Source organism: Streptomyces sp. Root1310, assembly GCF_001426425.1.
In the GTDB taxonomy this organism is placed as follows: domain Bacteria; phylum Actinomycetota; class Actinomycetes; order Streptomycetales; family Streptomycetaceae; genus Streptomyces.
The window spans coordinates 1,026,290-1,119,529 of the sequence record NZ_LMEQ01000012.1 but is presented as its reverse complement, the minus strand read 5'-3'; the positions used below and the strand labels follow the sequence as shown (position 1 = coordinate 1,119,529).

Annotated in this window: 81 protein-coding genes and 3 pseudogenes; 33 read left to right on the top strand and 51 right to left on the bottom strand. The window is 70.8% G+C overall.

The annotated features are described in order from the left end of the window. The 4 genes and pseudogenes from ASD48_RS45350 to glgB form a co-directional block, all read left to right on the top strand. Positions 1–737 (top strand): annotated as a pseudogene (locus ASD48_RS45350) (alpha-amylase family glycosyl hydrolase); the annotation flags it as partial. A gap of 1 nt (position 738) precedes the next feature. Further along, positions 739–1,047: alpha-glucosidase C-terminal domain-containing protein (locus tag ASD48_RS45010; protein WP_206780416.1), on the top strand; the 309-nt coding region annotated here is incomplete at its 5' end. A gap of 109 nt (positions 1,048–1,156) precedes the next feature. Further along, on the top strand, positions 1,157–2,536 hold the full coding sequence (locus ASD48_RS23080; RefSeq protein ID WP_199875905.1) for a phosphotransferase: 1,380 nt from the start codon (positions 1,157–1,159) through the stop codon (positions 2,534–2,536). 13 nt (positions 2,537–2,549) lie between these two features. Continuing rightward, positions 2,550–5,111, top strand: coding sequence for a 1,4-alpha-glucan branching enzyme (gene glgB / locus ASD48_RS23075; RefSeq protein ID WP_242432679.1), 2,562 nt, complete (start codon positions 2,550–2,552; stop codon positions 5,109–5,111). A 135-nt stretch (positions 5,112–5,246) separates the two neighbouring features. On the opposite strand, the gene ASD48_RS23070 is transcribed toward glgB, so the two are convergent. The 4 genes from ASD48_RS23070 to ASD48_RS23055 all read right to left on the bottom strand — a co-directional run bounded on the left by ASD48_RS23070 (position 5,247) and on the right by ASD48_RS23055 (position 9,008). Further along, positions 5,247–7,565 (bottom strand): UvrD-helicase domain-containing protein, encoded by a 2,319-nt coding sequence (locus ASD48_RS23070; RefSeq protein WP_079073913.1) that lies wholly within the window; start codon positions 7,563–7,565, stop codon positions 5,247–5,249. A gap of 146 nt (positions 7,566–7,711) precedes the next feature. Next, positions 7,712–8,044: a thioredoxin domain-containing protein gene (locus ASD48_RS23065; RefSeq protein ID WP_282438255.1), complete on the bottom strand. Its 333-nt coding sequence runs from the start codon at positions 8,042–8,044 to the stop codon at positions 7,712–7,714. Further along, on the bottom strand, positions 8,041–8,469 hold the full coding sequence (locus ASD48_RS23060; protein WP_057603503.1) for a MerR family transcriptional regulator: 429 nt from the start codon (positions 8,467–8,469) through the stop codon (positions 8,041–8,043). The genes ASD48_RS23065 and ASD48_RS23060 overlap by 4 nt, the downstream gene beginning before the upstream one ends. A 29-nt stretch (positions 8,470–8,498) precedes the next feature. After that, complete coding sequence (locus ASD48_RS23055; RefSeq protein ID WP_199875903.1) at positions 8,499–9,008, bottom strand: Lrp/AsnC family transcriptional regulator; 510 nt, start codon at positions 9,006–9,008, stop codon at positions 8,499–8,501. Between the two features lie 51 nt (positions 9,009–9,059). Between ASD48_RS23055 and ASD48_RS23050 the strand changes: the two genes are divergently transcribed. Continuing rightward, entirely contained in the window at positions 9,060–10,055 is a 996-nt protein-coding gene (locus ASD48_RS23050; RefSeq protein ID WP_242432678.1) for an NAD-dependent epimerase/dehydratase family protein, read from the top strand. A gap of 1 nt (position 10,056) precedes the next feature. Then, positions 10,057–10,974, top strand: coding sequence for an aldo/keto reductase (locus ASD48_RS23045; protein WP_057603501.1), 918 nt, complete (start codon positions 10,057–10,059; stop codon positions 10,972–10,974). 158 nt (positions 10,975–11,132) lie between these two features. Here the strand turns inward: ASD48_RS23045 and ASD48_RS23040 are convergent, their stop codons facing one another. Next, positions 11,133–12,566 carry a cation:dicarboxylase symporter family transporter gene (locus tag ASD48_RS23040; protein WP_057603593.1) on the bottom strand — a complete coding sequence of 478 codons (1,434 nt, stop codon included), beginning with the start codon at positions 12,564–12,566 and terminating at the stop codon, positions 11,133–11,135. A 122-nt stretch (positions 12,567–12,688) separates the two neighbouring features. On the opposite strand from ASD48_RS23040, the gene ASD48_RS23035 reads away from it, so the two are divergent. Next, the gene (locus tag ASD48_RS23035) at positions 12,689–14,398 is read left to right on the top strand and encodes a sensor histidine kinase (RefSeq protein ID WP_057603500.1); all 1,710 of its coding nucleotides are present in this window, start codon (positions 12,689–12,691) and stop codon (positions 14,396–14,398) included. Further along, entirely contained in the window at positions 14,395–15,090 is a 696-nt protein-coding gene (locus ASD48_RS23030) for a response regulator (protein ID WP_057603499.1), read from the top strand. The genes ASD48_RS23035 and ASD48_RS23030 overlap by 4 nt, the downstream gene beginning before the upstream one ends. Before the next feature lie 149 nt (positions 15,091–15,239). Here ASD48_RS23030 and ASD48_RS23025 read toward each other — a convergent pair whose 3' ends face one another. Then, positions 15,240–15,785: a hypothetical protein gene (locus tag ASD48_RS23025; protein WP_057603498.1), complete on the bottom strand. Its 546-nt coding sequence runs from the start codon at positions 15,783–15,785 to the stop codon at positions 15,240–15,242. A gap of 45 nt (positions 15,786–15,830) precedes the next feature. On the opposite strand from ASD48_RS23025, the gene ASD48_RS23020 reads away from it, so the two are divergent. Then, a complete protein-coding gene (locus ASD48_RS23020) occupies positions 15,831–16,724 on the top strand; it encodes a 5'-methylthioadenosine/S-adenosylhomocysteine nucleosidase (protein ID WP_057603497.1) in 894 nt (297 codons plus the stop codon). 112 nt (positions 16,725–16,836) lie between these two features. Next, positions 16,837–17,559: a transcriptional regulator gene (locus ASD48_RS23015; RefSeq protein ID WP_079073912.1), complete on the top strand. Its 723-nt coding sequence runs from the start codon at positions 16,837–16,839 to the stop codon at positions 17,557–17,559. 35 nt (positions 17,560–17,594) lie between these two features. Here ASD48_RS23015 and ASD48_RS23010 read toward each other — a convergent pair whose 3' ends face one another. Then, positions 17,595–18,620: an ATP-dependent 6-phosphofructokinase gene (locus ASD48_RS23010; protein WP_054239866.1), complete on the bottom strand. Its 1,026-nt coding sequence runs from the start codon at positions 18,618–18,620 to the stop codon at positions 17,595–17,597. A gap of 190 nt (positions 18,621–18,810) precedes the next feature. Between ASD48_RS23010 and pta the strand changes: the two genes are divergently transcribed. From pta to pyk, 3 genes are all read left to right on the top strand, one after another. Then, positions 18,811–20,901, top strand: a complete 2,091-nt coding sequence (gene pta / locus ASD48_RS23005) for a phosphate acetyltransferase (protein ID WP_057603495.1) — start codon at positions 18,811–18,813, stop codon at positions 20,899–20,901. Next, positions 20,898–22,109, top strand: coding sequence for an acetate kinase (locus tag ASD48_RS23000; protein ID WP_057603494.1), 1,212 nt, complete (start codon positions 20,898–20,900; stop codon positions 22,107–22,109). The genes pta and ASD48_RS23000 overlap by 4 nt, the downstream gene beginning before the upstream one ends. Before the next feature lie 89 nt (positions 22,110–22,198). Beyond that, positions 22,199–23,629 (top strand): pyruvate kinase, encoded by a 1,431-nt coding sequence (gene pyk, locus ASD48_RS22995; protein WP_057603493.1) that lies wholly within the window; start codon positions 22,199–22,201, stop codon positions 23,627–23,629. A gap of 124 nt (positions 23,630–23,753) precedes the next feature. On the opposite strand, the gene ASD48_RS22990 is transcribed toward pyk, so the two are convergent. The 4 genes from ASD48_RS22990 to ASD48_RS22975 form a co-directional block, all read right to left on the bottom strand. Beyond that, the gene (locus tag ASD48_RS22990; RefSeq protein ID WP_057603492.1) at positions 23,754–25,136 is read right to left on the bottom strand and encodes a hypothetical protein; all 1,383 of its coding nucleotides are present in this window, start codon (positions 25,134–25,136) and stop codon (positions 23,754–23,756) included. Beyond that, entirely contained in the window at positions 25,126–25,764 is a 639-nt protein-coding gene (locus ASD48_RS22985; RefSeq protein WP_057603491.1) for a DUF6114 domain-containing protein, read from the bottom strand. Before ASD48_RS22985 ends, ASD48_RS22990 begins: the two co-directional genes overlap by 11 nt. Before the next feature lie 118 nt (positions 25,765–25,882). Then, positions 25,883–26,515, bottom strand: coding sequence for a DUF6230 family protein (locus tag ASD48_RS22980; RefSeq protein ID WP_057603490.1), 633 nt, complete (start codon positions 26,513–26,515; stop codon positions 25,883–25,885). A gap of 645 nt (positions 26,516–27,160) precedes the next feature. Next, the gene (locus ASD48_RS22975) at positions 27,161–28,135 is read right to left on the bottom strand and encodes a tetratricopeptide repeat protein (protein ID WP_057603489.1); all 975 of its coding nucleotides are present in this window, start codon (positions 28,133–28,135) and stop codon (positions 27,161–27,163) included. A 239-nt stretch (positions 28,136–28,374) separates the two neighbouring features. Here ASD48_RS22975 and ASD48_RS22970 point away from each other — a divergent pair, with 239 nt between their 5' ends. After that, the gene (locus tag ASD48_RS22970) at positions 28,375–29,025 is read left to right on the top strand and encodes a TetR/AcrR family transcriptional regulator (protein ID WP_057603488.1); all 651 of its coding nucleotides are present in this window, start codon (positions 28,375–28,377) and stop codon (positions 29,023–29,025) included. A 42-nt stretch (positions 29,026–29,067) separates the two neighbouring features. Here ASD48_RS22970 and ASD48_RS22965 read toward each other — a convergent pair whose 3' ends face one another. The 4 genes and pseudogenes from ASD48_RS22965 to ASD48_RS22950 all read right to left on the bottom strand — a co-directional run bounded on the left by ASD48_RS22965 (position 29,068) and on the right by ASD48_RS22950 (position 33,096). Beyond that, positions 29,068–30,768, bottom strand: coding sequence for a methylmalonyl-CoA mutase family protein (locus ASD48_RS22965; protein ID WP_057603487.1), 1,701 nt, complete (start codon positions 30,766–30,768; stop codon positions 29,068–29,070). Between the two features lie 129 nt (positions 30,769–30,897). Then, entirely contained in the window at positions 30,898–31,236 is a 339-nt protein-coding gene (locus ASD48_RS22960) for a DUF3817 domain-containing protein (RefSeq protein ID WP_057603486.1), read from the bottom strand. 103 nt (positions 31,237–31,339) lie between these two features. Beyond that, a complete protein-coding gene (locus tag ASD48_RS22955; RefSeq protein WP_057603485.1) occupies positions 31,340–31,849 on the bottom strand; it encodes a MarR family transcriptional regulator in 510 nt (169 codons plus the stop codon). An 11-nt stretch (positions 31,850–31,860) separates the two neighbouring features. Further along, positions 31,861–33,096 (bottom strand): annotated as a pseudogene (locus ASD48_RS22950) (MFS transporter). 160 nt (positions 33,097–33,256) lie between these two features. On the opposite strand from ASD48_RS22950, the gene ASD48_RS22945 reads away from it, so the two are divergent. Further along, on the top strand, positions 33,257–34,243 hold the full coding sequence (locus ASD48_RS22945) for a DUF5937 family protein (RefSeq protein WP_057603484.1): 987 nt from the start codon (positions 33,257–33,259) through the stop codon (positions 34,241–34,243). Here ASD48_RS22945 and ASD48_RS42210 read toward each other — a convergent pair. The 3 genes from ASD48_RS42210 to ASD48_RS22930 all read right to left on the bottom strand — a co-directional run bounded on the left by ASD48_RS42210 (position 34,237) and on the right by ASD48_RS22930 (position 36,049). After that, positions 34,237–35,259, bottom strand: a complete 1,023-nt coding sequence (locus tag ASD48_RS42210; RefSeq protein ID WP_079073911.1) for a matrixin family metalloprotease — start codon at positions 35,257–35,259, stop codon at positions 34,237–34,239. The genes ASD48_RS22945 and ASD48_RS42210 overlap by 7 nt on opposite strands. Positions 35,260–35,405: 146 nt before the next feature. Next, on the bottom strand, positions 35,406–35,708 hold the full coding sequence (locus ASD48_RS22935) for an MTH1187 family thiamine-binding protein (protein WP_057603483.1): 303 nt from the start codon (positions 35,706–35,708) through the stop codon (positions 35,406–35,408). Then, the gene (locus ASD48_RS22930) at positions 35,705–36,049 is read right to left on the bottom strand and encodes a DUF3817 domain-containing protein (RefSeq protein ID WP_057603482.1); all 345 of its coding nucleotides are present in this window, start codon (positions 36,047–36,049) and stop codon (positions 35,705–35,707) included. The genes ASD48_RS22935 and ASD48_RS22930 overlap by 4 nt, the downstream gene beginning before the upstream one ends. Before the next feature lie 172 nt (positions 36,050–36,221). Between ASD48_RS22930 and ASD48_RS22925 the strand changes: the two genes are divergently transcribed. From ASD48_RS22925 to ASD48_RS22910, 4 genes are all read left to right on the top strand, one after another. Continuing rightward, positions 36,222–36,854 (top strand): AIM24 family protein, encoded by a 633-nt coding sequence (locus ASD48_RS22925; RefSeq protein ID WP_057603591.1) that lies wholly within the window; start codon positions 36,222–36,224, stop codon positions 36,852–36,854. Position 36,855: 1 nt separating this feature from the next. Continuing rightward, on the top strand, positions 36,856–37,506 hold the full coding sequence (locus tag ASD48_RS22920) for an AIM24 family protein (protein WP_054239883.1): 651 nt from the start codon (positions 36,856–36,858) through the stop codon (positions 37,504–37,506). 2 nt (positions 37,507–37,508) lie between these two features. Continuing rightward, positions 37,509–38,315, top strand: a complete 807-nt coding sequence (locus ASD48_RS22915) for an AIM24 family protein (protein WP_107104370.1) — start codon at positions 37,509–37,511, stop codon at positions 38,313–38,315. Positions 38,316–38,407: 92 nt separating this feature from the next. Continuing rightward, on the top strand, positions 38,408–38,884 hold the full coding sequence (locus ASD48_RS22910) for a MarR family transcriptional regulator (protein WP_057603480.1): 477 nt from the start codon (positions 38,408–38,410) through the stop codon (positions 38,882–38,884). Positions 38,885–38,973: 89 nt separating this feature from the next. On the opposite strand, the gene ASD48_RS22905 is transcribed toward ASD48_RS22910, so the two are convergent. Together ASD48_RS22905 and ASD48_RS22900 are read right to left on the bottom strand one after the other, a co-directional pair. Beyond that, the gene (locus ASD48_RS22905; RefSeq protein ID WP_057603479.1) at positions 38,974–40,512 is read right to left on the bottom strand and encodes a HAMP domain-containing sensor histidine kinase; all 1,539 of its coding nucleotides are present in this window, start codon (positions 40,510–40,512) and stop codon (positions 38,974–38,976) included. Then, entirely contained in the window at positions 40,509–41,198 is a 690-nt protein-coding gene (locus tag ASD48_RS22900) for a response regulator transcription factor (protein WP_057603478.1), read from the bottom strand. Before ASD48_RS22900 ends, ASD48_RS22905 begins: the two co-directional genes overlap by 4 nt. Positions 41,199–41,328: 130 nt before the next feature. Between ASD48_RS22900 and ASD48_RS22895 the strand changes: the two genes are divergently transcribed. Beyond that, complete coding sequence (locus tag ASD48_RS22895; protein ID WP_057603477.1) at positions 41,329–42,003, top strand: PepSY domain-containing protein; 675 nt, start codon at positions 41,329–41,331, stop codon at positions 42,001–42,003. A 35-nt stretch (positions 42,004–42,038) separates the two neighbouring features. Here ASD48_RS22895 and ASD48_RS22890 read toward each other — a convergent pair whose 3' ends face one another. From ASD48_RS22890 to ASD48_RS22880, 3 genes are all read right to left on the bottom strand, one after another. After that, a complete protein-coding gene (locus tag ASD48_RS22890; protein ID WP_057603476.1) occupies positions 42,039–43,265 on the bottom strand; it encodes an MFS transporter in 1,227 nt (408 codons plus the stop codon). A 484-nt stretch (positions 43,266–43,749) separates the two neighbouring features. Beyond that, on the bottom strand, positions 43,750–44,706 hold the full coding sequence (gene meaB / locus ASD48_RS22885) for a methylmalonyl Co-A mutase-associated GTPase MeaB (protein WP_057603475.1): 957 nt from the start codon (positions 44,704–44,706) through the stop codon (positions 43,750–43,752). A gap of 66 nt (positions 44,707–44,772) precedes the next feature. Further along, complete coding sequence (locus tag ASD48_RS22880; RefSeq protein WP_057603474.1) at positions 44,773–45,984, bottom strand: acetyl-CoA C-acetyltransferase; 1,212 nt, start codon at positions 45,982–45,984, stop codon at positions 44,773–44,775. 152 nt (positions 45,985–46,136) lie between these two features. Between ASD48_RS22880 and mce the strand changes: the two genes are divergently transcribed. The 7 genes from mce (at position 46,137) to ASD48_RS22845 (ending at position 55,924) form a co-directional block, all read left to right on the top strand. Further along, positions 46,137–46,577 (top strand): methylmalonyl-CoA epimerase, encoded by a 441-nt coding sequence (gene mce / locus ASD48_RS22875; protein ID WP_057603473.1) that lies wholly within the window; start codon positions 46,137–46,139, stop codon positions 46,575–46,577. A 232-nt stretch (positions 46,578–46,809) separates the two neighbouring features. Further along, positions 46,810–50,691: a polarized growth protein Scy gene (scy, locus tag ASD48_RS22870; RefSeq protein ID WP_057603472.1), complete on the top strand. Its 3,882-nt coding sequence runs from the start codon at positions 46,810–46,812 to the stop codon at positions 50,689–50,691. A gap of 183 nt (positions 50,692–50,874) precedes the next feature. Continuing rightward, positions 50,875–51,813 carry a cellulose-binding protein gene (locus tag ASD48_RS22865; protein ID WP_020131158.1) on the top strand — a complete coding sequence of 313 codons (939 nt, stop codon included), beginning with the start codon at positions 50,875–50,877 and terminating at the stop codon, positions 51,811–51,813. 85 nt (positions 51,814–51,898) lie between these two features. After that, on the top strand, positions 51,899–52,885 hold the full coding sequence (locus ASD48_RS22860) for an ABC transporter ATP-binding protein (RefSeq protein ID WP_057603471.1): 987 nt from the start codon (positions 51,899–51,901) through the stop codon (positions 52,883–52,885). Positions 52,886–52,887: 2 nt separating this feature from the next. Further along, positions 52,888–53,658, top strand: coding sequence for an ABC transporter permease (locus ASD48_RS22855; protein WP_057603470.1), 771 nt, complete (start codon positions 52,888–52,890; stop codon positions 53,656–53,658). Positions 53,659–53,768: 110 nt separating this feature from the next. Beyond that, the gene (locus ASD48_RS22850) at positions 53,769–55,046 is read left to right on the top strand and encodes an ABC transporter ATP-binding protein (RefSeq protein ID WP_057603469.1); all 1,278 of its coding nucleotides are present in this window, start codon (positions 53,769–53,771) and stop codon (positions 55,044–55,046) included. Next, positions 55,043–55,924 carry an ABC transporter permease subunit gene (locus ASD48_RS22845; RefSeq protein ID WP_057603468.1) on the top strand — a complete coding sequence of 294 codons (882 nt, stop codon included), beginning with the start codon at positions 55,043–55,045 and terminating at the stop codon, positions 55,922–55,924. The genes ASD48_RS22850 and ASD48_RS22845 overlap by 4 nt, the downstream gene beginning before the upstream one ends. Before the next feature lie 69 nt (positions 55,925–55,993). On the opposite strand, the gene ASD48_RS22840 is transcribed toward ASD48_RS22845, so the two are convergent. Beyond that, a complete protein-coding gene (locus ASD48_RS22840) occupies positions 55,994–56,326 on the bottom strand; it encodes a hypothetical protein (RefSeq protein ID WP_020131163.1) in 333 nt (110 codons plus the stop codon). Positions 56,327–56,548: 222 nt separating this feature from the next. Here ASD48_RS22840 and ASD48_RS22835 point away from each other — a divergent pair, with 222 nt between their 5' ends. Continuing rightward, positions 56,549–57,577 carry an LLM class flavin-dependent oxidoreductase gene (locus ASD48_RS22835; protein ID WP_057603467.1) on the top strand — a complete coding sequence of 343 codons (1,029 nt, stop codon included), beginning with the start codon at positions 56,549–56,551 and terminating at the stop codon, positions 57,575–57,577. 83 nt (positions 57,578–57,660) lie between these two features. Here the strand turns inward: ASD48_RS22835 and ASD48_RS22830 are convergent, their stop codons facing one another. Beyond that, positions 57,661–58,053 (bottom strand): SCO5389 family protein, encoded by a 393-nt coding sequence (locus ASD48_RS22830; protein WP_020131165.1) that lies wholly within the window; start codon positions 58,051–58,053, stop codon positions 57,661–57,663. Between the two features lie 322 nt (positions 58,054–58,375). Between ASD48_RS22830 and nucS the strand changes: the two genes are divergently transcribed. Next, entirely contained in the window at positions 58,376–59,047 is a 672-nt protein-coding gene (nucS, locus tag ASD48_RS22825; RefSeq protein ID WP_020131166.1) for an endonuclease NucS, read from the top strand. Positions 59,048–59,117: 70 nt separating this feature from the next. Here nucS and ASD48_RS22820 read toward each other — a convergent pair whose 3' ends face one another. Then, positions 59,118–61,619: an ATP-binding protein gene (locus ASD48_RS22820; RefSeq protein ID WP_057603466.1), complete on the bottom strand. Its 2,502-nt coding sequence runs from the start codon at positions 61,617–61,619 to the stop codon at positions 59,118–59,120. A 237-nt stretch (positions 61,620–61,856) separates the two neighbouring features. Beyond that, complete coding sequence (locus ASD48_RS22815) at positions 61,857–62,180, bottom strand: STAS domain-containing protein (RefSeq protein WP_057603465.1); 324 nt, start codon at positions 62,178–62,180, stop codon at positions 61,857–61,859. Positions 62,181–62,605: 425 nt separating this feature from the next. Here ASD48_RS22815 and ASD48_RS22810 point away from each other — a divergent pair, with 425 nt between their 5' ends. Further along, entirely contained in the window at positions 62,606–63,178 is a 573-nt protein-coding gene (locus tag ASD48_RS22810; protein WP_057603464.1) for a cob(I)yrinic acid a,c-diamide adenosyltransferase, read from the top strand. Here the strand turns inward: ASD48_RS22810 and ASD48_RS22805 are convergent. After that, positions 63,175–63,781, bottom strand: a pseudogene (locus ASD48_RS22805) (hypothetical protein). The gene ASD48_RS22810 and the pseudogene ASD48_RS22805 sit on opposite strands and share 4 nt — an antisense overlap. A gap of 153 nt (positions 63,782–63,934) precedes the next feature. Between ASD48_RS22805 and ASD48_RS22800 the strand changes: the two are divergent. From ASD48_RS22800 to ASD48_RS22790, 3 genes are all read left to right on the top strand, one after another. Continuing rightward, positions 63,935–65,119: a histidine kinase gene (locus ASD48_RS22800; RefSeq protein WP_057603590.1), complete on the top strand. Its 1,185-nt coding sequence runs from the start codon at positions 63,935–63,937 to the stop codon at positions 65,117–65,119. Beyond that, a complete protein-coding gene (locus ASD48_RS22795) occupies positions 65,116–65,796 on the top strand; it encodes a response regulator transcription factor (protein ID WP_057603463.1) in 681 nt (226 codons plus the stop codon). The genes ASD48_RS22800 and ASD48_RS22795 overlap by 4 nt, the downstream gene beginning before the upstream one ends. A 113-nt stretch (positions 65,797–65,909) precedes the next feature. Further along, positions 65,910–67,733, top strand: a complete 1,824-nt coding sequence (locus tag ASD48_RS22790; protein WP_057603462.1) for a glycoside hydrolase family 18 chitinase — start codon at positions 65,910–65,912, stop codon at positions 67,731–67,733. A 439-nt stretch (positions 67,734–68,172) separates the two neighbouring features. Here the strand turns inward: ASD48_RS22790 and ASD48_RS22785 are convergent, their stop codons facing one another. From ASD48_RS22785 to ASD48_RS22675, 23 genes are all read right to left on the bottom strand, one after another. Further along, positions 68,173–68,619: a DUF2550 domain-containing protein gene (locus ASD48_RS22785; RefSeq protein WP_020131174.1), complete on the bottom strand. Its 447-nt coding sequence runs from the start codon at positions 68,617–68,619 to the stop codon at positions 68,173–68,175. 141 nt (positions 68,620–68,760) lie between these two features. Next, positions 68,761–69,135 carry a F0F1 ATP synthase subunit epsilon gene (locus tag ASD48_RS22780; protein ID WP_057584029.1) on the bottom strand — a complete coding sequence of 125 codons (375 nt, stop codon included), beginning with the start codon at positions 69,133–69,135 and terminating at the stop codon, positions 68,761–68,763. 192 nt (positions 69,136–69,327) lie between these two features. After that, positions 69,328–70,764, bottom strand: a complete 1,437-nt coding sequence (gene atpD / locus ASD48_RS22775; protein WP_057603461.1) for a F0F1 ATP synthase subunit beta — start codon at positions 70,762–70,764, stop codon at positions 69,328–69,330. Next, a complete protein-coding gene (locus tag ASD48_RS22770; protein ID WP_057603460.1) occupies positions 70,764–71,681 on the bottom strand; it encodes a F0F1 ATP synthase subunit gamma in 918 nt (305 codons plus the stop codon). Before ASD48_RS22770 ends, atpD begins: the two co-directional genes overlap by 1 nt. Before the next feature lie 21 nt (positions 71,682–71,702). Next, positions 71,703–73,292, bottom strand: coding sequence for a F0F1 ATP synthase subunit alpha (atpA, locus tag ASD48_RS22765; RefSeq protein WP_057603459.1), 1,590 nt, complete (start codon positions 73,290–73,292; stop codon positions 71,703–71,705). 134 nt (positions 73,293–73,426) lie between these two features. After that, a complete protein-coding gene (locus tag ASD48_RS22760) occupies positions 73,427–74,248 on the bottom strand; it encodes a F0F1 ATP synthase subunit delta (RefSeq protein WP_057603458.1) in 822 nt (273 codons plus the stop codon). After that, positions 74,245–74,793, bottom strand: coding sequence for a F0F1 ATP synthase subunit B (locus ASD48_RS22755; protein WP_107095541.1), 549 nt, complete (start codon positions 74,791–74,793; stop codon positions 74,245–74,247). Before ASD48_RS22755 ends, ASD48_RS22760 begins: the two co-directional genes overlap by 4 nt. A 45-nt stretch (positions 74,794–74,838) precedes the next feature. After that, on the bottom strand, positions 74,839–75,084 hold the full coding sequence (locus ASD48_RS22750; RefSeq protein WP_020131181.1) for an ATP synthase subunit C: 246 nt from the start codon (positions 75,082–75,084) through the stop codon (positions 74,839–74,841). Positions 75,085–75,158: 74 nt separating this feature from the next. Continuing rightward, complete coding sequence (gene atpB, locus ASD48_RS22745) at positions 75,159–75,968, bottom strand: F0F1 ATP synthase subunit A (protein WP_020131182.1); 810 nt, start codon at positions 75,966–75,968, stop codon at positions 75,159–75,161. Positions 75,969–76,190: 222 nt separating this feature from the next. Beyond that, positions 76,191–76,604 carry a hypothetical protein gene (locus ASD48_RS22740; protein WP_057603457.1) on the bottom strand — a complete coding sequence of 138 codons (414 nt, stop codon included), beginning with the start codon at positions 76,602–76,604 and terminating at the stop codon, positions 76,191–76,193. A gap of 303 nt (positions 76,605–76,907) precedes the next feature. Continuing rightward, positions 76,908–78,272: an MraY family glycosyltransferase gene (locus tag ASD48_RS22735; protein WP_057603456.1), complete on the bottom strand. Its 1,365-nt coding sequence runs from the start codon at positions 78,270–78,272 to the stop codon at positions 76,908–76,910. A 174-nt stretch (positions 78,273–78,446) separates the two neighbouring features. Beyond that, a complete protein-coding gene (gene glyA, locus ASD48_RS22730; RefSeq protein WP_057603455.1) occupies positions 78,447–79,709 on the bottom strand; it encodes a serine hydroxymethyltransferase in 1,263 nt (420 codons plus the stop codon). Positions 79,710–79,850: 141 nt separating this feature from the next. Beyond that, positions 79,851–80,528, bottom strand: a complete 678-nt coding sequence (locus ASD48_RS22725; protein WP_020131186.1) for a low molecular weight phosphatase family protein — start codon at positions 80,526–80,528, stop codon at positions 79,851–79,853. Continuing rightward, positions 80,525–81,172, bottom strand: coding sequence for an L-threonylcarbamoyladenylate synthase (locus ASD48_RS22720; protein ID WP_054239907.1), 648 nt, complete (start codon positions 81,170–81,172; stop codon positions 80,525–80,527). Before ASD48_RS22720 ends, ASD48_RS22725 begins: the two co-directional genes overlap by 4 nt. A gap of 53 nt (positions 81,173–81,225) precedes the next feature. After that, positions 81,226–82,071 (bottom strand): peptide chain release factor N(5)-glutamine methyltransferase, encoded by an 846-nt coding sequence (gene prmC, locus ASD48_RS22715; protein WP_020131188.1) that lies wholly within the window; start codon positions 82,069–82,071, stop codon positions 81,226–81,228. A gap of 45 nt (positions 82,072–82,116) precedes the next feature. Beyond that, on the bottom strand, positions 82,117–83,193 hold the full coding sequence (gene prfA / locus ASD48_RS22710; protein WP_020131189.1) for a peptide chain release factor 1: 1,077 nt from the start codon (positions 83,191–83,193) through the stop codon (positions 82,117–82,119). A gap of 109 nt (positions 83,194–83,302) precedes the next feature. Further along, the gene (gene rpmE / locus ASD48_RS22705) at positions 83,303–83,527 is read right to left on the bottom strand and encodes a 50S ribosomal protein L31 (protein WP_057603454.1); all 225 of its coding nucleotides are present in this window, start codon (positions 83,525–83,527) and stop codon (positions 83,303–83,305) included. Positions 83,528–83,676: 149 nt separating this feature from the next. Continuing rightward, on the bottom strand, positions 83,677–84,816 hold the full coding sequence (locus tag ASD48_RS22700; RefSeq protein WP_057603453.1) for an LCP family protein: 1,140 nt from the start codon (positions 84,814–84,816) through the stop codon (positions 83,677–83,679). A gap of 169 nt (positions 84,817–84,985) precedes the next feature. Then, positions 84,986–86,776, bottom strand: coding sequence for a trypsin-like serine protease (locus ASD48_RS22695; protein ID WP_079073910.1), 1,791 nt, complete (start codon positions 86,774–86,776; stop codon positions 84,986–84,988). Positions 86,777–86,914: 138 nt separating this feature from the next. After that, a complete protein-coding gene (gene rho, locus ASD48_RS22690) occupies positions 86,915–88,963 on the bottom strand; it encodes a transcription termination factor Rho (protein WP_057603452.1) in 2,049 nt (682 codons plus the stop codon). A 405-nt stretch (positions 88,964–89,368) separates the two neighbouring features. Then, positions 89,369–90,313 carry a homoserine kinase gene (gene thrB / locus ASD48_RS22685; RefSeq protein WP_057603451.1) on the bottom strand — a complete coding sequence of 315 codons (945 nt, stop codon included), beginning with the start codon at positions 90,311–90,313 and terminating at the stop codon, positions 89,369–89,371. Positions 90,314–90,618: 305 nt separating this feature from the next. Next, on the bottom strand, positions 90,619–91,677 hold the full coding sequence (gene thrC, locus ASD48_RS22680) for a threonine synthase (RefSeq protein ID WP_057603450.1): 1,059 nt from the start codon (positions 91,675–91,677) through the stop codon (positions 90,619–90,621). Between the two features lie 6 nt (positions 91,678–91,683). Then, positions 91,684–92,982: a homoserine dehydrogenase gene (locus ASD48_RS22675; RefSeq protein WP_028807061.1), complete on the bottom strand. Its 1,299-nt coding sequence runs from the start codon at positions 92,980–92,982 to the stop codon at positions 91,684–91,686. Positions 92,983–93,240: the final 258 nt, after the last annotated feature.

Sequence of the window (93,240 nt, the reverse complement as noted above, 5' to 3'; positions counted from 1 at the left end):
CTCGCCGAGGCCAACCAGTGGCCGGAGGACGTCGTCGACTACTTCGGCGACTACGCCTCCGGCGGCGACGAATGCCACATGGCGTTCCACTTCCCCGTCATGCCCCGCATCTTCATGGCGGTCCGCAGGGAATCGCGCTACCCGGTCTCCGAAATCCTCGCSAAGACCCCCGCGATCCCCTCCCGCTGCCAGTGGGGCATCTTCCTGCGCAACCACGACGAGCTCACCCTCGAAATGGTCACCGACGAGGAACGCGACTACATGTACGCGGAATACGCCAAAGACCCGCGCATGCGCGCCAACATCGGCATCCGCCGCCGCCTCGCACCCCTCCTCGACAACGACCGCAACCAGATCGAGCTCTTCACCGCCCTGCTGCTCTCCCTGCCCGGCTCGCCGATCCTCTACTACGGCGACGAGATCGGCATGGGCGACAACATCTGGCTCGGCGACCGCGACGCCGTCCGCACCCCCATGCAGTGGACACCCGATCGCAACGCAGGTTTTTCCTCCTGTGACCCCGGGCGGCTCGTCCTGCCGACCATCATGGATCCGGTCTACGGGTACCAGGTCACCAACGTCGAGGCGTCGATGTCGTCGCCCTCCTCGCTGCTGCACTGGACCCGGCGCATGATCGAGATCCGCAAGCAGAACCCCGCCTTCGGCCTCGGGACCTACACCGAACTCCAGTCCTCCAACCCGGCCGTCCTCGCCTTCCTGCGCGAGGCCCCCCTGACNATCCGCAAGCAGAACCCCGCCTTCGGCCTCGGGACCTACACCGAACTCCAGTCCTCCAACCCGGCCGTCCTCGCCTTCCTGCGCGAGGCCCCCCTGACCAAGGAGGGAGAGGACGACCTGGTGCTGTGCGTGCACAACTTCTCGCGGTTCGCGCAGCCCACGGAACTGGACCTGAGCCGGTTCAAGGGGCGCTACCCGGTGGAGCTGTTCGGCGGGGTGCGCTTCCCGGCGGTCGGTGACCTGCCGTACCTGCTCACCATGGCGGGCCACGGCTTCTACTGGTTCAGGCTGCGCAGGGACGCGGCCTAGGCCGTGTCCGCGGCGTCGAACCCCGGGCGGGGCGGTTTCCGCCGCCCCGCCCGGGGCACGCATCAGTAACGCCCCGACCCCGACACCCGGGGAAAGGAATGTGACACCTATGGCGGCGACTGTCACACTTTCCGGCCGGACCGACCCCGGCCTCCTCGCTTCGCTGGACCCCCTGCTGCGGGAGTGGCTGCCCCGGCAGCGCTGGTTCGCCGGCAAGGGACGTCCGGTCACCGGGTTCTCTCTGGTGGCGGCCACCGAGCTGCTGCCGGCCCACACCAGACTGGGGCTGTACCACCTGCTGGTACGCGCCCATCAGCCGGCGGTGCCCGGCGACTGCTACCAGCTCCTGATCGGCGCACGCGAGGCCCTGCCGCCCCGGCTGGCGCCCGCGCTCATCGGTCATGTGACCCAGGGTCCGCTGGCCGGGCGGACCGTGTTCGACGCCCTCTACGACACCCGGCCCGCCGAGGTGCTGCTGGAGGCACTGCGCACCGGGGCCCGGATCGGCGGGCTGCGCTGCGAGCGGGATCCCGGGCAGGAGATCCGGTCCGGGCTGGTCCCGCGCCGGCTGACCGGCGAGCAGTCGAACTCGTCCGTCATCTATGGAGATACGTTCATTCTGAAGCTGTTGCGCCGGGTCGTGCCGGGCGTCAACCCCGACCTGGAGCTGCCGCTGGCGCTGGCCCGCGAAGGATGCCCCCGGGTGCCCGCGCCGACCGCGTGGATGTACGGGGACCCGGGTGAGGGCGAGGGCGAGGCGTACGTCCTGGCCGTGCTCCAGCCGTATGTGCAGGGCGCGGCGGACGGCTGGGAGCTGGCGCTGCGGGAACTGGCCAAGGGCGAGGACTTCGCCGCCGAGGCGAGAGCACTGGGGCGGGCCACCGCCGAGGTGCACGGGGCGCTGGCCCGGGCGCTGCCCACCGCGACCCTGGGGCAGGCGCAGATACGGCCGATGGTGGACGGCATGACCGGGCGGCTGGACGCCGCCGCGCAGGCGGTGCCCGCGCTGCGCCCGTACGCGCCGGCGCTGCGCACCGCCTTCACCGCGCTGGCCGACCTCGCGGCCGAGGGCCACACCTGGACCGCCCAGCGCGTCCACGGCGATCTGCATCTCGGGCAGTGCCTGCGCTCGCCCTCCGGGCAGTGGTCGCTGATCGACTTCGAGGGGGAGCCCGCCAGGCCGCTGGCCGAGCGGCGGATGCCCCAGCCGACCGTGCGGGACGTGGCGGGCATGCTGCGCTCCTTCGACTACGCCGCCCACTCGGCGGATCCGCCCGCCCCGGCCTGGGCACACGCCTGCCGGGCGGCCTACTGTTCCGGGTACGCCGAGGTGGCGGGCGTCGATCCGCGCACCGACCCCGTGCTGTTGCGGGCCCACGAGACGGACAAGGCGGTCTACGAGGTGGTCTACGAGGCACGGCACCGCCCCGACTGGCTCCCCGTACCCCTTTCCGCGATACACCGCCTCGCCGCACCCGACCTGCCTTGAGGAGGCTCCGTACGTGACTCCCCCGAAGAAGAAGGCCACCGCGAAGAAAGCGGCGACCGAGAAGGCGGCGGCCGACAAGGCGGCGAGGAAGAAGACGACGGGCAGGAAAGCGGCGTCCGAGAAGACGGCTGTCGAGAAGACGCCGGGCAAGAAGGCGGCGGGCAAGAAGGCCGAGGAGACGTCGGCGGCGGAGGCGGCGGAGGTGGCGGCGACGGCCGCAGCGGCAGCGCCGGAAACGGCGGCACGGGGAACGGCGGCACAAGGAACGGCAGCGCCTGCGGCAGCCGAGGAGGCCGTCGCGACCGAATCGGTGAAGCTCACCGTGGACACCGGCCCCGAGGCCGACACCGGTCCCGCCGCCGACACCGTGCCCGCACCGGACGCCGTCATCGATCCCGCTGTCGGCTTCGCCGACCGTGAACGCCTGCTGCACGGCACCCATCACGATCCGCACGCCGTCCTGGGCGCGCATCCGGTGCCCGGCGGGATCGTCTTCCGGGCGCTGCGCCCGTACGCACGGTCCGTCACGGTGCTGGCGGGCGACCTGCGCGCCGAACTCCACGACGACGGCGACGGCTTCTTCTCCGGTCTGCTGCCGCTGACGGAGGCCCCGGTCCACCGGCTCCTGGTGGCGTACGAGAGCACCACCGTGGAGACGGAGGACGCCTACCGGTTCCTGCCGACGCTGGGCGACCTGGACCTGCACCTGATCGGCGAGGGCCGGCACGAGCAGTTGTGGACGGTGCTCGGCGCGCGCCCGACGACCCACCAGGGCGTGAGCGGCACCGCCTTCTCCGTGTGGGCGCCCAACGCGCGCGGGGTACGGCTGGCCGGCACCTTCAACTTCTGGGACGGCACGGGGTACCCGATGCGGTCGCTGGGCTCGTCCGGGGTCTGGGAGCTGTTCGTGCCCGGGATCGGCGAGGGCGAGCTGTACAAGTTCGACATCACCCGCCCCGACGGATCGCACACCCTCCGGGCCGACCCGATGGCGCGGCGCACCGAGGTGCCGCCGGCGACCTCGTCGGTCGTGCACGCCTCGCACCACGAGTGGGGCGACGCGGAGTGGCTGGCCCGGCGGGCCGAGATACCCGTGCACGAGGCCCCGTTCTCCGTCTACGAGCTCCATCTGGCCTCCTGGCGGCCGGGACTCACCTACCGGCAACTGGCCGATCAACTGCCCGCGTACGTGCGGGACCTCGGCTTCACGCATGTCGAGCTGATGCCGGTCGCCGAGCATCCGTTCGGCGGTTCGTGGGGCTACCAGGTCACCGGTTTCTACGCGCCCACCGCCCGGCTCGGCACACCCGACGACTTCAAGTTCCTGGTGGACGCGCTGCACCGGGCCGGTATCGGCGTCCTGATGGACTGGGTGCCGGCGCACTTCCCGCGCGACGAGTGGGCCCTCGCGGAGTTCGACGGGCGTCCGCTGTACGAGCACGAGGACCCGCTGCGCGCCGCGCATCCCGACTGGGGGACGCTGGAGTTCGACTTCGGGCGGCGCGAGGTGCGCAACTTCCTGGTGGCCAACGCCGTCTACTGGTGCGAGGAGTTCCACATCGACGGGCTGCGCGTGGACGCCGTCGCCTCGATGCTGTATCTCGACTACTCGCGCGAGCCGGGCCAGTGGACCCCGAACGAGCACGGGGGCCGGGAGAACCTGGACGCGGTGGCGTTCCTCCAGGAGATGAACGCGACGGTCTACCGCCGCAGTCCCGGGGTCGTCACGATCGCGGAGGAGTCCACCGCCTGGGACGGTGTCACGCGGGCCACCCACCACGCGGGCCCGAGCGGCTTCGGCGGGCTCGGCTTCGGGCTGAAGTGGAACATGGGCTGGATGCACGACTCGCTGGAGTACATGAGCCACGAGCCGGTGCACCGCAGGTACCACCACCACGAGATGACCTTCTCGATGGTGTACGCCTACAGCGAGAACTACGTGCTGCCCATCTCGCACGACGAGGTGGTGCACGGGAAGCGCTCGCTGGTGTCGAAGATGCCCGGTGACTGGTGGCAGCAGCGCGCCGCGCTGCGGGCGTACCTGGCGTTCATGTGGGCTCACCCGGGCAAGCAACTCCTCTTCATGGGGCAGGAGTTCGCCCAGGGGGCGGAGTGGTCCGAGGCCCACGGCCCCGACTGGTGGCTGCTGGATCCGGCCTACGGCGCCGAGGCCGACCACCGGGGCGTCAGGGACCTGGTCCGCGATCTGAACACCGTCTACCGCGCGGCGCCGGCCCTCTGGCAGCAGGACACCGACCCCGCCGGTTTCCAGTGGGTGGTCGGGGACGCGGCCGAGGACAACGTGTTCGCCTTCCTGCGGTACGACGCCGAGGGCTCCCCGCTGCTGTCCGTCTCCAACCTCTCCCCGGTCGTCCGCCACGACTACCGGCTCGGCGCGCCGGACGACGTCCCGGCCTGGCACGAGGTCCTCAACACCGACGCGGCCGGCTACGGCGGCAGCGGTGTCGCCCATCCCGACCCGGTCAAACCGGAGCCGCAGGGTCATCACGGCCGGCCGGCGAGCGTCCGGCTGACGCTGCCGCCGCTGGCGACGGTGTGGCTGCGGCCTGCCTGAGCCCTGCCCCGGGACAACGACCCGGGTGCGCGTCGGCCGGCCGGTGCCCGGCAGGGTGCCGGCCGGTGCGTCGGCGTGCGGGTGGCGGGGATCCCCGCCGCACACGCTCACCGCACCGGCCGTGCGCCGCGGTGATCAGGGCGCGACGGTCATGCCCTGCCGGTCCCGCGTCGCGCCGGAGGTCCCCCCGAGGGCCGCGGCCAGCGCCTTCGGGAGGGTCCTGGTGTGCAGCACCCCCAGCCGCTGCGTCGCCCGGGTCAGCGCCACGTACAGGTCGCTGGTGCCGTACCGCGAAGGCTCCACCACCAGCACGGAGTCGAACTCCAGGCCCTTCGACTGGCGCGGGTCGAGCAGGACGACGCTCCGGGTCAGGTCCGGCTCGGCGCCCGCCGTCACCCCGTCCAGCCGGGCCGCCAGCTTCCGGTGCAGGTCGCGGGGGGCGATGACGGCGAGCCGGCCCTCGGCGGGGGTGAGCTCGCCGACCGCCTCGGCGACCGCGCCGGGGAGGTCGTCGGTGGCGCGCGCCCACGGCCGTACGCCGGTCGACCGCACCGAACTCGGCGGCTCGAAGCCGGGGTGTTCCGCGCGGACCACCGCCGCGGCCACGTCCATGATCTCGGCCGGGGTCCGGTAGTTGACGCCGAGCCGGGTGTGCTCCCAGCGGTCCTCGACGTACGGCCGGAGGATCTCGGACCAGGAGCCGACGCCGGCCGCCTCGGCGGTCTGCGCCGGGTCGCCGACCAGGGTCATCGAGCGGGTGGGGCTGCGCCGCATCAGCAGCCGCCAGGCCATCGGCGACAGCTCCTGCGCCTCGTCGACGATGATGTGCCCGAACGCCCAGGTGCGGTCCGCGGCCGCGCGTTCGGCGGCGCTGCGGTGGTCGTCCTCCTCGTGGCGTTCGGCGAAGCGTTCGGCGTCGATGATGTCGTGCGCGGACAGGACCTCGGAGTCCTCCTCGTGCTTGTCCTCGAACTCGTAGGTGCGGGAGGCGTACGAGACGTCCAGGACGCCCTGCGCGTAGGCGACCTGGGTCTCCCGCTCGCGGTCCGCGCGGGCCCGCGCCACCCGGTCGTCCTCGCCGAGCAGTTCGGCCGCCTCGTCCAGCAGCGGTACGTCCGCCACGGTCCAGGCCCGGGTCACCGGGCGGCGGATGGCGGCCGCGTCGTCGTCCGAGACGTAGCCCACGGGGTCGGCGAGGAAGTCGGCGACCAGCCGCTGCGGGGTCAGGCGCGGCCACAGCTGGTCGATGGCGGCCCAGACCTCGGGGTTGTCGGCGAGTTCGTCGCGGATCTGGGTGATGTCGCTCGGGTCGAGCAGGTTGGAGCCGTCGTAGGGGTCCGTGCCGATGCGTTCGGAGACCATGTCGGTGAGCGTGTTGAGGATGTGGCCCTCGAAGATCTCGCGGGCCGCGTTGTGCGGCAGCCGGGCGGCCCGGGTGCGCTCGCGGGCCATGTTCACCAGGCCGTCGTCCAGCATGAGGATCTCGCGGTCGTGCCCGATCGCGATCACCGGATCGGGCAGCGCCTGCCAGTCGCGTACGACGTCGGCGAGTACGTCCGCCATGTCGGCGCGGCCCTTCACGGCCGCCGCCGCCCGGGTGTCGGTCGCCGTCGCCTTCACGCCGGGAAAGAGTTCGCCGACCGTCGCCAGCAGCACACCGGTCTCGCCCAGCGAGGGCAGCACCTCGCCGATGTAGCCGAGGAAGGCGGGGTTGGGGCCGACGATCAGGACGGCCCGCTTGGCGAGCAGTTCCCGGTGTTCGTAGAGGAGATAGGCGGCGCGGTGCAGCGCGACGGCCGTCTTGCCGGTGCCGGGCCCGCCCTCCACCACCAGGACGCCTCGGTGGGGCGCCCGGATGATCTCGTCCTGCTCGGCCTGGATGGTCTGCACGATGTCGCTCATCCGGCCGGTGCGCGCGGAGTCGATCGCGGCGAGCAGCACGGCGTCGCCGGTCGGGTCCTCGTGACCGGTGCGGGTGGCGTCGCCGATGTCGAGGATCTCGTCGTGCAGGGCGGTGACGCGGCGGCCCTCGGTGGTGAGGTGCCGGCGCCTGCGCAGTCCCATCGGGGTGTGACCGGTGGCCAGATAGAAGGGGCGGGCGACATCGGCGCGCCAGTCGATGAGGACCGGGGTGCGCTCGGCGTCCTCGGCACGCAGGCCGATGCGTCCGATGTGGTGGTTGGTGCCGGAGGTGAGGTCGATGCGGCCGAAACAGAGGGAGCCGTCCACCGCGTTCAGCGCGGCGAGCAGCCCGGAACGTTCGGCGACGAGGATGTCCCGCTCGAGCCGGGCCTGCATGGGCGTGTTGCCCTGGGCCAGCGCGTCGGTGACGGCGCCCTCGGTGTCGCCGCGCAGTGCGTCCACGCGCGCGTACAGGTTGTCGATGAATTCCTGCTCGCAGCGCAATTCACTGTCCGGAAAGTCGGCGTTTGACAATTCCACTCCCGCCCGCATATACTGTGCTCACTGAGCTTCTTTGCGACTTCATTCAGGTGAAGTCGCGAATCATCGAATATACGCAGAGAAATCCCCCGAGCGCAATTGCTCGGGGGATTTCTTCGTGGTGTGCCGTGTCTCCGGCCGGTCAGCTCACCGCGTGCTCACAGGACCTCGTCGAGCTCCGCCAGCAGCCGGCGCTTGGGCCGGGCGCCCACCATCGACTTCACGGGCTCACCGGCCCGGAACACCATGAAGGTCGGCATCGACAGCACCTTGTAGGCGTTGGTGGTCTCCGGGTTGGTGTCCACGTCCAATTGCACCACCTTCAGCCGCTCGCCCTCCTCGGCGGCGAGCGCGGTGAGCACCGGCCCCATCTGCCGGCACGGCGGACACCAGTCGGCGGTGAACTCCACCAGCACCGGCAGGTCCGCGCCCAGCACCTCCGCCCCGAAATCCGCGTCCGTCACCTCGGCCACCCCGTCCGCCTTGATCACCGTTGCCGCCCTCCCAGTTCGCACTCGGGCTCCGGACCCCCCGGAACCCGCGCCTCCGCGGCCAGCTCGTCGCGCGCCAGCTCGGCCCGCACCAGCTGCCCGGCGACCGTCTCCCGCACCGCCCGCAGCTCTCCGATGAGCGCGTCCAGCTCGTCCAGCTTGCGCCGGTAGACCGCGAGCGACGCCGGGCAGGAGTCGCCCTCCGGGTGCCCGGCCCGCAGACACTCCACGAAGGGACGGGTCTCCTCCAGGTCGAACCCGAAGTCCTGGAGCGTCCTGATCTGCCGCAACAGCCGCAGATCGCCCTCGTCGTACGTCCGGTACCCGTTGTCGCCGCGCCGCGCGGGCAGCAGCCCGCGCGACTCGTAGTACCGCAGCGTCCGGGTGGTGGTCCCGGCCCGTGCGGCCAGCTCGCCGATGCGCATGCCTACGAACGTAAGGCTTGACGCCCACGTCAAGGCAAGAGCGGTTTCCGCTCGACCGGCGAGGTGAGCACGATCGACGTCGTCGTACGCCCGAGGGCCGAGACCGCCTCGAGAACGCCCTCCAGGTGGACGGTGTCCCGGACGGCGACCTTGAGGATCCAGCAGTCCTCCCCCACCACGTGGTGGACCTCGGTGATCTCGGGGCGTTCGATCAGCTCCAGGGTCCTCGGGTGCTTCAGCGTGTAGCCGCCGTGCGGGTCGACCCGGATGAACGCCTGGATGCCGTAGCCGAGCCGGGCGGGGCTGACGTGCGCGCCGTAGCCGCCGATGACCCCCGCGGCCTCCAGTCGCCGCACCCGTTCGGTCACCGCCGCCGGGCTCAGCCGCACCCGGCGGCCCAGCTCGCTGAGCTTGATCCGGCCGTCGGTCTGGAGCAGTTCCAGGATCTGCCGGTCCAGCGCGTCGAAGGCCACCGACGTTTCGTCGGCGGCGGCCCGCGAATGCCGAGGTTCTTTCGGTGCGACGGCCGGAACTCCCATGGTTACCCCTTCAGGACAGGCGTGTACGCCGGGAGAATCATGGTCATGGAAATGACGCAGGAGGTAAAGGCCCGGGAGGTGGCGGCCCAGGAGGTGACAGCCCGGGAGGTGGAGGGCCGGGAGGTGGAGGGCCGGCGCGGAAATGCCCGTGAGGTATTGGTCATCGGCGGAAACCGTTATTTCGGAAAGCGGCTGATCGCCCGCCTGCTGGCCGCCGGGGACCGGGTGACGGTACTGAATCGCGGTTCGTCCGCGCCGCCTCCGGGCGCGACCCACCTGATCGCCGACCGCGACGACGAGAACGCGCTGGACTCGGCGCTCGGCTCACGCGCCTTCGACGTCGTCGTCGACCAGGTCTGCTACACCCCGCGGCAGGCGGCGATCGCCCGCCGGGTGTTCGCCGGCCGCACCCGGCGTTACGTGCTGACGTCGACGGTCGAGGTCTACGAGTACGAGGACTCCGTCGCCTTCGTGCGGGAGCAGGACGTCGATCCGCTGGACGTCCGGGTCGACCTCGAACTCCCCTGGGACGAACCGGGATTCCGCGACTCCCACTACGGCGAGGGCAAGCGGCAGGCGGAGGCGGTGTTCGCGGCGGAGCCGGCGTTCCCCCATGTGGCCGTCCGCGTCGCCCATGTGCTGGGCGGGGGCGACGACTTCACGGGACGGCTGGAGCACTACGCCTCCCGCATCCGCGCGGGGGAGCCGATCACCGTGCCGACGGCGAACCGTCCGGCGACGTACATCCATGTCGAGGAGATCGCCGACTTCCTGTTCTGGACGGTGGGCCAGGACTTCACCGGCCCGGTCAACGCGGCCTCGCACGGGACGCTGACCACGCACGAGCTGTGCGAGGCGGTGGCCGCGCGGGTCCCCGACGGCCGGGCGGTGTTCCAGGAGGTCGAGGTCGGCGAGGTGTCCCCGCTCTCCTTCCGCCGCTTCTACGGCATGGACAACACCCGTGCCACCCGGCTCGGGTTCACCTTCGGCAACGTACGGCAGTGGCTGCCGCGCGCGGCCGACGAGACCCTGGGGGCGGTGAACTGACGTGCGGCACCGCACACTCGGCGGCATCCGCGTGAGCGCGATCGGGCTCGGCGCGATGCCGCTGTCCATCGAGGGCCGCCCCGACCGGGCCCGTGCCCTGGCGACGGTCCACGCGGCGCTGGACGCGGGCGTGACCCTGCTGGACACGGCCGACTCCTACCACCTGCCGGGCGCGGAGCCCGGCCACAACGAACGGCTCGTGGCCCACGCGCTCGCCACCCACGGCGGTGACACCTCCCGGGTGCTCGTGGCGACGAAGGGCGGCCGGGGCAGGCCGGGCGGCGGCGCGGCGGACTGGACGGTGAACGGCGATCCCCGCCATCTGAAGGCGGCCGCGGAGGCCTCCCTGCGGCGGCTCGGCGTCGAGGCGATCGGGCTGTACCAGCTCCACAAGCCCGACCCGGCGATCCCCTTCGAGGAATCCGTGGGGGCGCTGCGGGACCTGCTCGACGAGGGGAAGATCAGGCTGGCAGGCCTCTCCAACACGGACACGGACCAGATTCGCCGGGCCCACGCGATCCTCGGCGACCGGCTCGTGTCGGTCCAGAACCGCTACTCCCCCGCCGTCGGCGACAGCGAGCCCGAACTGCGGCTGGCGGCCGGACTGGGACTGGCGTTCCTCCCGTGGAGCCCGCTGGGCGGTATCTCCCGCAGCTCCCTGGACGGACCCGCCGAGGAGCCTTCCGACAGCCTCGGCGCCTTCCACGAACTGGCCCCGGAGCTGGGCGTCAGCCCCCAACAGCTCTGCCTCGCCTGGCTCCTGTCCCGCTCCCCCGCGGTGATCCCCATCCCGGGCGCGAGCCGCCCCCGGTCGATACGCGACTCGGCGGCGGCGACCGACCTCCGCCTGACCGGGAGCCAACTGGCCCGCCTGAACGAGTCGGTGCGGCACCACCGCCGACGGCAACGCCCCGCGTAGCGGGGCGTTGCCGGGGGGAAGGTCAGAGGGGAAGCGCGGAAAGCGGAGACCGGGCGGCCGGGCCACGGGGGAGTGCTCGGCCGCCCGGAGAGGGTGGGGTGGTGGCCCGGGTGTCCGGCTCCGGTTCAGGCGGAGCCGGACACCCGGAGTCGGGAGGCCTAGGCCTTGGCGAGTTCCTTCTCGCCGCCCTCGCGCTGCTCCGGCACATCCGCCGGGACGGTCTCCACGCCGTCCCCGTCGTCGTCGAGCAGGGTCTTCTCGTCGAAGGGCAGTCCGCCGGCGAGCACCACGCGGACGCGCTCCTTGTCGATCTCCTTCGTCCAGGTGCCGATCAGGACGGTGGCGACGGCGTTGCCCGCGAAGTTGGTGAGGGCGCGGGCCTCGCTCATGAAGCGGTCGATGCCGACGATGAGGCCGATGCCGTCCACCAGGGCGGGCTTGTGGGACTGGAGACCGCCGGCCAGGGTCGCCATGCCGGCGCCGGTGACACCGGCCGCGCCCTTGGAGGCGACGAACAGGAAGAGCAGCAGCGGGATCTGCTCGCCGAGCGACATCGGCGTACCCATGGCGTCGGCGATGAACAGGGATGCCATGGTCATGTAGATCATGGTGCCGTCGAGGTTGAAGGAGTAGCCGGTCGGGACGGTGATGCCGACGACGGGCTTGCTGACACCCAGGTGCTCCATCTTCGCGATGAGCCGCGGCAGCGCGGACTCGGAGGAGGAGGTGGACAGGATCAGCAGGAACTCCCGGGCCAGGTACTTGAACAGGGAGAGGATGTTCAGACCCGAGACGGCCTTCAGCAGCGCGCCGAGCACGATGAAGACGAAGAGGAAACAGGTGGCGTAGAAGCCGAGCATCAGCACGGCGAGGCTCTTGAGCGCGTCCACGCCCGACGAGCCGACGACCGCGGCCATGGCGCCGAAGGCACCGATCGGAGCGGCCCACATCACCATCGCGAGGACGCGGAAGACGAGGCGCTGGATGTGCTCGACACCGCGCAGCACCGGCTGGCCGGCCCTGCCCATGGCCTGCAGCGCGAAGCCGCAGAGCAGGGCGATGAGGAGGGTCTGGAGGACCTCGCCCTCGGTGAAGGCGGAGACGATCGTGGTGGGGATGATGCCGAGCAGGAACTCGGTGGTGTCCTTGGCCTCAGGCGAGACCTGCGCCTGCCCGGTCTCCTTCACGGCGTCCGTGATGGCGAGGCCCGTGCCCGGCTCCAGGATGTTGCCGACGACGAGGCCGATTCCGAGGGCGACCAGCGACATGACCATGAAGTAGCCGAGGGCGATGCCGCCGACGGCGCCGACCTTGGCGGCCTTCCGTACGGACCCGATGCCCAGCACGATCGTGCAGAAGATGATCGGCGAGATCATCATCTTGATCAGGTTGACGAACCCGGTCCCGATGGGCTTCAGCTCGACGGCGAAGTCGGGGGCCGCGAGACCCACGGCGATGCCGAGGGCGACCGCGACGATCACCGCGATGTACAGGTAGTGGGTGCGGTCCCGCTTGACCGCGGGTGCGGCAGGTGCCGTATCGGGGGTGCTGCTGGCGGCCACGGCTGCCCTCCTTGACGTCTTCGTCGGCATCACCGGCGTGCGGCTCACGTCCGGGGTTTATGGGGGATTGCCGTGACTATCTCCCGCCCTGTGAGGGCGGTCACCCTTCCGTTCATTTAGTTCACACTTAACGCCGGGGGCACACTGACGACATGCGCATCCCCGCTCTGCCGAGACCTCGCAGCCTGGCCGGCCAGCTCTTCGCCATGCAGGCGGTGCTGATAGCGGTGCTCGTCGCGGGATACGCGCTGTTCACCTACGTCAGCGACCGCAACCAGGCCGAGGAGGCGGCGGGCCGCCAGGCCACGGCCGTGGCCCGATCGGTCGCCGACTCACCCTCCGTGCAGGCGGCGATACGGACCGCGAAGCCCACCGCCGAGCTCCAGCCGTACGCCCTGCGGGTCATGAGGGACACGGAGGTCGACTTCGTCACGATCATGAACCCGGAGGGCATCCGCTGGACCCACCCGGACAAGACCCAGATCGGCCAGCGCTTCCGCGGCAACACGGCGAAGGCCCTGAAGGGCGACACCTTCACCGAGACCTACACCGGCACCCTCGGCGCGTCCGTCCGCGCGGTCACCCCGATCGAGGACGACGGCACGATCATCGGCCTGGTCAGCGCGGGGATCAAGGTCGAGTCGATCAGCAAGCGGGTGCAGGACCAGGTGACGGCCCTGTTCGCGGTGGCCGGCGGCGCCCTCGCCCTCGGCGCGATCGGCACGTACGTCATCAACGCGTCCCTGCGCCGCCACACCCATGGCATGAACGCGACCGAGCTGAGCCATATGCACGACTACCACCAGGCCGCACTGCACGCGGTGCGGGAGGGGTTGCTGATGCTGGACGGACAGTACAAGGTGGCGCTGATCAACGACGGGGGCCGGGAGCTGCTGGGCGTCTCGGGAGAGGTGGTGGGCATGTCGGTCGCGGAACTGGGTCTGCCGGCCCCGCTGACGGGCGCGCTGCTCTCCTCGGAGCCCCGGGTGGACGAGGTGCACCTGACGGCGGACCGGGTGCTCGTCGTCAACACGTCCCCGGTCTCGGGCGGCGAGCGCAGGGGCAGCGTGGTCACCCTGCGCGATGTGACCGAACTCCAGTCCGTGATGGGTGAGTTGGACTCCGAACGCGGCTTCACTCAGGCGCTGCGCTCACAGGCCCACGAGGCGGCGAACCGCCTGCACACCGTGGTCTCGCTGATCGAGCTGGGCCGGGCGGAGGAGGCGGTGGACTTCGCCACGGCGGAACTGGAACTGGCCCAGGCGCTGACGGACCAGGTGGTCGCGGCGGTCAGTGAGCCGGTCCTGGCGGCCCTGCTGCTGGGCAAGACGGCCCAGGCGAACGAGCGGGGCGTGGAGCTGGTGGTGTCGCAGGAGAGCACCCTGGACGACGGCCTGCTGCCGGAGTCGCTCCCCGCCAGGGACCTGGTGACGATCCTGGGCAACCTCATCGACAACGCGGTGGACGCGGCGCAGGGCAGCACCCGGGCGCAGGTGACGGTGACCGCCGCCACGGAGGGCGCCGAGCTGCTGCTGCGGGTGGCGGACACGGGAGCGGGAGTGGATCCCGCGCACGCCACCCTGGTCTTCGAACGCGGCTTCTCGACGAAGCCGGCCGGGCCGGGCGGGCGCGGCCTCGGGCTGGCGCTGGTCCGGCAGGCGGTGCAGCGGCACGCGGGAACGCTGTCGGTGGCGGAGGCCGCGGGTGGCGGAGCCGAGTTCCTGGTGCGCCTGCCGTTGCCGACCGCGGCGGCGGCCTCCGGTGTCGCCGCCTCCGGTGCTGCGGCATCCGGTGCCACCAGGTCCGGTGTCGAGGGGCCCGGTGCCGACGGGTCCGTGCCGGGGTCTGGAGGCAGGCGATGACGAGCGAAGAGCCGATCAGAGTGCTGATCGTGGAGGACGATCCGGTCGCCGCGGACGCCCATGTCATGTACGTGGGCCGGGTTCCGGGGTTCGTCGCCGTGGGCAAGGCGCACACCGGGGCGGAGGCCCGGCGCCTGCTCGACCGCACCCCGGTCGACCTGCTGCTGCTGGACCTGCACCTGCCCGACGCGCACGGGCTCCAGCTGGCCCGCTCGCTGCGCGCGGCGGGGTATCACGCGGACGTGATAGCGGTGACGTCGGCGCGGGACCTGACGGTGGTGCGCGAGGGCGTGTCGCTCGGCGTCGTGCAGTACGTGCTGAAGCCCTTCACCTTCGCCACGCTTCGGGACCGGCTGGTGCGGTACGCCGAGTTCCGGGGGGCCGCGGGCGAGGCGAGCGGCCAGGACGAGGTCGACCGGGCGCTGGCGACCCTGCGCGCGCCGGGACCCGCCGCGCTGCCCAAGGGGCTGAGCGCGCCCACGCTGGAGCGGGTGACGGAGACCGTACGGGAGGCGGAGCAGGGGCTGACCGCCGCGGGGGTCGCCGAGTCGGTGGGCATCTCACGCATCACGGCCCGGCGCTATCTGGAGCATCTGGTGGAGGCGGGGAGAGCCGAGCGGAAACCGCTGTACGGGCAGGTGGGAAGGCCGGAACTGGTCTACCGCTGGGTGCGGACAACCCGCGGAAAGTGACATCCGCGCCCCCTGACCCCTGGCCACCGGCCACGGCTGGCTACCACGACGCCCGGCGGCCATCGTCGCCCACCGCAACCCACCGCCGCCGCCTTCGCTCACCACCACGATCACGCTCACGGCTCACGGCCACCACCCTCACGCACCCCTCACGCACCGCCGCCCCCGAACGGCATCGCGTAGCGCACGACGAACACGCCCAGCCCCGCCACCGCTCCCGCCTCGGCCACGGACAGCACCAGCAGCCCCGCCGACACCTGTCCCCCGCCCCAGTACACGACCAGCGCGGCCGTCGGCACGACGCAGAACGCCAGCAGGTCGACCGCGCACTGCGCGATCTTCCGGGAGATCCGCCCGGGACCGGTCCGGTGGTAGGTCTCCCACCGGAACGCCGCCTCGGTCCCGGCCAGTTCGGCGAGCCTCGGCGCCAACTCCTGGCGCACGTACCTCCCGACGGCCGAGATCTTCTCGTCGTTGACCAGGTAGGTCCACCCCAGCACCACGCACACCGGCGGCAACGCCAGCAGCATCGACGTCCGTTCGGCCTGGGCCGCCGCGGCGATCACCGCAGCCACCACCGCCAGGGTCACGTACAGCAGGTTGTCCCGGAACCCGATCCGCGCCTTCTGCTCGTCCTTGACGGTCTGGTACTCGGCGAGCAGCAACTGCCCGGCGCTGACGTCCTGTTCGGCCATGGTGACCGCCCCCTCCCCCGATGATCCTGGCAGTACCTTAAAGGGGTGCCCGAGACCGAACCCATCGCCGTGGTCCTCACCGCGCTTCCCGTCGAGTACGACGCCGTGCGCGCCCTCCTGGAATCAGCGTCCCTCGACGAAGTCGTCCTCGACGACGGAACCCGTCTCGAACGGGGCCGGCTCGCCGGTACGGGCTGGACGGTGGCGCTCGCCGAGCTGGGCGAGGGTGCCCTGACCACGGCCGCGCTCACCACCCGTATCGTCTCCGCGCTGGCCCCCGAGTGCCTGCTCTTCGTGGGCGTCGCGGGCGGCCTCAAGGACGACCTGCGGCTCGGTGACGTCGTCGTCGGCACCAAGGTCTACGCCGTACACGGCGGCAAGCAGACCCCGCAGGGTTTCCTGGCCCGCCCGGAGGTCTGGCACGGCTCGCACCGCCTGGTCCAGGCGGCCCGCTCGGCGCTGCGGGACCTGGACGGGGTGCGGGCCCACCGCAAGCCGATCGCCTGCGGGGACGTCGTGCTGGCCGACGAACGGTCCGCGCTGCGGGATCACATCCGACGGACGTACAACGACGCGTACGCCATCGAGATGGAGGGCTCCGGGGCGTCCCACGCGGCGCATCTCGGCGGCCGGCTGGACGCCCTGGTCATCCGGGGCATCAGCGACCTCGCCGACGCCGGGAAGAGCACGGCCGACGCGGAGGGGTCGCAGGAGCTGGCGGCGGGGCAGGCGGCCAAGGTCGCGGTGGCGGTCCTGCGCAAGCACGACCCCCGTCCACGGAACGCCCCCGGCCTCCAGGAGGAGTCCCGACCCGGCGGCGCAGCTACAGGTGCGGATACGGGCACCCGCACCGGCACCGGCACCGGCGGCGACACCATCACCTTCCAGGGCGGTACCTACTACGGGCCGGTCGTCGGAAAGATCACCCGGCACAGCTAACCCCGGCACAACCGGCCCCGTTGCAACTGACCGACCGGTCACCACCGTAGGTTCCTACAACCGGTGACTATGTCCAAACACCCTGTAGTCACCACACCCTGGGCCCCCTACCTTGTCCCCCGTGCCCAGACCTCCAGCCCACACCCGTCAGCCAGGTCCCCCCTTCAACGCTCCCGCCGCCCGCAGGCTCCGCGCCGCCCTCGGCATGACCCCTGACCACGTCGCCCACGGACTGCGCGCCTCCTACGCCCTGCCGCACGCCACCCCCGATCTCGTCATCGCCTGGGAACGCGGGGCACTCACCCCCACGCATCCCGAACTCACGGCTCTCGCGGGCGTGTTGTGGTGTTCCCCGGGTGAACTGATCGGCAGGCCGCGCACCCTGCGCGAACACCGCGTCGCCCGGGGCTTCGCCCCCGAGGACGTCGCCCGGGCCGTGGGACACGGGTTCCTGGAGTACACGCGGATGGAGGAGAGCGGGCAGTGGCGCGGCACGGACCGGCAGTCCGCGGCCCTCGCCGAGCTGCTCGACCTCTCGCTGCCCGACCTGGTCACCGTCACCGGCCTCGAGGCCAAGCTCGCGGACCTGCTGCGCACCGCCGCCCGCACCCGCTGGCAGGCGTACGTCAAACCCGTGGGCAGGATCGTGCCCCTGGACCGGCGGCTCCTGGAGGAGACCCTCCAGGAGCTGCACCAGGACTACCAGAGGCAGATGGCCGCCACGCTGAGCTGGGGCGGCGGCAGCGCGGCCGGGGAGGCGAGCGACGCCGGACGGGACTTCCTCGACCGGATCGTCGACACCTTCTGGACGAGCCTGGAGAACCGGACCGCCTAGGCCGTGTCCGCGAAGCGGCGCCCCGGGGGTCCGCCCTAGAAGACCGACTCCGCCTCGACGATCCGGTCCTTGGGCACCGTCTTCAGCTCGGTCACGGCCTCCGCCAGCGGCACCATCACGACGTCCGTCCCGCGCAGCGCGGTCATCCGCCCGAACTGGCCCCGGTGCGCCGCCTCCACCGCGTGCCAGCCGAAGCGGGTCGCCAGGACACGGTCGTACGCCGTCGGGACTCCGCCACGCTGGACGTGGCCGAGGATCACCGGTCGGGCCTCCTTGCCGAGCCGCTTCTCCAGCTCGTAGGCCAGCGCGGTGCCGATGCCCTGGAAGCGCTCGTGACCGAACTGGTCGATCGCGCCCTTGCTGTAGTCCATGGTGCCGTCGGCCGGGTGGGCGCCTTCCGCGACGCAGATCACGGCGAACTTCTTGCCGCGCGCGAACCGCTCCTCGACCATCTTCACCAGGTCGGCGGGGTCGAAGGGCCGCTCCGGGAGGCAGATCCCGTGCGCGCCCGCGGCCATGCCGGACTCCAGCGCGATCCAGCCCGCGTGCCGGCCCATGACCTCGACCACCATCACCCGCTGGTGGGACTCCGCCGTGGTCTTGAGGCGGTCCATCGCCTCCGTCGCGACGCCCACCGCCGTGTCGAAGCCGAACGTGCGGTCCGTCGACGAGATGTCGTTGTCGATCGTCTTCGGCACGCCCACCACCGGCAGGCCGGCGTCCGACAGCATCCGCGCCGCCGTCAGCGTGCCCTCGCCGCCGATCGGGATCAGCGCGTCGATGCCGAAGTCGTGGATCATGTCGGAGGCGCTCTCGCAGGCCTCGCGCAGCCGGTCGCGCTCCAGGCGGGACGAGCCGAGAATGGTGCCGCCGCGGGCCAGGATGCCGCTGACCGCGTTGAGGTCGAGGCCGCGGTAACGGCCGTCCAGCAGGCCCGCGTAGCCGTCCTCGAAGCCGATCACCTCGTCGCCGTAGTTGTCGACGGCGCGGTGCACGACCGACCGGATCACTGCGTTCAGGCCGGGGCAGTCGCCACCTGCGGTGAGAACTCCGATGCGCATCGTGCTGTGTCTCCTGCTCGCTGTTGGTACCGGTGAGCCAGATTCGATTGTTTCACGCCGCCGAGCGGGCTGTCGCTTGACGGGCGCCTTAACTACGGCCAGAGGTATTGTCAAGAGGGATCTGCTCACCTAGGTGGGCGATTTTTGTGCCCCGTTCACTCAGGCCCCTGCACAGAGACGGAGAGCTCGCGTGACCCGCAGCGTGTACGTGACCGGAATCGATCGCGGCGACGGCCGTCAGGTCGTCGAGCTGGGAGTCATGGAGCTCCTGACCCGGCAGGTCGACCGGGTCGGCGTGTTCCGTCCCCTCGTCCACGACGGGCCCGACCGGCTCTTCGAGCTGCTGCGTGCGCGCTACCGGCTGGCGCAGGATCCGGCCACCGTCTACGGCATGGACTACCACGAGGCGTCCGCCCTCCAGGCGGAACAGGGGACGGACGAACTGGTCTCCACCCTCGTCGAGCGGTTCCACCGCGTCGCCCGCGACTACGACGTCGTCCTCGTCCTGGGGACGGACTACGCCGACACCCAGTTCCCGGACGAACTCGCCCTCAACGCGCGCCTCGCGAACGAGTTCGGCGCGTCCGTGATCCCGGTCGTCGGCGGCCGCAAGCAGACCGTGGAGTCCGTGTTCGCCGAGACCCGCAACGCCTGCCGGGCGTACGAGGCGCTCGGCTGCGACGTCCTCGCCATGGTGACCAACCGGGTGGCCCCGGAAGACCGGGAGGAGATCGCCGCCCGGCTCGCGACCCGGCTGCCCGTGCCCTGTTACGTGCTGCCCGACGAGCCCGCGCTCTCCGCGCCGACCGTCGCGCAGATCAGCCAAGCGCTGGGCGCGAGGGTGCTGCTCGGCGACGACTCCGGGCTGGCCCGTGACGCGCTCGACTTCGTCTTCGGCGGGGCCATGCTGCCGAACTTCCTCAACGCGCTGACCCCGGGCTGCCTGGTCGTCACCCCGGGAGACCGCGCCGACCTGGTCATCGGCTCGCTGGCCGCGCACAGCGCCGGCACCCCGCCGATCGCCGGACTGCTGCTCACCCTCGACGAGGTGCCCAGTGCCGAGATCCTCACCCTCGCCGCCCGCCTCGCCCCCGGCACGCCCGTCGTCTCGGTTCCCGGCAACAGCTTTCCCACGGCCGAGCAGCTGTTCTCCCTCGAGGGCAAGCTGAACGCGGCCACCCCGCGCAAGGCCGAGACCGCGCTGGGGCTGTTCGAGCGGTATGTGGACACGGTCGATCTGCTCAGCCGCGTCTCCGCGCCGAGCACCGACCGCGTCACCCCGATGATGTTCGAGCACAAGCTCCTGGAGCAGGCCCGCGTCGACAAGCGCCGGGTCGTCCTGCCGGAGGGGACCGAGGAGCGCGTGCTGCACGCGGCCGAGGTGCTGCTGCGCCGGGGTGTCTGCGACCTGACGCTCCTCGGGCCGGTCGACCAGATCCGCAAGAAGGCAGCCGACCTCGGCATCGACCTCGGCGACTGCTCGCTGATCGACCCGGCCACCTCCGAGCTGCGCGACACCTTCGCCGAGAAGTACGCCAGGTTGCGGGCCCACAAGGGTGTCACGGTGGAGCTGGCGTACGACGTCGTCTCGGACGTGAACTACTTCGGCACGCTCATGGTCCAGGAAGGCCTCGCCGACGGCATGGTCTCCGGGTCGGTGCACTCCACGGCCGCCACCATCCGGCCCGCCTTCGAGATCATCAAGACGAAGCCGGACGCCGACATCGTCTCGTCCGTCTTCTTCATGTGCCTGGCCGACAAGGTCCTCGTGTACGGCGACTGCGCCGTGAACCCCGACCCGGACGCCGAGCAGCTCGCCGACATCGCCATCCAGGCGGCCGCGACCGCCGCCCAGTTCGGTGTGGAGCCGCGGATCGCGATGCTGTCGTACTCCACCGGTACGTCCGGCTCGGGCGCCGACGTCGACAAGGTGCGGGAGGCGACGAAGCTCGTCCGCGAGCGGCGCCCCGACCTGAGGATCGAGGGGCCGATCCAGTACGACGCCGCCGTGGAGCCGACGGTCGCCGCGACCAAGCTGCCGGGCTCCGAAGTCGCGGGCCAGGCAAGCGTGTTGATCTTCCCCGACCTGAACACCGGCAACAACACCTACAAGGCCGTGCAGCGTTCGGCCGGCGCGATCGCGGTCGGACCGGTGCTCCAGGGTCTGCGCAAGCCGGTCAACGACCTGTCCCGGGGCGCCCTGGTCCAGGACATCGTCAACACCGTCGCCATCACGGCGATCCAGGCCCAGACCCCGAGCGAGAAGGCTTCCCAGCAGTGACTGCCACCCGTGTCCTCGTCCTCAACTCCGGCTCCTCGTCGGTGAAGTACCAACTGCTCGACATGCGGGACAGCGGCCGGCTGGCGAGCGGGCTCGTCGAGCGGATCGGTGAGCAGTCCTCCCGGCTCAGGCACACGCCCCTCGCGACCGGCGGCGGGAGCCGTGAGTGGACCGGGCCGATCGCCGACCACGACGCCGCGCTGAAGGCCGTGGCGGAGGAGCTCGCGAAGGACGGACTGGGCCTCGACTCCCCCGAACTCGCCGCCATCGGGCACCGGGTCGTGCACGGCGGCAAGCACTTCACCGAGCCGACCGTGATCGACGACGCCGTCCTCGCCGAGATCGAGCGGCTGATCCCGGTCGCCCCGCTGCACAACCCGGCCAACCTCACCGGCATCCGCACCGCGACGGCGCTGCGCCCCGACCTGCCCCAGGTCGCCGTCTTCGACACCGCGTTCCACACCACGATGCCGGAGGCGGCGGCCCGCTACGCGATCGATGTCGAGACCGCGGACGCGCACCGGGTGCGGCGGTACGGCTTCCACGGGACCTCGCACGCGTACGTCTCCCGGGCGACGGCGAAGCTGCTGGGCAAGGCACCCGAAGAGGTGAACGTCATCGTGCTGCATCTGGGCAACGGCGCGTCCGCCTCGGCCGTCGAGAAGGGCCGGTGCGTGGACACCTCGATGGGGCTGACGCCCTTGGAGGGGCTCGTGATGGGTACGCGCTCCGGGGACACCGATCCGGCCGTCATCTTCCATTTGGCGCGTGTTGGTGAAATGTCCATCGACGAAATCGACACTCTTCTCAACAAGAAGAGCGGGCTGATCGGGCTGTGCGGTGACAACGACATGCGGGAGATCCGGCGCCGGATCGACGAGGGTGACGAGCGGGCGAAGCTCGCGTTCGACATCTACATTCACCGGCTGAAGAAGTACATCGGCGCCTATTACGCCGTACTCGGGCACGTGGACGCGGTCGCGTTCACCGCCGGGGTCGGGGAGAACGCGGCGCCGGTGCGGGAGGCGGCCGTGGCGGGCCTGGGTTCCCTGGGCCTGGCGGTGGACGACGAGCTGAACGCGGTACGCGGTGACGAGCCGCGGCTGATCTCGCCCGCCGGCGCGCGGGTGGCGGTCGCCGTGGTCCCGACGGACGAGGAACTGGAGATCGCCACACAGACCTACGCACTGGTGAAAACGACAAACTGAGCAGGAAAGCAACTGAGCACAACCCCTCTCATTTGTATCTTCCACCAGACGGAATATTCCGTAGCGAAACAAACCGATAGGATCGCCCCATGCGCCGTTCGAAAATCGTCTGTACTCTCGGCCCCGCGGTCGACTCCCACGAAATGCTCGTGTCGCTGATCGAAGCCGGCATGAACGTGGCCCGCTTCAACTTCAGCCACGGCTCGCACGCCGAGCACCAGGGCCGCTACGACCGGGTCCGGGCCGCCGCCAAGGAGACCGGCCGGGCCATCGGTGTCCTCGCCGACCTCCAGGGCCCGAAGATCCGTCTCGAGACCTTCGCCGAGGGTCCCGTCGAGCTGGTGCGCGGTGACGAGTTCACCATCACCACCGAGGACGTCCCCGGCGACAAGACGATCTGCGGCACGACGTACAAGGGCCTGCCGGGCGACGTCTCCCGCGGCGACCAGATCCTCATCAACGACGGCAACGTCGAGCTGAAGGTCCTGGACGTCGAGGGCGCCCGGGTGAAGACGATCGTCATCGAGGGCGGCGTCATCTCCGACCACAAGGGCATCAACCTGCCCGGCACGGCCGTCAACGTGCCCGCGCTGAGCGAGAAGGACATCGACGACCTGCGGTTCGCGCTGCGGATGGGCGCCGACCTGGTCGCGCTGTCCTTCGTGCGGGACGCCAAGGACGTGGCCGACGTCCACCGGGTGATGGACGAGGAGGGCCGCCGGGTCCCCGTCATCGCCAAGGTGGAGAAGCCGCAGGCCGTGGAGAACATGGAGGACGTCGTCGCGGCGTTCGACGCCGTCATGGTGGCCCGTGGCGACCTGGCCGTCGAGTACCCGCTCGAGAAGGTCCCCATGGTGCAGAAGCGCCTCATCGAGCTGTGCCGGCGCAACGCCAAGCCGGTGATCGTGGCGACCCAGATGATGGAGTCGATGATCACCAACTCCCGTCCGACCCGCGCCGAGGCCTCCGACGTGGCCAACGCGATCCTGGACGGCGCGGACGCGGTCATGCTGTCCGCCGAGTCGAGCGTGGGCGCGTACCCGATCGAGACCGTGAAGACGATGTCGAAGATCGTCACCGCGGCCGAGCAGGAGCTGCTCAGCAAGGGTCTCCAGCCGCTCGTTCCGGGCAAGAAGCCGCGCACGCAGGGTGGTTCGATCGCGCGCGCCGCGTGCGAGATCTCCGACTTCCTCGGCGGCCGGGGCCTGGTGGCGTTCACCCAGTCCGGCGACACCGCCCGCCGGCTGTCGCGCTACCGCGCCTCCCAGCCGATCATCGCCTTCACCACCGACGAGGGCACCCGCAACCAGCTGGCGCTCAGCTGGGGCGTCGAGTCGCACATCGTGCCGTTCGTGAACAGCACCGACGAAATGGTCGACATGGTCGACCAGCAGATCGCCAAGATCAACCGCTTCAGCCCCGGCGAGATCGTCATCATCACCGCCGGCTCGCCCCCCGGCGTGCCCGGCACCACCAACATGCTCCGGGTCCACCACCTCGGTGGCGGCTCCCGCGACTGAGCGGGGTGACCCCGGCCGCCCCGGGCGGTCCAGTACGGCGCTGAGGGCGCCCCCTGTGAAAGGGGGCGCCCTCAGCGTTTGTTGCGGCTCCCGGACGGGTCTGGGGACGATCGGCCGGTACCGCTCAGCCGGTCGTGTACTGGTGCAGACCGGGGACGGTCAGCGTGCCGCCGAGCTGGCCCGCCTGCTGGACCTTCACGTTGGTGAAGTAGATCAGCGGGATGTTCAGCGGCGGCGGGCTCTTCGGGCTGAACGTGACGGGTATCAGGCCGAACAGGTTGCCGGAGATGCTCTCCGTGTACATGATCGTGTCGCCGTCACGGATGGTGGACGTCGTGCCCTTGCCCGCCTGCACGTGGTACGTCTTGCCGGACTGCTTGTCGTCCACCGTCTGGTGCAGGTCGCCGATGTCGGTGCCGTCGGAGATGACGTACTTCAGCACCTCCTTGACCGTGCCGTTGGCGGTCTTCACCTTGACGATGCCCTGGTAGTCGGCGCCCTTGAGGAGCAGCGAACTGGCGTTCAGGTACCAGGGGTCGTCGGGCAGCCTGATCTTGTTGTCGATGCCGCCCTCGTCGTCCGTGGCGGCGGGACAGTCCTCGGCGTCCGTGCCGGCGCTCTCCGAGGGACTCGGCGAGGCCGTGGCGTCCCCGGCGGCCTCCTCGGTGTCCTTCGCGGTCTCCTCGGCCTCGCCGGCGGCGTCCTTGACGGTGTCCTTCACCGTGTCGGTGACGGCGTCGGTGGTGTCCTTGGAGGTGTCGGACGCGTCCTTGCCGGAGTCGGAGGAGCCGGAGCTGTCCGAGGAACCGGAGGAACCCGAGCCGGAGTCCGACGACGAGCCGCCGGTGGACGCCGACTCCGAAGCCGACGGGGACGGGGACGGGCTCGAACCGGCCGTCGCGGCGGAGTCGTTGCCGTCGAAGAGGTCCGTGATGGCGTCGCCGATGGTCTCCAGGACGTTCTTGTCCGTCGCGGAGGCCGAGGGGCTCGCCGTCGCGGTGTCACCGGACGTCGACGACTTGTCGGGCGCGGCGGCCGCCGAGGACGCGGCCGGAGCGGGCTCGGCCGTGTCGTCGGAACCTGAATCCGACGAACCGGAGTCACCCGTGTCGCCCGAACCGCTCGACGTGTCCTTCGAGTCGTCCTTCGAGTCGTCCTTGGAATCGTCCTTGGAGTCGTCGGCCGATTCGCTCGCGCTCGCCGAGGCGGACGGCGACGGGGAGGCCGACGCGGAGGCGTCCGCGCCTTCCAGGGCCGCCACACAGTCCTTGTACTCGTCGATCGTGAGGCTCTTGGACGCCGGCTGGTCTTCGGCGTTGGCGAGGGTCGGCGTGAACCCCATGCCCATGAGGACCGCCGTCGGCATGGCCGCCAGGGCTATCGCCTTGCCGGCCGGCATGTGGAACCTGGTGAAGATCGGCTTCTTGGGTGCCGCGTGCCGCGGCCCGGTGGTTCTCACGCGGGCAGCGTCCACATCGCTCCCGGTGGAAACCTCGTCAGCCGGCACTGTGCCTCCCGTTCGCCCCGTTGGCCGGGCTCGTTCCTGACAGATCGTGCAGATCGTGCGGCTCGCCCGCCTCGTGGTCGTCCTTCGTGAAGGACGGCTTCTCGATGGGGGCCGGGCCCGTGCTGTACGGGTTCTCGGTGAGGTCGCCCGCGTCGGCGGGAGGTGCGGGGAACGCGCCCTCGGGGGCGCCTCCGGCGGTCGCGCCGGCTTCGGGGGCCGGAGCCTGGGCGGGCGGCGTGCCCGGTACCCAGGACACGGCCATCGCCCCGCCGATCAGCGCGAACAGGAAGCCGATGAGGAAGCCGCCCAGGTTCGACACCGGGATGGAGACCAGACCGAGCAGGATCGCCGCGACTCCCGCGAAGACCTGTACGTGCTTCTGGAACCACAGACTGATGCCCAGAACGCCCAGCAGCACGCCGATGATCAGCGACCCCGCGCCCGCGGTGGTGGCCATCGCCAGCGTCAGGTGGCCCACCTGGAGGTGCGCGTAAGGGAAGTAGGCGATGGGGAAGCCGGCGAGGAGGACGAACAAGCCCGCCCAGAACGGCCTGGTGCCCCGCCAGGCGCGGAACTGCTGCCTCCGGCGGGTGAACTGACCGGGGGCGACAGGGGTCTCGGCGCTCATGGAAAACAGCTCCCTGGTGCGGCGTTTCTGTGGTGGTGAGTCGAAGTGCTGGTGAAGCCCCGGGCTTCAGACTGGACGGGCGGGGGCGCCACCGGCCCCCCCGCCCGTCAGAGAGTGCTTAGTAGCACTCCTTGACACCCGTCGACAGCGACATCTTCAGGCCGCTGAGCTTGAAGGTTCCGGCGGTGGTGGCCCACGCCGTCTGCTTCACGTCGGTCAGCGTGGCGGAGTCCGCCTGCTGGGCGAACCCGTACGGGTTCGCCGTGTCACCGCTCTTGAGGCCCGGACCCTTGTTGGCGTCCTTCGCGGCCACACCGATGTCGATGCCCTTGAACACGGCGTCCGCGCTCAGGTCCTCGACGTCGATGTACAGGTTCTCTGCCTCGACCGGCTTACCGCCGCCGCCCGCCTTCAGCGTGAGGCTGACGGAACCGAGCAGCGGGATGTTCGGGGTGACCACGGACTGGCACATGTTCGTGATCGAGGCGCTCTTGAACGCCGAGACGGCGACGGCGTGAGCCGTCTTCTTGCCGTCGAGGGTGTAACCCGAGTCGATCGCGCCGTACTGCGAGAAGCCCGTGCCTTCGAGCTTGTCGGCCGTCACCTTGAACGACTGACCGGACACGCTGAACGACGCGGCCAGTGCACCCTGCGCGAGGGCGACACCTATACATGCCGTAGCGGCGACGCTGGGCACCATGACCACAGCGAAGCGCTTCCATCTGGTCCCGCCACGCACCTGGGACTCCATATTTCCTCCTTCTCGGACGTACATCTCCTGATCCCGCTGGGCCCCCTCGGACGGCGGCTCAGCCGGGCAGGGATGGGAGAAGTGCTACGTCCTCGGGAAGGGGAGCGCCTGTTTCGGAGGCGCGAACCGCGCACCGATCACCGGCGATCACCCCCGAGCGACAACCACTGGTCGCGCCTGACACGCATCACGCACAACCTTGCTGGACAGGCTTCACCGCGGCGAAGACCCCCCTGTCCGAGAGCCGACTCCACTGCCGTCGGCTCTGCTCGGTGGGGACCCAGGAAAACCCGTTGACCCAACCGGCTGTCGGGGTACGGGATTGGACCGAGCGTGGCCGATCGTGGTGCATTCTCGCCGCCCGCACAAGGGGGTTCGTTACTCGCTAGTAACGGCCGGATAACCGAACAACGACCCATAGGTCTCGACCGGCAACACAGGGTGTCATGAACGCCCGGGACAAAACTGTTGATCGCTGGACAGAATCCGACAGAACAACGCCCAAGTCTTACTTGCAGTAACAGCGGCCGCGATTACCAAGATTTGGTAAAGCGCGGCCGCTGGGGAACCACATCGACGGAACTTTCACCCCGGCACCACGGCCTCTGACGTTTAGTGACTGGTCAGAACCCGGCGCCCGCCGGATCAGAACAGGGCGCGCGCCAGCGCTCGCCGGGCCGCCGCCACCCGGGGGTCGTCAGGACCTACCACCTCGAACAGTTCGAGCAGGCGCAGCCGTACGGCGTCCCGGTCGTCACCGGCCGTGCGCCGCACGGTGTCGATGAGCCGTCCGAACGCGTCCTCGACATGACCGCCCACCAGATCCAGGTCGGCCGCGGCGATCTGCGCCTCGGCGTTCTCGGGCTTGTCGGCGGCGTCCTTGCGCACCTGCTGCGGGTCCATGCCGCCCACCCGCTGGAGCAACTCGGCCTGCGCGAGCCCGAGCTTGGCCTCGCTGTTGGCCGGGTCGTCGGCGAGCACGTTGCGGTACGCCTGTACGGCACCGCCGAAGTCACCGGCGTCCAGCGCCTGTACGGCGGCTTCGAGCAGCGCGTCGTACGGCCCGACGGGCTCGGTCTCGACCGCCTCCTCGGCGCCCGGCCCGGCGTCGGCGTCGACGGTCAGGCCGGTGAGCCCGAACCGCTGCTCGGCGACCTGCACCAACTGGTCGAGGGTCTGCCGGATCTGCGCTTCGCCGGCGGCACCCTGGAAGAGCGGCAGCGCCTGCCCGGCGACGACCGCGAAGACGGCCGGGATGCCCTGCACCCCGAACTGCTGCATCAGCATCTGGTTGGCGTCGACGTCGACCTTGGCGAGCAGGAAGCGGCCGTTGTACTCGACGGCGAGCCGCTCGAGGACGGGGCTCAGCTGCTTGCAGGGCTGGCACCACTCGGCCCAGAAGTCGATGACGACGGGCACCTCGGCGGACCGCTGAAGGACCTCCCGCTCGAAGCCCGCCTCATCGACGTCGATGACGAGATCGGCCGGGGAGACGGCCCCCGCGCCGCCCTGCCGGGCCGTTTCGGCGCGCGTCTGCTCCGCCTTCGCCTTGGCCTCCTGGGCCGCCTTCACCGCGGCGAGGTCGACGACTCCGCTCATGGACATGTTCCGTGGCTGCATGCGTCTATCCTCCCCCGTCCGCGCGCCTGCGTGAAAAGCGTTCCGAATACGTCCCGAACATCCCGAACACGAGCGCCGGGGTCCCCACCCCGCACCCTGCCGGACCTGCGGCCCGCGCACGTCCCGCGCGAGCTTTCGCTACGAGTCGTAGCGTAATGGCACCGAGTGCCTGCGCAACACCCCGCCTCGGTGATCTCCCTCACCTGAGCCCATGACAAACCGCCGGTTATGGTCGGGGAATGCAGATCCGCACCCCCGCCTGTCGTACGGGCCGTCCGCGCAGCGCCGCGGCCGACACGGCGATCCTGGCCGCGACCAGGGAGGCGCTGGTCGAGCTGGGCTGGTCCAAGCTGACGCTGGGGGATGTGGCGACGCGCGCCGGGGTCGCCAAGACGACGCTCTACCGCCGCTGGGCCGGCAAGAACGAACTGGTCGTCGACGCGGTCGCGGAACTCTTCGGTGAACTCGAACTCCCCGACCGGGGCAGCCTCGCCGCCGACATCGAGGGTGTGGTCCTGCAGTTCGCGGCGATCCTGGCCCGGCCGGAGGCCAAGAGCGGCCTGATGGCGGCCGTCGCCGAGTCCACCCGCGACGACGCCCTGCGCGAGCGCATCCGCGCCTCCATCGTCGACCCGCAGAAGGACCTGGTGCTGGAGGGCCGCGCCCGCGCCCAGGCACGCGGCGAACTCCCGCCGCAGACCGACCCGGCCGAGGCGGCCCGCACGGTCGACCTCATCTTCGACGTCGTGGCGGGCGCGGTGGTCCACCGCACCCTGGTCAGCGCGGAACCCGCGGACGAGGAGTGGGTACGCAGCTTCACCCGGGTCCTGCTGCTGGGCCTGACCGCGTCCACCGAGGCGTCCGGAGACCTCCCCGGCGAACACGTCTGAGGGCGGGGGCCGCCCGCCCCCGCCCGCGCCTGCCGGCGCCGTCTAGAACCCCGCGGGCTCGGTGTACACCCCCCACTCGTCCCGCAGCACGTCACAGATCTCGCCCAGCGTCGCCTCGGCCCGCACCGCGTCCAGCATCGGCCCGATCATGTTGGAGCCGTCCCGAGCCGCACTCAGCATGGCGGTGAGCGCGGCCCGCACGGCCGTGTCGTCCCGGGCGGCCTTGCGCGCGCCCAGCGTCCGCACCTGCTCCCGCTCCACCTCGTGGCTGACCCGCAGGATCTCCAGGTCCCCGGTCACCGACCCGGTGTGCGCGTTGACGCCGACGACCCGCTTCTCGCCCTTCTCCACGGACTGTTGGTACCGGAAGGCCGACTCGGCGATCTCGCCGGTGAACCAGCCGTCCTCGATCCCGCGCAGGATCCCGGAGGTGATCGGCCCGATCGGGTGCCGCCCGTCGGGGTGGGCCCGCAGCCCCCGCTCCCTGATCTGCTCGAAGATCTTCTCGGCGTCGGCCTCGATCCGGTCCGTCAGTTGCTCGACGTACCAGGAACCGCCCAGCGGGTCGGCGACGTTGGCGACGCCGGTCTCCTCCATCAGCACCTGCTGGGTGCGCAGCGCGATCTCCGCCGCCTGCTCGCTCGGCAGCGCGAGGGTCTCGTCCAGGGCGTTCGTGTGCAGCGAGTTGGTCCCGCCGAGCACCGCCGCGAGGGCCTCCACGGCCGTACGCACCACGTTGTTGTACGGCTGCTGGGCGGTGAGCGAGACCCCGGCGGTCTGGGTGTGGAAGCGCAGCCACTGCGCCTTGTCGGACTTCGCCCCGTAGACGTCCCGCATCCAGCGCGCCCAGATCCTGCGCGCCGCGCGGAACTTGGCGATCTCCTCGAAGAAGTCGACGTGCGCGTCGAAGAAGAACGACAGCCCGGGCGAGAACACGTCCACGTCGAGACCGCGGCTGAGCCCCAGCTCCACGTACCCGAAGCCGTCCGCCAGCGTGTAGGCCAGCTCCTGCGCGGCCGTCGCGCCGGCCTCGCGGATGTGGTAGCCGGAGACGGACAGCGGCTTGTAGGCGGGGATGCCGGCCGCGCAGTACTCCATCAGGTCGCCGATGAGCCGCAGATGCGGCTCGGGCTGGAAGAGCCACTCCTTCTGGGCGATGTACTCCTTGAAGATGTCCGTCTGGAGTGTGCCGTTGAGGAGGCCCGGGTCGACGCCCTGCCGTTCGGCGGCGACGAGGTACATGCAGAAGACGGGGACGGCCGGCCCGCTGATCGTCATGGAGGTCGTGACGTCACCCAGCGGGATGTCCTTGAACAGGACCTCCATGTCGGCGGCCGAGTCGATGGCGACCCCGCAGTGCCCGACCTCGCCCAGCGCGTGCCGGTCGTCGGAGTCGCGGCCCATCAGCGTGGGCATGTCGAAGGCCACGGACAGACCCCCGCCGCCGTTGGCCAGGATCATCTTGTAGCGCTCGTTGGTCTGCTCGGCGTTGCCGAACCCGGCGAACTGCCGGATGGTCCACGTACGCCCCCGGTAGCCGGTCGGGTACAGGCCGCGCGTGAAGGGGTACTCCCCGGGCCAGCCGATCCGGTCGAACCCCTCGTAGGTGTCGCCGGGCCGGGGCCCGTACGCCGGCTCCACGGGGTCCCCGGAGAGCGTGGTGAAGTCGGCCTCACGCTTGCGCGAAGCGTCGTACCGGGCCTGCCAGCGACGGCGGCCCTCCTCGATGGCGTCAGCGTCCATGACTCAAATTTACTAGGACGTCCAAGTAAATGTCGATGGCTGCCGGCAGGACATCCCGGTGACTGTGCGTGTCCGCCGCCGCGCACGCGCGCGTGCGGCGCGGGTACGGCGGCGGAATCCTCGTCGGATCTAGGCCTTGGCGGCCACGGGAGCCTCGTCGGCGATCCGGCCCTCCAGCTCGCGGCTGATCCTGCGCTCCACGAAGAAGGCGGCCGTCGGGACGGTCCCGGCGAGCAGCACCCACAGCTGCTTGCCCACCGGCCACTTCGCCTTGGAGCCCAGGTCGAAGGCGAAGACGAGGTAGAGGACGTAGAGCCAGCCGTGCGCGATGGCGACGACGCGGGTGAAGTCCGCGGCCCCGTCGACGTCCAGGCCGTACTTGGCGATCATGCCCAGGCACAGCAGGACCAGCAGCACACCGGTGACATAGGCCAGGACGCGGTAGCGGGTCAGCACGCTCTTCTTCATGCCGACGAGCGTAACGACCCGTTCCGGGAGATCTTGCCCCGGGTCACCCCTGCCGGATGGGGGTCACCCCTGCCGGATCGGGGTGACCCTGCCGGATCGGGGGTCACTCCTCCTCGAAGTCCTGCGCGGCGACCCGCAGCGGCCGGAGCATCGCGAAGATCTCCCCGCACTCCTCCGCGTCGTACACGCCGAGACCGAAGTCCATCGCCATCAGGTCGCGGGTGGCCTCCTCGACGACCTCCCGGCCCTTGTCGGTGATGACGGCGAGGGTGCCGCGGCCGTCGTTGGGGTTGGGACGCCGGGCTACCAGGCCCGACTTCACCAGCCGGTCGACGGTGTTCGTCACCGAGGTGGGGTGCACCTGGAGGCGCTCGCCGATCTTCGACATGGTCAGCTCGCCCTCCTTGGAGAAGGTGAGCAGCACCAGCGCCTCGAAGCGGGCGAACGTCAGGCCGTACGGCTTGACCACGGCGTCCACCTCGGCGAGCAGGATCTGGTGCGCGCGCATGATCGAGGTGATCGCGGCCATGGACGGTGTGTTGCCCCAGCGCTGCTTCCAGAGCTCGTCGGCGCGCGCGATCGGATCGAAGGGGAGACTGGGCGGTTTCGGCACGCCTCCAGACCTTACCGGCCGGTCATATCGTGGTCAGCCCCGTCTCGGCCCTCGGTCCGCCGGACCTCCAGGGCCGCCAGTACACAGCAGACCGTCCCCAGCGCACCCGCCCCGGTCACCGCGGCCGCCACGCCCACCAGCTCCGCGGCCACCCCGGCGAGAGCCATGCCGACCCCCTGGAACGTCATGAGCCCGGCGGTGAGCAGTGTCATGGCCCGCCCGCGCAGTTCCTCGGGCACGTCCCGGACGATCCACTGGTCGAGGCCGAGGGTGTACGCCGACCCGGCTCCCGAGACCACCAGCAGGAGCAGCGCGACGGCGAGGCCGGGATGGAGGGCGTAGCCGAGATAGGGCAGCAGGGTCACACAGACGAGCGGCAGCGCGACGCGCTCACGGGTGACCGGGCGCAGCCGGGAGCCCGCGTACAGCTCACCGGCGATGGCGCCGACCGGCAGCGCGCACATCAGCAGGCCGAGGCCGGTGGGGCCGGCGCCGATCCCGTCGGCGTAGGGCGCGGACAACGCCTCCGGGGCGACCGTGAAGGCCGGCGGCACTCAGAAGAGCAGCAGCAGCGCCCGTACGCGCCGGTCGGCGAGGATCTGCCGGGCCCCCTTGAGGGAGTCCGTGACCAGGGCTCCGCCGGTCCCGGCCCGGGCGGGACGGCGGCGGGTGCCGAGCCGCAGCAGCGCGGCGGAGGCGAGGAAGGTGCCGACGGTGACGAGCAGGGCCTGGCGCGGGGAGGCGACGGTGAGCAGCAGCCCGCCGAGTCCGAAGCCCGCGAGCAGCGCGCTCTGCGCGGTGATGCGCAGCAGGGAGCGGCCGAGGACGAACAGGTCGCCGTCGCCGAGGATGTCCGCGAGGGTGGCCATCCGGGTGCCCGCGAAGACCGGCGAGACCACCGCGAGGCAGCAGCGCAGGGCGAGCAGCACGGCGAGGGGCGCGCCCGGCGCCGTCATCGGCACCACGCACACCGCGCACACCAGGTCGCAGCCCACGAGGACCCGCCGGGCCGGGAAGCGGTCGGCGACCCCGGCGAGCAGGGTGCCGCCGACGGCGTAGGGCAGGAAGCCGAGGGCCCAGGCCAGGGCGCTCATCAGGGGTGAGCCGGTCAGCTCGTAGACGAGGACGGACAGCGCGATCTCGGCGACGATCACGCCGAGCAGGGACAGCAGATGGGCGGCGAAGACGGCCCGGAACTCACGTACGGCGAAGACGCGCAGATATCCGGCGGCCGGCGTCCCGGTCATGGGTGTCGCCGGTGCGGCCGGTGCGGCCGGTGCGGCCGGTGCAGCGGCTGGCTTCTCGGGCGTCGCGGGCGTCGTGACTTCTGACATGGCAGCAGCGTGCTCGGCGGGGTGCGCAGGCCCTAGAGTTTCGGTCACCGCCGAATGTTCGAGGGGTGAGGTCGTGCCGTCGTACCTGCACTTCGGGGAGGACGACTTCCTGCGCTGCCGCTTCGCCGTGTCCCCGCTGTGGGAGACGCAGGAGGCCGCGCGCACCCTCAAGCGGCCCGACCGGCACGGCTACCATGCGCCCTGGCTGCGCCGGATCCGTACCGCCGCCGAGACGCTCGACCTGACCGGGCTGTGGCTTCTGATGCCGCGCCGGGGCCACTCCCCCGACTGGCTGTGCCCGCCGCCGGTCGGGCCCGCGGCGGGGTTCGAGGAGGAGCTCGCCGCGGTCCGGGCCGCCGACCCCGAAGCCGCCCTCGCGGACACCGCCCGCTCGCTCGCGGACACCCCCGGCGCACTGGACTCGCCCCGGGCGCGGGCCTGGCTGGCGGATCCGGAGCGGATGATCCGGGAGCTGACCGGCGTGCTGGAGGAGATCTGGCACACCCTGCTCGCACCGGACTGGCCCCGGCTGCGCGCCCTGCTGGAGGCGGATGTCGCCTTCCACTCCCGGCGGCTGGCCGAAGTGGGCCTGGGCGGGCTGCTGCCGGAGATCAACCGGCGGTGCGGGTGGCGGGCCGGGACACTGACCGTCGCCTCGAACGGCGAGCACGAGCGGCACCTGGGCGGGGCGGGGCTGGTGCTGATGCCGAGCGTGTTCTCGTGGCCGGACGTCGTGAGCGGCTTCGACCCTCCGTGGCAGCCGACGCTGGTGTACCCGGCGCGGGGCATCGGCGGCCTGTGGACCGACAACGCCGCCCGCTCCCCGCAGGCGCTCGTCCGGCTGCTGGGCCGCGGCCGGGCCGGCGTGCTCGGCGCGCTCGACGATCCGGCGACCACCTCCGCCCTCGCCCACCGGCTCGGCCTGGCCCCGTCCTCGGTCTCCGCGCATCTGACGGTGCTGCGCGACTCGGGGCTGCTGGTGTCCCGGCGCTACGGCCACCAGGTGCTGTACGAGCGGACGCCGCTGGGGATGGCGCTGGTGTCGGGCAGCGCTCAGTAGAGGCTGCGCAGGCCGAGGACGTCGCCCTTGCCGAGGGTGCGGGCGTCCGTGGAGCAGGCGAAGGAGTTCGCGTACATGGTGAGGTTCTCGTGTCCGGCGCCGGAGTGGCCGAGGCCGAAGACGTGCCCGGCCTCGTGTGTGGCGACGCTGCGGATGTCGTACGCGTGCGTGCAGGCGCCGGACGGGCGGTTCGTGAACGGGAAGTCATGGGTGTTGAAGCGGACGTCCGCCTCGAGCAGTTCCTCGGGGCCGCCGGGCACCGGACGGCTCCAGGAGCAGGTGGTCGCGACGGCCTCGCCGCCGATGTCGCCCGCGTCCCACACGCTCAGACCGTCCCGGCGGGTGCAGCGGGCCGCGCGGTCGATGCCGGCCTCGTTGCCGGTGGTGGCCAGGAACCTGGCCTTCGCCGTGACCGTGTCGTCGTAGCCGCAGTCGTTGCGGCTGGTGGTGATGGTGGCGATGGCGTCCTCGAAGGCCCGCCGGCCCTCGGCGTGGGACAGCCGGCCCGGCAGGGGTCCGTCGCCGATGAACCACTCGTAGGTGCCGTACTCCTTGCGGCCCGCGGTGGAGTAGGCGCCGTCGGCGCAGGGGGCGGGCGCGTCGGCGCGGGCCCTGGACACGGCCGCCGCGCGGGTCGCCTGACGGGTCGACTCGTGGGCCGCTTCGGGGACCGCTTCGTGGGCCGCTTCGTAGGCGTAGGAGACCGTTCCGTCGGCGGCGACCGTCAGGGTGAAGCCGTGTGCCGAGCCGTCCACCGTGAGCGCGTCGACGCTGACCGTCGTGCCGGGTTCGGGCACCGCCACCCCGGCGCCCTCGTGGGTGACCAGCCGGCCGACGGCGCGGCAGTCGAGGACGGACGAGCCGGCGGGCAGGTCGTCCACGGTCAGCACGCCGCGGGTGAGTGCGCACCCGGGCGGCCGGGGCACCTCCCCCACACAGACCACCGGCAGCGATGCCACCACCAGGAGCGCCGTGACCGCCCTGCCGACCAGACCCGGTCCGCGCCGCCCTGCCACCGCACACTCCCCTTCAATGCCACGCCACCGCGCGGAACTTGATCGGCCTCGGGAGACATTAGCCAGGCGGCACCGGCCGAAAACCCCATCCGATATCACCCGTTCGAGCGACTACTCGAACAGGCGTTCCGTCACTGTTCCGCCCGCTACGCCGAGCGCTCCCCCAGATGCCGTTCCACCGTCTCCACCTTGGAGGTCAGACCGTCCGTCACACCGGGGCGGATGTCCGCCTTCAGGACCAGGGAGACCCGGGGAGCCCGCGCCTCGACGGCGGCCACGGCGCGCCTGACGACGTCCATCACCTCGTCCCACTCGCCCTCGACGGAGGTGAACATGGCGTCGGTGCGGTTCGGGAGGCCGGACGCGCGGACGACCCGGACGGCGTCGGCGACGTAGTCACCGACGTCCTCGCCGACACCCAACGGCGTGACCGAGAACGCGACGATCATGCCTTCGCCACCGATTCCCGGCGGGCGCGGGAGGCGATGACCGCGTCCTCGGCCTCACGGCGCAGCCTGCGCTCGGCGAAGAAGCCGCCGGTCGGCAGGACCGACAGGACGAAGTAGAGGGCCGCGGTCTTCAGGGGCCACTTGGCGCGGTTCCAGGCGTCCGCCCAGAAGAGCACGTACAGGACGAACAGCACGCCGTGGACCATGCCCATCACGGGCACCGCGTTGAAGTCCGTGGTCCGCTTCAGCACCGAGCAGACCAGCAGCAGAAGGAAGGAAACCGCCTCGGGGGCGGAGACCAGGCGCAGGCGGCGGAGGGCGGAGGCTGTCTTCAGGTCCACGGGTCACCTTCGGGGGGGGAGGTACGGCGACGAACAGGTCGGTTTGTGAATGCACGCACAAGCGTTCGCCCATTGTGGCAAACGGTCCACCTAGGGGTGCGGTCAGGGTCGTTGTCCACCCCCGGGTGCTGTTCGACCCACCCGTCCGGCCGATACCTTTCGCAGCGTGGCGATGTTTCGACTTCAAGGCAGCAAAGTGCTCGCCGTCGACATGACCGGGGACGCCGTGAAGGCGAAGAACGGCTCGATGGTCGCGTACGACGGGCAGATGGCGTTCAAGAAGCTCAGCGGCGGCGGTGAGGGCATCCGGGGGATGGTCACCCGGCGGCTCACCGGCGAGCAGATGACCATGATGGAGGTGAGGGGGCAGGGCACCTGCTGGCTGGCCGACCGCGCCTCCGAGATCAATCTCGTGCGGCTCCAGGGCGACAAGCTCTACGTCGAGTCGAGCAACCTGCTCGCGACCGACGCCGGACTCAGGACCGGGACGAGTTTCACCGGCCTGCGCGGCGCGACCCAGGGCAACGGACTGTTCACCACGACCGTCGAGGGCACCGGCCAGGCGGCCATCACCTCGGACGGGCCGGCCGTGGTGCTGCGGGTCAGTCCGCAGTACCCCCTGACCGTCGACCCGGGCGCCTATGTCGCGCACCAGGGCAACGTCCGGCAGACCTTCCAGTCCGGTGTGACCTTCCGCACGTTCATGGGTGAGGGCGGCGGCGAGGCCTTCCAGATCCGGTTCGAGGGGGACGGCCTGGTGTACGTCCAGCCGAGCGAGCGCAACACGATCGCGGGGGATGTGTGAGATGACCTTCCGCGAGATCAACTCCAAGATGGTCGAGGCGACCGTCGTCCCCGGCCAGCGGCTCTTCAGTCAGCGTGGCGCCATGCTCGCCTACCGCGGCGAGGTGGCGTTCACCCCGAACGTCCAGGGCGGGCAGGGCGGGGTGATGTCCATGATCGGGCGGCGGCTCGCCAACGAGGACACCCCCCTGATGACCGTCGAAGGCAGTGGCACGGTCCTCTTCGGGCACGGCGGCCACCACGTCCAGGTCATCCGGCTCACCGGCGACACGCTGTACGTCGAGGCGGACCGGCTGCTCGCCTTCGAGGGCACCCTCCAGCAGGGCACGATGTTCCTGGGCTCCCAGGGCGGGGTCATGGGCATGGTCCGCGGCCAGGTCAGCGGGCAGGGCCTGTTCACCACCACCCTCAAGGGGCACGGGGCCGTCGCCGTGATGGCGCACGGCGGAGTCTTCGAGGTGCCGATCACCCCGCAGCGCCCGGTCCATGTCGACCCCCAGGCCTATGTCGCCCACCACGGCGACGTCCGCAACAAGCTGTCGACCGCGCTGGGCTGGCGGGACATGGTGGGCCGGGGCTCCGGCGAGGCGTTCCAGCTGGAGCTGAGCGGCAGCGGTGCGGTGTTCGTCCAGGCGTCGGAGGAGAAGCTGTGAGCATGTACGGGGCTCCGGGCGGCGGCCCGACGGTGCACGACCCGATGACCTTGCCGGTCGACGACAACGTGAACAGCTACACCTTCTGCGTGGAGCTCAAGGGGAGCCAGTGGTTCCTCCAGAAGGGGAAGATGATCGCCTACTACGGGTCGATCGACTTCAACGGCATCGGACATGGCCGTCTGGACCGTGTGGTGCGCACTTCGTTCCATTCGCCTCTGCACGCCAGCGACTGGGTCGTGGCGGAGGGCTCGGGCAAGATGCTCCTCGCCGACCGGGCCTTCGACGTGAATTCGTACGATCTGGACGACGGCAACCTGACCATTCGCTCGGGCAATCTGCTCGCTTTTCAGCCAACTCTGTCCCTCAAGCAGTCGATCGTGCCGGGATTTCTCACGCTGATCGGAACCGGCAAGTTCGTAGCGGCATCTAACGGTCCGGTGGTGTTCATGGAACCGCCCATCCGGGTCGATCCGCAGGCACTCGTCGGCTGGGCCGACTGCCCCTCTCCGTGCCATCACTACGACCACGGGTACATGACCGGCCTGATGGGCGGTCTACGTGCGATGACGGGCCTCGGAGGGGCCTCCGGGGAGGAGCACCAGTTCGAGTTCGTGGGGGCCGGGACGGTGCTGCTCCAGTCGACCGAGCTGCTCATGGCGGAGCAGGCGACGGGGGCGGTTCCGCACGAGCCGGGAGTGCCCGGCGGGGGCGGCGTGCCCGGTGGGCACGGCGGCCACGGCGCGCAAACCGGCGCACCGCGCCTTCCCGGACAGCTGGGAGACCTCCAGCGTCGCTTCGGGCTGTGAGCGGTAGTCTGCGGAGTGTGACATCGAACGCGTGCGCACCGTCACACCGCCCTCACTAGTTCGCCTTTCAACATTTTAGGTAGACTTCAATTATGGAGACCGAAACGGCCACGCGCTGGCTGACCGATGCGGAGCAGTGCGCCTGGCGCACCCACCTGGAGGTCAACAGGCTGTTGACGTACCAGCTCGAAAAGGATCTCCAACCGTTCGGCCTGACCATGAACGACTACGAGATCCTGGTGAATCTCTCCGAGTCGGAGGGCGTCCGGATGCGGATGAGCGACCTCGCGTCCGCCACCCTCCAGTCCAAGAGCCGCCTCTCGCACCAGATCACCCGCATGGAGAGCGCCAATCTGGTGCGCCGCGAGAACTGCGAGTCCGACCGCCGCGGCCTGTACGCGGTCCTGACCGAGCACGGCCTGGAGACGATGCAGAAGGTCGCTCCGCACCATGTGGAGTCCGTGCGGCGGCACTTCATCGACCTGCTCTCCCCCGACGCCACGGCGGAGCTGTCCAAGGCCCTGAAGCCCGTCGCGGAGCACCTCCGCGGGCATCGGGGACGCCCGTGAGGGATTCCCGCCGACCGATCGGTTCAGGCGATCGGTCCGGGTGATCGGTTCAGGTGATCGCTCCGGGTGATCGGTCCGGGTGATCAGGTTCAGGCGATCGGCAGGCGGAGCTCGAACAGGGCTCCGCCTGTCGGCGTCTCACCGACCGTGAGCGTGCCACCGTGCCGGACGGCCACATCGCGGGCGATCGCCAGCCCGAGTCCCGCCCCGCCGTCGTCCCGGCCGCGGGCCTCGTCGAGCCGTACGAACCGCTCGAAGATCCGCTCACGGTCCGCCTCGGGCACTCCGTCCCCGTCGTCGGCGACCTCGACGACGACCTGCCCGCCCGCCCTCCGCACGGTCACGGTGACGGCCGAACGGGCGTGCCGCTGCGCGTTGTCGAGCAGGTTGGCCAGCACCCGCCCCAACTGCCCCCGCGATCCGGCCACCTCCCCGGCCACCGCCCCGGGCGCCGGCTCCCCGGGCTCCACGCTCACCGTCACGTCCGGCCGCCCGGCCGCCTCCTCCCGGGCCAGCGCCGCCGGATCCACCCGCGCGCCGGACACCGGCCCCTCCCCCGCGTCCAGCCGGGCGAGCAGCAGCAGGTCGGCGGCCAGCCGCTGGAGCCGTACGGTGTCCTCGACCGCGCCCGGCACATCCAGCAGCCCGGGATGCGCGACACCCACTTCGAGCTGGGTGCGCAGCGAGGCGATGGGGCTGCGCAGCTCGTGCGAGGCGTCGGCGACGAACCGGCGCTGCCGCTCCACGGAGCTCTCCAGCGCGGCCAGCGTCTCGTTCGTCGTGCGGGCAAGCCGGGCGACCTCGTCGTGGGTGTCCGGCTCGGGCACCCGCCGGGTCAGATCCGCGGCGGCGGTGATCGCGGCCATCTCCCGCCGGATGCCCTCGACCGGGCGCAACGCCCGCCGGGTGACCAGCCAGGTCACTCCCGCGACCACGGCGAGCAGCAGGGGGAAGCCGATCAGCAGGACGGTGAGCGCGGTGCGTACGGCGCTCCGCTCGGCCGCCAGGGAGGCCCCCGCGTACACGGTGAGCAGGCCCTTCTCCGGGTCCCGCACGTCCACGGCGGCGAAGCGGTAGTCGGCCGTGTCGCCGTCGACGGTCGCGGAGCCGTCAGCGAAGCGGGTCTCGTCGCCGATCTCGCCGGGTTCGAGCGAGTCCTGGTCGGCGTCGTCGTCGAGTTCGCCGCTCGCGCCGTCCGCCCCGTGCCCCTCCCCCGCCGCCTCCCCCGCTTCCGCTCCCGCCTCCTCTCCCGGTTCCGCTCCCGCCTCCTCTCCCGGTCGCTCGGAGAGGTCGTCCCCGGTGTCCTCCCGCGCTCGCGGCACGCTCACGCCCGCGCCGCTGATCCGCTCCAGGTCCTCGGTGGCGGCGGCCTGCTCGCCGTTCGCGTCGACGACCTGGACCACCCGCTCGTCGTCGTCCAGCGAGGAGAGCCTGTCGTAGGGCGTCCCGAGGGCGAGTTGGGCGGCGACGGTCCGCGCGGAGCGCTCCGCCTGTCCGTCGGCCTGGCCGGTGAGGCTGGAGCGCAGCGACAGCAGCACGGCCGTCCCCGCCGCGAGGAGCGCCACCGCGACGACGAACGTGGCGCCGAGCGTCGCCCGGGCCCGCACGGACCCGAACCGGCGGGTCATCGCGCCGCCTCCGGCCGCTCCAGCCGGTAGCCGGCGCCACGCACCGTCCGGATGAGCCCGGCGCCCAGCTTGCGGCGCAGCGCGCTCACGTACACCTCGACGATGTTGGGGTCGCCGTCGTAGGCGAAGTCCCACACGTGGTCGAGGATCTCGGTCTTGGACACCACCTCGCCCGCCCGCACGACCAGCTGTTCCAGCACGGCGAACTCCTTGGCGGTCAGCGCGGCCTCGGCCTCCGCGGCGCCGTCCCGCAGGAACACCCGCCGGGCGGCGGTGTCGACCCGCAGATCTCCCAGGACGTGCACGGCCGGTGCCCCGGTGCCCTGTCCGCCCCGGCGCAGCAGCGCCTTCACCCGGGCGACCAGGACGACGTACGAGAACGGCTTGGTGAGGTAGTCGTCCGCGCCCGTGTCCAGGCCCTCCGCCTCGTCGTACTCGCCGTCCTTGGCGGTGAGCATGAGGATCGGGACGTCGTGGCCTGCGGCCCGCAGGGTGGAGCAGACCCGGTAGCCGTTCATGCCGGGCAGCATGATGTCGAGGATGACCAGGTCGTACGGCGACTCGCTCGCCCGGTGCAGCCCTTCGAGGCCGTCGTGGACGACGTCCACGGCGTAGCCCTCGGCGGTCAGGCCGCCGGCGAGCGACCGGGCCAGTCGCTTCTCGTCCTCCACGATCAACAGCCGCATGGCACCAGGGTCCCAAACCGAACCTGAAGCGATCTTCAGGCTGCTTCAGCCTGTCTTCAGCTCCGTTCGGGCAGCTTGGTCCCCGTCGAGGCCGAAGCAGGCCGAGAGCACACCGACCGGGAGGAACCCCATGCAGCGCAAGCTCGTCATCGCCGCCGTCGCCGCGTCCGTCGTGATCGGCGGAGGTACGGCGGTCGCCTTCGCGGACGACGACGCGCGGACCGGCGCGGCCGAGGTGCGGAGCGCCGGGCCGGTGGCCGCCGACCCGGCCGAGGGGAGCACGGCGAGCTCCTCGAAGGCCACCGCCGCCGAGGTGATCGCGGCCGCGCTGCGGCACACACCGGGCACCGCCGTCGGCGCCGACCGGGAGGACGACGGCGCCGACGCGGGCACCTGGCACGTGGACGTCGTCCAGGCCGACGGCGTCGAACAGACCGTCGCCGTCTCCCCGGACACCGGCGAGGTCCTCGGCGTCCACCGCGACACCGCGGACGCCGAGGACACCGCGGACGCCGAGGACACCGAGGACACCGAGGACGCCGAGGACGACGGTGACGACGGTGACGACGACGCCGCCGACGCCGCCGAGGACAGCGCCGACGCCCGCGGGGACCTCGCCGCGCTGAAGGGCGCGGACGTCGACGCCCGCGAGGCCGCGCTGGCCGTCGCCGCCAAGGGCGCGGTGACCGGCGTCGACCTCGACGACGACGACCGCGCCACGGTCTGGAGCGTGGACACCGCCCGGGCCGGCGAGTGGCAGGTGGACGTGCGCACGGGCAAGGTCACCCAGGAGCTCGACGACTGACCGGGCGCCCGTCCGGCCGACCGGCCCGACGGCCGTCAGGCGAGGGGCACGAGATCGCTCGTGCCCCTGCGGGCCCGGCCCGCGACGGCCGCCGCCGTCATCAGCACCACCGCCCCGGTCAGCGCGAAGCACACTGCCACCGGCAGCCGCCCGGCCAGCGCTCCGGCGACCGCCGTACCGGCCGTGCTGCCCGCGTTGACCGCCGTGTTGACCCAGGCCCCGGCCCGCACCCGGGCCTCCGGCGCGGCGATCTCGTCGGCGACGAGATACGCCGTGGTGATCGCCGGCGACACGAAGAACCCGGCGGCCGCGACGGCGACGGCCAGGGTGCCGAGCCCCGGCGCGAGTCCCGCACCGCACAACGTCAGCCCGAGCCCCGCCGTGAGCAGCGGCAGCCGCGCGCCGGTCGACGACCGCCAGGTGACGGCCCCGTTGAGCAGCCCGCCGACCGCGCTGCCGGCCGACAGCGCGGCCAGCACCCAAGCGGCGCTCGCCCCGCCGGTCCCGTGCCCGTGGCGTTCGGCGAACGCCACGACCAGCAGATCGACCACGCCGAGCGCGAGCCCCACGCCCGCGATGGCGACCACCGGCCGGCCGAGCCCGCGCAGACCGCCGCCGGCCCTCCGCACGGTGCTCTTCCCCGTCCCCGCCGCCCGCACGGCCGGCGACGACAGGAACCCGGCCGTGCCCCCGGCCATCAGGGCCGCCCCGACGACGATCCCCGCGGCCGGCGGTGCGAAGCCGACGAGCACGCCGACCAGCAACGGCCCGGTGACGAAGAGGAGCTCCTCGGCGACCCCGTCGAGGCTGTACGCGCGTTGCAGCAGGGCGCGGTCGGGGGTGAGCCTTCCCCACACCGCCCGCATGGTCGGCCCCAGCGGCGGCACGCAGGCGCCCGCGGCGGCGGCCAGGGCGCCCAGCACCGGAACCGGGGCCCCGGCCGGGCGCGCCAGGGCCAGGGTGAGCAGGCCGAGCACCGCGAGGTAGGCGGTGGTCATCGGGACGAGTGCCCGGCGTGGCCCGTGCCGGTCGATGAGGGCCGCCCGGGCGGGTGACAGGAAGACGGTGGTGGCTCCGAACAGGGCCATCACGGTGCCCGCCACCGCGTACGAGCCGGTGGAGCGGGTCACGGCGAGCATCAGGGACAGCGGGACGATCCCGTACGACAGCCGTCCGGTCAGGGCGGCGGCGAAGGTACGGCGGGCGTGCGGAACGCGCAGGACGACGGCATACGAAGGCCGCACGGCAGGCGAAGCGGACATGAGGAGTTCCTCGACTCATGGCAGGAGAAAAAGGGGACGCCTGATCGCCGCGAGCGGGGCGGCCGTACGCCGCTCACCGATCACGGGCCGAGGCGGGCCCTATGCCAAGAGAAGGAACATGAACGCGACCGTATCAGCGCGGCCCGGAGCCCGACGAGGGCTTTTGCGAGGAGCCGTCGGCTCGTCCCCACGTCCGGGGCGGGCCGGTGCCCCACCCGGGCCGTATCGCGACCACCAGGCCGCCCCACGTGACACACGCCAATGACCGCCACGGGCCGCCCCACGTGACACACGCCAGTGCCCACCGACAGACACACCCCACCCACCACGCGGCAGCCACACCCCCGAGCCGACAGCTGCCGCCCGGCCGCGCCTCGTGACGCACGACAGTGCCTGCCGACGGGCGCACGCGCCGACCTCCGCGCCGCGGCCTTCCCCCGGGCCGCCCCGGGCCGCCCCGCGGGCTTCCCGCGGGCTTCCCGCGTCAGCCGTGGGTCAGGCCCGCCACCAGTTCGTCCGCCGCCCGGTAGGGGTCGAGGTCGCCGGCGACGATGCGTTCGGCGAGCGTGCTCAGGCGGCGGTCGCCGTGCAGGTCGCCGATGCGTTCGCGCAGGGCCGTGACGGCGATCGTCTCGACCTCGCGGGCCGCACGGGAACGGCGCCGCTCGGTGAGGACACCGTGCTCCTCCATCCACGCGCGGTGCTTCTCCAGCGCCTCGACGACCTCGTCGATGCCCTCGGCGCGGGCGGCGACCGTCTTCACGATCGGCGGACGCCAGTCCCCGGGGCCGCGGGCCTCCCCGAGGCCGAGCATGTGGTTCAGCTCGCGGGCGGTGGCGTCGGCGCCGTCCCGGTCCGCCTTGTTGACGACGTAGACGTCGCCGATCTCCAGGATCCCGGCCTTGGCGGCCTGGATGCCGTCGCCCATGCCCGGGGCCAGCAGGACGACACTGGTGTCCGCCTGCGAGGCGATCTCGACCTCCGACTGGCCGACGCCGACCGTCTCGACCAGGATCACGTCGCAGCCGGCCGCGTCCAGCACCCGGATCGCCTGCGGGGCCGACCAGGCGAGGCCGCCCAGATGGCCGCGCGTGGCCATCGAACGGATGTACACGCCGGGGTCGGAGGCGTGCTCCGACATCCGGACGCGGTCACCGAGCAGGGCGCCGCCGGAGAACGGCGAGGACGGGTCGACGGCCAGCACCCCGACGCGCCTGCCCTGTTTGCGGTAGGCGGTGACCAGCGCGGACGTCGACGTGGACTTGCCCACGCCCGGCGAACCGGTCAAACCCACGACGTACGCGTTGCCCGTGAGCGGGGCCAGCGCCTCCATGACCTCCCTGAGCTGCGGGGACGCCCCCTCCACCAGGGAGATCAGCCGGGCCACGGCCCGCGGCCGGCCTTCCCTGGCCTGGGCGACCAGCGAGGAGACGTCCTGCATCACAGCTCCGTTCAGATCCGTTCGGGGTGAGACGTGGTGAGACGCGCACGAGCGGCGCGTCGGCGCTCAGGCCTTGGGTACCCGCACGATCAGCGCGTCACCCTGACCGCCGCCGCCGCACAGCGCGGCCGCGCCCACCCCGCCGCCCCGGCGCTTCAGCTCCAGGGCCAGGTGCAGGACGAGGCGGGCGCCGGACATGCCGATCGGGTGGCCGAGGGCGATCGCACCGCCGTTCACGTTCACCTTTTCCGTGGAGACGCCGAGGTCCTTCATTGACTGCACCGCCACCGCGGCGAAGGCCTCGTTGATCTCGATGAGGTCCAGGTCGGAGACCTCCAGGCCGTCCTTCTTCAGCGCGTGCAGGATGGCGTTGGAGGGCTGGGACTGGAGCGAGTTGTCCGGCCCGGCCACGTTGCCGTGGGCGCCGATCTCGGCGATCCACGACAGGCCCAGCTGCTCGGCCTTGGCCTTGCTCATCACGACCACGGCCGCCGCGCCGTCGGAGATCTGCGAGGCGCTGCCCGCGGTGATCGTGCCGTCCCGGGTGAACGCCGGGCGGAGCTTGCCCAGGGACTCCGCGGTGGTGTCGGCGCGGATGCCCTCGTCCTTGCTGAAGACGACCGGCTCGCCCTTGCGCTGCGGGATCTCGACCGGGGTGATCTCGGCCTCGAAGGTGCCGTTCTTCTGCGCGGCGGCGGCCCTCTGATGGCTCAGCGCGGCGATCTCGTCCTGCTCGGGACGCGCGATCCCGAGCCGCGTGTTGTGCTTCTCCGTGGACTCGCCCATGGCGATGTTCTCGAAGGCGTCGGTCAGACCGTCGTACGCCATCGCGTCGAGCATCTCGATCGCGCCGTACTTGAAGCCCTCGCGGGACTTCGGCAACAGGTGGGGGGCGTTGGTCATGGACTCCTGGCCGCCGGCCACCACGATGTCGAACTCACCCGCGCGGATCAGCTGGTCGGCCAGGGCGATCGCGTCGAGGCCGGACAGACACACCTTGTTGATCGTGAGCGCCGGGACGCTCATCGGGATGCCGGCCTTGACCGCGGCCTGACGGGCCGGGATCTGCCCCGCCCCGGCCTGGAGCACCTGCCCCATGATCACGTACTGCACCTGGTCGCCACCGATCCCCGCACGGTCGAGGGCGGCCTTGATCGCGAAGCCGCCGAGGTCGGCTCCGGAGAAGGACTTCAGGGAGCCCAGCAGTCGTCCCATGGGCGTCCGCGCGCCCGCGACGATCACCGAGGTCGTGCTGTTGGAACCAGTCGAGTCAGTCATGAGCTGCGATTCCCCTTACCGGCCTTGCACGGGCCGAGGAGTGAACGAGGGTTTACTTCGAATGTACTGAGTGGCACTCCGTGCCGTCATCGGGCCGTCAGTGTGATCGCGCGCACGTTGCGTAACCACCACGGCCGCGCTCCACTAACAACATGCTGACGCGAATCGACCACATCGGGATCGCCTGCCACGACCTCGACGCGACCGTCGAGTTCTACCGTTCCACGTACGGCTTCGAGGTGTTCCACTCCGAGGTCAACGAGGAGCAGGGCGTGCGCGAAGCCATGCTCAAGATCAACGATACGTCCGACGGCGGGGCCTCGTACCTGCAGCTCCTGGAGCCGACACGGCCGGATTCGACCGTCGCCAAGTGGCTCGACAAGAACGGCGAGGGCGTCCACCACATCGCTTTCGGTACGGCGGATGTCGACGCGGACGCCGCGGACATCAAGGACAAGGGCGTACGCGTTCTGTACGAAGAGCCCCGACGCGGCTCCATGGGGTCACGAATCACCTTCCTGCATCCAAAGGATTGCCACGGAGTACTGACAGAACTGGTCACATCGGCGCCCGTTGAGTCACCTGAGCACTGACCCTCGTACATATGGGCCGGTAGGGTTGGGGGCGGTCGCCGCTCACACCGGGGCGACCCGGTCCTGCCGTACGGCGGCGGGACGCAGCCGGGGTCCGGGTTTCGGGGGGCGAGCGTCGGGGCAGCAGCCCGTGCTCCGCCGTTGATCTGACACCATTCCCCGGGAGCCCCGTCCGGCGGATGGACGGAGCTCGTTCGGGAAGCTTGCGACCAGGGACGGATGGGACCGCGCAGTGCGGGGCTACGAGAGCCAGGAGCGGGAGCCGGCGGCTGACGTCGACCACCTGACTCGGTTCGAAGCCGAGATGAAGCGGCTGAAGACCGAGCGGGAAAAGGCGATCCAGCATGCCGAGGACCTCGGCTACCAGGTCGAGGTGCTGCGCGCCAAGTTGCACGAGGCGCGGCGCACCATCATGTCCCGGCCCGCCTTCGACGGCGGCGACATCGGGTACCAGGCCGAGCAGATGCTGCGCAACGCGCAGATGCAGGCCGACCAGTTGCGGCAGGACGCCGAACGGGAGCTGAGTCAGGCCCGGGCGCAGACGCAGCGGATCCTCCAGGAGCACGCCGAACAGGCGGCCCGGCTCCAGGCGGAGCTGCACCAGGAGGCGGTGGCCCGTCGTCAGCAGCTCGACCAGGAACTGGCCGAGCGCCGGCAGAACGTCGAGTCGCACGTCAACGAGAACGTGGCGTGGGCCGAGCAGTTGCGGGCCCGCACCGAAGCTCAGGCGCGTCGGCTGCTCGACGAGTCGCGGGCCGAGGCCGAGCAGGCTCTCACGGCCGCCCGCGCGGAGGCCGAACGGGTGGCCGCGGAGGCCCGCCAGCGGCTCCAGGCGGACGCCGAGGCGACCCGCGCGGAGGCCGAGCAGCTGTTGCTGCGGGCCCGCACGGACGCCGAACGGCTGCTGAACGCCGCTTCCAGCCAGGCCCAGGAGGCCAGCGACCACGCCGAGCAGCTGCGCACCTCCACCGTCACGGAGTCCGACGCGGCCCGCCGGCAGGCCGGTGAGCTCAGCCGCGCCGCCGAGCAGCGCATGTCCGAGGCCGAGGAGGCGCTGCGCAAGGCGCAGGCCGAGGCCGACAAGGTGCTCACGGAGGCGAAGGCGGCCGCCGAGAAGGCGCTCGCCGGCGCGGAGGCGGCCAAGGAGCAGCGCACCCGCACGGCGAAGGAGCAGGTCGCACGGCTGGTCACGGAGGCCACCAAGGAGGCCGAGGCGACCAAGGAGGCCGCCGAGCAGCTCGTCGCCGACGCGCGCACCGAGGCCGAGAAGATCGTCGCGGAGGCCTCCGAGAAGGCCCGCACGCTCACCGCCGAGGAGAGCGCGACCCAGTTGTCGAAGGCGGCGAAGACCGCCGAGGACGTCCTGAACAGGGCGCAGGAGGACGCGCAGAACACCACCAAGGCCGCCGCCGAGGAGGCCGAGCGGATCCGCCGCGAGGCGGAGACCGAGGCGGACCGGCTGCGGGCCGAGGCGCACGACATCGCCGAGCAGCTCAAGGGCTCGGCGAAGGACGACACCAAGGAGTACCGCGCCAAGACGGTCGAACTCCAGGAGGAGGCCCGTCGGCTGCGCGGCGAGGCCGAGCAGCTGCGTGCCGACGCGGTCGCCGAGGGCGAGAAGATCCGCGCGGAGGCCCGCAAGGAGGCCGTCCAGCAGATCGAGGAGGCGGCCAGGACCGCCGAGGAGCTGCTGTCCAAGGCGAAGGCCGACGCGGACGAGCTGCGCCAGAAGGCCACCTCGGACAGCGAGAAGGTGCGCACCGAGGCCATCGAGCGCGCCACCACGCTGCGCCGGCAGGCCGAGGAGACCCTGGAGCGCACCCGCGCGGAGGCCGAGCGCCAGCGCGACGAGGCGGTGGAGCTGGCCGAGACCATCACCTCGAACGCCGAGGAGGCCGCGCGCGAGCTGCGCGAGGAGACCGAACGCGGGGTCGAGGCACGGCAGGCGGAGGCGGCCGAGGAGCTGACCCGTCTGCACACCGAGGCGGAGTCCCGGCTCGCCTCCGCCGAGCAGGCGCTGACCGACGCCCGTGAGGAGGCCGCGCGGATCCGCCGCGAGGCCGGCGAGGAGTCGGACCGGCTGCGCTCGGAGGCCGCGGAGCGGATCCGCACCCTCCAGCAGCAGGCCGCCGCGGAGGTGGACCGGCTGCGCAACGAGGCCGCCGCCGACGCGTCCGCCTCGCGCGCCGAGGGCGAGGCCGTCGCGGTACGGCTGCGTTCCGAGGCCGCCGCCGAGGCGGAGCGGCTGAAGTCGGAGGCGCAGGACACCGCCGACCGGGTGCGCGCGGAGGCGCAGGCCGCCGCCGAGCGGCTGGCCACCGAGGCGTCCGAGACGCTGGCCGCCGCCCAGGAGGAGGCGCTGCGGCGCCGCCGCGAGGCCGAGGAACTTCTCGGTTCCGCCCGCCAGGAGGCCGACCAGGAGCGCGAGCAGGCCCGTCGGCAGAGCGAGGAACTGCTGGCCTCGGCGCGCAAGCGCGTCGAGGAGGCGCAGACCGAGGCCGTCCGGCTGGTCGAGGAGGCCGACCGGCGGGCCAACGAGATGGTGTCGGCGGCCGAACAGCACGCGCAGCAGGTGCGGGAGTCCGTCGCCGGGCTGCACGAGCAGGCGCAGGACGAGATCAACGGGCTGCGGTCCGCCGCCGAGCACGCGGCGGAGCGCACCCGGCGCGAGGCCGAGGAGGAGGCGGACCGGGTCCGCTCCGACGCCTACGCGGTGCAGGAGCGGGCGGCCGAGGACGCGAACCGGGTCCGGCGGGAGGCGAGCGAGGCGGCGGAGGCCGCGCAGGCGCTGGCCGAGCAGACCGTCGGCGAGGCGATCGCGGAGGCGGAGCGGCTGCGCTCGGAGGCGTCCGCGCACGCCCAGCGGGTCCGCACCGAGGCCTCGGACGCCATCGCCCAGGCCGACCAGGACGCCTCGCGCACCCGCGCGGACGCCCGGGACGACGCCAACCGCATCCGCTCGGACGCGGCGACGCAGGCCGACACCCTCATCACCGAGGCCCGCAACGAGGCGGAGCGGCTCCAGACGGAGACCATCGCGGAGGCCGAGCGCCTCCAGTCCGAGACGATCGCGGAGGCCGACCGGCTGCGGGCCGAGTCGGTCGCCAAGGCGGAGAAGCTGATCTCGGACGCCGCCGGGGACGCGGAGCGGCTGCGCGCCGAGGCCGCCGAGACGGTGGGTTCCGCGCAGCAGCACGCCGAGCGGATCCGCAGCGAGTCGGAGCGCGTCCGGACGGAAGCGGCCGCGGAGGCCGACCGTCTGATGAGCGTCGCCCGCGAGGAGGCCGACTCGACGCTGGACGAGGCCCGCAAGGAGGCCAACAAGCGGCGCTCCGAGGCGGCCGAGCAGGTCGACACGCTCATCACGGAGACCGCGGCCGAGGCGGACAAGCTGCTCACGGAGGCGCAGCAGCAGGCGCAGCAGGTCACGGCGGACGCGGAGGCGCAGGCCGACTCGATGGTCGGCGCGGCCCGCAACGAGGCCGAGCGGCTGGTCTCCGAGGCGACCGTCGACGGCAACTCCCGGGTGGAGAAGGCCCGTACGGACGCCGACGAACTGCTGGTCGGCGCCCGCCGGGACGCGACCGCCATAAGGGAGCGGGCGGAGGAGCTGCGCGACCGCATCACGAGCGAGATCGAGGGACTGCACGAGCGGGCCCGCCGCGAGGCCGCCGAGACGATGAAGTCGACCGGCGACCGCTGCGACGCGCTCATCAAGGCGTCCGAGGAACAGCTCGCCAAGGCGCAGGCGAAGGCGAAGGAGCTGGTGTCGGACGCCAACTCCGAGGCGGGCAAGGTCCGTATCGCCGCCGTGAAGAAGGCCGAGGGGCTGCTCAAGGAGGCCGAGCAGAAGAAGGCGACGCTCGTGCGGGAGGCCGAGGAGCTCAAGGCCGAGGCGATCCGCGAGGCGCGGCGCACGGTCGAGGAGGGCAAGCGCGAGCTGGAGGTCCTGGTGCGCCGGCGTGAGGACATCAACGCCGAGATCTCCCGGGTCCAGGACGTGCTGGAGGCGCTGGAGTCCTTCGAGGTCCCGACCGGCGGCAAGGACGGGGGCGTCAAGGCGGGCGCCGTCATCGGGGCGCCCCGATCGGGTGGGAAGGCGTCGGACAGCTAGCGGAATGTGTGAATTGCGTTAAAGTCTGAGGCCTTTGACCGGACCTTTGGCAAGCGGTCTGCGGCTCAGCCACCCAAAAGGGGTGTCATTCTCCAGATCAAACACGCATACGCTCGATGACACACCGTTCCGGCCCCTAGGATTCCACCTATCACCTCACCGGTCTCATTCGACAGGAACCCCATGAGCGACACTTCCCCCTACGGCTTCGAGCTTGTGCGGCGTGGGTACGACCGCGCTCAGGTGGACGAACGCATCTCGAAGCTCGTCTCCGACCGTGACAGCGCTCTGGCTCGTATCACTGCTCTGGAAAAGCGCATCGAGGAGCTCCACCTCGAGACGCAGAACGCCCAGGCTCAGGTAAGCGACGCGGAGCCGTCGTACGCCGGTCTCGGCGCGCGTGTCGAGAAGATCCTCCGCCTCGCCGAGGAAGAGGCCAAGGATCTGCGCGAGGAGGCCCGTCGCGCGGCCGAGCAGCACCGTGAGCTCGCCGAGTCGGCGGCTCAGCAGGTGCGCAACGACGCGGAGTCGTTCGCCGCGGAGCGCAAGGCCAAGTCCGAGGACGAGGGCGTCCGGATCGTCGAGAAGGCCAAGAGCGACGCGTCGCAGCTGCGTTCCGAGGCGCAGAAGGACGCGCAGTCGAAGCGTGAGGAGGCGGACGCCCTCTTCGAGGAGACCCGCGCCAAGGCCGCGCAGGCCGCCGCCGACTTCGAGACCAACCTCGCCAAGCGCCGCGAGCAGTCGGAGCGCGACCTGGCGTCCCGTCAGCAGAAGGCGGAGAAGCGTCTCGCGGAGATCGAGCACCGCGCGGAGCAACTGCGCCTGGAGGCCGAGAAGCTGCGTACCGACGCCGAGCGCCGGGCCCGTCAGACCGTCGAGACGGCGCAGCGCCAGGCCGAGGACATCGTGGCCGACGCGAATGCCAAGGCGGACCGCATCCGTTCCGAGTCCGAGCGCGAGCTGGCGGCCCTCACCAACCGCCGCGACTCGATCAACGCCCAGCTGACGAACGTCCGCGAGATGCTCGCCACGCTGACCGGCGCCGCGGTGGCCGCGGCCGGCACGCCATCCACGGACGACGAGCCGATCTCCCGCGGGGTCCCGGCGCAGCAGTCCCGGTAACGTCCACGGGTACGGCGACCGAACATCGGCGAAGCCCTTTGCCACTCCGGTGGCAGGGGGCTTTGTCGCGTTCTAGCGTGGCCGCATGATCGAGCTGTCTGGCCTGACGAAGCGGTACGGCGAGAAGGTCGCGGTGAACAACCTCACCTGCACCGTCAGACCGGGCATCGTCACGGGCTTCCTCGGTCCCAACGGCGCGGGCAAGTCCACCACCATGCGGATGATGCTGGGCCTCGACCGGCCGACCGCCGGGGACGTCCGGATCGACGGGCAGCACTACGACCGGCTGAAGGACCCGCTCAGGTACATCGGCGCCCTGCTGGACGCCAAGGCCATGCACGGCGGGCGCAGCGCCTTCAACCATCTGCTGTGCCTGGCGCAGAGCAACGGCATCCCGAAGAGCCGGGTGCACGAGGTGCTGGACACCGTCGGTCTGACCTCCGTGGCGAAGAAGAAGGCCAAGGGGTTCTCGTTGGGGATGGGACAGCGGCTGGGCATCGCGGGCGCGCTCCTCGGCGACCCCCGGATCCTGATGTTCGACGAACCGGTCAACGGCCTCGACCCCGAGGGCATCCACTGGATCCGCAACCTGATGAAGTCGCTGGCCGCGCAGGGGCGGACCGTGTTCGTCTCGTCCCACCTCATGAGCGAGATGGCGCTGACCGCCGATCACCTGATCGTGATCGGGCAGGGCCGGCTGCTCGCCGACACCTCGATGGCCGACTTCATCGCACAGAACTCGCGCTCGTACGTCCGTATCCGTACCCCGCAGCGGGAGCGGCTGCTCGACGTGCTGCACGGTGCCGGGGTCCTGGTCGTCGAGTCGGGCAGCGGGGTGCTGGAGGTCGACGGCGACAAGTCCGAGCACATCGGGGAGCTGGCCGCGCAGCACCAGATCGTGCTGCACGAGCTGAGCCCCCAGCGGGCCTCCCTGGAGGAGGCGTTCATGCAGCTGACCGCGGAGTCGGTGGAGTATCACGCGCACACGGACACACCCCCCGGCCCGGTCGAACAGCTCGAACAGTTCGAGCAGCCCGGACCGCGGTGGGGCGACGACTGGACGAGGAGCTGATGATGGCGGCGACCCAGGTCATCCGGTCCGAGTGGACCAAGATCCGGTCGGTGGCCTCCACCGTGTGGACGCTCTCGCTGGCCGTGGTGGTCACCATCGCCCTCGGCATGCTGATCTCGGCGCTGTCGAGGAACGAGTTCGACAACATGAGCCGCGACGACCGGCTCTCCTTCGATCCCACCTTCATCAGCTTCGCCGGGATGAGTCTCGGTCAGCTCGCGATGATCGTGTTCGGGGTGCTGGTCGTGTCGAACGAGTACAGCACCGGCATGATCCGCACCTCGCTGGCCGCCGTCCCGCAGCGTGGCACCTTCCTGTTCAGCAAGATCGCGGTGGCCACCGGGCTCGCGCTGGCCGTGGGGCTGGCCACCAGCTTCGTCACGTTCTTCCTGGGGCAGGCCATGCTCGGCTCCCACAAGGCGTCGATCGGGGACACCGGAGTCCTGCGGGCGGTCATCGGCGGCGGTCTGTACATGACGCTCATCGCGGTGTTCTCGATGGGCGTGGCCACCATGCTGCGCTCGCCGATGCTGTCGCTCGGCATCCTGATGCCGTTCTTCTTCCTGATCTCCAACATCCTCGGCAACGTCTCGGCGACGAAGAAGATCGGCCGGTATCTGCCCGACCAGGCCGGCAGCAAGATCATGCAGGTGGTCACGCCGATCGACGACGACACCCCGTACGGGCCCTGGGGCGGGTTCGCCATCATGGCGCTGTGGGCGGTCGCCGCGCTCGCGGGCGGCTACCTCCTGCTGAAGAAACGCGACGCGTAACGCTTTGGTCTTTGCTTTCATTTGAGCGGAACCGTCAGCGCCCCGATATCCTCCTAACCCTTACGGGGGCGTGTGCCCTGCTGTCCTGAACCTTTCGATGGGTGCGGAGCATGATCGAAGCAGTCGGCCTGACCAAGCGCTACGGCGACAAGACCGCTGTGTACAACCTTTCCTTCCAGGTGCGGCCCGGCGCCGTCACCGGCTTCCTCGGGCCGAACGGCTCGGGCAAGTCGACCACCATGCGGATGATCCTCGGGCTGGACAACCCCACCTCCGGGACGGTGACGATCGGCGGCTACCCGTACCGCAAGCTGCCGAACGCCGCCCGCCAGGTGGGTGCCCTGCTGGACGCCAAGGCGGTGCACGGCGGCCGGCACGCCCGCAACCACCTGCTGAGCCTGGCCCAGCTGTCCGGCATCCCGGCCCGGCGGGTCGACGAGGTGCTCGGCGTGGTCGGCCTCCAGGACGTGGCACGCAAGCGCTCCAAGGGCTTCTCCCTGGGCATGGGCCAGCGGCTCGGCATCGCGGCCGCGCTGCTCGGCGACCCGCAGGTGCTGCTCTTCGACGAGCCGGTCAACGGCCTCGACCCCGAGGGCATCCTCTGGGTCCGCAACCTGATGAAGTCGCTGGCCGCCGAGGGCCGCACGGTGTTCGTCTCCTCCCACCTCATGAGCGAGATGGCGGTGACGGCCGATCACCTGATCGTGATCGGGCGCGGACAGCTGCTCTCCGACATGAGCGTGAAGGACTTCATCTCGGCCAACTCCGCCGACTTCGCGCGGGTCCGCACCCCGCACACCGAACCCCAGCTGCGCGAGAAGCTCGCCTCCGCGCTCACCGAGGCGGGCGGCCATGTGCTGCCCGAACAGGACGGCGCGCTGCGGGTGACCGGGCTGGCGCTGCCCCGCATCAGCGACATCGCCCACGAGAGCGACGTACGCCTGTGGGAGCTGTCGCCGCACCAGGCCTCGCTCGAGGAGGCGTACATGCGGATGACGCAGGGCGCCGTCGACTACCGGTCCACCATCGACCAGAAGGCCGGCCTCCAGCAGCAGCCTGCGCCGGGTGCGCAGCCGCCGATGCCGGTGCCGGGCCAGGGCCAGCCGGGCTGGTACGCCCCGCCGCCCCCGCAGCACCCCGGATACGCGCCGCCGCAGCAGCCGGCCCAGGCGCCCCCGGCGGCCTCCTACGGGGCGTACGGCGCCCCCGGGGCCCCCGCCACGGCGCCCGGCCCGAACGGGGCCAACCCGTACACGCAGGCGCCCGCACAGGCCCCGGCCCAGCCGGCCGCCGCGGCGCCTTCGGCGGCACCGTCCGCGCCCGCCCCGGCCGCTCCCGCCGCTCCCGCACCCGACGCCGCCCCGACCAAGTCCGAGGACGCCCGATGAGCACCCCGCAGCACCCGTCGCCGCAGGCCGCGCCCGCCTGGCAGGGGGCGCCCGGTCCCGCGTACGGCGCGGCCGGCCCCGCCTACACCTCGCCGATCCCGATCGTGCGCACCCACCTCGGGCACGCCATCGCCTCGGAGTGGACGAAGATCCGCTCGGTGCGCTCCACGATGTGGACGCTGGGCGTGTTCGTGCTGCTCGTCGTCGGCATCGGACTGCTGGCCGGCGCGATCGTGGCCGCGAACGCGACCGAGGGCGACCTCGCGGACGAGACCGCTCTGTCGTTCGGCTTCTTCGGACTGCTCCTGGGCAGCATGTGCATCATCACGCTCGGCGTGCTGACCACGGCCTCGGAGTACGGCACGGGCATGATCCGGACGACGATGGTGGCCTGCCCGTCCCGCGGCCGGGTGCTCGCCGCGAAGTCGGTCGTGTTCTTCGCCGTCGCGTTCGTCGTCACCCTGGTGTCCACGGGCTTCGTCGCCATGGTGCACGTGGGGATGCTGGGCGACGCCCGGCAGCCGACCGGCTCGGAGTGGCTGAAGGCGACCTTCGGGGTGTCCCTCTACATCGCGCTGCTCGGACTGATCTCCTTGGCCGTCGGCTCGGTCATCCGGCACTCGGCCGGCGCCATCACCATCATGATCGGCGTCCTGCTGGCCCCGCTGGTCATCGCGATCTTCATGTTCTCGTCCTCGCTGGAGGACCTGCGCCAGGCCCTGTTCGAGTACTCGATCCCGAGCCAGATGAGCGTCTTCTACTCGTCCTCGCTCTCCGAGAGCGGGCCGAGCGGCTGGGACCCGCTGTGGATCGCGCTCGGCGTGACCGCCGTCGTGCTCGGCGGCGCCTTCGCCCTGCTGGAGAAGCGCGACGTCTGACGAGCGACGGCCTGCGGCCGACGACTGACGGCTGACGACTGACGACTGACGACTGACGGCCGACGGCTGCTAGAACTTGGGCGCGTTACGGGACCGCCGCACCCCCGGGGTGCGGCGGTCCCGTGCGTTCCAGCACGCCTTGTGCCAGTGCCGTCGGTCGTCGACACCCGCGTGCTCGGGCCAGACGACGACATGCGGCACACCGTCGGGGATCAGCTGGTCGCAGCCCGGGCACCGGTACGCCTTGCCCTGGGCGCTCGCGCCGGCCACGTGCCGCACACTCCACTGCTCGCCCTGCCAGCTCTCCCCCGACTGCCAGCCGCCGTAGCGGCTCGCGCGGTCGTCCTCGGCACTCTGGCCGGAGGAGCCCTCACCCTTGGGGCGGTTGCGACGCGGGGACACGGGACACCTCACGGGGCTATACAGGGACCAGGATTGCCGTCCAGCCTACGCGGCGTGCGCGCGGGTACCCGTAGGGCAGCGATCCCCACAAGTCGCCCTCCCCGGCGTCGCATTCTCCAGACAATCCGCAAATCTCTCCGCCAGGCCGTGTCCTCGGCACGTGTCAGACGGTTATGCCGGGTGGGGGAGCTCCGTGTCGGAGCCAAGGAAGCAGGAAAGTCCATGCGCGTTGGAAGTTTCGTGTTGGGAGCCCAGTTCCCCGGCCAGGGTCAGGGAGAGGCGCTGCACCGCGCGGTCCGCTCGGCCGAGGTCGCCGAGGAAGCGGGCCTCGACTCGGTCTGGCTGGCCGAGCACCACTTCGTGCCGTACGGCACATGTCCGTCTGCGGTCACGCTCGCCGCTCTGCTGCTGGGGCGCACCCGCCGCATCCGGGTCGGCACGGCGGTCAGCGTACTGCCCACCGTCCATCCCGTCGCCCTGGGCGAGCAGGCCGCGCTGCTGCACCTGACGAGCGGCGGCCGCTTCTCGCTGGGCGTGGGGCGCGGCGGCCCCTGGGTGGACCTGGAGGTGTTCGGCGCGGGCCTGGAGGCGTACGAGCGGGGGTTCCCGGAATCACTCGATCTGCTGGTGCGCTGGCTGCGCGACCCCTCGGTGGGGGCGGACGGCGAGCGGTTCCGCTTCCGCGAGGTCCCGGTCGTCCCCAGGCCCTCGGAGGCGCTGACGGACGCGCCGGGTCCGGAGGTGGTCGTGGCGTGCACCTCGCCGGCGAGCGTGCGGCTGGCCGCCGAGCGCGGCCTGCCGATGCTCCTCGGCATGCACGTGGGGGACGAGGAGAAGGCCGAGATGGTCGCCGCGTGGCGGAAGTACGCGCGCGCGGCCGGCCGGTCCGGGGACGAGATCCGGGGCGCGGCGCATGTCTCGGCGGGCGTCTGCCAGATCGCGGACCGGCGCACGGACGCGGTGGAGACCCTGGTGAAGGCGATGCCGGGCTGGCTGCGGCAGGGGCTCGACGCCCATGTGACGGTGGACGGCCGGGCCCGCTCCATGCGGGACCCGGTGGCATACACCGAACTGCTCTGCGGGCTGCACCCGGTGGGCACCCCACGGCTGTGCGCCGACCGTCTCGCGGCGACCGGCGAGCGGACCGGCATCTCGCGTTTCGCCCTGCTGGTCGAGGGTTCCGGAGACCTGGCGGCCACCGAGGAGAACGTACGGCGGCTGGGCTCGGAGGTGCTCCCCCACCTCCGGTGAACAGCCCAGCCGACCGCGAGGCTTGCCGCTCCCGTACTGATGGAACCTCCCGCGTCAGGAGCGGCAAGCAACAGGCTCACGTGTCAGCAGTCCCGGAATTCCGGGGACTGGTTCAGCACCTGGCTGCGGACCGAGGTGAATCGGGCGAGCTTCTCGTCGACAGCCGGCTCCAGCGGGAACACCGCCACCCGGTGGCAGTTCTGGAAGGCCAGCCGCACACCGAAGTGCCGCTGAAGCGCGCCGCGTATGGCGTCACTCGCGAGCGCGCGCAGCAACTGCCCGCGTGCCTGCTCGTCCGGCGGGGGCGTCTGGTTGTCGGCGAAGTCTCCGCCGTCCACCTTCAGCTGGGCCACCAGGGAGCTGACCATCTCCCATGCGTAGGGCAGGGAGGTCCGGACGCAGTCGACGAATTCTGCTTCGTCGACCTCGCCTCGCTCGGCCTGTTCGAGTAGGGCCGGTGAGACGTCGAGCGACATGGGTACTCCTCTCGCACCCCCGGGACATCAGGGGTTGCCGGACAGGGAAAGGGAGTTCGCATGCCGAAACATCGCACACGCTGAGTACACGCATCGCGACCTCCCGTTCACTACGGTAGGCAACGGACCGTGACCGCACCAGGAGAATGGGCACATAGGGAACTCCGAGTAGGCACACAATCGGCCACTGTCGAGCTGCTGCCGAACGATGGGTTACCAGGTCGAAAGGGGCGGGACCGAAGGGGCCTCGGTTGAGGGTGGGGGGTGCGGGACGGGCGGGCGAATCGCGTGCCCGGCGGGGCGTCGGATAGCGTTGCGCACCATGCGTCTCGTCATCGCCCGGTGCTCCGTGGACTACGCCGGCCGGCTCACCGCCCACCTTCCCTCCGCGCCCCGTCTCATCCTGGTGAAGGCGGACGGCAGCGTCTCGATCCACGCGGACGACCGGGCCTACAAGCCCCTGAACTGGATGTCGCCGCCCTGCACGCTGAAGGAGGGCGCGGGCGACGAGGAAGGCGTCTGGACCGTCGTCAACAAGGGCGGAGAGAAGCTCATCATCACGATGGAGGAGATCCTCCACGATTCCTCGCACGAACTCGGCGTCGATCCCGGCCTGATCAAGGACGGCGTGGAAGCACACCTTCAGGAGCTGCTCGCCGACCGCATCGAGACCCTCGGCGAGGGCTACACCCTCATCCGCCGTGAGTACATGACCGCCATCGGCCCGGTCGACATCCTGTGCCGGGACGCCGAGGGGCAGACCGTCGCGGTGGAGATCAAGCGGCGCGGTGAGATCGACGGTGTCGAGCAACTCACGCGCTATCTGGAGCTGTTGAACCGCGACCCGCACCTCGCCCCGGTGCGTGGTGTCTTCGCGGCCCAGGAGATCAAGCCCCAGGCCCGCGTGCTCGCCACGGACCGCGGCATCGGCTGCCAGGTCCTGGACTACAACGCGATGCGGGGCATCGAGGACGACAAGCTGCGGCTGTTCTGACCCATCCACCCGTACGACGAGAAGGCCGGGTTCCCGAAGAGGAACCCGGCCTTCTCATGTGCCTGAGGGCTCAGATCACCGAGTCCGAGGAGGAGGGCGTGCTGTCCGCCCTGCTCGGCGACACCGAGGCACTTGAGGTGGTACCGCTGGCCGAGGTCCCGGTGGACGGGTCTCCGGTGGGGGTTCCGCTGGGCGGGTCGGGCGTCTCGGTCGGAGGCGTCGTGCTCGGCGAGCTGGACGTACTCGGCGACGACGACGTCGACGACGAGGGCTTCGGACTCGTGGTCGACGACGGCTTCGAGGTCGGCGTGCCGGAGGACCCGCCGTTCCCCGACCCGGGTGAGCTGCTCGCCTCCGACGACGGCTCCGCCTCTCCCGTGGGGCTCGGGTCGTCCGAGGTGCCCATGGTCCCGTCCGGGCCCGGGTCCGTCGGCCTGCTGGTCGCCTCCCCAGTGTCGGCGGAACCGCTGTCGTCGCCCGGGGTCTCGGCGTCCTGGCCGCCGTCGTCCAGGCCGACACTGGCGGACGGGTTGACGCCGACCCGGTCGGAGGGGTCGTCGGCGTCGTTGTTGGAGGTCGCGCCGAGTGTCACGACCGTGCCGAGGACGGCGACGAGCAGGGCGCCCGCGCCGGCCGCGACCAGGTTGCGCTTGGCCAGGCTCTTCAGGCCGCCCCGGCTGTGACGGGCCGGCGGGCCGGTGGGCTCCCGGCGGGCGACGACGGTCTCGGCCTCCGGCGGGTAGGTCGGGAGCACCGCCTGGATGCCGCGCGGCGGGGACGCCGACTCCTCGTGGCGGGCGTCGGGCACCTCCTCGCCTGCCGTCGCCGCCGCGAGGCCGGGTACGTCCCCGGAGCGGTCGGTGACCAGGGCGAGGGCGCGCCGGCCGGCGACGGTCCCGCGCTTGTCGGCGATCGCCCCGCGCAGGGCGAGGGAGGCCTCCAGCTCGGAGCGGGCCCGGTCGAGGTCTCCGCCGCAGAGGGCGAGGACGCCCATCTCGTGGTGGAAGTAGGCCCGGTCGGCGGACTCCCCGGCGAGCCGGGCGGCCTCGGCGCCCTCGTGCAGGCTGCTCTCCCAGGCGCTCCAGCGCAGGCCCGCGGCGAAGGCGGGCGCGGCGGTGCGGGCGAGCTGGACGGCGGTGGACTCCTCGTCCTCGCCGGTTCGGGTCGTCGTGGGGACGATCACGACGAGGGCGGCGAGGACCGCGTCGGCCTCCGCGCAGACCCGCTCGGGCGTGACCGAGGGGTGGCCGGCCCACCAGGCGTAGTGCTGGGCGGCGGAGTGGGCGCGGGCCTCGACGTCGTCGGCGTATCCGGCGGCCTCGAGCTGGGTCTGGACGCCGGCGGCGAGCCGGTAGCGGGTGCCGACCGGGGAGACGAGTCCGCAGGCGGCCAGTTCACCGAGAGCGGCGTCGGCGTGGGTGTCGCCGACCAGGGCGGGCAGGTGCGCCTGGTGCGGGACCTCACCGTCCAGGGCGACGGCGAAGCGCAGCGTCGCGCGGGCGGAGGCGCTGAGCCGGGCGGCGAGCAGCGGCGCGGGCGCGGCGGCCTCGCCGAGCGAGGGCAGGGGTATCTCCTCGGCCTCGCCCGCTCCGGCGAGACCGTCGACGGCGTCGGTAAGCGGCCGGGCGTCCTCGAAGACTCCGAACACATCGACCGCGTCGGCGCCGGCCCGCAGCTGGTCGCGCTGCGAGAGCAGGGCGCCGGCCTGGACGAACCGCAGCGGCAGGCCCTCGGACTCGAACCACAGGTCGCCCGCCCAGTTGGCCTCCTCCTCGGTGAGGACGCGGCCGACGGCGTGCTCGATCACCTCGACGCCGCCCGCGCGGTCCAGCCCGGTGAGGACGACCTCCTCCACGGCGGACTCCGCGGAGGGCAGCGGGGTGTCCGGGGTCGCGCCGAGCAGGAAGGCGCACTCGGGCGTCGCGTCCAGGAGTTCGTCGAGGGCGGCGCCACCGAGGTCGAGGTCGTCGACCACGACGACCGCGCCGATCTCGCGGACCAGGGCACTCAGGTCGTCGCTCGCGGGGCGGTACCGGGGAGCGTCGTAGACGGCGTGGAAGAGGTCGTGCAGGAGGTCGGCCGAGGTGCGGCGGAAGCCGGTGAGGCGGACGACGCCGTCGGGGGCGAGGTCCTCGCAGTCCTCGGCGACGAGGTCGAGCAGGCTGGTGCGGCCGGAGCCGGGCGCGCCGGTGAGGCGGACGGAGCGGCCGCGGGCCAGCAGGCGGACCAGCTGTTCGCGTTCGTCCTGGCGGCCCAGGAGCGGCTGGGCGGGCCGGGCGGTTCCGGCGGGGGCGGGCGGCCGGGCGGCGCGCTCGGCCTCGGCACGCTGCTCCGCGGTGCGCTTGGCGGGGCGCTCCGGTATCTCGGTGGGCGGGCAGAGTTCTATCTCGCTGCCGTCGACCGGATTGACCGTGAGCAGGTGTTCGCCCGCGACGAGCCGCACGGTGCGGGCCAGGGCCGGCGTGTGCTGGCCGAAGTCGGGCGTGAGGGGGTCCCTGGACGGGCGCGGGCGCGGCGTGCCGCCGTCGTCGTCCTGGCCGTACTCCTCGGGTCCCCGGGTGTTCGGGTCCATAGGTTCAAGCCCCCCAAAAGCGTCGTGTGGCGGTAGCCCCTCCCGGCCTTGCTGCACACTGCGCTGTCGCTTCTGGTCCGGTGCCCGCTCGAGGGCTGAGAGCGGCGGGCAGACGAACCGTAAACCTTCGCACAGTATCTACGACAGCCCGGGGTGCCGGGCCGCCCGAAGCGTCACAGTCTCGTGAGGATTGCGCCCGTCGCATGTTTCCCGCCGCAGGCCACGCCCCCTCGGGGATCAGACCCGGGGCAGGGACTCCACTCCGATACCGCCCTCGATCGCGAGGATCCGGTGCAGTCGGGTGGCCACCAGCAGGCGTTGCATCTGCGGAGGCACCCCGCGCAGCACCAGGCGTCGGCCGCACCGGCCGGCCCGTCGGTGGACGCCCATGATGACGCCGAGTCCGGTGGCGTCCCAGGAGTCCAGCTCGGACAGGTCGAGCACCAGGTCGCCGGCTCCGTCGTCCACGGCCGTGTGCAGAGCCGTACGGGCATCCGCAGCGCTGCGGACGTCGAGACGACCCCCGACGACCAGCTCTACGTGGTCGCCCCTGATGTGCATAGCGCTCCCCTAAGCGTGCGTCTCGTGCTCCGCGGTGGTGGTGTCCGGTGTTGCATCCTCTGACTGCGGGAAGCGGTCGGAGGTTGCCGTCTGTGAGCGAACCGATACCGAATTCACTCGCAGGGGTGAGGCCCATGGGGCCTGTGCGGTTTCGGTGCTTGGAGAAGCCCTGCCCGCTCAGGCGTCCGATGTCACCGGCGTCAACCATCCGGCGCAGCCGCTCAGCATGCCTCTCGGCGGGAGATTAGCGGGCGTGAGGCGCTGTGTGACCGGTTAGTAACGCGGCTCACGTCTCAGCGCGTGAGACGCCGGTCACGTCGTCAATTACTGTCCGATTCAGGCCGATTGGACCGGGACTGACCAGGCGCCGACAGCAGTGACGAAGGGAACGGAACGGATCCTCCGGGACGGTCTAGATTGGCCGCATGGTCAATCTGACGCGCATCTACACGAGGACCGGCGACCAGGGCACCACCGCTCTCGGTGACATGAGCCGGGTCGCCAAGACCGACCTGCGGATCGCCGCGTACGCCGACGTCAACGAGGCGAACGCGGCGCTCGGCACGGCGCTCGCGCTGGGCGGGCTGGACGAGGAGCTCGGCGGGGTGCTCACCCGGGTCCAGAACGACCTGTTCGACGTGGGCGCGGACCTGTCGACGCCGGTGGTGGAGAACCCGGAGTTCCCGCCCCTGCGGGTCGAGCAGTTCTACATCGACCGCCTGGAGGCGGACTGCGACCGGTTCAACGAGCGGCTGGAGAAGCTGCGGTCGTTCATCCTGCCCGGCGGCACCCCGGGAGCGGCCCTGCTCCACCAGGCCTGCACGGTCGTCCGGCGGGCCGAGCGCTCCACCTGGGCGGCGCTGGAGGTGCACGGTGAGCGGATGAACCCGCTCACCGCGACCTACCTCAACCGGCTCTCGGATCTGCTGTTCATTCTGGCCCGCACCGCAAACAAGGCGGTCGGCGACGTGCTCTGGGTGCCGGGCGGGGAGCGCTAGCGCATCTTGGCCGGTTCCCGCTCCGGTCCGCCGTTCGATCCGCCTTCCGGGCCGCCCTTCGGGCGGTCCTTCGGGCCGGACTTCGGGAACAGGGTGTAGCTCCCCGCGATGACGAGGTTGATGCCGATCACCCACAGCATCCGCAGCTGCCACGCCCGCAGGGAATCGGTCTCGCCGTCCCCGCCGACGTACAGGACGGCCGCCTGGAGCAGTGCCATGGCCACCAGTGCGGCGAGGGTCCAGCGGCCCGCGACCTTCCACTCGTGGACGGCGCGGGCCCTGCCGTACTTCGGCGGCCGCACGGGCGGCGGGCCGCCGGCGAACCGGTGGGCGACGCGGGCGTCCGCCCACCTGACGGTGGAGTGGCCGAGGCCCACGGTGAAGCCGATGTAGACCGCGGCCAGGCCGTGCCGCCAGTCCGGCTCGGCGCCGTTCTTGAGATCGATCGCGGTCACCACGAACAGCACGGCCTCCAGCAGCGGCTCGCACAGCAGCAGGGCCAGCCCCCGGACGCGGCATCCGGAACACGTACCGGAAGGCCAGTCCGGCGGCCAGCAGCACCCAGAAGGCCACCTCACAGGCGATGATCAGTCCGACGATCACGGTTCGCTCCTCTCGCTCGCCCTTCCAGGCTCCCGGCCGGCGGAGCGCGTCTCGTCGTCGGCGGTGACGAACTCGCGGTACATCGAAAGATGCAGTTCGGGACCGTTCCCGGGAAGCAGGCGGACGGGGGACGAGGCGTGTTGGATGGAGGACATGGCCGTCCGAGACCTGCGCCGCCTGCGCCGCCCGCACCGCTTCGACGTGTACATCGCGGTCGGCGGGCTGCTCGGCGGGCTGCTGCTGGCCGCCATCGGCCTGGGCACCCGGCCGTCCGACGACCCGATCACGCTCCTCGACGGCCCCTGGGCGGTCCTGGTGCCGCTCTGCGTGATGGCCGGCTGCGAGGTGCTGCGCCGGATCGCGCCGCGCACGGCCCTGCTGACCGGCACGGCCGCGATCGTCCTGGACACCCTGACCCAGGGCAATCTGTTCACGGTGCTGATGTACACCGACCTGATGTACGCGGCCGTCCTGTACGGCCCGCTCGCGTCGGCCCGCCGGATCCAGTGGATCACCGGACTGCTGACGGTGGCCGGGACGCTGGTGCCCTTCGCGGTGTGGCGGGTGCCGGAGGCCCTGCTGATCGGGGTGGTCGTCGGCATCGTGGCCTACGCGCCCGCCGCCACCGGCTGGATCGTGCGCGACCACCGGGACGCGGCCGAGGCGGCCCGGCTGCGGGCCGAACAGACCGCGCTGCTCGCCGAGATGGACCGCGTCCAGGCCGTCACCACCGAACGGGCGCGGATGGCCCGGGAGTTGCACGACATGGTCGCCAACCACCTGTCCGCGATCGCGATCCACTCGACGGCGGCGCTCTCGATCGACGACCCGGACACGTCCCGGCAGGCGCTGTCGGTCATCCGCGAGAACAGCGTCGAGGGGCTGGCGGAGATGCGGCGGCTGATCGGGATCCTGCGGGACGGCAGCGGGGACCGCGAGCCCGCCGCGGCCCCCACCCTGGACGGCCTGGAGGCCCTCGTCGAGGGCGCCCGTGCCAATGGTCTCGACGTCACCCTCGACTCCGCGCCCGGTGCGGTGCCGGCCCCTGTCGAACTCGCCGCCTACCGGATCGTCCAGGAGTCGCTGACCAACGCGTTGAAGCACGCCTGCCCCGGCCGGGTCACCGTCGCCGTCGTCCGGCGCGACGGGGTGCTCGACGTGCGGGTGCGGAGTCCGTACGGCCACCGGGACGGGCCCCGCGCCCCTGGCTCCGGTGCCGGGCTCGTCGGCATGCGGGAGCGCGCGGCGTTGCTTGACGGCACGTTCGCCGCCGGGCCGCAGGACTCGTGCTGGACGGTGCGTGCCACATTCCCCCTGACCGAAGGTGAGTCCGTATGAGCTCCACCGTCCGGGTCCTCGTCGCCGAGGACCAGTCCGCCGTACGCGCCGGACTCGTCCTGATCCTGGGCAGCGCGTCCGACATCGAGGTGGTGGGCGAGGCGGCGGACGGGGAACAGGCGGTGTCGCTGGCGCGGGAGTTGAGGCCGGACGTGGTCCTGATGGACGTTCAGATGCCGCGCCTCGACGGGGTGTCGGCGACCCGGAAGGTGGTCGAGGAGGGGCTCGCCGATGTGCTGGTGCTGACCACCTTCGACCTCGACGAGTACGTGTTCGGCGCGCTGCGGGCGGGCGCGGCGGGGTTCCTGCTGAAGAACACCGAGGCGAGGGACCTCCTGGCGGCGGTCCGTACGGTGGCCGCCGGGGAGGGGCTGATCGCTCCCGCGGTGACCCGTCGGCTGATCGCCGAGTTCGCCGCGAAGCCGGTCCGGTCACCGAAGGCCGACCCCGCCGTCCTGGACGCCCTCACCCGGCGCGAGCGCGAGGTGCTGGCCTGTCTGGGCGAGGGGATGTCCAACGCGGGCATCGCCGGGCGCCTCGACATGGCGGAGGCGACGGTGAAGACGCACGTCAGCCGTCTGCTGGGGAAGCTGGAGCTGCGCAGCCGGGTGCAAGCGGCGGTACTGGCGCAGGAGTTGGGGATCCGGCTGGGATCCGAGGGGGCTCCGGAGGTTTAGTCCGCCGCAGTGGTCCAGACCTATTGACCTGTGGTCCAGACCTTTCTATTCTCGCGGCACCGTGGGCGTGAAGGCTCAGTCACGCCCCCCGACTCCCCCCGAGGAGGCGCAGGATGCGCTTCAGACACAGAGCCGCGGCAGGGTTCGCGACGCTGCTGCTCCCGCTGGCCGGCCTGGTCGGCCTCGCGAGCCCCGCTCAGGCCGCCACGACCGCCACCGCCAGCTACACCAAGGCGTCGGACTGGGGCACCGGCTTCGAGGGCAGGTGGACGGTGAAGAACACCGGTACCACCGCCATCAGTTCATGGACGGTCGAGTGGGACTTCCCCTCCGGCACCTCCGTCACCTCCGCCTGGGACGCCGACGTCACGTCCTCCGGCACCCACTGGACCGCCAAGAACAAGTCCTGGAACGGCACCCTCGCCGCGGGCGCCTCCGTCTCCTTCGGCTTCAACGGCGCGGGCTCCGGCTCCCCGTCCAACTGCAAGCTCAACGGCGGCAGTTGCGACGGCACAACGGTCCCGGGCGACGCCTCCCCGTCCGCCCCGGGCACCCCGACCGCCTCCGCCCTCACCGACACCTCGGTGAAGCTGACCTGGTCCGCCGCCACCGACGACAAGGGCGTCAAGAACTACGACGTCCTGCGTGACGGCGCCAAGGTCGCCACGGTCACGACGACCTCGTACACCGACACCGGTCTGACGGCCGGCACCGACTACTCCTACACCGTCCAGGCCCGTGACACCGCCGACCAGACCGGCCCGGCCAGCGGCGCGGTCGCGGTCCACACCACCGGCGGCGGCACCACTCCCCCGACCACCGGCTCCAAGGTCAAGCTCGGCTACTTCACCGAGTGGGGCATCTACGGCCGCAACTACAACGTCAAGAACCTGGTGACGTCCGGCTCGGCCGCGAAGATCACGCACATCAACTACGCCTTCGGCAACGTCACCAACGGCCAGTGCGCGATCGGCGACTCCTACGCCGACTACGACAAGGCCTTCACCGCGGACCAGTCGGTCAGCGGCGTGGCCGACACCTGGGACCAGCCGCTGCGCGGCAACTTCAACCAGCTGCGCCAGCTGAAGGCCAAGTACCCGAACATCAAGGTGCTGTGGTCCTTCGGCGGCTGGACCTGGTCCGGCGGCTTCGCCCAGGCCGCGGCCAACCCGGCGGCGTTCGCGCAGTCCTGCTACAACCTGGTCGAGGACCCGCGCTGGGCCGACGTCTTCGACGGCATCGACATCGACTGGGAGTACCCGAACGCCTGCGGCCTGTCCTGCGACACCAGCGGGGCGGCGGCCTACAAGAACCTGATGCAGGCCCTGCGCGCCAAGTTCGGCACGGGCAACCTGGTCACCGCGGCCACCACCGCCGACGGCTCCACCGGCGGCAAGATCGACGCGGCCGACTACGCGGGCGCGGCAGCGTACGTCGACTGGTACAACGTGATGACGTACGACTTCTTCGGCGCCTGGGCGGCCCAGGGCCCGACGGCCCCGCACTCCCCGCTCACCTCGTACAGCGGCATCCCGCAGGCCGGATTCACCACGGCCGACGCGATGGCCAAGTTCAAGGCGAAGGGCGTACCCGCGAGCAAGCTGCTCATCGGCATCGGCTTCTACGGCCGCGGCTGGACCGGCGTCACCCAGGACGCCCCGGGCGGCACGGCCACGGGCCCGGCGGCCGGCACGTACGAGCAGGGCATCGAGGACTACAAGGTCCTCAAGACGTCCTGCCCGGCCACCGGCACCATCGCCGGCACGGCGTACGCGAAGTGCGGCAGCAACTGGTGGTCCTACGACACCCCGGCCACCATCGCCGGCAAGATGACCTGGGCCAAGAACCAGGGTCTGGGCGGCGCGTTCTTCTGGGAGTTCAGCGGAGACACCAGCAACGGCGAGCTGGTGAGCGCCATCAACAGCGGGCTGAGCTGATCCTCCGCCCGATCCGCACGCCCGTCACGGACGGCCCCCTGGCCCGTTCGTGGCGGGCGTTCGCACGCCCCACGCGCCCCCGGCGTGCGCGGCACAGGGTCACTCGGCCCCCCAGGGCGGGCCGATCGGCCGGTGAACGACCTCCGACGACCGGGCACATTGTGTATCTCGGCAGGTGAGCGAAACAGTACAAACGGGGGGAAGCGTTGAAAAGCAGGCACCACAGGTCCGACCGGTCCGTGCGGTCCGACCGGCCGAACCGGTCACGCAGCGGCAAACCGGAGTCGGCCAGGCCCAGGGCGGCGTCCGCCGGGATGGTCACGGGAGCGGCGATCTCGGCCCTGCTGGCCGTGTGCCCCGTCCAGATCACGGTGACACCAGGAGGTCCCGAGACCCGCGCGGTCGTGGTCGGCCAGGCCGACGCCCCGCACCCGTTATGTCAGGCGACGTTCACTCGCTGACCGGGCGGGGCCGCCTCCAGCCACGCGAGGAAACCGGTCAGCGCGTCCTCGCTCATCGCGAGTTCGAGACGCGTGCCCCGGTGCACACAGGTGAGGATCACCGCGTCGGACAGCAGCGCCAGCTCCTCCTCGCCCTCGGGCAGACGGCGGCCGGCCACCTCGATCGAACCGCGCTCCAGTACCCGGCGCGGACGGTAGGCGTACGAGAAGACGCGGTACCACTCGATGCGGTCGCCGTTGTAGCGGGCGACCCCGTAGCTCCAGCCCTTTCCGCTCGTGTCCGGTTTCTCGGAGACGTCCCAGCGCAGGGAACAGTCGAAGGTACCGCCGGAGCGCTGGATGAGTCTGCGGCGCAGGCCGAAGACGAACAACCCCAGCGCCACCAGGGCCACGACGATTCCGCACACAGTCAGAGCGAGGACCATCGACACCGACCTCCTCGTCTCCTAGGTACCGAAAATAGGTAACGGAACGGAAAAAACATCCATATCTGCCTCAGCCGCGGTCGGCTCCGGATTGCTCCGGGCCGACCGCGGCTGAGTGACGTCAAGCGGTTACACGCTGGCTCAGCGCGAGGCCGCCGCACGCAGTCGTACGTCCGCGCGACGCTCGGCGGCGGCATCGCCCTCCGCCTTCGCGCGCTCGAGCTCCCGCTCCACGCGCTGGACGTCGATCTCGTCCGAAAGCTCGGCGATCTCGGCCAGCAGCGACAGCTTGTTGTCCGCGAACGAGATGAAACCGCCGTGCACCGCGGCGACGACCGTTCCACCATCACTCGTACGGATGGTCACCGGGCCCGACTCCAGCACACCGAGCAGCGGCTGGTGACCGGGCATGACGCCGATGTCGCCCGACGTGGTGCGCGCGACGACCAGGGTGGCCTCGCCGGACCAGACCTCTCGGTCGGCCGCGACCAGCGCGACGTGCAGCTCAGCAGCCAAGGTGGCTCCTCGGGTCACCACCCGGCTTTCCTGCCGGGTGTTGCGTATAAGTCTAGTAGGGCTCCGAGCACCAAAGTGTCGGGGTCCCGCCCCAGGACTCTGCCGGGGGTCCGGAGGTCGTCCCCCGGAAGATACGGCGTGGGCGTACGAAGAGGGGCGGGACGCACCCGCCCCTCTTCAAGAGCGCGAGGCTCAGGAGACGCCGAGCTCCTTGGCGTTGGCCTTGAGGTCCTCAATGCCACCGCACAGGAAGAACGCCTGCTCCGGGAAGTGGTCGTACTCGCCGTCGATGATCGCGTTGAACGCGGTGATCGACTCGTCCAGCGGAACGTCCGACCCGTCGACGCCGGTGAACTGCTTGGCGACGTGGGTGTTCTGGGACAGGAAGCGCTCCACGCGACGGGCACGGTGGACGGTGAGCTTGTCCTCCTCGCCCAGCTCGTCGATACCGAGGATCGCGATGATGTCCTGGAGGTCCTTGTACTTCTGCAGGACCGTCTTGACGCGCATCGCGGTGTTGTAGTGGTCCGCCGCGATGTAGCGGGGGTCCAGGATGCGGGACGTGGAGTCCAGCGGGTCCACGGCCGGGTAGATGCCCTTCTCGGAGATCGGACGGGAGAGAACCGTCGTCGCGTCGAGGTGGGCGAACGTGGTGGCCGGGGCCGGGTCGGTCAGGTCGTCCGCGGGGACGTAGATCGCCTGCATCGAGGTGATCGAGTGACCACGGGTCGAGGTGATGCGCTCCTGGAGGAGACCCATCTCGTCGGCCAGGTTCGGCTGGTAACCCACCGCGGAGGGCATCCGGCCGAGCAGGGTGGAGACCTCGGAACCGGCCTGGGTGAAGCGGAAGATGTTGTCGATGAAGAACAGCACGTCCTGCTTCTGCACATCGCGGAAGTACTCCGCCATGGTCAGACCGGCCAGCGCCACGCGCAGACGGGTGCCCGGGGGCTCGTCCATCTGACCGAAGACCAGGGCGGTCTTGTCGATGACGCCCGAGTCGGCCATCTCCTCGATGAGGTCGTTGCCCTCACGGGTGCGCTCACCGACACCGGCGAACACGGAGACACCGTCGTGGTTGTTGGCGACGCGGTAGATCATCTCCTGGATGAGCACCGTCTTGCCGACGCCGGCACCACCGAACAGACCGATCTTGCCGCCCTTGACGTACGGGGTCAGCAGGTCGATGACCTTGACGCCGGTCTCGAACATCTCGGTCTTCGACTCGAGCTCGTCGAAGTTCGGGGCCTTGCGGTGGATGGACCAGCGCTCACCCGTGTACTTCTCGTCGACGTTCAGCACCTCACCGAGGGTGTTGAACACCTTGCCCTTGGTGAAGTCGCCGACCGGGACGGTGATGCCCGTGCCGGTGTCGGTGACCGGGGCCTGGCGGACCAGACCGTCGGTGGGCTGCATCGAGATGGTGCGGACCAGGCCGTCACCCAGGTGCTGGGCGACCTCCAGGGTCAGCGTCTTCTTCGCGCCGTCCTGGGCCGGGTCGGCCACCTCGACGTGAAGGGCGTTGTAGATCTCCGGCATGGCGTCGACGGGGAATTCCACGTCGACGACCGGGCCGATGACCCGGGCGACGCGGCCCGTGGCAACGGCCGTCTCAACTGTCGTCGTCATTACCTGTCACTCCCCGCGGTCGCGTCGGCCAGGGCTGCGGAGCCACCGACGATCTCGCTGATTTCCTGGGTGATTTCGGCCTGGCGGGCCGCGTTGGCAAGGCGGGAGAGCGTCTCGATGAGCTCTCCTGCGTTGTCGGTGGCCGACTTCATCGCGCGCCGCGTGGCGGCGTGCTTCGAGGCTGCCGACTGGAGGAGAGCGTTGTAGACGCGGCTCTCCACATACCGCGGCAGAAGGGCGTCGAGGACGTCCTCCGCCGAGGGTTCGAAGTCGTACAGCGGAAGGATCTCGCCCTTCGGCGCCGACTCCTTGGCAACCTCGTCGAGGCTGAGCGGCAGCAGACGGTCATCGAGCGCCGTCTGCGTCATCATCGAGACGAACTCGGTGAAGACGATGTGGAGTTCGTCCACGCCGCCCTCGGCCGTGTCCTTCTCGATCGCCTCGATCAGCGGACCCGCGACCTTCTTGGCGTCCGCGTACGTCGGCTCGTCCGTGAAGCCCGACCACGACTCCGCGACCTTGCGCTCACGGAAGTTGTAGTGCGCGAGACCACGCCGGCCGACGATGTACGTGTCGACCTGCTTGCCCTCGGCCTCGAGGCGTGCCGTCAGCTGCTCCGCGGCCTTGATGGCGTTGGAGTTGAAGGCGCCGGCGAGACCACGGTCGCTCGTCAGGAGCAGCACCGCGGACCGCACGACCGTCTCGGCCTGCGTGGTCAGCGGGTGCTTCGTGTTCGATCCGGTACCGACCGCCGTGACCGCGCGGGTGAGCTCGGTCGCGTACGGCGTGGAGGCCGCCACCTTGCGCTGTGCCTTGACGACACGCGAGGCGGCGATCATCTCCATCGCCTTGGTGATCTTCTTGGTCGCGGTGACGGATCGGATGCGACGCTTGTAGACCCGGAGCTGGGCTCCCATGAGTCAGGTCCCTTCCTTACGTCACTTGGCCGCGGCCGGGGCGTCCTCGCCGAGAAGCTTGCCGTCCGAGGTCTCGAACTGCTTCTTGAACTCGGCGATCGCGTCGGCAATGGCGATGAGGGTGTCGTCCGACATCTTGCCGCCCTCCTTGATGGAGGTCATGAGGCCCTGCTCCTTGCGGTGCAGGTACTCCAGGAGCTCCTTCTCGAAGCGGCGGACGTCGGAGACCGGAACGTCGTCCATCTTGCCGGTGGTACCGGCCCACACGGAGACGACCTGGTCCTCGGTCGGCATGGGCTGGTACTGAGGCTGCTTGAGCAGCTCGACCAGTCGCTGACCGCGCTCCAGCTGGGACTTCGACGCGGCGTCCAGGTCGGAACCGAAGGCGGCGAACGCCTCCAGCTCACGGTACTGGGCGAGGTCGAGGCGCAGACGGCCGGAAACCTGCTTCATCGCCTTGTGCTGCGCGGAACCACCGACTCGGGAGACGGAGATACCGACGTTCAGCGCGGGGCGCTGACCGGCGTTGAACAGGTCCGACTCCAGGAAGCACTGGCCGTCGGTGATGGAGATGACGTTGGTCGGGATGAACGCCGAGACGTCGTTGGCCTTCGTCTCGACGATCGGCAGACCGGTCATCGAGCCGGCGCCCAGGTCGTCGGAGAGCTTCGCGCAGCGCTCCAGCAGACGGGAGTGCAGGTAGAAGACGTCGCCCGGGTAGGCCTCACGGCCCGGCGGGCGGCGCAGCAGCAGCGACACGGCGCGGTAGGCGTCGGCCTGCTTCGAGAGGTCGTCGAAGATGATGAGGACGTGCTTGCCCTCGTACATCCACTGCTGACCGATGGCCGAACCGGTGTACGGCGCCAGGTACTTGAAGCCGGCCGGGTCGGACGCCGGGGCGGCGACGATGGTCGTGTACTCCAGCGCGCCGGCCTCTTCGAGGGCGCCACGCACGGAGGCGATGGTCGAGCCCTTCTGGCCGATGGCGACGTAGACGCAGCGGACCTGCTTGTTCACGTCACCGGAGCGCCAGTTGTCGCGCTGGTTGATGATCGTGTCGACGGCCAGGGCGGTCTTGCCGGTCTGGCGGTCACCGATGATCAGCTGACGCTGACCACGGCCGACCGGGGTCATCGCGTCGACGGCCTTGTAGCCGGTCTCCATCGGCTCGTGGACCGACTTACGGGCCATGACACCCGGAGCCTGGAGCTCCAGGGCACGGCGGCCGGACGTCTCGATCTCGCCGAGTCCGTCGATCGGGTTGCCGAGCGGGTCGACGACACGGCCGAGGTAGCCCTCGCCGACGGCGACGGACAGGACCTCTCCCGTGCGGGTGACCGGCTGGCCCTCCTCGACGCCGCTGAACTCGCCGAGGATGACGGTACCGATCTCGCGCTCTTCGAGGTTGAGCGCGAGGCCGAGGGTGCCGTCCTCGAACTTCAGCAGTTCGTTGGCCATGGCCGAGGGAAGGCCCTCGACCTTCGCGATGCCGTCGCCGGCAAGGGTGACCGTACCGACCTCCTCGCGCGAGGCCGCGTCCGGCTTGTACGACTGGACAAAGTTCTCCAGCGCATCCCGGATCTCCTCCGGCCGGATCGTGAGCTCCGCCATCTGGGTTCCCTGCTCTCCTTGTTGGGCCCGAAGTTTCACTTTGGGGGGATGGGGACTCCCCCCTGAAAGAGGTGAATCCTCTGCACGGCCCAACCAGGGCCGCCATCAGTTCGTACTGCGGTCTTGAGTTGCTGCTAGTTCGCCATGCGGCGGGCGGCGTCCTCGATGCGGTCCGCGAGGGAGCCGTTGATCACCTCGTCACCGACCTGCACCCGGATCCCGCCGAGGACCGCGGGGTCCACGTCGAGGTTGAGGTGCATCGGGCGGCCGTAGAGCTTGGCGAGGGCGGCGCCGAGGCGCTGCTTCTGCGGGTCGCTCAGCGGTACCGCCGAGGTGACGACGGCGACCATGCGGTCCCGGCGCTCCGCGGCGAGCCGGGACAGGGACTCGAGTCCCGTTTCCAGGCTACGTCCCCGGGGCGCGGTCACGAGGCGCGTCACCAGTCGCTCGGTGGCCGCGTCGGCCCGGCCGCCGAGCAGGCTGCGCAGCAGCTCGCTCTTGGCCGAGGCGGTGGCCTTCCGGTTGGTCAGCGCGGCGCGCAGCTCGGTGTTCGAGGAGACGATCCGTCCGAAGCGGAACAGCTCGTCCTCGACGTTGTCGAGCCTGCCGGCCTTCTGTGCGGCGGTGAGGTCGGCGATGTTCGCCAGCTCCTCCAGCACGTCCACCAGGTCGCGGGACTGCGACCAGCGCGAACGCACCGTGCCGGACACCAGGTCGGCGGTGGCACCGCTGATCTGGGCGCCGAGCAGGCGCTGGACCAGCTCGGCCTTGGCCTCACCGGCCTGCGCCGGGTCGGTGAGGACCCGACGCAGCGAGACCTCGCGGTCGAGCAGCGCGGTGACTGCCGCCAGCTCGTCGGCGAGCTGCGCCGCGTCCACGGACGTGGAGTCCGTCAGCGCGTCGAGACGCTCACGGGCTGCTGCGAATGCCTCGCGGCTCGCTCCGTGTGCGGTCATCGAGACGCCTCGGCCTTCTCCTCGAGGTCGTCGAGGAAGCGGTCGATGACGCGGCTCTGGCGGGCGTGGTCGTCGAGGGACTCCCCGACGAGCTTGCCGGCCAGATCGGTGGCGAGCTTGCCGACGTCCTGACGCAGCGCGGACGCGGCGGCCTTGCGGTCCGCCTCGATCTGGCTGTGCCCGGCGGCGACGATCTCCTCGCGCTGGCGCTGGCCTTCCGCACGCATCTCGGTGATGAGTGCGGCGCCCTGCTCCTGCGCCTCCTGGCGCAGCCGCGCGGCCTCGTGACGGGCCTCGGCGAGCTGGGCCTTGTACTGCTCCAGAACGCTCTGGGCCTCAGTGCGAGCAATCTCGGCCTGTTCGATCCCGCCCTCGATGGCTTCGCGACGCTCTTCCAGAACCTTGTTGATGTTCGGAAGGAGCTTCTTGCCCAGGACGAAGAACACGATCGCGAACGCGATCAGACCGATGACGAGCTCGGGGATCTCCGGGATCAGAGGATTCTGGGCCTCCTCCTCAGCCGCGATTTGCAGCAAGGGCGAGATCACATCAGTTCCTTCCGTGGAATTCTCTCGTCGGCGATGACCGGATCAGGACGTCGGGTAGACGAAGCCCATGACCAGACCGATCAGGGCGAGCGCCTCACAGAGGACGAAGCCGAGGATCTGGTTCTGACGGATCAGGCCGGCGGCCTCGGGCTGGCGAGCCAGCGCCTGGGTGCCGTTACCGAAGATGATGCCAACGCCGACGCCGGGGCCGATGGCCGCGAGACCGTAGCCGATGGCAGCGAGGTTGCCCTTGATTTCGACCGCGGCGAGGGTGTCGAGAGCGGACATGCCGTAACTTCCTTCTCTTTACACAGGCCGGTGGGGGTTGGCCACCGGAAGTTCAGGGGATGTTGATCAGGTGCTCAGTGGTGCTTGGCGAGCGCGCCCTGGATGTAGCTGCAGGACAGGAGGATGAAGACGTAGGCCTGAAGGGCCTGGATGAACAGCTCGAAGACCGTCATCACGATGACCATCAGGAACGAGACCGCCGAGTAGGCGATGCCGATGCCGTTGAGCAGGTACCAGGTCCCGATGGTGAAGATCAGGATCAGGACGTGCCCGGCGAACATGTTGGCGAAGAGCCGGACGGCGTGGGTGAACGGCCGGATGAACACGTTCGACAGGAACTCGAAGAACATGACCATCGGGAACACCGGGCCGAGCGACGGGTCGTAGCCCGTGATGTTCTTCCAACCACCGATGAAACCGTGGCGCTTGAACGTCACGCTCATCCACACGATGTAGACGAGAGCCGCGAGACCGACCGGGAACGCGATGACCGCGGTGGCCGGGAACTGCGCGATCGGGACGATCGACCACAGGTTCATGATCCAGATGAAGAAGAACAGCGAGAACATCAGCGGGACGTACTTCTCGCCCTCGCGCTTGCCGATCGTCTCGTAGACGACGCCACGACGGACGAAGTCGTAACCCGCCTCGCCGACCATCTGGAGCTTGCCGGGGATCAGCTTCGGCTTGTTGAAGGCCGCCCAGAAGAATCCGATGACGATGACGGTGCTCACCAGCGAGAGCAGCATCGGCTTGTTGAATTCGATGCCGCCGACGGTGAAGAGCGGTTCGAAGAGGAACGAGTGCAGGCCGGGGGTCGGGAAACCGCACCCGTCGAAAATATGACAGTCGGTCTCGAAGGCGAGCGTCTTGGCGTTACTCACCGCGAGCTCCTTCAGCGTGGCGCATGGGTACGGCAACCTCGATGTGTCGGCGCGGCCTGCGACCGCGGGACGGCACTGGACTGGACTTGCGGATGTGGGGGCGGCGACTGGGCTCCGAACCGTGAGACGTCACAGGCTCGACTGCCGCCCGCGCCAGCTCTGCCGCAGTTGTGGCGAGACCATAGCAAAAGAGCGGAAGTCCCTTTACACCGGCCCTACAGGTCACGACGACGCCCGAGCGGAATCCGGCTCGACGTAGAGGACCTTGGCCTTCATGTGCGAGACCACCTGGGCGGCGATCCACACCAGGGTGGCCGCCAGCAGCGTGAAGGCGAAGCATTTCGGGTTGAAGACCGAGGTCCCCTTGAACGTGATCAGCACGATCATCAACAGCAGGATCTGGGTGGTGTAGAGCAACAGCCCCATCGACTGGAACAGATGGGGAAGCCGGCGCGCGGTGCGCAGCAGCACCACCAGACCGCCACCCATGAACAGCAGGACGAGAGCCGCACCGAGCCCGGCGCCGAGCGCTCCCTTGCCGCCGGCAACGGCGGCACTCACCGCGACTCCCGCCACACCCGCGGTTGCGGTGGGCAGGGCACAGTGCAGGAGTGTTCGTACGTCGTTGGACTGCATGGCGGCAACTCCGCATTCAAGGGGGGCAGGGTGTCGTCATGGACGAGCGTAGTCCCGGCCCGAGGGGCGAGAGACCTCACGCCACCTCACTCCAATGAACCGGCGTAGTGCGGTCCTTCGGCTCTGTCCGGGGGGTTCTCGTGAACCGTATCACAAACTATTTGATGAGGTCTTTACCTGGCGGGTGTGCCCACTGTCACACATGAGAGTGACAGTGCACGTCTGGGCGCGAACCCGGAGGTCTTGTCTGGTATTGGGGGTTTTGCCCGCCCAGGAATGTCCCACGACTTGGCAATGCTCTAGTCAGATTCTTACCTTGGAGCTGCCCCGGCCACCGATCGCGGTGGCCCCGTTGGCCCCTGCCACCCCCACCGTGACAGGACTCTGCGCGTCGGCGGCGGCGGGCTGCTCGGAACCGGCCGGCCCGTACCGACCGACGTCCGCCCCGGAGTCCTGCGTCTGCGCCTCCCGGGCCTCCTGCGCCTCGGCCGGCAGGCCGCCCCGGCGCCGGTAACGCGGCGGCACGAAGGCCTCGGCCCAGCGCGGCGTGCGCGGCCGGAAGCGCGGCAGCAGAAGCAGCGCCAGACCGATCGCGCTCAGGATCACGACGCCGAGCACGATCCACATGGAGGCCGAGTTGACGGAGTACGTGAGCGCGCCGAACGCGATCAGCGCCGACCAGAAGTACATGATCAGCACCGCACGGCTGTGCGAGTGACCGATCTCCAGCAGCCGGTGGTGCAGGTGCCCGCGGTCCGCGGCGAACGGCGACTGCCCGCGCCAGGTACGGCGCACGATCGCCAGGATCAGGTCGGCGGCCGGGATCGCGATGATCGTCAACGGCATCAGCAGCGGGATGTAGACCGGCACCATCTGGTGCACCGCGTTGCGCTCGGAGCCGGAGAACAGCCGCATGATGTCCGGGTCGACCTGCCCCGTGACGGAGATCGCGCCCGCCGCCAGCACCAGCCCGATCAGCATCGAGCCGGAGTCGCCCATGAAGATCCGCGCGGGATGCATGTTGTGCGGCAGGAAGCCCAGGCACATGCCCATCAGGATCGCCGCGAAGAGCGTCGCCGGGGCGGCGGCCTCGATGCCGTACGAGTACCAGATGCGGTAGGCGTACATGAAGAACGCCGCCGAGGCGATGCACACCATGCCCGCCGCCAGGCCGTCGAGGCCGTCCACGAAGTTGACCGCGTTGATCGTGATGACCACCAGCGCGACCGTCAACAGGGTGCCCTGCCACTGGGTCAGCGCGACCGTGCCGACCAGCGGCACCGGAAGCCACAGGATGGTCAGACCCTGCATGACCATGACGCCGGCGGCGATCATCTGGCCGCCCAGCTTGATCAGGGCGTCGATCTCGAACTTGTCGTCCAGGACGCCGATCAGCCAGATCAGCGCGGCCCCCGAGAGCAGGGCGCGCGGCTCGTTCGACTTCTCGAAGACCTCGTTGAGGTTGGTGAGGTGGTCGGCGACCAGCAGACCGGCGCACAGGCCGAAGAACATGGCGATCCCGCCGAGCCGCGGAGTGGGTTCCCGGTGCACGTCACGGGCCCTGATCTCCGGCATCGCTCCGGCCACGATCGCGAACTTCCGTACCGGCCCTGTCAGCAGATACGTCACCGCGGCCGTGATGCAGAGCGTCAGCAGGTATTCACGCACGGGCTTCCCCACAGGTCTCGCCGGCCATCTCAGTCCCACACCCTAGCGATCGACTACCGCACGGCGCATATGTGTAAGGACAACCGGGTAGTGACGATGGTTTCACGTGAGGCTGTGCGCGAGGACGCACGGGGGGTGCGCACGAGGGCGTGTACGGGACGCGCCTACCCCGTTTCAGCCCGGATACGGCGGGAACGCCAGCGCCAGCTCGCGCACCTCCTCACGGGCCTTCCTGCTCTCGACCTCGTCCCGCAGCACCCCCGCCAGCAGCGCCGCGACCCGCTTCATCTCCTCCTCCCGCATGCCCTGCGTGGTCAGCGCGGCGGTGCCCAGGCGCAGGCCACGGGCGTGCGAGGCGATGACATCGGTGCCCGAGACATGCGGGAGCGCGCAGCAGTCCAGCACCATCCCGGCGGCCCCGAGCAGCCCGCGCGCGGTGCGCCCGTCGACACCGAGCGGTGCCGGGTCGGCGGTGATGAGGTGGGTGTCGGTCCCGCCGGTGGTGACGGTCAGCCCCTCCCCCTCCAGGGCGGCCGCGAGAACCCTCGCATTGGCGACCACCTGATGGGCGTACACGCCGAACGCCGGGGTTGCCGCCTCGCCGAACGCGACCGCCTTCGCGGCGATGGTGTGCATCTGCGCGCCGCCCTGGGTGAACGGGAAGACCGCCCGGTCCACCCGTTCGGCGAGTTCGCCGCCGCACAGGAGCATCCCGCCGCGCGGCCCCCGCAGCACCTTGTGCGTGGTCGCGCAGACGATGTCGGCGTACGGCACCGGACTGGGCGCCGCTCCCCCGGCGACGAGCCCGATGGGATGGGCGGCGTCGGCGATCAGATAGGCACCCGTCTCGTCGGCGACCTCACGGAAGAAGGCGTAGTCGATGTGGCGCGGGTAGGAGGTGGACCCGCACACGATCGCCTTGGGCCGGTGCCCCCGGGCCAGCGTGCGGACCTGCTCGTGATCGACGAGCCCGGTCTCCGCGTCCACCCCGTAGGGGATGAAGTCGAACCAGCGGCCGGAGAAGTTGGCCGGCGACCCGTGCGTGAGATGGCCGCCGTCGGGCAGGCCCAGCGCCAGGACGGTGTCGCCGGGCCGGAGCAGGGCGGCGTAGGCGGCCAGCATCGCGGAGGAGCCCGAGTGGGCCTGCACGTTGGCGTGTTCGGCGCCGAACAGCGTCCTGGCGCGGTCCACGGCGATCCGCTCGGCGATGTCGACGATCTCGCAGCCGCCGTGGTGCCGGGCCCCCGGGTAGCCCTCCGCGTACTTGTTGGCGAGCGGCGAGCCGAGCGCGGCCAGCACGGCGGGCGAGGTGAAGTTCTCGGCGGCGATCAGCTGGAGCGTCGACGCCTGCCGGTCCCGCTCCCCGAGCAGGATCTCGGCCAGCTCGGGGTCCTGCCGGCGCAGGACATCGGCCTCGGGGACATGGGTGACCGACATGGTGCGCTCCGGGCGTCGACGGTGACGTACGTCCAATGTAGGCCCGGGGGTGGGGGGCGCGCGCGGCCGCTGCGCCCCTCGCGGGAACCCCGGCGGGAACGGCGCCGGCCGGCGCGGCCCGGCCCTCGACGCCGGCCGCCTTCAGGCGCGTGCGGGCACCCCGGTGAGCGCTGTGACCACCGGATCCAGGGCCTGGTGTATCTCGTCGCCGATCGAGCGGAAGAACGGCAGGGGTGCCCCGTACGGGTCGTAGACCTCGTCCGCCTCGAGGGTCGGGGCGAGAAGCCACCCGCGGAGCGCCGCCGCCGCGCGGACCAGGGCCCGGGCGCGCATCACGACGCCCTCGTCCAGCGGCGGGAGGGTGGCCGGGTCGATGGCGTTCACCAGGCGGGTGAACTCCTTCAGGGTGAAGGTGCGCAGGCCCGCCGAGTGCCCCATGGAGATGACCTGGGCGCGGTGGTCGCGGGTCGCCGTCAGGACCAGGTCGGCCATGATGACGTGCTCGTCGAGGAGCTCACGGCCGGTGAACCCGGTGGCGTCCGCGCCGAAGTCGGCCAGCACGGTCTCCGCGTTGGCCTCCATGGACGCGCCCTCATGACCCCAGGTGCCCGCGCTCTCCACGATCAGCCCGCGGCCCAGCACCCCGAGCCGCTGCGACACGAAATGCCGGGTCAGCCGCTCGGTGATCGGCGAGCGGCAGACGTTGCCGGTGCTGACGTGGAGGATGCGGAAGCTGTCGCGCGGAAACCCGAACGTCGTGGTCTGTTCCGCGGCACGTTCCCCGTTGCCTATGCCACGCCCCGCGTCAGGGGCTGTCAATTCGCCACCTCGAGGTCGGGTACGACCTTGCGCAGCTCGTCCGCGGAGATCGCGCCCGCACGCAGCAGCAGCGGCACCTCCCGGCTGACGTCGACGATCGAGGAGGGGACGTTGCCGGGGGTCGGGCCGCCGTCGAGGTAGACGGAGACGGAGTCGCCGAGCATCTCCTGGGCGTAGTCGCAGTTCTCCGGCGCCGGGTGCCCGGTGAGGTTCGCCGAGGACACCGCCATCGGACCGACCTCCGTCAGCAGCTCGATGGCGACCGGGTGCAGCGGCATGCGGACGGCGACCGTGCCGCGGGTGTCGCCCAGGTCCCACTGGAGGGACGGCTGGTGCTTGGCGACGAGCGTCAGCGCGCCCGGCCAGAACGCGTCGACCAGCTCCCAGGCCATCTCGGAGAAGTCCGTGACGAGCCCGTGCAGCGTGTTCGGCGAGCCGATGAGGACAGGGGTGGGCATGTTGCGGCCCCGGCCCTTGGCCGCCAGCAGGTCGGCGACCGCCTCCGAGGAGAACGCGTCGGCGCCGATGCCGTACACCGTGTCGGTCGGGAGGACCACGAGCTCGCCACGGCGGACGGCGGACGCGGCCTCGCGCAGACCGGTCACGCGGTCGGTCGCGTCGTTGGTGTCGTATCGCCGTGCCATCTAGCGGGCCTCCTCGTACACGTACTGCTGCGGGTCGAAAGTGTGGGGGGTGCTCACGGCGTCGCCCGGCGGGCGGTCGCGAAGCGCGGGCGCTTGTTGAGGTCGGGGTGGTCGGCCGCGTCGGCCCAGCCCCGCTCCTCGGTGAAGATCCACGGCACCTGGCCGCCCTGGGTGTCGGCGTGCTCGATGACGACGACACCGCCGGGACGCAGCAGCCGGTGGGCGGTGCGCTCGATGCCGCGGATCAGGTCGAGGCCGTCCTCGCCCGAGAACAGGGCGAGTTCGGGGTCGTAGTCGCGCGCCTCGGGCGCCACGTACTCCCATTCGGTGAGCGGGATGTACGGGGGGTTGGAGATGACCAGGTCGACCTGGCCGTCGAGGTCACGGAAGGCGTCCAGGGCGTCTCCCTGACGCAGGTCGACCCTGGACCCCTCCATGTTCTTGCGCGTCCAGCGCAGGGCGTCCTCGGACAGCTCCACGGCGTGCACCCGCGAGCGCGGCACCTCCTGGGCGAGGGCGAGCGCGATGGCGCCGCTGCCGGTGCACAGGTCGACGATGCGGGGCTCGACGACGTCCATGGCGCGGACCGCGTCTATGGCCCAGCCGACCACGGACTCGGTCTCGGGGCGCGGTACGAAGACGCCGGGGCCGACCTGGAGCTCCAGGTAACGGAAGAAGGCCCGCCCGGTGATGTGCTGGAGCGGCTCGCGCTGCTCCCGCCGGGCGATGGTCTCCCAGTAACGGGCGTCGAAGTCGGAGTTCTTCACGGAGTGGAGTTCACCGCGCTTCACGCCGTGCACGAACGCGGCGAGCTCCTCCGCGTCGTTGCGCGGCGAGGGCACGCCGGCGTCGGCCAGCCGCTGGGTGGCCTGGGCCACCTCTGCGAGCAGCAGGTTCACGCAAGTCCTCCGTGTCGTACTCGTCGTGCGTACGTCCTAAAACGCTTACGCGGCTGCGAGCTTGGCGGCCGAGTCCGCGTCGACGCAGGCCTGGATCACCGCGTCGAGGTCGCCGTCCAGGACCTGGTCCAGGTTGTACGACTTGAATCCGACGCGGTGGTCCGAGATGCGGTTCTCCGGGAAGTTGTACGTGCGGATCTTCTCGGAGCGGTCGACGGTGCGGACCTGGCTGCGGCGGGCGTCGGCGGCCTCCCGCTCCGCTTCCTCCTGCGCCGCTGCGAGCAGCCTGGAGCGCAGGATACGCATCGCCTGCTCCTTGTTCTGCAACTGGCTCTTCTCGTTCTGGCAGGAGGCGACGACTCCGGTGGGAATGTGCGTGATGCGCACGGCGGAGTCGGTGGTGTTGACGGACTGCCCGCCGGGCCCGGAGGACCGGTAGACGTCGATGCGCAGGTCGTTCGCGTTGATCTCGACGTCGACCTCCTCGGCCTCGGGCGTCACGAGCACACCGGCGGCGGAGGTGTGGATCCGCCCCTGGGACTCGGTCGCGGGGACCCGCTGCACCCGGTGCACGCCGCCTTCGTACTTCATCCGCGCCCAGACGCCCTGCCCGGGCTCGGTGGCGCCCTGTCCGCCCTTGGTCTTCACCGCGACCTGGACGTCCTTGTAGCCGCCCAGCTCGGACTCGGTCGCGTCGATGATCTCGGTCTTCCAGCCGACGCGCTCGGCGTACCGCAGGTACATGCGCAGCAGGTCGCCGGCGAACAGCGCCGACTCGTCGCCGCCCGCGCCCGCCTTGATCTCGAGGATGACGTCCTTGTCGTCGGACGGGTCCCGGGGCACGAGCAGCAGCCGCAGCTTCTCCGTGAGCTCCTCGCGCTGCTTCTCCAGCTCCTTGACCTCGGCGGCGAAGTCCGGGTCGGCGGAGGCGAACTCGCGCGCGGTCTCGACATCGTCGCCGGTCTGCTTCCAGGAGCGGTACGTGCCGACGATGGGGGTCAGCTCGGCGTAGCGCTTGTTCAGCTTGCGCGCGTTGGCCTGGTCGGAGTGGACCGACGGGTCGGCGAGCTTCTTCTCCAGGTCGGCGTGCTCTCCGAGCAGCTCCTCGACGGCCTCGAACATGATGCGCTCCTGAATGACGTACGTGGGGGAAGGGCGGGCGACCAAAAACGCCGGTCCCGGCCGTGCCCCTGGGCGGGGACACTGCCGTGGACCGGCGAAGAGGGGCTCGCTACTTCGTGGAGCCGGCGGGAGCCTTGCCGAAGCGGGCCTCGAAGCGGGCCACACGGCCACCGGTGTCGAGGATCTTCTGCTTGCCCGTGTAGAACGGGTGGCACTCGGAGCAGACGTCGGCGCGGATGGAACCGCTCTCGATCGTGCTACGGGTGGTGAACGAGGCGCCACAGGTGCAGCTGACCTGCGTCTCGACGTACTCGGGGTGGATTTCGCGCTTCAAGGTGTCTCCTAGTTTCGGGAGGGCGCCGGGTCGTTGTCGCGGGATACGACCAACGTGAACCGGGGCCGACGTACCAGTCTGCCAGGACTGGCCGCATCCCCCAAAACCGGGGGGCGGGGGGATCTATTCCCCGGGGTGCGCGAAGGCCGTCAGGACGACGTCACGACCCCCGCCGCCTCGCCCGTGGCGGTGCCCTCGGTGGCGGCCTTCGGGATGGGCCGGTCGTTCCTCAGGGCCGTCCACACCTGCTTGGCCTTCGCCTCGGCGACGATGACCCGGTTGAGGTTGGTCGGGTCGTACCGGACCGGCATGGTGACCATGTTCATGTTGTCCGCGCTGATGCCCTTGAGCCCGTTCGCGAAGGACATCAGGGAGTTCAGCGAGCCGAGCCGGGAATCCGCCGTGACGGCCTTGGTCGCCGTGTTGGCGAGGTCGTAGAGCTTGGTGCCGCCGCTGAACAGGCCGACGTGCTTGACCTGGTTGACCAGGGCCTTGATGAAGGCCTGCTGGAGCTGGATGCGGCCGAGGTCGGAGCCGTCGCCGACACCGTGCCGGGTGCGGACCAGGCCGAGGGCCTGCTCGCCGGTGAGCGTGTGCGTGCCGGCCCTGAGCTTGAGGTGGCTGTCGGGGTCGTCGATGGCCTTGGTCGTGGTGACCTCGACGCCGCCGAGTTCGTCGATGAGCTCCTCGAAGCCCGAGAAGTCGACTTCCAGGTAGTGGTCCATACGGATGCCGCTGATCGACTCGACCGTCTTCACGGCGCAGGCGGCGCCACCCGTCGAGTACGCCGAGTTGAACATCACGTCGGACGCGGCGTCGTGCGTGACACCGCTCGTGTCGGTGCAGGCGGGGCGGTCTATGAGCGTGTCGCGCGGTATCGAGACCACGCTGGCCTTCTTGTGGCCCTCGTACACGTGGATGATCATCGCGGTGTCGGAGCGGGCGCTGCCGTCGTCCACGCCGCCGCCGAGCTTCTTGTTGGCGCCGGAGCGGGTGTCCGAGCCGAGCACGAGGATGTTCTCGGAGCCGTTGTCGACCTTGGTGGGCCGGTCGGTGCCCAGGGCCTGGTCGATGTCGACGCTCTTGATGTTGCCGTTGAGCTTGAAGTAGAGGTAGCCGACCCCGGTGCCGCCCAGCACGAGGGTGCCCGCGGCGGTCCACGCGGCGATCAGCACCCCCTTGCGCCGGCCACGCTGCCTGCGGTGGCGCGGACCGTCGCTGCCGGCCGTCCCGCTCGTTGTGCCGGTCTCACCCGGGGTTCCGGGCTCCGGCGTGCTCTCGGCGGACATGTGCTCCTCTGTTCTCGTGCAACCTCACCATCGTCACTCCGCCAGGTCAGACGGGGAAACTCGGGACAGGGTTGCACAACGCGTCGTGCCCGGTCCGCGATGGACCGGGCACGCCGCGTGACCCGGGTGAGCGAGGTCTACCCTCGCTCACCTGCGGGTTCGGCCGGACTCAGCCGAACAGGTCATATTGCCCGAAGGACGTCCCGAGGGAGATGGCTGCGGAAAAGATCACATTTGTGGCGCCGCCGTTGCCCCGGTACAGCACCAGCTTGCCCGCGGGCGTGCGCGCCAGCAGGTCGGCCATGCCGTCGCCGTTCACGTCACCGACGGTGGCGAAGACGTTGTACGTGGTGTTGCTCCAGGTCGCGACCTTGAGGCCGGACGCGAAGGCGCCGGTGCCGGTCTGGCCCCGGCCGCGGTACAGGTACACGGCGCCGCTGGTCTTGTTGCGGGCGAGCAGGTCGGCCCGGCCGTCGTTGTTGAAGTCGCCGTGGCCGCGCACGAAGTTGAAGTTGTTCCAGCCGGTGCCGGCCTTCGCGCGGGTACCGAAGCTGCCGTTGCCCTTGCCCGGGTAGATCCACAGGACGCCCGCGGAGTCCACGGAGACCACGTCGGGCAGATAGTCCCCCGTGACGTCACCGGGGGCGACGATCGACAGCCGGGTCTTCCAGTTGTCCCCGATGAGCTTGTCGGCCCAGGTCCCGCTGGCGGGCACGAAGTGCTTCCAGAAGACGTCGCCGTCGGACGTGCGGCGCACGATCAGGTCCTGATAGCCGTCCCGGTCGAGGTCGGTCTGCACCAGGAGGTTGTAGCCGCTCCAGGTGCCCCAGGACTGCCGTGCGGCGAGCGTGGTGCCCCTGGAGTCCAGCTCGTAACCGGTCTGGGTGGAGGCGTTACGGACCCACAGGTCGGCGTTGTGGTCGCCGCTGAGGTTGGTGTCGTCGATGCGCGGGTAGACCGTGCCGACGTACGTGGTGACCTTGCTGAAGACGCTGTACGCGCCGCTCGCGACGCAGTCCTGCACACCCCAGGAGACGACGCCCACGATCCGGCCGCCGTAGACCAGCGGACCGCCGGAGTCGCCGTTGCAGGCGGAGGTGGTGCCCTCGTCGCTGCCGGTGGCGGGGGTGCCCGCGCAGACCATGTGGCCCTTGACGAAGTCGGCACCGTAGGCGTTCGCGCAGGTGGTGTCCGACTGAATCGGCAGGGTGGCCGTCTTCAGCGTGTCGGAGATGTCCTCGTTGGTCGAGGTGGTGCGGCCCCACCCGTAGACCTTGGCGTTGTTGCCCGCCGCGTACGACCCGGTGTTCGCGGGCGTGATCAGCGGGATCGGCGTGGCCTTGACCGGGTTCGGCAGGGTCAGCACGGCGATGTCGTTGTCGATCGTCGACGCGTTGTACGACCAGTGGTTCCACTGGAGCCAGACACCGCTGACGGTGCCCCCGTGCACATCGCCCTCGGACGGCAGCTGCGAGGTGCCGGTGACGATGGCGCCGTGGGCCTTCCAGTCGTAGCCCTTGACGCAGTGCGCGGCGGTGAGGATCTTGTTCGGCGCCACCACCGCGCCACCGCAGAAGAAGCCGATGTCGTCGCTGGTGTTGTCCGGGGTACCGCGATCGTCGCCGTACCAGAGCTGGGCCATCCACGGCGCTTGGGTGATCGTGCTGGTCGTACCACCGATGATCTTCGGGTCGATCGTGGTGGCCTTGGCGCCGGAGGTCAGCGACTCCTTCGAGGTCTTCCCCGCGACATCGTCACCCGCCAGGGCGATGTCGAGCCGCTTCTGGAGTTCCTTCGCCGACGGCGCGGTGATGACGGGCGCCGGAGGCGCTTCGGCCGCCTCGGCGGACGAGCTCAGCAGCGCGGCGGCGACAGCGGCGGCGAGGCCGGCCGCGGCGACCGGCAGTGCGATCCGTATCCGGCGTCTGTGCCGACCGTCTCCGGACGTGGGTGTACCCACTCGAGTCCCCCCTCGGGATCAAGAAGTTCGAATCTGAAGAACACGTGAAGAGCGAGATCGTAACCCGCCGGTACGACACGACCGAGGGCCGCCCCCCTTCAACGGGGGCGGCCCTCGGTCGTGTTCGGCGGAACGACGTCAGTCGTTGTTGCCCGTCGACGGCGTCGTCTTCTGGATCTGCATCAGGAACTCGCCGTTCGACTTCGTCTGCTTCATCTTGTCGAGGAGCAGCTCGATCGCCTGCTGCTGGTCGAGCGCGTGCAGCACCCGGCGCAGCTTCCAGGTGACGGCGAGCTCCTCGTTGCCGAGCAGGATCTCTTCCTTACGGGTACCGGACGCGTCGACGTCCACCGCCGGGAAGATGCGCTTGTCGGCGAGCTTCCGGTCGAGCTTGAGCTCCATGTTGCCGGTGCCCTTGAACTCCTCGAAGATCACCTCGTCCATGCGGGACCCGGTGTCCACCAGAGCGGTGGCGAGGATGGTCAGCGAGCCGCCGTCCTCGATGTTGCGGGCCGCACCGAAGAAGCGCTTCGGCGGGTACAGGGCGGTCGAGTCGACACCACCGGACAGGATGCGGCCGGAGGCCGGGGCGGCGAGGTTGTACGCACGGCCCAGACGCGTGATCGAGTCGAGCAGCACGACGACGTCGTGGCCCAGCTCCACCAGACGCTTCGCGCGCTCGATGGCGAGCTCGGCGACCGTGGTGTGGTCCTCGGCCGGGCGGTCGAAGGTCGAGGAGATGACCTCGCCCTTCACCGACCGCTGCATGTCCGTGACCTCTTCCGGACGCTCGTCCACCAGGACGACCATCAGGTGGCACTCGGGGTTGTTGTGGGTGATCGCGTTGGCGATCGCCTGCATGATCATAGTCTTGCCGGTCTTCGGCGGGGCCACGATCAGACCGCGCTGGCCCTTGCCGATCGGCGACACGAGGTCGATGATCCGGGTCGTCAGCACGCCCGGGTCCGTCTCCAGACGGAGGCGGTCCTGCGGGTACAGCGGGGTCAGCTTGTTGAACTCCGGTCGCCCGCGCCCGGAATCGGGCGCCATGCCGTTGGTGGAGTCCAGCCGGACGAGCGCGTTGAACTTCTCGCGGCGCTCGCCGTCCTTGGGCTGACGGACCGCGCCGGTGACGTGGTCGCCCTTGCGCAGGCCGTTCTTGCGGACCTGGGCGAGCGAGACGTACACGTCGTTGGGACCCGGCAGGTAGCCCGACGTGCGGATGAACGCGTAGTTGTCGAGGATGTCCAGGATGCCCGCGACGGGGATCAGGACGTCGTCGTCGGCGACCTGCGGCTCGGCGGCGCCGATCTCGTCACGCCCACGACGGCCACGGCGGTCGCGGTAGCGGCCGCGACGGCCACGCCGGCCGTCGCCGAACTCGTCGTCGTCCTGGGGGCCGTTGTCGCGCTGCTGACGGTCCTGACGGCCACCGCCCTGCTGCTGACCCTGCTGCTGGCCGCCGCGCTGCTGCTGGCCGCCACCCTGCTGGTCGTCGCCCTTGCGACGGTCACCGCGGTCACCGCGGTCGCCCCGCTCACCGCGGTCGCGGCCGCGCTCACGGCGGTCGCGGCGGCGGCCCTCGCCACCGTCGGCGTCGCTCTTGGCGTCGCCCTGCGGCTGCGCCTGGCCCTCGGTCTGCGCCGGGGCGGACACCTCGGCCTTCGGGGCGGCCTTCGCCTCGGCGACGACCGTCTCCGGGCTGCCCGCGTCGGCGGTGGCACGGCGGCGACGGCGCTCGGTGGGCGCGTCGTTGCTGGCCGGCTGGCCGGGGATCTCGATCTGCTGCTGTGCCACGGCCTTCTCGGCGGAGGCCTCGGCCTTGGCGGTGTCCGCCTTCTTCTCGGCGGACTCGTCGCCGGTGCGCGCCTTGGAGGTGGCGCGGCGCTTGGGCTTGGTCTCGGCGGCGTCCGCGGCGGGGGTCGTCGCGGCCTTGGGAGCGGCTGCTCCGCCGCCCGACTGCGCCTCCTTGATGACCTCGATCAGCTGGCTCTTGCGCATACGCGCCGTGCCCCTGATGCCGAGGCCGGATGCGACCTGCTGAAGCTCGGCCAGCACCATGCCCTCGAGGCCGGTACCGCGGCGCCGCCGGGAGCCGGCACCGGTGGCAGGCGCGGAGGCGTCCGTGGCGGGCGCGGCAGCGGTCTCCTCGACACGTGCGCCCATCAGATCGGTGGTGTCGCTCACGAAGGGTCCTTCCCTGGAGCGGACGTCGGCCTGTCTGGCTCGGCGACCGGTTGTGCTGTCCGACTTCGGTCCTTGCTGTGGCGAAGCCGGGGCGGTGGTCCGCCAAAGCGGCGGAAGAGAATTTGCTGGTGATGGCGCTACCGCGACGAGCCGTGACACTCAGTGTCACGCGGCGTGGTCGCACCAATTCCGGAGCGTGCCCTGTGGACCACTCAACGTCGCTGTACTGCGTACTGCCCAGGTACGACGTACGGAACGCAGTGCGGCTTGGGGAGCTCCCGGAAGAATGTCTGTCCCGAAGGGGGACACGAAGCACCTCGCCATGGTGGGGTCGGGTGCAGACTTGAGGTTAACACTACCGGATCCAACAAACATTCCCCCTCTCGAAATCCGGCAACCGTGCGCTTAAATGTCGCCGGAGTGGCTGTCACCAGCGGGTGCGAGCGGCAGTACGCACGCGCCCTTCAGGTCCAGGGCCAGGCGGTTCGCGGCCCAGTCCGCGCCGGCCGAGGCCTCGATCTTGTCGGCCGTGCCCGCGTCGGCCAGTGCCATCACGGTGGGCCCGGCGCCGGAGATGACGGCGGGAATCCCGTCGGCACGCAGCCGTTCCACCAGTGCCGCGCTCTCGGGCATCGCCGGTGCGCGGTACTCCTGGTGCAGACGGTCCTCGGTGGCGGGCAGCAGCAGTTCGGGGCGCCGGGTGAGGGCCTCGACGAGCAGTGCGGCCCGGCCCGCGTTGGCGGCGGCGTCGACGTGCGGGACGGAGCGCGGGAGCAGACCGCGCGCGGTCTCGGTGAGAACCGGCTTCCCGGGCACGAAAACCACCGGAACGATGGAATCGGCGGGCTCCATCCTGATCGCCCGCGCGGCGCCCGACTCCATCCAGGACAGGGTGAACCCGCCCAGCAGACAGGCCGCCACGTTGTCCGGGTGGCCCTCGATCTCGGTCGCGAGCTCGAGCAGCGCCGCGTCGTCGAGCTTGCTCTCGCCGCCTATGGTCACCGCGCGCGCGGCGACGATTCCGGCGCAGATCGCGGCGGAGGAGGAGCCGAGTCCGCGGCCGTGCGGGATGCGGTTGGCGCAGACGATCTCCAGGCCGCGCGGCTGGCCGCCCAGGACGTCGAAGGCGGTGCGCAGGGAGCGGACGAGGAGGTGCTTCTCGTCGCGCGGCAGCGTCTCGCTGCCCTCCCCCGCGATGTCGATGTGCAGCCCGGAATCGGCCACCCGGACGACGACGTCGTCGTAGAGCCCCAGCGCGAGGCCGAAGGCGTCGAAGCCCGGGCCGAGGTTGGCGCTGGTGGCGGGAACGCGCACCCGGACGGGGGCGGCGCGGAAGGCGGGACCGGCCATCTCGCGATGACTCTCCTTGAGCTGCGGGACTGTCGAATGACATTCGATATGTACGGGAGGACCTGTACGGAGAACCCTGGGGGCCGCTGAGTCCGCGGAGGCGACGCGGCAACGACACGGCGACAACGCGACACCGCGGCATATGCGGCGGGCGGATTCAGTACAGCCTATCGAAGGAAGGTTCTGTGGCGACATAGGGCGCACGGGCGGCGCACGATGCGTGTCGTAAGCCCCCTGTGCACCCCAGCGCGGGAAAGCCCCCGGCGCGCCGCCCGCGAGTGATTCACGGGCGACGCGCGGTCCGCCTAAGCGAGGCCGAGACGCTCGGCCGCCGTGACCGCGTCGACCGGGACGGTGACGGGCTGCGGGGCGCCGGCGACGGCCCAGTCGGGGTCCTTCAGGCCGTTGCCGGTGACGGTGCACACGATCTTCTGCCCGGGGTCGACCTTGCCCTGCTCGGCGGCCTTCAGCAGACCGGCCACCGACGCGGCGGACGCGGGCTCCACGAAGACACCCTCCTGCGCGGCCAACAGCCGGTAGGCGCGCAGGATCTCACGGTCCGTCACCTCGTCGATGAAGCCGCCGGACTCCTCCTGGGCGGCCAGCGCGAACTTCCAGGAGGCCGGATTGCCGATGCGGATCGCGGTGGCGATGGTCGACGGGTCCTTGACGACCTCGCCGCGCACGATCGGAGCACTGCCCGACGCCTGGAACCCCCACATGCGGGGGGTCCGCGTGGCGATCTTGTCGGCGGCGTACTCCTGGTACCCCTTCCAGTACGCGGTGATGTTGCCCGCGTTGCCGACCGGCAGGACGTGGATGTCGGGGGCGTCGCCGAGCATGTCCACGATCTCGAACGCGGCCGTCTTCTGGCCCTCGATGCGCACCGGGTTCACCGAATTGACCAGCGCCACCGGGTAGTTGTCGCTGAGCCCGCGGGCGAGGGTGAGGCAGTCGTCGAAGTTGCCGTCGACCTGGAGGATCTTCGCGCCGTGGACGAGGGCCTGGCCCATCTTGCCGATCGCGATCTTGCCCTGCGGGACGAGGACGGCACAGACCATGCCGGCCCGCACCGCGTACGCGGCGGCGGACGCGGAGGTGTTGCCGGTGGAGGCGCAGATGACGGCCTGCGCGCCCTCCTCCTTGGCCCGCGTGATGGCCATGGTCATGCCGCGGTCCTTGAAGGACCCGGTGGGGTTGGCACCCTCCACCTTGAGGTGGACCTCGCAGCCCGTGCGCTCGGAGAGCACCTGCGCGGGCACGAGGGGCGTGCCGCCCTCACGGAGCGTCACGACGGGCGTGCTGTCGGAAACCGGCAGCCGGTCCCGGTACTCCTCGATGATTCCGCGCCACTGGTGGGTCATTGCTGGTTACTCTCCTTCAACCCGCATGATGCTGGCGACACCCCGCACGGTGTCGAGCTTGCGCAGCGCCTCGACGGTCCCGGTGAGGGAGGCGTCGGACGCGCGGTGGGTGACGACGACGAGAGAGGCCTCGCCGTCGCTGTCCTGTCGTCCCTGCTGGCGCACCGTATCGATGGACACCCCGTGCTCGGCGAACACGGTCGCGACCTGGGCGAGAACACCCGGTTTGTCGGCGACGTCCAGGCTGATGTGGTAGCGCGTGACGACGTCGCCCATCGGCGACACCGGCAGGGCGGCATACGCCGACTCGCCGGGCCCCGTTGCCCCGCTGAGCCGGTTGCGGCAGACGGCGACGAGGTCGCCGAGCACGGCGGAGGCGGTGGGAGCACCGCCGGCGCCGGGACCGTAGAACATGAGCTGCCCGGCCGCGTCCGACTCCACGAACACGGCGTTGTAGGCGCCGCGCACGGAGGCCAGCGGGTGGCTCAGCGGAATCATCGCGGGGTGCACGCGCGCGGTGACCGACCCGCCGTCCGCGGCCCGCTCACAGATGGCGAGCAGCTTGATGGTGCAGCCCATCTCCCTGGCGGAGGCGAAGTCGGACGCGGTCACCTCGGTCATGCCCTCGCGGTAGACGTCGTCGAGACGCACGCGCGTGTGGAAGGCGATCCCGGCGAGGATGGCCGCCTTGGCGGCGGCGTCGAACGCCTCGACATCGGCCGTCGGGTCGGCCTCGGCGTATCCCAGGGCGGTGGCCTCGTCGAGGGCCTCCTGATACCCGGCGCCGGTGGAGTCCATCTTGTCGAGGATGAAGTTGGTGGTGCCGTTGACGATCCCCAGCACCCGGTTGACCTTGTCCCCCGCGAGGGACTCGCGCAGCGGCCGGATCAGCGGGATGGCACCGGCGACGGACGCCTCGTAGTAGAGGTCCTCGCCGTGCTCCTCCGCGGCCGCGTGCAGCGCGGCGCCGTCCTGGGCGAGGAGCGCCTTGTTCGCGGAGACGACGGAGGCGCCGTACTCGAAAGCGGTGGTGATGAGCGTACGAGCGGGCTCGATGCCCCCGATGACCTCGACGACGACGTCGATGTCGCCGCGCTTGACGAGGGCGGTGGCGTCGGTGGTGACGAGTGCGGGGTCGATGCCCTCGCGGACCCGGGAGGGCCGCCGAACGGCCACTCCGGCGAGTTCCACCGGGGCCCCGATCCGCGCGGCGAGGTCGTCGGCGTGCGTCGTCATGATGCGCGCCACCTCTGAGCCGACCACTCCACAGCCCAGCAGCGCCACCTTAAGCGGACGCGTACGCATCATCCGACCTCGTTTCCTCATACCGTCTACGGTTGTTTCCGGTTGCCCCAGTCTCACTCACCGGACCGGAGTTTCTATCCCTGGTCCGGATCGTGAGACATCTATTTCATTTTCACAGGGGCGGCTGACAGGAGATCTTCCGCCCTATTCCGTCGGCGTATGCCGGTCGTTTCCGGCGGCCGTTTCCGGCGGCCGTTTCCGCAAGCGGTCGTATCCGCCGTCCCACCGCGCGTTCCGTCCCCTGTCCGCAGCTGTTCC

Coding starts and splice junctions, on each gene's coding strand:
- ASD48_RS23080 (WP_199875905.1), top strand. CDS start 1,157: ATGGCGGCGACTGTCACACTTTCCGGCCGGACCGACCCCGGCCTCCTC.
- ASD48_RS23070 (WP_079073913.1), bottom strand. CDS start 7,565: ATGCGGGCGGGAGTGGAATTGTCAAACGCCGACTTTCCGGACAGTGAA.
- ASD48_RS23060 (WP_057603503.1), bottom strand. CDS start 8,469: ATGCGCATCGGCGAGCTGGCCGCACGGGCCGGGACCACCACCCGGACG.
- ASD48_RS23055 (WP_199875903.1), bottom strand. CDS start 9,008: ATGGGAGTTCCGGCCGTCGCACCGAAAGAACCTCGGCATTCGCGGGCC.
- ASD48_RS23050 (WP_242432678.1), top strand. CDS start 9,060: ATGACGCAGGAGGTAAAGGCCCGGGAGGTGGCGGCCCAGGAGGTGACA.
- ASD48_RS23040 (WP_057603593.1), bottom strand. CDS start 12,566: ATGCCGACGAAGACGTCAAGGAGGGCAGCCGTGGCCGCCAGCAGCACC.
- ASD48_RS23035 (WP_057603500.1), top strand. CDS start 12,689: ATGCGCATCCCCGCTCTGCCGAGACCTCGCAGCCTGGCCGGCCAGCTC.
- ASD48_RS23030 (WP_057603499.1), top strand. CDS start 14,395: ATGACGAGCGAAGAGCCGATCAGAGTGCTGATCGTGGAGGACGATCCG.
- ASD48_RS23025 (WP_057603498.1), bottom strand. CDS start 15,785: ATGGCCGAACAGGACGTCAGCGCCGGGCAGTTGCTGCTCGCCGAGTAC.
- ASD48_RS23010 (WP_054239866.1), bottom strand. CDS start 18,620: ATGCGCATCGGAGTTCTCACCGCAGGTGGCGACTGCCCCGGCCTGAAC.
- pyk (WP_057603493.1), top strand. CDS start 22,199: ATGCGCCGTTCGAAAATCGTCTGTACTCTCGGCCCCGCGGTCGACTCC.
- ASD48_RS22985 (WP_057603491.1), bottom strand. CDS start 25,764: ATGAGCGCCGAGACCCCTGTCGCCCCCGGTCAGTTCACCCGCCGGAGG.
- ASD48_RS22980 (WP_057603490.1), bottom strand. CDS start 26,515: ATGGAGTCCCAGGTGCGTGGCGGGACCAGATGGAAGCGCTTCGCTGTG.
- ASD48_RS22975 (WP_057603489.1), bottom strand. CDS start 28,135: ATGCAGCCACGGAACATGTCCATGAGCGGAGTCGTCGACCTCGCCGCG.
- ASD48_RS22970 (WP_057603488.1), top strand. CDS start 28,375: ATGCAGATCCGCACCCCCGCCTGTCGTACGGGCCGTCCGCGCAGCGCC.
- ASD48_RS22965 (WP_057603487.1), bottom strand. CDS start 30,768: ATGGACGCTGACGCCATCGAGGAGGGCCGCCGTCGCTGGCAGGCCCGG.
- ASD48_RS22960 (WP_057603486.1), bottom strand. CDS start 31,236: ATGAAGAAGAGCGTGCTGACCCGCTACCGCGTCCTGGCCTATGTCACC.
- ASD48_RS22935 (WP_057603483.1), bottom strand. CDS start 35,708: ATGATCGTCGCGTTCTCGGTCACGCCGTTGGGTGTCGGCGAGGACGTC.
- ASD48_RS22925 (WP_057603591.1), top strand. CDS start 36,222: ATGTTTCGACTTCAAGGCAGCAAAGTGCTCGCCGTCGACATGACCGGG.
- ASD48_RS22920 (WP_054239883.1), top strand. CDS start 36,856: ATGACCTTCCGCGAGATCAACTCCAAGATGGTCGAGGCGACCGTCGTC.
- ASD48_RS22915 (WP_107104370.1), top strand. CDS start 37,509: ATGTACGGGGCTCCGGGCGGCGGCCCGACGGTGCACGACCCGATGACC.
- ASD48_RS22910 (WP_057603480.1), top strand. CDS start 38,408: ATGGAGACCGAAACGGCCACGCGCTGGCTGACCGATGCGGAGCAGTGC.
- ASD48_RS22905 (WP_057603479.1), bottom strand. CDS start 40,512: ATGACCCGCCGGTTCGGGTCCGTGCGGGCCCGGGCGACGCTCGGCGCC.
- ASD48_RS22900 (WP_057603478.1), bottom strand. CDS start 41,198: ATGCGGCTGTTGATCGTGGAGGACGAGAAGCGACTGGCCCGGTCGCTC.
- ASD48_RS22895 (WP_057603477.1), top strand. CDS start 41,329: ATGCAGCGCAAGCTCGTCATCGCCGCCGTCGCCGCGTCCGTCGTGATC.
- ASD48_RS22890 (WP_057603476.1), bottom strand. CDS start 43,265: ATGTCCGCTTCGCCTGCCGTGCGGCCTTCGTATGCCGTCGTCCTGCGC.
- meaB (WP_057603475.1), bottom strand. CDS start 44,706: ATGCAGGACGTCTCCTCGCTGGTCGCCCAGGCCAGGGAAGGCCGGCCG.
- ASD48_RS22880 (WP_057603474.1), bottom strand. CDS start 45,984: ATGACTGACTCGACTGGTTCCAACAGCACGACCTCGGTGATCGTCGCG.
- mce (WP_057603473.1), top strand. CDS start 46,137: ATGCTGACGCGAATCGACCACATCGGGATCGCCTGCCACGACCTCGAC.
- ASD48_RS22865 (WP_020131158.1), top strand. CDS start 50,875: ATGAGCGACACTTCCCCCTACGGCTTCGAGCTTGTGCGGCGTGGGTAC.
- ASD48_RS22860 (WP_057603471.1), top strand. CDS start 51,899: ATGATCGAGCTGTCTGGCCTGACGAAGCGGTACGGCGAGAAGGTCGCG.
- ASD48_RS22855 (WP_057603470.1), top strand. CDS start 52,888: ATGGCGGCGACCCAGGTCATCCGGTCCGAGTGGACCAAGATCCGGTCG.
- ASD48_RS22850 (WP_057603469.1), top strand. CDS start 53,769: ATGATCGAAGCAGTCGGCCTGACCAAGCGCTACGGCGACAAGACCGCT.
- ASD48_RS22845 (WP_057603468.1), top strand. CDS start 55,043: ATGAGCACCCCGCAGCACCCGTCGCCGCAGGCCGCGCCCGCCTGGCAG.
- ASD48_RS22835 (WP_057603467.1), top strand. CDS start 56,549: ATGCGCGTTGGAAGTTTCGTGTTGGGAGCCCAGTTCCCCGGCCAGGGT.
- ASD48_RS22830 (WP_020131165.1), bottom strand. CDS start 58,053: ATGTCGCTCGACGTCTCACCGGCCCTACTCGAACAGGCCGAGCGAGGC.
- nucS (WP_020131166.1), top strand. CDS start 58,376: ATGCGTCTCGTCATCGCCCGGTGCTCCGTGGACTACGCCGGCCGGCTC.
- ASD48_RS22820 (WP_057603466.1), bottom strand. CDS start 61,619: ATGGACCCGAACACCCGGGGACCCGAGGAGTACGGCCAGGACGACGAC.
- ASD48_RS22815 (WP_057603465.1), bottom strand. CDS start 62,180: ATGCACATCAGGGGCGACCACGTAGAGCTGGTCGTCGGGGGTCGTCTC.
- ASD48_RS22810 (WP_057603464.1), top strand. CDS start 62,606: ATGGTCAATCTGACGCGCATCTACACGAGGACCGGCGACCAGGGCACC.
- ASD48_RS22800 (WP_057603590.1), top strand. CDS start 63,935: ATGGCCGTCCGAGACCTGCGCCGCCTGCGCCGCCCGCACCGCTTCGAC.
- ASD48_RS22795 (WP_057603463.1), top strand. CDS start 65,116: ATGAGCTCCACCGTCCGGGTCCTCGTCGCCGAGGACCAGTCCGCCGTA.
- ASD48_RS22790 (WP_057603462.1), top strand. CDS start 65,910: ATGCGCTTCAGACACAGAGCCGCGGCAGGGTTCGCGACGCTGCTGCTC.
- ASD48_RS22785 (WP_020131174.1), bottom strand. CDS start 68,619: ATGGTCCTCGCTCTGACTGTGTGCGGAATCGTCGTGGCCCTGGTGGCG.
- atpD (WP_057603461.1), bottom strand. CDS start 70,764: ATGACGACGACAGTTGAGACGGCCGTTGCCACGGGCCGCGTCGCCCGG.
- ASD48_RS22770 (WP_057603460.1), bottom strand. CDS start 71,681: ATGGGAGCCCAGCTCCGGGTCTACAAGCGTCGCATCCGATCCGTCACC.
- atpA (WP_057603459.1), bottom strand. CDS start 73,292: ATGGCGGAGCTCACGATCCGGCCGGAGGAGATCCGGGATGCGCTGGAG.
- ASD48_RS22760 (WP_057603458.1), bottom strand. CDS start 74,248: ATGACCGCACACGGAGCGAGCCGCGAGGCATTCGCAGCAGCCCGTGAG.
- ASD48_RS22750 (WP_020131181.1), bottom strand. CDS start 75,084: ATGTCCGCTCTCGACACCCTCGCCGCGGTCGAAATCAAGGGCAACCTC.
- ASD48_RS22740 (WP_057603457.1), bottom strand. CDS start 76,604: ATGCAGTCCAACGACGTACGAACACTCCTGCACTGTGCCCTGCCCACC.
- glyA (WP_057603455.1), bottom strand. CDS start 79,709: ATGTCGGTCACCCATGTCCCCGAGGCCGATGTCCTGCGCCGGCAGGAC.
- ASD48_RS22720 (WP_054239907.1), bottom strand. CDS start 81,172: ATGGCACGGCGATACGACACCAACGACGCGACCGACCGCGTGACCGGT.
- prfA (WP_020131189.1), bottom strand. CDS start 83,193: ATGTTCGAGGCCGTCGAGGAGCTGCTCGGAGAGCACGCCGACCTGGAG.
- ASD48_RS22700 (WP_057603453.1), bottom strand. CDS start 84,816: ATGTCCGCCGAGAGCACGCCGGAGCCCGGAACCCCGGGTGAGACCGGC.
- thrB (WP_057603451.1), bottom strand. CDS start 90,313: ATGGCCGGTCCCGCCTTCCGCGCCGCCCCCGTCCGGGTGCGCGTTCCC.
- thrC (WP_057603450.1), bottom strand. CDS start 91,677: ATGACCCACCAGTGGCGCGGAATCATCGAGGAGTACCGGGACCGGCTG.
- ASD48_RS22675 (WP_028807061.1), bottom strand. CDS start 92,982: ATGCGTACGCGTCCGCTTAAGGTGGCGCTGCTGGGCTGTGGAGTGGTC.